The 112,677-nt window shown below is 65.1% G+C and carries 107 protein-coding genes, 3 tRNA genes and 1 riboswitch (2 of these 111 cut by a window edge); of the genes, 42 read left to right on the top strand and 68 right to left on the bottom strand.

The features are described 5' to 3' along the window. The 3 genes from BSY238_RS17320 to BSY238_RS17310 all read right to left on the bottom strand — a co-directional run. Positions 1-469, bottom strand: partial view of a hypothetical protein gene (locus BSY238_RS17320; protein ID WP_069040241.1) — the 5' portion only. The gene continues 122 nt to the left of window position 1, outside the view; only the first 469 of its 591 coding nucleotides appear in the window; it begins with the start codon at positions 467-469; the stop codon falls past the left edge of the window. 41 nt (positions 470-510) lie between these two features. After that, complete coding sequence (gene yaaA / locus BSY238_RS17315; RefSeq protein WP_069040240.1) at positions 511-1,284, bottom strand: peroxide stress protein YaaA; 774 nt, start codon at positions 1,282-1,284, stop codon at positions 511-513. Positions 1,285-1,590: 306 nt separating this feature from the next. Next, positions 1,591-1,869, bottom strand: coding sequence for an HU family DNA-binding protein (locus BSY238_RS17310; protein ID WP_069040239.1), 279 nt, complete (start codon positions 1,867-1,869; stop codon positions 1,591-1,593). A gap of 219 nt (positions 1,870-2,088) precedes the next feature. Here BSY238_RS17310 and BSY238_RS17305 point away from each other — a divergent pair, with 219 nt between their 5' ends. From BSY238_RS17305 to BSY238_RS17285, 5 genes are all read left to right on the top strand, one after another. Next, positions 2,089-2,697, top strand: coding sequence for a septation protein A (locus BSY238_RS17305; RefSeq protein ID WP_069040238.1), 609 nt, complete (start codon positions 2,089-2,091; stop codon positions 2,695-2,697). 75 nt (positions 2,698-2,772) lie between these two features. Then, a complete protein-coding gene (locus tag BSY238_RS17300) occupies positions 2,773-3,075 on the top strand; it encodes a YciI family protein (RefSeq protein WP_069040237.1) in 303 nt (100 codons plus the stop codon). A gap of 8 nt (positions 3,076-3,083) precedes the next feature. After that, a complete protein-coding gene (locus tag BSY238_RS17295) occupies positions 3,084-3,356 on the top strand; it encodes a BolA family protein (RefSeq protein WP_069040236.1) in 273 nt (90 codons plus the stop codon). Between the two features lie 52 nt (positions 3,357-3,408). Beyond that, positions 3,409-4,227, top strand: coding sequence for a peptidylprolyl isomerase (locus tag BSY238_RS17290; RefSeq protein WP_069040235.1), 819 nt, complete (start codon positions 3,409-3,411; stop codon positions 4,225-4,227). 91 nt (positions 4,228-4,318) lie between these two features. After that, positions 4,319-4,693 carry a hypothetical protein gene (locus tag BSY238_RS17285; RefSeq protein ID WP_069040234.1) on the top strand — a complete coding sequence of 125 codons (375 nt, stop codon included), beginning with the start codon at positions 4,319-4,321 and terminating at the stop codon, positions 4,691-4,693. Positions 4,694-4,741: 48 nt separating this feature from the next. On the opposite strand, the gene BSY238_RS17280 is transcribed toward BSY238_RS17285, so the two are convergent. Continuing rightward, positions 4,742-5,311 (bottom strand): flavodoxin family protein, encoded by a 570-nt coding sequence (locus BSY238_RS17280; RefSeq protein ID WP_069040783.1) that lies wholly within the window; start codon positions 5,309-5,311, stop codon positions 4,742-4,744. Between the two features lie 14 nt (positions 5,312-5,325). Next, entirely contained in the window at positions 5,326-6,039 is a 714-nt protein-coding gene (locus BSY238_RS17275) for a pirin family protein (protein WP_069040233.1), read from the bottom strand. A gap of 157 nt (positions 6,040-6,196) precedes the next feature. Between BSY238_RS17275 and BSY238_RS17270 the strand changes: the two genes are divergently transcribed. The 4 genes from BSY238_RS17270 to BSY238_RS17255 all read left to right on the top strand — a co-directional run bounded on the left by BSY238_RS17270 (position 6,197) and on the right by BSY238_RS17255 (position 10,756). Continuing rightward, positions 6,197-7,141: a LysR family transcriptional regulator gene (locus BSY238_RS17270; protein WP_069040232.1), complete on the top strand. Its 945-nt coding sequence runs from the start codon at positions 6,197-6,199 to the stop codon at positions 7,139-7,141. After that, positions 7,138-8,103, top strand: a complete 966-nt coding sequence (locus BSY238_RS17265) for a CobW family GTP-binding protein (RefSeq protein ID WP_069040231.1) — start codon at positions 7,138-7,140, stop codon at positions 8,101-8,103. Before BSY238_RS17270 ends, BSY238_RS17265 begins: the two co-directional genes overlap by 4 nt. Positions 8,104-8,172: 69 nt before the next feature. Then, positions 8,173-9,759, top strand: coding sequence for a protein adenylyltransferase SelO (locus tag BSY238_RS17260; RefSeq protein ID WP_069040230.1), 1,587 nt, complete (start codon positions 8,173-8,175; stop codon positions 9,757-9,759). Positions 9,760-9,775: 16 nt separating this feature from the next. Beyond that, complete coding sequence (locus BSY238_RS17255; protein ID WP_069040229.1) at positions 9,776-10,756, top strand: succinylglutamate desuccinylase/aspartoacylase domain-containing protein; 981 nt, start codon at positions 9,776-9,778, stop codon at positions 10,754-10,756. A 1-nt stretch (position 10,757) separates the two neighbouring features. Here the strand turns inward: BSY238_RS17255 and BSY238_RS17250 are convergent, their stop codons facing one another. From BSY238_RS17250 to BSY238_RS17225, 6 genes are all read right to left on the bottom strand, one after another. After that, complete coding sequence (locus BSY238_RS17250) at positions 10,758-12,836, bottom strand: TonB-dependent receptor (RefSeq protein ID WP_083224090.1); 2,079 nt, start codon at positions 12,834-12,836, stop codon at positions 10,758-10,760. Positions 12,837-12,888: 52 nt separating this feature from the next. Beyond that, a complete protein-coding gene (locus tag BSY238_RS17245; RefSeq protein ID WP_069040227.1) occupies positions 12,889-13,689 on the bottom strand; it encodes a DUF4465 domain-containing protein in 801 nt (266 codons plus the stop codon). Between the two features lie 33 nt (positions 13,690-13,722). Beyond that, positions 13,723-14,520, bottom strand: a complete 798-nt coding sequence (locus BSY238_RS17240) for a PEP-CTERM sorting domain-containing protein (protein ID WP_069040782.1) — start codon at positions 14,518-14,520, stop codon at positions 13,723-13,725. Positions 14,521-14,661: 141 nt separating this feature from the next. Beyond that, a riboswitch (cobalamin riboswitch) is annotated at positions 14,662-14,879 on the bottom strand. A 95-nt stretch (positions 14,880-14,974) separates the two neighbouring features. Next, entirely contained in the window at positions 14,975-17,779 is a 2,805-nt protein-coding gene (fdhF, locus tag BSY238_RS17235) for a formate dehydrogenase subunit alpha (protein WP_069040226.1), read from the bottom strand. 16 nt (positions 17,780-17,795) lie between these two features. Continuing rightward, positions 17,796-19,484 carry an NADH-ubiquinone oxidoreductase-F iron-sulfur binding region domain-containing protein gene (locus BSY238_RS17230; protein WP_069040225.1) on the bottom strand — a complete coding sequence of 563 codons (1,689 nt, stop codon included), beginning with the start codon at positions 19,482-19,484 and terminating at the stop codon, positions 17,796-17,798. A gap of 75 nt (positions 19,485-19,559) precedes the next feature. Next, the gene (locus BSY238_RS17225) at positions 19,560-20,465 is read right to left on the bottom strand and encodes an MBL fold metallo-hydrolase (RefSeq protein ID WP_069040781.1); all 906 of its coding nucleotides are present in this window, start codon (positions 20,463-20,465) and stop codon (positions 19,560-19,562) included. 159 nt (positions 20,466-20,624) lie between these two features. Here BSY238_RS17225 and BSY238_RS17220 point away from each other — a divergent pair, with 159 nt between their 5' ends. Further along, on the top strand, positions 20,625-20,978 hold the full coding sequence (locus BSY238_RS17220; protein WP_069040224.1) for a hypothetical protein: 354 nt from the start codon (positions 20,625-20,627) through the stop codon (positions 20,976-20,978). Positions 20,979-21,028: 50 nt separating this feature from the next. Here BSY238_RS17220 and BSY238_RS17215 read toward each other — a convergent pair whose 3' ends face one another. Next, complete coding sequence (locus BSY238_RS17215; protein WP_069040780.1) at positions 21,029-21,853, bottom strand: quinoprotein dehydrogenase-associated SoxYZ-like carrier; 825 nt, start codon at positions 21,851-21,853, stop codon at positions 21,029-21,031. Positions 21,854-21,920: 67 nt separating this feature from the next. Next, positions 21,921-22,814, bottom strand: a complete 894-nt coding sequence (locus tag BSY238_RS17210) for a quinoprotein relay system zinc metallohydrolase 2 (protein ID WP_150123968.1) — start codon at positions 22,812-22,814, stop codon at positions 21,921-21,923. Between the two features lie 177 nt (positions 22,815-22,991). On the opposite strand from BSY238_RS17210, the gene BSY238_RS17205 reads away from it, so the two are divergent. The 3 genes from BSY238_RS17205 to BSY238_RS17195 all read left to right on the top strand — a co-directional run bounded on the left by BSY238_RS17205 (position 22,992) and on the right by BSY238_RS17195 (position 28,819). Beyond that, positions 22,992-24,320: a TolC family protein gene (locus tag BSY238_RS17205; protein ID WP_223300196.1), complete on the top strand. Its 1,329-nt coding sequence runs from the start codon at positions 22,992-22,994 to the stop codon at positions 24,318-24,320. Continuing rightward, a complete protein-coding gene (locus BSY238_RS17200; RefSeq protein WP_069040221.1) occupies positions 24,317-25,363 on the top strand; it encodes a hypothetical protein in 1,047 nt (348 codons plus the stop codon). Before BSY238_RS17205 ends, BSY238_RS17200 begins: the two co-directional genes overlap by 4 nt. A gap of 309 nt (positions 25,364-25,672) precedes the next feature. After that, positions 25,673-28,819 (top strand): efflux RND transporter permease subunit, encoded by a 3,147-nt coding sequence (locus BSY238_RS17195; protein ID WP_069040220.1) that lies wholly within the window; start codon positions 25,673-25,675, stop codon positions 28,817-28,819. A 2-nt stretch (positions 28,820-28,821) separates the two neighbouring features. Here the strand turns inward: BSY238_RS17195 and BSY238_RS17190 are convergent, their stop codons facing one another. From BSY238_RS17190 to BSY238_RS17180, 3 genes are all read right to left on the bottom strand, one after another. Continuing rightward, positions 28,822-29,469 (bottom strand): PEP-CTERM sorting domain-containing protein, encoded by a 648-nt coding sequence (locus tag BSY238_RS17190; protein ID WP_223300195.1) that lies wholly within the window; start codon positions 29,467-29,469, stop codon positions 28,822-28,824. A 111-nt stretch (positions 29,470-29,580) separates the two neighbouring features. Further along, on the bottom strand, positions 29,581-29,793 hold the full coding sequence (locus BSY238_RS17185) for an RNA-binding S4 domain-containing protein (RefSeq protein ID WP_069040218.1): 213 nt from the start codon (positions 29,791-29,793) through the stop codon (positions 29,581-29,583). Between the two features lie 9 nt (positions 29,794-29,802). Continuing rightward, on the bottom strand, positions 29,803-30,960 hold the full coding sequence (locus BSY238_RS17180; protein WP_069040217.1) for a methionine aminotransferase: 1,158 nt from the start codon (positions 30,958-30,960) through the stop codon (positions 29,803-29,805). Between the two features lie 62 nt (positions 30,961-31,022). Here BSY238_RS17180 and mtnA point away from each other — a divergent pair, with 62 nt between their 5' ends. The 4 genes from mtnA to BSY238_RS17160 all read left to right on the top strand — a co-directional run bounded on the left by mtnA (position 31,023) and on the right by BSY238_RS17160 (position 36,240). Beyond that, positions 31,023-32,090, top strand: a complete 1,068-nt coding sequence (mtnA, locus tag BSY238_RS17175; protein WP_069040216.1) for an S-methyl-5-thioribose-1-phosphate isomerase — start codon at positions 31,023-31,025, stop codon at positions 32,088-32,090. Between the two features lie 156 nt (positions 32,091-32,246). After that, on the top strand, positions 32,247-32,876 hold the full coding sequence (locus tag BSY238_RS17170) for a class II aldolase/adducin family protein (RefSeq protein WP_083224089.1): 630 nt from the start codon (positions 32,247-32,249) through the stop codon (positions 32,874-32,876). Positions 32,877-32,991: 115 nt separating this feature from the next. Then, the gene (locus BSY238_RS17165) at positions 32,992-35,607 is read left to right on the top strand and encodes a response regulator (protein ID WP_069040215.1); all 2,616 of its coding nucleotides are present in this window, start codon (positions 32,992-32,994) and stop codon (positions 35,605-35,607) included. Between the two features lie 48 nt (positions 35,608-35,655). Continuing rightward, positions 35,656-36,240 carry a rhodanese-like domain-containing protein gene (locus BSY238_RS17160; protein WP_069040214.1) on the top strand — a complete coding sequence of 195 codons (585 nt, stop codon included), beginning with the start codon at positions 35,656-35,658 and terminating at the stop codon, positions 36,238-36,240. On the opposite strand, the gene BSY238_RS17155 is transcribed toward BSY238_RS17160, so the two are convergent. Both BSY238_RS17155 and BSY238_RS17150 read right to left on the bottom strand, forming a co-directional pair. Continuing rightward, positions 36,241-36,765 carry a cytochrome b gene (locus BSY238_RS17155; RefSeq protein WP_069040213.1) on the bottom strand — a complete coding sequence of 175 codons (525 nt, stop codon included), beginning with the start codon at positions 36,763-36,765 and terminating at the stop codon, positions 36,241-36,243. It lies immediately after the preceding gene. A 162-nt stretch (positions 36,766-36,927) separates the two neighbouring features. Then, positions 36,928-38,805, bottom strand: a complete 1,878-nt coding sequence (locus tag BSY238_RS17150) for a potassium transporter Kup (RefSeq protein WP_069040778.1) — start codon at positions 38,803-38,805, stop codon at positions 36,928-36,930. Between the two features lie 140 nt (positions 38,806-38,945). On the opposite strand from BSY238_RS17150, the gene BSY238_RS17145 reads away from it, so the two are divergent. The 7 genes from BSY238_RS17145 to BSY238_RS17115 all read left to right on the top strand — a co-directional run bounded on the left by BSY238_RS17145 (position 38,946) and on the right by BSY238_RS17115 (position 47,537). Beyond that, complete coding sequence (locus BSY238_RS17145; protein ID WP_069040212.1) at positions 38,946-39,299, top strand: nucleotide pyrophosphohydrolase; 354 nt, start codon at positions 38,946-38,948, stop codon at positions 39,297-39,299. A gap of 106 nt (positions 39,300-39,405) precedes the next feature. Continuing rightward, complete coding sequence (mfd, locus tag BSY238_RS17140; RefSeq protein ID WP_069040777.1) at positions 39,406-42,855, top strand: transcription-repair coupling factor; 3,450 nt, start codon at positions 39,406-39,408, stop codon at positions 42,853-42,855. A 40-nt stretch (positions 42,856-42,895) separates the two neighbouring features. Next, positions 42,896-43,858 carry a ketopantoate reductase family protein gene (locus BSY238_RS17135; protein ID WP_069040211.1) on the top strand — a complete coding sequence of 321 codons (963 nt, stop codon included), beginning with the start codon at positions 42,896-42,898 and terminating at the stop codon, positions 43,856-43,858. 40 nt (positions 43,859-43,898) lie between these two features. After that, on the top strand, positions 43,899-44,837 hold the full coding sequence (locus BSY238_RS17130) for a diacylglycerol/lipid kinase family protein (protein WP_069040210.1): 939 nt from the start codon (positions 43,899-43,901) through the stop codon (positions 44,835-44,837). Next, complete coding sequence (locus tag BSY238_RS17125) at positions 44,834-45,643, top strand: metallophosphoesterase family protein (protein ID WP_069040209.1); 810 nt, start codon at positions 44,834-44,836, stop codon at positions 45,641-45,643. The genes BSY238_RS17130 and BSY238_RS17125 overlap by 4 nt, the downstream gene beginning before the upstream one ends. Positions 45,644-45,650: 7 nt before the next feature. After that, the gene (locus BSY238_RS17120) at positions 45,651-46,469 is read left to right on the top strand and encodes a phosphatase PAP2 family protein (RefSeq protein ID WP_069040208.1); all 819 of its coding nucleotides are present in this window, start codon (positions 45,651-45,653) and stop codon (positions 46,467-46,469) included. A gap of 30 nt (positions 46,470-46,499) precedes the next feature. Then, complete coding sequence (locus tag BSY238_RS17115) at positions 46,500-47,537, top strand: ADP-ribosylglycohydrolase family protein (protein WP_069040207.1); 1,038 nt, start codon at positions 46,500-46,502, stop codon at positions 47,535-47,537. Positions 47,538-47,841: 304 nt separating this feature from the next. Here BSY238_RS17115 and BSY238_RS17110 read toward each other — a convergent pair whose 3' ends face one another. From BSY238_RS17110 to BSY238_RS17060, 11 genes are all read right to left on the bottom strand, one after another. Continuing rightward, complete coding sequence (locus BSY238_RS17110; RefSeq protein WP_069040206.1) at positions 47,842-48,156, bottom strand: gamma-butyrobetaine hydroxylase-like domain-containing protein; 315 nt, start codon at positions 48,154-48,156, stop codon at positions 47,842-47,844. Then, entirely contained in the window at positions 48,153-49,022 is an 870-nt protein-coding gene (locus BSY238_RS17105) for an ABC transporter ATP-binding protein (protein ID WP_069040205.1), read from the bottom strand. The genes BSY238_RS17110 and BSY238_RS17105 overlap by 4 nt, the downstream gene beginning before the upstream one ends. After that, positions 49,019-49,984: an ABC transporter permease gene (locus BSY238_RS17100; protein WP_083224088.1), complete on the bottom strand. Its 966-nt coding sequence runs from the start codon at positions 49,982-49,984 to the stop codon at positions 49,019-49,021. The genes BSY238_RS17105 and BSY238_RS17100 overlap by 4 nt, the downstream gene beginning before the upstream one ends. Before the next feature lie 3 nt (positions 49,985-49,987). After that, a complete protein-coding gene (locus BSY238_RS17095; RefSeq protein WP_069040204.1) occupies positions 49,988-51,433 on the bottom strand; it encodes an ABC transporter substrate-binding protein in 1,446 nt (481 codons plus the stop codon). A gap of 100 nt (positions 51,434-51,533) precedes the next feature. Continuing rightward, positions 51,534-51,869 carry a ferredoxin FdxA gene (gene fdxA / locus BSY238_RS17090; protein ID WP_069040203.1) on the bottom strand — a complete coding sequence of 112 codons (336 nt, stop codon included), beginning with the start codon at positions 51,867-51,869 and terminating at the stop codon, positions 51,534-51,536. Positions 51,870-51,879: 10 nt separating this feature from the next. Beyond that, positions 51,880-52,827 carry a HEAT repeat domain-containing protein gene (locus BSY238_RS17085; RefSeq protein ID WP_069040202.1) on the bottom strand — a complete coding sequence of 316 codons (948 nt, stop codon included), beginning with the start codon at positions 52,825-52,827 and terminating at the stop codon, positions 51,880-51,882. Positions 52,828-52,838: 11 nt separating this feature from the next. After that, positions 52,839-53,072, bottom strand: coding sequence for a 4Fe-4S dicluster domain-containing protein (locus BSY238_RS17080; protein WP_069040201.1), 234 nt, complete (start codon positions 53,070-53,072; stop codon positions 52,839-52,841). A 38-nt stretch (positions 53,073-53,110) separates the two neighbouring features. Then, entirely contained in the window at positions 53,111-54,841 is a 1,731-nt protein-coding gene (locus BSY238_RS17075; protein ID WP_069040200.1) for a fumarate reductase/succinate dehydrogenase flavoprotein subunit, read from the bottom strand. Positions 54,842-54,926: 85 nt separating this feature from the next. Continuing rightward, positions 54,927-55,706 (bottom strand): GntR family transcriptional regulator, encoded by a 780-nt coding sequence (locus tag BSY238_RS17070; protein WP_083224087.1) that lies wholly within the window; start codon positions 55,704-55,706, stop codon positions 54,927-54,929. A 91-nt stretch (positions 55,707-55,797) separates the two neighbouring features. Further along, positions 55,798-56,664: a sulfite exporter TauE/SafE family protein gene (locus BSY238_RS17065; protein WP_069040199.1), complete on the bottom strand. Its 867-nt coding sequence runs from the start codon at positions 56,662-56,664 to the stop codon at positions 55,798-55,800. Between the two features lie 228 nt (positions 56,665-56,892). Continuing rightward, entirely contained in the window at positions 56,893-57,903 is a 1,011-nt protein-coding gene (locus BSY238_RS17060) for a YeiH family protein (RefSeq protein WP_069040775.1), read from the bottom strand. Between the two features lie 99 nt (positions 57,904-58,002). Here BSY238_RS17060 and BSY238_RS17055 point away from each other — a divergent pair, with 99 nt between their 5' ends. Further along, positions 58,003-58,899 carry a LysR family transcriptional regulator gene (locus BSY238_RS17055; protein ID WP_069040198.1) on the top strand — a complete coding sequence of 299 codons (897 nt, stop codon included), beginning with the start codon at positions 58,003-58,005 and terminating at the stop codon, positions 58,897-58,899. A 239-nt stretch (positions 58,900-59,138) separates the two neighbouring features. Here BSY238_RS17055 and purL read toward each other — a convergent pair whose 3' ends face one another. Beyond that, a complete protein-coding gene (gene purL / locus BSY238_RS17050) occupies positions 59,139-63,137 on the bottom strand; it encodes a phosphoribosylformylglycinamidine synthase (RefSeq protein ID WP_069040197.1) in 3,999 nt (1,332 codons plus the stop codon). A gap of 567 nt (positions 63,138-63,704) precedes the next feature. Here purL and BSY238_RS17040 point away from each other — a divergent pair. From BSY238_RS17040 to BSY238_RS17030, 3 genes are read left to right on the top strand one after another with little or no spacing between them, the layout of a single operon-like run. Beyond that, positions 63,705-64,586, top strand: coding sequence for a tetratricopeptide repeat protein (locus BSY238_RS17040; protein WP_069040774.1), 882 nt, complete (start codon positions 63,705-63,707; stop codon positions 64,584-64,586). Then, positions 64,586-65,110 (top strand): DNA-deoxyinosine glycosylase, encoded by a 525-nt coding sequence (locus tag BSY238_RS17035; RefSeq protein ID WP_069040195.1) that lies wholly within the window; start codon positions 64,586-64,588, stop codon positions 65,108-65,110. The genes BSY238_RS17040 and BSY238_RS17035 overlap by 1 nt, the downstream gene beginning before the upstream one ends. Before the next feature lie 30 nt (positions 65,111-65,140). After that, the gene (locus BSY238_RS17030) at positions 65,141-66,223 is read left to right on the top strand and encodes a calcium/sodium antiporter (RefSeq protein ID WP_069040194.1); all 1,083 of its coding nucleotides are present in this window, start codon (positions 65,141-65,143) and stop codon (positions 66,221-66,223) included. Between the two features lie 64 nt (positions 66,224-66,287). Here BSY238_RS17030 and BSY238_RS17025 read toward each other — a convergent pair. From BSY238_RS17025 to rpoE, 20 genes are all read right to left on the bottom strand, one after another. Further along, positions 66,288-66,363 (bottom strand) — tRNA-Gly (locus BSY238_RS17025). A 38-nt stretch (positions 66,364-66,401) separates the two neighbouring features. Beyond that, positions 66,402-66,475 (bottom strand) — tRNA-Cys (locus BSY238_RS17020). A 67-nt stretch (positions 66,476-66,542) separates the two neighbouring features. After that, a tRNA-Gly gene (locus BSY238_RS17015) sits at positions 66,543-66,618 on the bottom strand. 70 nt (positions 66,619-66,688) lie between these two features. After that, positions 66,689-67,261 (bottom strand): CDP-diacylglycerol--glycerol-3-phosphate 3-phosphatidyltransferase, encoded by a 573-nt coding sequence (gene pgsA / locus BSY238_RS17010; protein ID WP_069040193.1) that lies wholly within the window; start codon positions 67,259-67,261, stop codon positions 66,689-66,691. A gap of 4 nt (positions 67,262-67,265) precedes the next feature. After that, entirely contained in the window at positions 67,266-69,047 is a 1,782-nt protein-coding gene (uvrC, locus tag BSY238_RS17005; RefSeq protein ID WP_069040192.1) for an excinuclease ABC subunit UvrC, read from the bottom strand. A gap of 33 nt (positions 69,048-69,080) precedes the next feature. Then, positions 69,081-70,115, bottom strand: coding sequence for a beta-N-acetylhexosaminidase (gene nagZ, locus BSY238_RS17000; RefSeq protein ID WP_223300194.1), 1,035 nt, complete (start codon positions 70,113-70,115; stop codon positions 69,081-69,083). Beyond that, positions 70,112-70,501: a holo-ACP synthase gene (gene acpS / locus BSY238_RS16995; RefSeq protein ID WP_069040190.1), complete on the bottom strand. Its 390-nt coding sequence runs from the start codon at positions 70,499-70,501 to the stop codon at positions 70,112-70,114. The genes nagZ and acpS overlap by 4 nt, the downstream gene beginning before the upstream one ends. Next, positions 70,498-71,253, bottom strand: coding sequence for a pyridoxine 5'-phosphate synthase (locus tag BSY238_RS16990; RefSeq protein WP_069040189.1), 756 nt, complete (start codon positions 71,251-71,253; stop codon positions 70,498-70,500). Before BSY238_RS16990 ends, acpS begins: the two co-directional genes overlap by 4 nt. A 3-nt stretch (positions 71,254-71,256) precedes the next feature. Then, entirely contained in the window at positions 71,257-71,991 is a 735-nt protein-coding gene (recO, locus tag BSY238_RS16985) for a DNA repair protein RecO (protein ID WP_069040188.1), read from the bottom strand. Positions 71,992-72,049: 58 nt separating this feature from the next. Then, positions 72,050-73,012: a GTPase Era gene (gene era, locus BSY238_RS16980; protein WP_223300193.1), complete on the bottom strand. Its 963-nt coding sequence runs from the start codon at positions 73,010-73,012 to the stop codon at positions 72,050-72,052. Beyond that, the gene (gene rnc, locus BSY238_RS16975; RefSeq protein WP_069040187.1) at positions 73,009-73,686 is read right to left on the bottom strand and encodes a ribonuclease III; all 678 of its coding nucleotides are present in this window, start codon (positions 73,684-73,686) and stop codon (positions 73,009-73,011) included. Before rnc ends, era begins: the two co-directional genes overlap by 4 nt. Before the next feature lie 4 nt (positions 73,687-73,690). Beyond that, positions 73,691-74,056: a DUF4845 domain-containing protein gene (locus tag BSY238_RS16970; protein ID WP_069040186.1), complete on the bottom strand. Its 366-nt coding sequence runs from the start codon at positions 74,054-74,056 to the stop codon at positions 73,691-73,693. Between the two features lie 26 nt (positions 74,057-74,082). Continuing rightward, entirely contained in the window at positions 74,083-74,895 is an 813-nt protein-coding gene (gene lepB / locus BSY238_RS16965; protein ID WP_069040185.1) for a signal peptidase I, read from the bottom strand. Positions 74,896-74,913: 18 nt separating this feature from the next. After that, positions 74,914-76,707, bottom strand: coding sequence for a translation elongation factor 4 (gene lepA / locus BSY238_RS16960; protein WP_069040184.1), 1,794 nt, complete (start codon positions 76,705-76,707; stop codon positions 74,914-74,916). A 73-nt stretch (positions 76,708-76,780) separates the two neighbouring features. Continuing rightward, complete coding sequence (locus BSY238_RS16955) at positions 76,781-77,044, bottom strand: glutaredoxin family protein (protein WP_069040183.1); 264 nt, start codon at positions 77,042-77,044, stop codon at positions 76,781-76,783. Next, positions 77,041-78,492, bottom strand: a complete 1,452-nt coding sequence (locus BSY238_RS16950) for a DegQ family serine endoprotease (RefSeq protein WP_069040182.1) — start codon at positions 78,490-78,492, stop codon at positions 77,041-77,043. Before BSY238_RS16950 ends, BSY238_RS16955 begins: the two co-directional genes overlap by 4 nt. After that, a complete protein-coding gene (locus tag BSY238_RS16945) occupies positions 78,489-78,917 on the bottom strand; it encodes a SoxR reducing system RseC family protein (protein WP_069040181.1) in 429 nt (142 codons plus the stop codon). The genes BSY238_RS16950 and BSY238_RS16945 overlap by 4 nt, the downstream gene beginning before the upstream one ends. Beyond that, positions 78,917-79,768: a MucB/RseB C-terminal domain-containing protein gene (locus tag BSY238_RS16940; RefSeq protein ID WP_236952603.1), complete on the bottom strand. Its 852-nt coding sequence runs from the start codon at positions 79,766-79,768 to the stop codon at positions 78,917-78,919. Before BSY238_RS16940 ends, BSY238_RS16945 begins: the two co-directional genes overlap by 1 nt. Before the next feature lie 113 nt (positions 79,769-79,881). Further along, positions 79,882-80,406: a sigma-E factor negative regulatory protein gene (locus BSY238_RS16935; protein ID WP_069040179.1), complete on the bottom strand. Its 525-nt coding sequence runs from the start codon at positions 80,404-80,406 to the stop codon at positions 79,882-79,884. A 5-nt stretch (positions 80,407-80,411) separates the two neighbouring features. Next, complete coding sequence (gene rpoE, locus BSY238_RS16930; protein WP_069040772.1) at positions 80,412-81,011, bottom strand: RNA polymerase sigma factor RpoE; 600 nt, start codon at positions 81,009-81,011, stop codon at positions 80,412-80,414. A gap of 252 nt (positions 81,012-81,263) precedes the next feature. Here rpoE and nadB point away from each other — a divergent pair, with 252 nt between their 5' ends. Then, positions 81,264-82,880 (top strand): L-aspartate oxidase, encoded by a 1,617-nt coding sequence (gene nadB / locus BSY238_RS16925; RefSeq protein WP_069040771.1) that lies wholly within the window; start codon positions 81,264-81,266, stop codon positions 82,878-82,880. Here the strand turns inward: nadB and BSY238_RS19075 are convergent. The 9 genes from BSY238_RS19075 to BSY238_RS16885 all read right to left on the bottom strand — a co-directional run bounded on the left by BSY238_RS19075 (position 82,780) and on the right by BSY238_RS16885 (position 89,381). Next, positions 82,780-83,319, bottom strand: coding sequence for a protein YgfX (locus BSY238_RS19075; protein ID WP_442922955.1), 540 nt, complete (start codon positions 83,317-83,319; stop codon positions 82,780-82,782). The two genes, nadB and BSY238_RS19075, sit on opposite strands and share 101 nt — an antisense overlap. Continuing rightward, positions 83,267-84,505, bottom strand: coding sequence for a beta-ketoacyl-ACP synthase II (gene fabF, locus BSY238_RS16920; RefSeq protein ID WP_069040178.1), 1,239 nt, complete (start codon positions 84,503-84,505; stop codon positions 83,267-83,269). The genes BSY238_RS19075 and fabF overlap by 53 nt, the downstream gene beginning before the upstream one ends. 23 nt (positions 84,506-84,528) lie before the next feature. Next, positions 84,529-84,774 carry an acyl carrier protein gene (gene acpP / locus BSY238_RS16915; RefSeq protein ID WP_069040177.1) on the bottom strand — a complete coding sequence of 82 codons (246 nt, stop codon included), beginning with the start codon at positions 84,772-84,774 and terminating at the stop codon, positions 84,529-84,531. Positions 84,775-84,906: 132 nt separating this feature from the next. Then, a complete protein-coding gene (fabG, locus tag BSY238_RS16910) occupies positions 84,907-85,653 on the bottom strand; it encodes a 3-oxoacyl-ACP reductase FabG (RefSeq protein WP_069040176.1) in 747 nt (248 codons plus the stop codon). Next, positions 85,653-86,591, bottom strand: coding sequence for an ACP S-malonyltransferase (gene fabD, locus BSY238_RS16905; RefSeq protein ID WP_069040770.1), 939 nt, complete (start codon positions 86,589-86,591; stop codon positions 85,653-85,655). The genes fabG and fabD overlap by 1 nt, the downstream gene beginning before the upstream one ends. 13 nt (positions 86,592-86,604) lie before the next feature. After that, complete coding sequence (locus BSY238_RS16900; protein WP_069040175.1) at positions 86,605-87,567, bottom strand: beta-ketoacyl-ACP synthase III; 963 nt, start codon at positions 87,565-87,567, stop codon at positions 86,605-86,607. After that, positions 87,564-88,577, bottom strand: coding sequence for a phosphate acyltransferase PlsX (gene plsX, locus BSY238_RS16895; RefSeq protein WP_069040174.1), 1,014 nt, complete (start codon positions 88,575-88,577; stop codon positions 87,564-87,566). Before plsX ends, BSY238_RS16900 begins: the two co-directional genes overlap by 4 nt. Before the next feature lie 76 nt (positions 88,578-88,653). After that, positions 88,654-88,833 carry a 50S ribosomal protein L32 gene (gene rpmF / locus BSY238_RS16890; protein WP_019917801.1) on the bottom strand — a complete coding sequence of 60 codons (180 nt, stop codon included), beginning with the start codon at positions 88,831-88,833 and terminating at the stop codon, positions 88,654-88,656. Positions 88,834-88,994: 161 nt separating this feature from the next. Continuing rightward, positions 88,995-89,381, bottom strand: coding sequence for a YceD family protein (locus BSY238_RS16885; RefSeq protein WP_223300192.1), 387 nt, complete (start codon positions 89,379-89,381; stop codon positions 88,995-88,997). Between the two features lie 309 nt (positions 89,382-89,690). Here BSY238_RS16885 and BSY238_RS16880 point away from each other — a divergent pair, with 309 nt between their 5' ends. Together BSY238_RS16880 and BSY238_RS16875 are read left to right on the top strand one after the other, a co-directional pair. Next, positions 89,691-90,281 carry a Maf family protein gene (locus BSY238_RS16880; RefSeq protein WP_069040172.1) on the top strand — a complete coding sequence of 197 codons (591 nt, stop codon included), beginning with the start codon at positions 89,691-89,693 and terminating at the stop codon, positions 90,279-90,281. Next, entirely contained in the window at positions 90,278-91,006 is a 729-nt protein-coding gene (locus BSY238_RS16875) for an SAM-dependent methyltransferase (RefSeq protein ID WP_069040171.1), read from the top strand. Before BSY238_RS16880 ends, BSY238_RS16875 begins: the two co-directional genes overlap by 4 nt. A gap of 29 nt (positions 91,007-91,035) precedes the next feature. Here the strand turns inward: BSY238_RS16875 and BSY238_RS16870 are convergent, their stop codons facing one another. The 4 genes from BSY238_RS16870 to BSY238_RS16860 are packed head-to-tail and all read right to left on the bottom strand — an operon-like array spanning position 91,036 to position 94,012. After that, positions 91,036-92,001, bottom strand: coding sequence for a S49 family peptidase (locus BSY238_RS16870; protein WP_069040170.1), 966 nt, complete (start codon positions 91,999-92,001; stop codon positions 91,036-91,038). Between the two features lie 22 nt (positions 92,002-92,023). Beyond that, positions 92,024-92,362, bottom strand: coding sequence for a Rieske (2Fe-2S) protein (locus BSY238_RS18205; RefSeq protein WP_083224084.1), 339 nt, complete (start codon positions 92,360-92,362; stop codon positions 92,024-92,026). After that, positions 92,350-93,006, bottom strand: coding sequence for an HAD family hydrolase (locus tag BSY238_RS16865; protein ID WP_069040169.1), 657 nt, complete (start codon positions 93,004-93,006; stop codon positions 92,350-92,352). The genes BSY238_RS18205 and BSY238_RS16865 overlap by 13 nt, the downstream gene beginning before the upstream one ends. Positions 93,007-93,013: 7 nt before the next feature. Further along, entirely contained in the window at positions 93,014-94,012 is a 999-nt protein-coding gene (locus BSY238_RS16860; protein ID WP_069040168.1) for an RluA family pseudouridine synthase, read from the bottom strand. A gap of 378 nt (positions 94,013-94,390) precedes the next feature. Here BSY238_RS16860 and BSY238_RS16855 point away from each other — a divergent pair, with 378 nt between their 5' ends. Both BSY238_RS16855 and BSY238_RS16850 read left to right on the top strand, forming a co-directional pair. Then, positions 94,391-97,312, top strand: a complete 2,922-nt coding sequence (locus BSY238_RS16855; protein WP_069040167.1) for an Rne/Rng family ribonuclease — start codon at positions 94,391-94,393, stop codon at positions 97,310-97,312. Positions 97,313-97,468: 156 nt separating this feature from the next. Next, positions 97,469-97,984: an SRPBCC family protein gene (locus BSY238_RS16850; protein WP_069040166.1), complete on the top strand. Its 516-nt coding sequence runs from the start codon at positions 97,469-97,471 to the stop codon at positions 97,982-97,984. Positions 97,985-98,028: 44 nt separating this feature from the next. On the opposite strand, the gene BSY238_RS16845 is transcribed toward BSY238_RS16850, so the two are convergent. Together BSY238_RS16845 and ttcA are read right to left on the bottom strand one after the other, a co-directional pair. Continuing rightward, positions 98,029-98,550, bottom strand: a complete 522-nt coding sequence (locus BSY238_RS16845) for a low molecular weight protein-tyrosine-phosphatase (protein WP_223300191.1) — start codon at positions 98,548-98,550, stop codon at positions 98,029-98,031. Further along, positions 98,543-99,493, bottom strand: a complete 951-nt coding sequence (gene ttcA, locus BSY238_RS16840) for a tRNA 2-thiocytidine(32) synthetase TtcA (protein WP_069040768.1) — start codon at positions 99,491-99,493, stop codon at positions 98,543-98,545. Before ttcA ends, BSY238_RS16845 begins: the two co-directional genes overlap by 8 nt. Positions 99,494-99,668: 175 nt before the next feature. On the opposite strand from ttcA, the gene BSY238_RS16835 reads away from it, so the two are divergent. The 6 genes from BSY238_RS16835 to BSY238_RS16810 all read left to right on the top strand — a co-directional run bounded on the left by BSY238_RS16835 (position 99,669) and on the right by BSY238_RS16810 (position 105,101). Beyond that, the gene (locus BSY238_RS16835) at positions 99,669-100,601 is read left to right on the top strand and encodes an exopolyphosphatase (RefSeq protein ID WP_069040165.1); all 933 of its coding nucleotides are present in this window, start codon (positions 99,669-99,671) and stop codon (positions 100,599-100,601) included. A 128-nt stretch (positions 100,602-100,729) separates the two neighbouring features. Then, the gene (locus BSY238_RS16830) at positions 100,730-101,176 is read left to right on the top strand and encodes a DUF4864 domain-containing protein (protein ID WP_190295036.1); all 447 of its coding nucleotides are present in this window, start codon (positions 100,730-100,732) and stop codon (positions 101,174-101,176) included. A gap of 128 nt (positions 101,177-101,304) precedes the next feature. Beyond that, positions 101,305-101,961 (top strand): hypothetical protein, encoded by a 657-nt coding sequence (locus tag BSY238_RS16825; protein ID WP_150123966.1) that lies wholly within the window; start codon positions 101,305-101,307, stop codon positions 101,959-101,961. 1 nt (position 101,962) lies between these two features. Further along, the gene (locus tag BSY238_RS16820; RefSeq protein WP_223300190.1) at positions 101,963-103,132 is read left to right on the top strand and encodes a M48 family metallopeptidase; all 1,170 of its coding nucleotides are present in this window, start codon (positions 101,963-101,965) and stop codon (positions 103,130-103,132) included. Then, entirely contained in the window at positions 103,129-103,707 is a 579-nt protein-coding gene (locus BSY238_RS16815) for a hypothetical protein (RefSeq protein ID WP_069040164.1), read from the top strand. The genes BSY238_RS16820 and BSY238_RS16815 overlap by 4 nt, the downstream gene beginning before the upstream one ends. Positions 103,708-103,793: 86 nt before the next feature. Next, a complete protein-coding gene (locus tag BSY238_RS16810; RefSeq protein ID WP_069040163.1) occupies positions 103,794-105,101 on the top strand; it encodes a diguanylate cyclase domain-containing protein in 1,308 nt (435 codons plus the stop codon). 15 nt (positions 105,102-105,116) lie between these two features. Here the strand turns inward: BSY238_RS16810 and BSY238_RS16805 are convergent, their stop codons facing one another. From BSY238_RS16805 to BSY238_RS16795, 3 genes are all read right to left on the bottom strand, one after another. Beyond that, a complete protein-coding gene (locus BSY238_RS16805; RefSeq protein ID WP_083224081.1) occupies positions 105,117-106,028 on the bottom strand; it encodes a sensor domain-containing diguanylate cyclase in 912 nt (303 codons plus the stop codon). Beyond that, entirely contained in the window at positions 106,025-106,855 is an 831-nt protein-coding gene (locus tag BSY238_RS16800) for an EAL domain-containing protein (protein WP_069040161.1), read from the bottom strand. The genes BSY238_RS16805 and BSY238_RS16800 overlap by 4 nt, the downstream gene beginning before the upstream one ends. 93 nt (positions 106,856-106,948) lie before the next feature. Continuing rightward, the gene (locus BSY238_RS16795; protein ID WP_069040160.1) at positions 106,949-107,953 is read right to left on the bottom strand and encodes a LysR family transcriptional regulator; all 1,005 of its coding nucleotides are present in this window, start codon (positions 107,951-107,953) and stop codon (positions 106,949-106,951) included. A gap of 155 nt (positions 107,954-108,108) precedes the next feature. On the opposite strand from BSY238_RS16795, the gene BSY238_RS16790 reads away from it, so the two are divergent. The 3 genes in view from BSY238_RS16790 to BSY238_RS16780 are tightly spaced (at most 8 nt apart) and all read left to right on the top strand, a layout consistent with a single transcriptional unit that may run on beyond the window. Further along, the gene (locus BSY238_RS16790; RefSeq protein ID WP_083224080.1) at positions 108,109-108,969 is read left to right on the top strand and encodes an alpha/beta hydrolase; all 861 of its coding nucleotides are present in this window, start codon (positions 108,109-108,111) and stop codon (positions 108,967-108,969) included. Between the two features lie 8 nt (positions 108,970-108,977). After that, positions 108,978-110,192: an efflux RND transporter periplasmic adaptor subunit gene (locus tag BSY238_RS16785; protein WP_069040159.1), complete on the top strand. Its 1,215-nt coding sequence runs from the start codon at positions 108,978-108,980 to the stop codon at positions 110,190-110,192. Positions 110,193-110,196: 4 nt separating this feature from the next. After that, positions 110,197-112,677, top strand: the 5' portion of a protein-coding gene (locus BSY238_RS16780; protein ID WP_069040158.1) for an efflux RND transporter permease subunit. The gene runs 711 nt beyond the window's last position; 2,481 of the gene's 3,192 nt are visible here — the first part of the coding sequence; it begins with the start codon at positions 110,197-110,199; its stop codon lies beyond the right edge, outside the window.

The raw sequence follows: 112,677 nt of genomic DNA, 5'->3' as shown, positions 1-112,677 counted from the left end.
TGATCGCGGCACGCTCGCCGCCCTGGAACTGGCCGGCAACCGGGTACAGACGCTCGATCATGTCGATGCCTTCGGACCACTTGTTCTGCGCAGCGCAGGCGATCGACAGTTCGGCGAGGCGACGGGCCAGCGGCAGATCCGGGGCGCTGCCGGCGCGCTTTTCCTCGATGGTCAGCGATTCGCGCAACAGCTCCTCCGCACCTTCCCAGTTGCCGAGCATGCGCTTCAGTTGTGCATAGTTGTACAGGCGCTGCGACTTTGCATCCGGGGTGATCGCGTTTACATCCGGATGCATCAGCGCCTTGTAACAGAGCTCATCGGCCAGACCGATGTTGTTGTCGGCCCACGCAGCCCGGCATTCGCGGAAAAAACGGTCGGACTGGTTGTCCTGTGCGGCCGAACCGGCGCTCGCGCCGAGCAGGCAGAACGTCGCGGCAAGTGCCGTCAGCAGATGTTGTTGGCGGGTCATGATCAGATCTCCTCGTGATGGGTGCTGCGTCTTTTCTGGCCTCAGGCGAGGCGTCTTCTGAATATCCACTGCGTGTCCGACGACGCGCTGCCGTCGAAGGCGTAGCCGTCAACGGCAAAGTCCTTCAGGGCATCGACGTCCTCGATGCGATGGTCGGCTGCGTAGCGCGCCATCAGGCCGCGCGCGCGCTTGGCGAAAAAGCTGATCACCTTGTAGGTTTCACCCTTCCAGTCCTGGAACACCGGCTGGATCACTTCCGCCTTCAGCGTCTTGCGCCTGACGGCCTTGAAGTATTCGTCGCTGGCGAGGTTGACCAGCACCGGCCGCGAATCGTTCTCCAGCAGGGCGTTCAGCGCCTGCGCGGGCAGATCGCCCCAGAACGCGTACAGATCCCTGCCCGACGGATTGACCAGCCGGGTACTCATTTCCAGCCGGTAGGGCAGCATCAGGTCGAGCGGTCGCAGCACCCCGTAAAGCCCGGACAGGATGCGCACATGCTGCTGCAGCCAGTCGAGTCCGGCACGGTCGAGCGAACGGGCGTCGAGTCCGTCGTACACGTCGCCGTTGAACGCCAGCGCGGCCGGACGACCGCGCGGAGCGTCGTAGTCAGGCGTCCAGTCAGCGTAGCGTGCGGCGTTCAGCGCAGCCAGCGGATCGGAAATGCTCATCAGCGATGCGATGGCGGCCGGACTTTTGAGCTTCAGGATATCCACCAGCATGGCCGAGCGATCCAGAAAATCGGGCCGCGTCGCGCTGGCAGCGGGCAAGGGTGATTCGTAGTCGAGCGACTTGGCGGGAGACAGGACAATGATCATGGAAGTGACGCGAACAGGATTGACCCCCGATGGTAGCGTGCGCCATCGAACCCGTGCGCTGCTTGCCGGTCGCAGACCTGGACAAGGCGAATGGAGAAGCATGTTCAGCGAGTGTCGCCGGACTGCGGAGCGCACGCAGCAGCCCGTCTGCGGCGAGCCGCCCCACGTGCGGCGCCCAATGAAAACGGAGGTGCCGCAGTGCGGACACCTCCGTTGTTCCGGCCGGGCAAGCATGCACTTCCTGGGTCATGCCGGACAGTTCATCCGGGGCTGCGGATTCGCCGCGGCCCCGGGAAAGGAAACCGGTTACTTCTTGTTGATCGACTTCTTCAGCGCAGCGCCCGCGGTGAATTTCGCAGTCTTGGCAGCAGGAATCTTGATCGTGGCGCCGGTGCGCGGATTGCGGCCGGTACGGGCAGCACGCTTGCCGGTGGCAAAGGTACCGAAGCCGACCAGGGTCACTTTTCCACCCTTCTTCAGTTCGGTCGTGACAGATTCGAGAAAACCGTCGAGCAGACGACCTGCTGCGGCTTTGGAAACGTCAGCTTTCTTGGCGAGTGCTTCGATCAGTTCTGCTTTGTTCATCTAAGTCTCCTTCTTCGTTATGCGCAAATGCGCGCGGGAAAACCTGCAGGGATGATAGTGAGGCGCAGCGCGCTCCACAAGCGGCTTTGCAGACTTTCTTCATGAATTTGCGCGCCCTGTAGCCACTTTTTCTCCGCCAAGCCAGTTCCATGCCCGATTTGGCATCTACATGCCGATCCGGTTGGACACCCAGGTGCCCGAGGGGCATAATTCGCGACCATGAAATTTCTGTTCGATCTGCTGCCGGTCCTGCTGTTCTTTGCAGCCTACAAATTCGCCAACGCGTCGCCCGAGGCGTCCCATTCGCTGGTCACCCAGGCCCTGGGCGACGGCATCGCCGTCACCCAGGGCCCGATACTGATCGCCACCGCCGTCGCGATCATCGCGACGATAGGGCAGGTCCTGTGGCTGATGGCACGCGGGCGCAAGGTGGAAATCATGCTGTGGGTCAGCCTGGGCATCATCGTCGTGTTCGGCGGCGCGACGCTGCTGTTCCACGACGCGACCTTCATCAAATGGAAACCGACCGTGTTGTACTGGTTGTTCGCAGGCACGCTGGCCGGTGCCGCGCTGTTCCTGAAACGCAACCTGATCCGCAGCCTGATGCAGGCCCAGATCGAACTGCCCGAAGCCGTGTGGACGCGGCTCAATCTGTCATGGATCGGCTTCTTCGCGGCCATGGGCGTGCTGAATCTTTACGTTGCCTTCAGTTTCAGCGAGGAAACCTGGGTGGATTTCAAGCTTTACGGTGGCATGGGTCTCATGTTCCTGTTCGTGCTTGCGCAGGGGGCGATGCTGTCGCGTCACGTTGACGAGAAGAACTCCTGATCCGGCAGACTCGACGTGTCTGATCCAGCCCCGCCTTATCCTGTCCGCAACATTGCCGAGATCACAGAGGTGACGATGTTTTATGTTCTGATGGGTGAAGACGCGCCGGGCAGCCTGCCGAAGCGGCTCGCTGCGCGGCCTGATCACCTGCATCGCCTGCAGTTGCTGCAGGACGAAGGACGCCTGCTGCTGGCCGGTCCGATGCCGGCGATCGACGCGGTCGACCCGGGCGAAGCCGGTTTCAGCGGCAGCCTGATTGTCGCCGAGTTCGATTCGCTCGACGATGCGCGCGAATGGGCCGACGAAGACCCCTACACGGTTCAGGGCGTGTTCGAGCGCATCACGATCAAGCCCTTCCGCAAGGTATTTCCGCCGTGACTCAAGCCATGACAGTCGAATCCGCCATTCGCGAGCGGCTCGCAGCACTTGAACCGGCGGCGCTCGAACTGGTCGACGAATCACATCTGCACGCCGGACACGCCGGTGCGCGATCCGGCGGACGGCACTACCGGCTGTCCATCGAATCCGCCCGCTTCACGGGGCGACGGCTGATGGAACGCCACCGCCTCATCTACGCTGCACTGGGCGACCTGATGCAGCACGACATCCACGCCCTGTCGATCACGGCGCGCGCCCCCGGCGACGCGGACCCGGTTTGATCGACGACCTGTCCAACAGCAGTACCAGGCATTTACCCAGAAAGGTAACCCGATGAAACACACGTTCTCGATTCTGTCCCTCGCCGTCATGACTGCCTTCGCCGCACCGGCGATGGCGCAGCAGAAGGCGAAGGAAAAGCCGGCTGCCGCTTCGGCCGAGGGCGTGCTCGCCACGGTCAATGGCAAGACCATCCCGCAGGGCCGCGCCGACATCATGGTGCGCAATCAGATCGCCCAGGGACAGCAGGACGGCGAGCAGCTGCGCAACGCCGTGCGCGAAGAGCTGATCCGCCGCGAAGTGCTGACGCAGGCCGCGGCGACCAAGGGGCTGGACAAGAACGCCGCCCTGATGCATCAGGCGGATCTGGCCCGCCAGGCCGTGTTGATCCAGGCTTACCTGCAGGAGTACGTGCGCGCCAATCCGGTCAGCGAAGCGACCGTCAAGGCCGAGTACGACAAGGTGAAGGCCGGTCTGGGCGACAAGGAATACAAGGCGCGCCACATCCTGGTGAAGACCGAGGACAAGGCGAAGGAAATCATCGGCAAGCTGCAGGTCGGCGAAAAGTTCGAAGATCTGGCCAAGGACTCGGAAGATCCGGGCTCCAAGGACCGCGGTGGAGACCTCGGCTGGAGCGCGCCGGCCCAATACGTGAAGCCGTTCTCCGATGCGCTGGTCAAGCTCGAGAAGGGCAAGTTCACACCGCAGCCGATCCGCACCGACTTCGGCTACCACGTGATCAAGCTGGAAGACGTGCGCGACCTGAAGGTGCCGCCGTTCGAAGAAGCCAAGGCGCAGATCGCCCAGCGCCTCGAACAGCAGACCATCGCAGCGCACGTTAACGAACTTCGCCAGAAGGCTTCGGTCAAATAAGTCCTGCGTCCGGTTCCGGGTGCGCTTACCTCAACCTGCGTGTCATCGAGCCGTTAAAGCGGACGGATGAGATGAAGAAGGAGGACGCGAAATGTCTCGCGATGCACCCGAATCCGGCGTCGAGCCGGGTGAGTTGCTGAACGCGCCTGCCGAGCCGTTCTGGCGCGTCTGGTGGCGGTTCGTCTGGCCCTTCCTGTACTTCCGTGACTGCACGCGTGGCAGCTGGCTGGAGCGCGTGCAGAGCTACCGCCACAACCGGTCGATGCGCCGCTACCTGCCGGGCTTCATCCTGAAGTGGCTGGTGTTCACGGCGTTCTTCTTCACCTTCGGGCACTTCTTCGACGATGCAGCCGGTCTGGTCATCCCGGCTGCCTGCTGCTTCGTCACCGGTACGTGGACCGGTGTCGTGTCCATCGTGCTGTTCATCGCCTGGGGCTGGCTGGAACGTTTTCCGGAACTGTACTGAGCGAAACGACGGGTGGTGGGTGACACCCGCCACCCTCTGCCCCGCTCCTCAGCGGGCAGCCAGCCGCGCCGCCTGCTCCGCCACCCGCTGGCCGAACAGCCGTGCAGTCTGCAGATCCCCTTCGAGCATTTCCTCTACCGACGCATCGGACGGCGTAGACGCCATCGCGCCGGCGAAGGACGCCACGTAATTGATGTCGTTGCGCGTGGCCGCCTTGCTGTTGCTCGGCATCAGGCCGGTGCCGACCCACAGCATGCTGTGCTGCATCGCCAGCGTCACCAGGTAATGCAGTGTCGAATGCTTGTCGCCATTCATCGAGGCGGAATTGGTGAAGCCGGCTGCCAGCTTGTCCTTCCACTTCTGACCGAACCAGGGCTTGGAACTCGCGTCGGCGAATTTCTTGAACTGCCAGGATACGGTGCCCATGTAAGTCGGGCTGCCGAACACGATGGCATCGGCGGAGGCCAGCTTGTCCCAGGCTGCGTCCGGCACATTGCCTTGCGCATCGACTTCGATAGCATGCACCTCGGCGGCCTGTGCGGCACCGTCGGCGACGGCCTGGGCCATGCGGCGGGTGTGGCCATAGCCACTGTGGTAAACGATCGCTACCTGTGTCATGTCGGACTCCTTCATCAAGATGCGGGGTTGCCAAGGTCGAACAGCAGCGCATGTGCGCCCTGCCCGTGTTCGAAAATCACGTCCTTTTCGTCGTCCAGTTTCACGGCGTCGCCGCCCAGCAGCCGCTGCCCGTTGACGGTCAGCGCGCCATCCACCAGATGCACATAGGCCTTGCGGCCATGGTCAAGCGGGTAGCTGACCGGCGCGTCACCGGCGTCGAGCCGGATGGCGAGCAGCGCCACATCGCAATGGATGCCCAGTGCGCCATCGCGTGCCGGCGGATGGACCAGCGTCTGCAACCGCCCGCGTTGGGCCGCCGCCGGAAAGTGGGCCTGCGCGTAACCTGGCGCGATGCCGCGCGCTTCCGGCAGCAGCCATATCTGCAGCATGCGCACGGTATCGTCGCGACCGTGGTTCCATTCGCTGTGCAGCACGCCGTGGCCGGCGCTCATGCGCTGCACGTCGCCCGCGCGGAGGACGCCGGCATGCCCCATCGAGTCGCGGTGAGTCAGTTCGCCGGCCAGCACGACGGTGACGATTTCCATGTCGCGATGCGGGTGGGTGCCGAAGCCGCCGCCAGGCGCGATCGTGTCTTCCATCAGCGCGCGCAGCACGCCGAAACCCATGTGCTCCGGGTCGTGGTAATCGGCGAACGAAAAGCTGAAATACGAGTGCCCCCAGCCGTGGTCGTCGCAGCCGCGTTCTGAAGATTTGCGCAGACTGATCATGGCTCATCTCCTTGATTCATATGTCGATGACTGAATTCTGCTGACCCTTGACCCTGGCGTGTCCGCATTGCGCTGATATCATCGTTCAAATAATTTGACCTAAAGACAGGCGCGATCGCACAGCCTGCCACCTGCCCACTTCACACCTGGACACCCGATGAGCGACCACGACCACCCGCTGACACCGGAAGCGATCCGCCTGATCGCCACCATCGATGAAGCCGGCAGCTTTGCCGCCGCCGCACGCGTGCTCGGCAAGGTGCCGTCGGCGCTCAGCTACAGCGTGCGCCAGCTGGAAGACGCGCTCGACGTGCTGCTGTTCGACCGCGCCAGCCGCAGCGCGGTCCTGACGCCGGCCGGTCGCGAACTGCTGTCGGAGGGGCGTCGCCTGCTGATCGAGATGGATGCGGTCGCCAGCCGGGTGAAGCGGGTCGCCAGTGGCTGGGAAGGTCAGCTCGCGATCGCTGCCAACGCACTGCTGTGTCCGCACACGCTGCTCGATCTGGTCGACGCCTTCTACAGCCAGCGCGACACCGCCCGCCTGCCGCCACCCACGCGCATCCGGCTGCGCCAGGAAGTGCTGTCCGGCACCTGGGAGGCCCTGCTGACCGGCGCGGCCGATCTGGCGATCGGCGTCGATGCCGACGACAGCCGGGTCAGTGGCGTGCAGATCGAGCCGCTGGGCGATATCCGGTTCGTGTTCGCAGTGGCACCGCAGCATCCGCTTGCACGCATCGAGTCGGTGCTGACACCTGCGTTGATTCGCGCCCATCGTGCCGTTGCAGTGGCCGACAGCGCGCTGAAGCTGTCGCCGGTATCGCGCAACCTGCAACCCGGCCAGGATGTACTCACCGTGCCGACGCTCGACATGAAGATCGACGCGCAGCTGCGCGGCCTGGGCTGCGGCTTTCTGCCGGAAAGCCGCGTACGCGGGCACATCGCAGCCGGACGTCTGCTGGCGAAGGACACCGGTGACGCGAAGGTCTGCGGTTTTTCGATCGCCTGGCGCAGCGGCCCGCGCGGTCGCGCGCTCGACTGGTGGCTGCAGCAGCTGGCGAGTCCGCGTACCCGCACCGCACTGCTCGAAGGTGTGCCTGCATGAACGACAGCCCGCTTCCGATCATCCTGCTGACCGGATTTCTGGGCAGCGGAAAGACCACGCTGCTGAACCGCCTGCTCGCCTCACCCGGCATGTCCGATACGCTGGTCGTCATCAACGAGTATGGCGATGCCTCGCTCGACCATCTGCTGGTGACCCACTCGGCGGAGCAACCCGTGGTCGAATTGCCCGGCGGATGCGTCTGCTGCAGCCTGCGCGGCGATCTGGCGCAGACGCTGCGCGACGCGCACTGGCGCTTCGCGCGCGCAGGTCGCCGGCAGTTCGAACGCATCGTCATCGAAACGACCGGTCTCGCCGACCCGGCGCCCATCCTGCGCACCCTGACGCAGGACAACCGCATTGCCGCGCGCTACCGCCTGCGCTGCACGCTGACGGTGGTGGACGCGCTGCATGCTGCCGGCACGCTGGCGACACAGGATGAAGCCGTACGCCAGATCGCCGCCGCCGACCGCCTGCTGATCAGCAAGTCCGATCTGGCCGATGCCGACGCGCTCGGTGCGCTGTGTGCACAGCTCGAGCGCATCAATCCCTTTGCGCCGCAGATCGATCTTCAACGCGTGTCCGACAGCGCCGAACTGATGGCGCTGCTCGACGTCCCACCGGCCCGGCCGTTACGCTTTCGACCCGTGACAACGGACGCACCGCACGCCATTCGCGCAGACAGCTTTGCCATCGATCAGCCGATCCGCACGTCCCGGCTCGACGCCTGGCTCGCCGGCTGGCCGGACATCGCCGGTCCGGGCCTGCTGCGCATGAAGGCGCTGCTCGACGTCGAGGGGCGCACCGGGCCGCTGGCGTTGCACGGCGTGCAGCACACGCTGCATCCGCCCACGCCGCTGGCCGACTGGCCGGATGCGGACCGCGGTTCGACCATCGTGTTCATCACACGCGGCATCTCTGCCTGCGCGCTGCGCGAATATGTGGCGTTGCTCGGGCACGATTGAACCTGCAGCCACTTACATCGCTCACAATGAGGTCTTGCGTCCGCCCTGCCTCGCCCGAGTCCATCAACCATGTCCATTGCCGCCCGACGGCTCGATGAAATCGAGTTCGACAATCTGTTCGTGCGCAGCCTGCCCGCTGATCCTTCCGCCGACATGCGCTCGCGCCCGGTCATCGATGCGTCCTACACGCTGACCTCGCCGACGCCGGTCGCCGCGCCCGAACTGCTGGCCTGGTCGGACGTGCTGGGCGACCAGCTCGGACTGCGCCGCCCGGGGCGCGTCGACGCGGCGGTCGAGGCGCTGGCCGGCAATCGCATCCTGCCCGGCATGCAGCCCTACGCGGCGCGTTACGGCGGACACCAGTTCGGCAACTGGGCTGGCCAGCTCGGCGACGGCCGCGCCATCACGCTGGGCGAAATGATCGATACGGCAGGGCAACGCCAGGAACTGCAGCTCAAGGGCGCCGGCCCGACACCCTACTCGCGGCGTGCCGATGGCCGCGCCGTGCTGCGTTCGTCGGTGCGCGAATTCCTGTGCAGCGAAGCCATGTTCCACCTCGACATTCCGACCACGCGCGCGCTCAGCCTGGTCGCGACCGGCGACCGGGTGGTGCGCGACATGTTCTACGACGGACACCCCGAATACGAACCTGGCGCCATCGTGTGCCGCGTCGCCCCAAGCTTCGTGCGCTTCGGCCACTTCGAAATCCTCGCGTCGCACGAGGAGCTCGACCTGCAGCGCAAGCTCGCAGACTGGGTGATGACACACCACTTCCCGGGCATCGCGTCGCCGGCGGAGTGGTTCGCGGAAATCTGCCGCCGTACCGCGGTGCTGATGGTCGAGTGGATGCGCGTCGGCTTCGTGCATGGCGTCATGAACACCGACAACATGTCCATCCTCGGCCTGACGATCGACTACGGCCCCTACGGCTGGCTCGAAGGCGTCGACATGATGTGGACGCCGAATACCACCGACGCCCAGGGCCGGCGCTACTGCTACGGCCGCCAGCCGCAGATCGGCTACTGGAACCTGTCACGGCTCGCGGCTGCGCTGTCGCCGCTGATCGACGATCAGGCCGCGGTCGATGCCGCACTTGAGGGCTACGAACAGACCTTTTCCGAACGCTGGACGCAGATGCTGGCCGACAAGCTCGGCCTTCCCGCATCGGCCGACGAGGCGGAACAGGCCATGCGCAGCGAACTGTTCCAGCTGCTGCAGGCGGAAGAATGCGACTTCACGATCTTTTTCCGCGCACTGGCCGAGGTGCCGGTGGCCAAAGCCCTCGCGGGCGATGCGGCGGCACTGGCGCCGTTGAACGCAGCCTTCTACAGCGGTGACGGCCCGTCCGCCGACCATGGCCGCGCCGTGCTCGGATGGCTGCAGGGCTGGGCGCAGCGCATCACGGCCGGCGGCGAGGCCGATGCGGCGCGCATCGCGCGCATGAATGCGACCAACCCGAAATACATCGTGCGCAACTGGCTGGCGCAGCGCGCCATCGACGATGCCACTGCCGGCGACACCACGATGATCGAGCGGCTGCTGAAGATGATGCAGCGGCCGTACGACGAACAACCCGAATTCGATGATCTGGCCGGCCGCCGCCCCGAATGGGCGCGCAACAAGCCCGGCTGTTCCGCCCTGTCCTGCAGTTCATGAACCGCATTCCGCATCGATGAATCCTTCCACGCACAGTCTCGCCTCACACACCTTCCATGGCCTCGAAGCCGGGCCGCGCTTGATCGTGCTCGGCGCGGTCCATGGCAACGAAATCGGCGGCACGCGCGGCATCGAGCGCGTGCTCGACGAGCTGGCGCGGGGCGACCTCGTCATCGTGCGCGGCACCGTCACCTTCGTGCCGATCACCAATCCGCTCGCCTGGACGCTGAAGCGGCGCGCCGGCGACCGCAATCTGAACCGCAACCTGCGTCCGGTTGCCGAGCCGCAGGACTACGAAGACCGCATCGCCAACGTGCTGTGTCCGCTGCTCGCCGCGCATGACGTGCTGCTCGACCTGCATTCCTTCCACACCGGCGGCGAACCGTTCGCGATGCTGGGGCCGCAGGACAACGACGGCACGCTAGAGGCCTTTTCGCACGCGGCCGCCGAAGAGGCGCTGGCGCTGCGCCTCGGTGCGCGACGTCTGGTCGAGGGCTGGCTCGACACCTACGCGACCGGCGTGCGCAAGCGACTCGCCCGCACCGCGCCGACCGAGCGTGCCCACCTGTTGTCGACCGATCCGGACTACGGCATCGGCACCACCGAATACATGCGCCGCATGGGCGGCTATGCAGTGACGCTGGAATGCGGCCAGCACGACGATCCGGCTGCGCCCGAATTCGCCTGGCGCGCCATCCGCAACACGCTGGCCCACCTGAGGCTGGTCGAAGCACCCGCGCCTGCGGCGCGCGACAGCTTCGAACTGCTGCGTCTGACCGAGGTGGTGGACCGCTTGCATCCGGACGATGAATTTGCGCGCGCCTGGTGCAGCTTCGACCCGGTCAGCGCCGGCGACGCGATCGGCACCCGCCATGATGGCACGCCGGTCATTGCGCCGCAGGACGGCTACATCGTGTTTCCGAACCCGACCTCGACACCGGGCAACGAGTGGTTCTATTTCGCGCAGCGCAGCACGCGGGCGCTGCACCGGAACTGAGCTAAAAGCGCCAGCGCAGGCTGGCGTAGCCATTGCGCTCGGGCATCGGGTAATAGGTTTCCGAAAAGGCGATGGTCGAATACACCTTGTCGAACACATTGTTGATGCCGGCCGCCAGTTGCGCACCGCCGCCCAGATCGAGGCGCAGCGCAAGATCGAACACCGTGTAGGACGGCAGTTCGGCGAAGCTGCGATTGTCGAGGTCATTGCCGTCGAAGCGTCGCCCGGCATGGCGCGCCGCAGCGATCCAGCGCAGCGAAGGCGTCTGCAGCCACTCCGCACGCGCATTCGCGGTCCAGCGCGGCACCAGCGGAATGTCGGCATCGCTGCCCTTGAAACGCGGCTGCACGTAGCCGGCATTGGCAGCGAACAGCCAGGCGGCGGACGGCTGCCAGCGCGTTTCCAGCTCGACGCCGGTGCGCTGGGTCGGCAGGTCGTAGTTGCGGTTCACGCTCGGCACGCCGGTGCTGTCGAAGTAGATTTCATCCTGATTGCGCAGGCGGAACAGCGTAAGCCCGAGCGAAAGACGGTCGTCAGGCTGCAGACGCACACCGGCTTCTATCGTGCGACCGCGCTGCGCGCGCAGATCGGACGACGCCAGCGCCAGTTCGTCGATGTTCGGGGTGCGGAAGTTGCGCGACACGCTGGCAAAGGCGACCAGCGCCTTCACCGGCTGCCAGCTCACCCCCAGCTCCGCAGCATGGCTTTTCGTGCTCGACGCGTAGCGGCTGTCAGATTCGAAGCCGGTGACGCAACTGCCCGGAATTTCCACCGGAATGAAGCCCAGTCCCGGAATGAACACGTTCTGGAACTGGCAGGTGCGCCGGTAGGTGGCTGCTTCGGTGCGGCTTTTCGTGTCGTCGCTGCGCCAGCCGGCGTTCAAGCGCAGCGCATCGGTCGCGCGGAACACCGTCTCCGCATACCAGGCCTGACCATTGAGGTCGCCGGTACGCAGCCTTGACTGGTCGATCACGGTGCGGCCGACGTCGCGCCGCAGATAGTCGGACGATTGCGTGACAAAGCCGGCACCGAAGGAATGGATGCGGCCGAATGCGCTGTAGTCGAGGTCGTAGCGCAACTGCACGTCGCGCCGCGTCGATTCGATCGTGTATTGCTGATCGCTCAGCGGCTGTGCCGGATTGACGCCGATCAGATACGGATTGTCGCGCGTACGGTGGTCGGTCTGGAATTCGACCAGACCGAAATCGCCCAGATCGAAGCGCCACAGCGTGCCGAACTTGCGGTCGTCCGTACTGCCGCCGTCAAGCGGTGACGCCGTGCTCGAACGACGCAGCGCAGCACTGCCGGACAGGAAGCGTTCGCGCGACACCGGACCCGGCAGCTTGTATTCGTCGGTGTGACGCGACACGCGCAGCAGCACGTCCATGAAGGACAACGCGCCGTCAGGCGTGATGCGCAGTTCGGCCGCGGTATCGCGTCGGCGCTGTTCGTCGTTGTCCCGGTAGCCGTTGCCGTCGAGCCGCCCGACATCGATGCGGCCGGACAGGGGCCCCGCGCCGCCGGACGCGCTGAAGCGCAGTTCCTGCGTGTCGTATGAAGCGGTGCGCGCCTCGAATTCGCCTTTCAGCGGCCCGCTCCGCGGACGCCTTGTCAGCACATGGATGATGCCGCCGACCGCGCCGTCACCGTAGCGCACGGCGCCGCCGCCACGCAGCACTTCGATGCGTTCGACCTGGGAAAGCGCAACCGACGACAGGTCTGCGCCGGACAGATCCGACGCGTTCAGCCTGACGCCATCGACCAGCACCAGCACATTGCTGACTGCCGTGGCCCCGAAGCCGCGCATGTCGACGGTGGCGCCCTTGTCGCGGCCGAAATAGCTCTGGATGTTGAGGTTCGCTTCGCGACCCAGCACTTCGGCCACGCTGCGCGACGGCGAACGCTCGATGTCTTCGGTCGTGATGACCGACACACTGTGCGGCACCACACGCAGCGTGTCGGCTGCCGACGGCGCGCTGATCACGACTTCATCGAGCTCGTGCACGCGCGACGCCGAAGCCTGTGCGAGGGCCAGGCCGGGCGACACGGTAAGCAACAGCAAAAGGCGGAAGCGATGCATCAATGCGCATCACCCGCACACCGCAGAGGGCGTGCGGGTGACTCCGGGTCGATCAGCCGCGACGGCGACGCGCGATCGCGCCGACCAACGCCAGACCGGCCAGCAGCAGCGCCGCCTGTTCCGGTTCCGGTACTGCGGTGACGGTCAGATTGTCGAGCGCGAAATAGGCCGGCGTGTTGATGCCGAATTCACCGCTGTCGCTCGACGCCAGCGCGAACTGCAGACTGCTGACCGTGCCGAGCGCCGCGAGATCGACCCAGCGCCAGTCGGTCACCACGTAGTCCTGCGTGTTATCGGCGAACCGGTAGTCGGCCAGCATGAAGTCGACGCTGCCGGTCGTCGTACCGCCACTGTCCCTGCCGATGATGGTCAGCTTCAGGTAGTCGGGGTCATCGCCGCTGGCGCCGCCGAACTTCTTCGAAAAGCCGAACAGGGTGTCGCCGTCGAGCATGGTGCGACCGGTGAACGTGGTGTTGGTGAAGTAAGCACCCTGCACGCTGACGGCCGACGCAAAGCTGATCGTCGGCGCACCGAAATTGGCGATCGCGTAATGGGCCGATCCGTCGACGCCGCCGCCGGTGATCGCGCTGTGCTGATTGGTGAAGTTGCCGGTCGTCGTGTCGGTGCGGTTCGAATACACCCAGTCGACATGGCAGCAGCCGCCACCGAAGTCCGAGTAGGTGTGGTTGAAGGTGGCGGCTCCGCTGGTGAAGGTGGTCGTGACTTGCGGGAAGAAGTGGCTTTCGGATGCCAGCGGCGCGTCTTCGAACGTGGCAACCGAAGGGGTCGCTGCGTGCGCGGCATGGCTGGCTGCCAGTGCAGCCAGGGCAAGGGTGATGAGTGTCTTGTTCATGTCATTGATCTTTCGTGGTGAGCGGGGGCGGCCTCAGCCGCGACGGCGGGCGACCAGACCGAGCAGGCCCAGTGCGGCGCAGTACATCGCCCATTGCGACGGCTCGGGCACGGCGGGCAGTGCCGCGTAGTGGATGACGCCGACCGCGTCGAGGTCGAAGCCGCTGCTGCCGGTGGTCGGGTACGGGTCGTAGATGGGGTGCGGGCCGCCGAATTCGGCCGGGAAGCTGTCGAAGGTCGAGCCATTGCCGACGACGTCGATCAGGCGCACGTACTGCACCTTGTTAACATCCAGCCCGGCGACGCCGCTCAGCACCTCGAGATCAAAGGGGGTGCCGAAGCCGGCGCGGTACTTGCCAGCCAGACCGTCGATATTGGTCGGATCGATCAGGCCGAAGCCACCGACCGGGCTGGCGGTGAAGGAGAAGTTCGGGAAGCGGAAGAAATCGGTCCCGTTGGACGACACTTCGACGAAGGCCAGTTCCAGGAAGGTGTCCATGAAGCCGTTTTCGAACACCGCGAAATCGGCGCCGGCACCGTTCGTGATGTAGCCGTCAAAGGTGAGCGTGATGCGTCCGCCGTCGCCGAGAACGACGATGTCGGTCGCGCCGCCCTGGGCCACGCCCAGACCCTTTTCCGGCGTCTGCCATGTGGCGTCGACATTGGGACCCGGCAGGTAGTCGAGATGGCCGGTCGCCCACTGGACGAAAGCAGGACTGTCCTTGCTGATGGCCGTCGAGCCGGGCTGACCGGCGGCCGGCGCGAACGGGCCGGCGTGGGCGGAACCGGCAAACGCCAGTCCGATGAGGGATGTTAGAAGAATGGTACGCATGCAGACCTCCTTGCAGCGCCGGCAGCACCCGCCGGCGAATTGCGGAAATCCGATGATCTGAAGCAAACGGGAAGCGACGCACGACCTGCGCGGAAAAGCGACCGGCAAAGGAAATACGCACCTCCGCCGCCCACCGCAGCCATCGGTCAAATGCGTCAGGCCGGTCTCCGGGCTCGCGAGGGAAATGTGCGATTCGCCTTCCCATGCGTGGCGCACAGTGGCTGATTGAATCGCTACGACTCGCTTACCGTTGCGGGGGCAGCGCCGGGATCGCGACCTGGTTGCAGGCACTCACCGGACTTCCCGTTTCACCCCTCGCAGCGAACGCTGGTCAGGGCACCTGAAGCACGCGCAGGGTAGCCGTCCGCCTCACCTGCCGTCAATGACAATACCCGGTGCAGGGGCAAAAAAAACCGGGGCACTCGGCCCCGGTTTTTCATGAATGCGCAACGGATCAGGCAGTTACCATCTTCGCCTGACCGCCGCCGTAGGTCGTCAGTTGGGTCGGTGTCCCGCCCTTCTTCAGGCGCACCGCACAGTACTTGAACTCCGGAATCTTGCCGAACGGGTCCAGCGCCGGATTGGTCAACATGTTGGCGGCGGCTTCGTAATACGCGAACGGGATGAACACGGCACCGACCGGCACATTGCCATCGACGCGCGCGTACAGCGCGATCTTGCCGCGGCGCGATTCGACCGTCACCACCTCGCCCGGCCGCAGTTTCAGCTTCGCCATGTCGGCCGGGTTGATCGTGACGGTCGCGATCGGCTCGATGTTGTCGAGTACCGAAGCCCGGCGTGTCATCGAACCCGTGTGCCAGTGCTCGAGCTGACGGCCGGTGATCAGCACCATCGGATAGTCGGCGTCCGGCTTCTCGTTGGCCGAAATCAGCTTGGCCGGCACCAGCTTGGCGCGGCCCGACTGGGTCGGGAAGCTTTCGATGAACACCACCTCGTCGCCCGGATCGCCCTCGTTCTCGCACGGGTAGGTGACAGAGTGCTCGGCTTCCAGCCGTTCCCATGTGATGCCGGCGATCGAGTGCATCGCCTTGCGCATTTCGTTGAACACGTCCTTCGCGCCATCGTAGCGCCAGTCCAGCCCCATGCCATTGGCCATCTGCTGGATGATCCACAGGTCCTGCCGCGCGTCACCCGGCGGATTGATCGCCTGACGACCCAGTTGCACCTGGCGGTCGGTATTGGTGAAGGTGCCGGTCTTCTCAGGGAAGGCCGACGCCGGCAGTACGACGTCGGCGAAGTAGGCCGTTTCGGTCAGGAAGATGTCCTGCACCACCAGGCAGTCGAGCTTCGCCAGCGCATCGCGCGCGTGCTCGACGTCCGGGTCGGACATGGCCGGATTTTCACCCATGATGTAGCAGCCATTGAGCTTGCCGGCATGGATGGCATCCATGATTTCAACCACGGTCAGACCCGGGTTGGCGTCGAGACGGCTGCCCCACAGTTCTTCGAACTTGTCGCGGATGGTCTTGTTGCCGACCGCCTGGTAGTCCGGGAACACCATCGGGATGAGGCCGGCGTCGGACGCACCCTGCACGTTGTTCTGGCCGCGCAGCGGATGCAGGCCGGTGCCGCGGCGACCGATCTGGCCGGTCATCATGACCAGCGAAATCAGGCAGCGCGCATTGTCGGTGCCATGCACGTGCTGTGACACGCCCATGCCCCAGAGGATCATCGACGCCTTTGAGGTCGCGAACATGCGCGCCACCTCGCGCAGCGTTTCGGCCGGAATGCCGCAGATCTTGGCCATGCGTTCCGGACTGAAATCGGCCACGTTCTTCTTCAGCGCATCGAAACCCGAGGTGCGGTCGCGCACGAAGGCCTCGTCGACCAGACCTTCTTCGATGATGACGTGCATCATCGCGTTGAGCATGGCCACGTCGGTGTCCGGCTTGAACTGCAGGAAATGCGTGGCGTAGCGCTGCAGGTCGTTGCGGCGCGGATCGCACACGATGAGGCGCGCGCCCTGCTTGACCGCGTTCTTGATCCAGGTCGCGCCGACCGGGTGATTGACCAGCGGATTGGCGCCGATCAGGAAGATCACGTCGGAGTGCAGCACATCGCGCACCGGATTCGACACCGCGCCCGAGCCAACCGCTTCGAGCAGCGCAGCGACCGACGAGGCATGGCACAGGCGCGTGCAGTGATCGACGTTGTTGGTGCCGAAGCCGGTGCGGATCAGCTTCTGGAACAGATAGGCCTCTTCGTTCGAGCCCTTGGCCGAACCGAAACCGGCCAGCGCATTCGGTCCCTTGGTGTCGCGGATGCTGCGCAGCCGGCTCGTTGCGTACTCGATCGCCTCTTCCCAGCTCGCTTCGCGGAACGCCGACAGCGGATTGCCCGGATCGACGACGAAATTCTTGTGCTTCGGTGCATCGGCACGACGGATCAGTGGCTTCGTGAGGCGTTGCGGATGACGCGCGTAGTCGAAGCCGAAGCGGCCCTTCACGCACAGGCGCTCTTCGTTGGCCGGACCGTCACGGCCGGTCACCATCAGTACGCGGTCGTCCTTGACGTGATACGTCAGCTGGCAACCCACACCGCAGTACGGGCAGACCGAGTCGACGGTCTTGTCCATCTTCACCATGCCGACACCGCCGGCCGGCATCAGCGCGCCGGTCGGGCAGGCCTGCACGCATTCGCCGCAGGCCACGCAGGTCGACGCACCCATCGGGTCGTCCTGGTCGAACACGATCTTCGACGCCGAACCGCGGAAGGCATAGCCGATCACGTCATTGCCCTGCTCTTCGCGACAGGCGCGCACGCAGCGGTTGCACTGGATGCAGGCGTCGAGGTTCACACTCATCGCCGGATGCGACTGGTCGCATGCCGGCTGCTCGCGGCCTTCGAAGCGCGACCCTGTCACGCCGAGCTTTTCCGCCCAATGGGCCAGTTCGGAATCGGGCTTGTAGGTCTGCTCCGGCATGTCCGACAGCAGCAGTTCGACCACCATCTTCTGCGCCTTCACGGCGCGCTCCGATTCGGCCTTGACGTTCATGCCGGGCGTCGGTGCGCGACAGCAGCTCGGCGCGAGTACGCGTTCGCCGTCGATCTCGACCACGCAGGCGCGGCAGTTCCCGTCCGGACGGTAGCCGTCCTTGTAGCAGAGGTGGGGGATGTCCACACCCTGGCGGGCCGCCGCCTGCAGGATGGTTTCGCCGACACGGGCCGTCATCGACTGGCCGTCCAGCGTGAATTCGATCGATTGCGCGATCACCGAAGCATCAATGGGTGCATTCATTTGGGTTGCCGTCCCTTCACTTGATTTCGTCAGGGAAATACTTGATGACGCAGCGCACCGGATTCGGTGCTGCCTGCCCGAGGCCGCAGATCGACGCGTCCACCATGGTCTGTGACAGTTCCTCGACCAGATCGGTGTCCCACACCGGGGCTTCCATCAGCGTGTTCATCTTGGCCGTGCCGACACGGCAGGGCGTGCACTGGCCGCACGACTCATGTTCGAAGAAATGCATCATGTTGCGCGCCGCATCGGTCGCGCGGTCCTGGTCGGACAGGATGATGACCGCCGCCGATCCGATGAAGCAGCCGTAGGGCTGCAGCGTGTCGAAATCGAGCGGAATGTCGCCGAGGCTGGCCGGCAGGATGCCGCCGGATGCGCCGCCCGGAAGATAGCCGTACAGGGTGTGACCCGGCAGCATGCCGCCGCAGTATTCATCGATCAGTTCGCGCACCGAAATGCCGGCCGGCGCCAGATGCACGCCCGGCTTCTTCACGCGGCCCGACACCGAGAACGAACGCAGTCCCTTGCGACCGTTGCGGCCGTGGCCGGCGAACCATTCCGCGCCCTTTTCCACGATGTCGCGGATCCAGAACACGGTTTCCATATTGTGTTCCAGCGTCGGATGACCGAACAGGCCGACCTGGGCGACATACGGCGGGCGCAGACGCGGCATGCCGCGCTTGCCTTCGATCGATTCGATCATCGCCGACTCTTCGCCGCAGATGTAGGCGCCCGCGCCGCGGCGCAGATGGATCGGCGGCAGCGCACAGGGCGGATCGGCCAGCAGCTTCTTCAGTTCCTTCTGCAGGATGTCGCGCACATGGGCGTATTCGTCGCGCAGATAGACGTACACCTCGCCGATGCCGACGCAGTACGCGGCGATCAGCATGCCTTCGAGGAAGCGATGCGGATCGCGTTCGAGGTACCAGCGGTCCTTGAAGGTGCCCGGTTCGCCCTCGTCGATATTGATTGCCATCAGCCGCGGCGCAGCCTCCGCACGCACGATGCGCCACTTGCGGCCGGCCGGGAATCCGGCCCCGCCCAGACCGCGCAGTCCGGAATGTTCCATGGCCTGAATGACCGATTCGACATCGCGACGGCCTTCCACCAGATCGCGGAACAGCTGGTAACCGCCCGCTTTGAGGTAAGCCTTGTAGCCGACGTAACGCGGCAGCGGATGGGTCGATTCATTCGCCTTCACGGCGGCCTTCACCGTTGCATCGGTGGCGCCGCCCAAGGCGTTCTGGCCGACCACGACGACCGGCGCCTGTTCGCAACGGCCGACACAGGGTGCCGGTATGACGCGCACTTTGGTGCCCAGGATGCCCGGCAGCTTTTTCAGCAGATCGTCCGCACCGGCCATCTTGCAGGACAGCGTGTCGCACACGCGTACGGTCAGTTCGGCCGGCGCGCCCTCGCCTTCACGCAGCACGTCGAAGTGGTGATAGAAGGTCGCGACCTCGTACACCTCGGCCTGCGCCATCTTCAGTTCGGCCGCCAGTGCGGCGAGATGGCGCGCATGCACTGCGCGGTAGGTGTCCTGCAGCAGGTGCAGACATTCGATCAGCAGATCCGGACGGCGCGGCATGCGACCGAGCAGTGCCTGCACCTCTTCGACGGCAACCGGGTCGAGCGCGCGCCCCTTGGGCGTGGGCTTGACCATGCGTCGCATCTGCTCAAGCGGTATGGAAAACGGTTCCGACATGTAGGCTCATCCTCATCGATCAATTCTGTTGTGTGGGGCGCGGCGCCGGGCCGTGTCCTGATCCACGCCTGGACTTCACTGCGGGCCGAAGGCGCGGGCTTCCCGGTGCAGATAGGCGAAATGCACGTTGCGGCGATGCCACCGGGCATAGCCGTGCCAGTCGCGGAATTCCGCAAGGTCTACCTGATCCAGCGCCTCTTCAAGCGTCGCGCCGCCGGCGTACAACGCATCCACGCGCTCGACCAGTTGCTGCAGATAACGGCGCGGCGCTTCGAGAACTTCACGTCCGCCCGGCACGCCATGCGCCGGCACCACCTGCCGCGCGTCCAGTGCGATCAGCGCATCGAGGGCGGCGACCCAGCCGATTTCGTTCGCGTTGTACAGATCGGGCAGGTAGTGCGTCGCCGCCAGTTCGCCCGCGAACAGCGTGCCGCTGGCCTCGTCCAGCAACGCGGTCGCGCCGGGCTGGAAGGTGTGCCCGTAGTGCAGCAATTTCAGCCGACGGGATACGCCGGTCAGCCGGCCTGAATGTTCGAAGGTCACGCTTGCGGGGGTGGGTTCGGTACCTGACATCATATTTTCGCCCAGTGCAGCCGTCAGGCGTTCGACACAGCTGTGGCAACTGGCCCGAATGAAGCGGTCTGTTTCAATATGCGCTGTAACCGGCACACCCCGTGACACAAACGCGCGATTGCCCAGCACATGGTCCCCGCCACCGTAAAGATTGACCGCCGCGATGACCGGTTTGCCCAGCTCGCGTGCGACGAAGGCGAGCAGATGCTGCGCGAAACGCTGGCTGGTGCCGGTTCCGACCAGGATGAGGCCGCGCGGGTCGACCAGCACCCCGATGTGCGTCACGAAACCGGCGTTGTCCGGACTGACTTCGGACGAGGTAGGACGCAGCACATAGACACCATCGGCCAACGGCGTCAGACGCAGTTCAGGCAGTCGCTGCGCGAGCGCGGGTGCTGCACTGGACATACATACCGCGAAAATCACGATGACGGCACACAGCCATCGGGAAAGAATCCTGTGCAACTCGGGCAGCAAAACGGCGGTCTGCGTCGATGTGCTAGCCTTTTTGTCGATGCCAGCCAGCGAGCCCCTGCGGTTCATCAAAAACAAATGAGGAGATCCGGTTTGAAATTTCATCGCTTCCACGTGACAGTCGCTGCGGTCGGCGCGCTGCTGATGGGTGGCCCGGCCGCGGCCGCCAATGACTACCCGACCAGTTCGCGGGTCGAATTTGCGCTCGAATGCCTGCAGGCTTACGGCAACAACCACGAGTACATCTACAAGTGTTCATGCCTGATCGACGAAATCGCGACCAAGCTGACGCACGACGAGTACGTCGAACTGTCGAGCTTCAGCCGCACCCAGTCGATGAGCGGCGAACGCGGTGGCGTATTCCGCGGCACCGACGAAACAAAAGGCGCAGTCAAGAAGTATCTGGACGTCGTTGCGGAATCGAAGAAGCGCTGCTTCATCAAGTAATCAAACGCGTGCAACGCAGCAGTGCGGCAGTGCGGCACGCGCCGCACTGTTCACGACCCGCGCAACCCCGGCTTGATCGCCACCGAACTTTCGAAACGCAGGTCCTTGGAATCGACGACCACCGCCTTGAGTTCGCCCGCCTTCGCCGGCAGCACGTAAAACCGGAAGTTCGGATTTTCGCTGATCGAGAAATCGACGTCTGCGGTCATGACCGGTTCGCCGCCGAAGGTGACCTCGACGCGGCGCACGAAATGCGGCGGTACGAACAGCCGGGTCATCTGATCCATGGCCAGCCCGGAGCTGTTCGGGTGGCTGATCATCAGCTGCGCAACACTGGGCTGGCCGACGGCGGACTCTTCCACCTTGAACTTCATCTTGCCCAGCCGTGCCAGCGCCTCTTCCATGTCCTTGCCTGCGGGGGCAGAACAGCCGCCCGAGGCCTTCACGAAACGACGCGCGGCATAGACCTTCCCGTCACTCGTTTCCGCAATGGCGCGAACCCAGCTGTAGGCTTCGATGCGCACCCGCGTTTCGATGTCGGCCCGCCCGGCCAGCGGTGTAAATGTGAACGTGCCACCGATCGGTGACGGGTTTTCGTCTATCACCAGATGCACCTTGCTGACGTAAACGCCACCCGGCAACTGCTTCGTGCGCACGGAGACCGGCACTACCGCCGCGTCTTCGGCACGCACCGGCGCATCGATCTCCAGTACGGCGCCAGTCGTGTCCTCGATCACCGGGCGGTCGCCGACCAGCAGCGTGCGCACCTTGCCCCAGATCGGCGTATCCGAACCGTCTTCGGCCGCCTGCGCAACCGGCGCAAGCAGAATCAGGCAAGCCGCCATTGCCGCTGTCCATTGATTGTTCAGTTTCATTGTCTTCTCCTCGTGGTCATTCTGCAGCAGACCGCCTGCTGACGGTATTGCTGACATGCGCCATCCATCATTCTTCCCACTCGAGTTCGGCAAACGCCGACGTCACGTTGCGCCGGTGGAACAGATCGACGAGAGCCCAGTCGGTCGCGTCCCCCGGTTCGACTTCGCCCACTGCCTGCGACAGCGTCTTTCCGGCTTTCAGCGCCCTGCGGGTTTGATCGACCAGCCCCTGCAGGTAGTTCCCCTGCTTCGCAAAAGCTTCGCGCCACGCGTTGCCGGCGTCGCCATGACCCGGCACAACGCGCTGCACGTCCATCGCCGACAGCGTCGCGCCGACCTTTATCCAGCCCAGAATCTTGCCATCCACCACCGGCAGATGGCCGACGAAAAGCAGATCGCCGGCAAACAGCGTGCCGGTTGCCTCGTCGAGCACGGTGAGATCGTTGTCGGTATGCGCCGTTGGCCAGGCACGCAGCTTCAGCGTCCGCCCGCCCAGATCGAGTTCGTCCTCGAGGGCTACGGTGCGTGAGGGCGGCACCAGTTGCAACCCCTTGCCGGCTTCTCCCATCTGGCGTTCGGCCGCCGCCAGATAGTGAGTGCTGCGCGCCGCCAGCGCAGCCGGCAGCCGGGCATGGCCGACGAACACCGGTTTGTCGTCGATGAAGGCCTGATTGCCCAGGATGTGGTCCGGATGCACGTGGGTGTTGATCACGTAACACACCGGCAGGTCGGTCTTGCTGCGGATGCTGGCGCGCAGGGCCGCACCGACCGCTGGCGAACCGCCGGTGTCGATGACCGCCACACAGCGGCTGCCGACAATGAAGCCGAGATTGGATATCGCACCCAGATTGCGTGCGTCCTGTTCGGCAATCTCGCCCTGGAACAGGAAAACACCGGGCGCCGCCTGCCGCACCGCAAGCGCCTCCAGCGCCTGTGCACCAATCGCTGTCGTCGTCAGCATCACGGCGATCAATCTGTGGATGCAGGGGGCCAGCCAGCCAAGGCTGTGTTTGCGCACAACAGCGTGCATCGTTAGCATTCGGTGTTGATCAGCTGCCCAGAATAACAAATCAGGATGCAGTGCCTCACCCCTCCGTTCTTCTTGCTGCTGCCCTGTATCGTCCTCAGCGCATGTGCGATGCAACAGGTGCCGCCCGCACCGCTGGATCCGCAGGCACACCAGACCGCCTTCCTTGGCCGCTCGCTGACCGACGACGCGACGCGCGAGTTTCTTGCGCAGCGCAGCATGAACGCGTCGACCTGGCCGCCCGAACGCTGGACGCCCGAACAACTTGTGCTGGCCGCGCTTCTGCAGCACCCGGCTGCTGCGCAGGCGCGCGCGCGCGCGGCGCTCGCACGCGCCCAACTGCAGACCGCCGGGCTCACGCCGCGCACCGTTCTGGCGCCGGAGATCGAACGCACCAACGAACGCGACGCCGGACAGTCGGCGTGGAGTGTCGGCCTTGCACTGGACCTTGCGCTGACCGGCGAATCGGTGCGTGAAGCCCGCATCGAGCGCGCCCGCCTGCTGGCCGACGCGGCGCTGCTCGACGAAGCCGATGCCGCGTGGGCCGTCCGCAGTGGCGCCCAGCGCGCGCTCATCGAGTTGTGGTCGGCCAATGCCGAGCTGGCGCTGCTCGACCGACTGGTCGTCACCACGCTGGAGGCCCAGGCGGTGATGCAGAAGCGCTATGACCTCGGTGCAGCCGATGCACTGGAACTGACACAGACCCGCACCGCCGCGGCACAGGCCGAGTCACGCTACGTGCTGGCCGAACAGCGGCAGATCCGCGCGCGCGGCGATCTGGCCCAGGCACTCGCCCTGCCGCTGTCGGCCCTGGACGCACTGCGCATCGATTTCACCGCCTTCGACGAGCCGGTTGCGGTGCCGGCGATGGAGGCGTTGCGAGCGAACGCCACGCTCGATCGCATCGACCTGCGCCGTGCGCTGGCGCAGCATGCCGCAGCCGAAGCGGCGCTGACGGTTGAACTGCGCGCGCAGTACCCGGAAATTCGCATCAAGCCCGGTCTGCTGTGGGACCAGGGCGCCACGGTATGGAGTCTGGGCGCTGCATTGCCGCTGTTCGCGGCGCAACGTCAGGCCGGACCGATCGCCGAAGCCGTCGCGCGGCGCGACATGGCGGCGCAGGATTTCCTGGCGCTGCAGTCGCAGGCGCTGGTCGCACTCGATCATGCGCGCACCCGTGTCAAGGCGGCCGAACTGGACATCGACGGCGCCGAAGCCGAGCACGACGAAGCCCGTCTGCAGATGACGCGCACCGAACAACGCTACGCACGCGGCGACGCTGACCGGTTGGATCGCCTGCTGGCCCGCGTGCGCGTGCTCGAAGCGGACATCCGCCTGCTGTACGCACGTCAGCGTACCCTCGTGTCGCGTCTGGCACTCGAAGACGCGGTGCAGCGCCCGCTGTCTGCACTGACCGGCCCCACGGAGACCGCACCATGAACCGCATCACTCCCCAGCAACTGCTGTTCGCGATGGGCCTGCTGCTGATAGCACTGGTCTGGGCTGTGGTCTATTACGCCCGCGACGAGTGGAAGCTGTACGGCGACCAGCCCGACGACGATATCGAGGTACCTTCACTGGTCGAGCGCAATACGGACGGCCTGACCAGCGTGCGCCTGACCGCCGCCGCGCAGACGGCCAGCGGCATCGAACTTGGGCAACCACTCGCCGTGCGGGCCGGTACCGAACACGAGGCGCAAGCCGCAGTGCTCGACCTGGAGCCGCTGTTCGCACTGCGTGGCCTTTTGCACGAAGCGCGCGCCGACATCGCGCGGCTGGCCGCCCAGCTTGCCCGCGCCGAGACCGAACGTGATCGCGTTCAGGCGCTGTTCAACGACGACAGAAATGTATCGGAGCGGACGCTGCAGTCGGCACGCAGCCAGGTCGAACAGGACCGCGCCGCGCTCGCCGCTGCGCGCGCCCGTGCCGACGGCGTGCATGCGCGGCTGGTTCAGGGCTGGGGCCCGCTGGCCGGATCGGCGTCGGGTGAAGCGCCGGATGAGCTGGAGCGGCTGGCCGACCGGCGCAATTCGCTGGTCGCCGTGGCGCTGCGCGGCTCCGGCGAAGCACCACCGCTCATGCTGCTGCGCCTGCCTGACGGCAACGATGCTATCGAGGCACGCCGCATCGGCCCTGCTCCGCGCAGCCTCGCCCAGGCGGCCGGCGAGACCTGGCTGTACAAGTCCGAGCGCGTATTGCCGACCGGCACCCGGCTGGCGGCGCGCGGCGTCACCGGCGAAACCATGCTGTCGCTGGTGCCCAACAGCGCCGTCGTCTGGTACGCCGGCCTGCCCTGGGTCTATGTGCGCGACGATGACGAACCGGAGGAATTCACCCGTCAGGCGCTGCCCGCCGAGTCTCAGCGGCCGGACGGCTGGCTCGCACCGAAGCTGGAAGATGATGCCCGCGTGGTGACGCGCGGCGCGCAGCTGCTGCTGTCCGAAGAGCTCAAGCACACGCTGGCGGACGAAAACGATGACTGATTGCGCGCTTTCGCTGCGGGGCCGCGGCCGGATGTTGGGGTTCGCTGGCTCACCCCAACCTACGAAAGCAGCTCGACACTGCACGTCCGCAGCCCGTCTGCTTCACGCATCTTCGTGTCACCGCCTTCCCGTAGGTTGGGGTGAGCGCAGCGATGCCCAACACCACGCCGCAGGCCGGGGCGACCGCAGCCCGGCACCTTCGGGTGAGTGCCACCCCGTAGGTTGGGGTGAGCGCAGCGATGCCCAACATCGCCCCTCCGCCACCGCGCGCCACCCCACGCAGGCAGCCTGTCACATGGGCCGCACCCGATGATCGAAGCCATCGTCCGCTTTTCGGTGCGCCGGCCAGGCATCGTGCTGGCGCTGTCGCTGGTGCTCGTGCTGTACGCCGTCAGCCGCATGTTCGACGCCCGGCTCGACGTGTTTCCCGAATTCGCACCGGCGCAGGTGGTGATCCAGACCGAAGCCCCCGGCCTGCCGGCCGACCTGGTCGAAACACGGGTCACGACGCCGATCGAATCGGCCGTTTCAGGCACGCGCGGGATCAAGGAATTGCGCTCGCAGTCGATTCCCGGCCTGTCGGTGGTCACGGTCATCTTTGACGAAAAGTCCGATCTGTTCCGCAACCGGCAACTGGTGTCGGAGCGGCTCGGCACGCTGGGGTCGCTGCTGCCGGCTGGCGTCACACCCGTCATCACGCCGCTGACTTCATCGGCCAGCACCCTGCTTGGCATCGGCATCACGTCGGCAGAGCGCTCGCAGATGGACATGCGTTATCTGGTCGATTCGGTGGTGCGGCCGCACCTGCTTGCTGTGCCGGGTGTGGCGGACGTGAATGTGTTCGGCGGCGAAGTGAAGCAGTGGCAGATCCAGCTCGACCCGGCGCGGCTGCGCACGCTGGGTGTCACTTTTGCCGACGTCGAGCTGGCGGCGCGCGGCGCGGCTTCGGTCGCTGGTGCAGGTTTCATCGAGAACGACAATCAGCGCCTGCTGATTGCGATCGACGCCACGCCGTCGTCGCCACGCAGTCTGGAACAGCTGACCGTCACACTGCCCGACGGACGCTCGCTCGCGCTGGGCGACGTCGGCCGCGTGCGCGAAGCACCGGGCCCGGCGATCAATGCTGCGCAGATCAACGGCACACCCGGCGTATTCATGATGGTGCAGGGTCAGCTCGGCGCCGACACACTCGGCGTCACGCTGGAACTCGAGAAGTCGCTCATCGAGCTGGCGCCGCTGTTCGAACGCGAACAGGTCACGCTGCATCCGGCGCTGTTCCGGCCGGCCAACTTCATCCAGACGGCGCTCGGCAATGTGCGGGCCGACGTGATGATCGGCGCCACGCTGGTGGTGATCGTGCTGTTCGTGTTCCTGTACAACCTGCGCACAGCCTTCATTTCGGCCGTCGCCATTCCGCTGTCGCTGCTGGCGGCGGTACTGGTCATGCTGGAGGCGGGCGCCAGCCTGAACATCATGGTGCTGGGCGGGCTTGCAATCGCCCTCGGAGAAGTGGTGGACGACGCCATCATCGACTGCGAAAACATCTATCGCCGGCTGCGCGAAAACCGTCACCTCGGCTCGCCGGTGGCCGCGTGGAAGGTGGTGCTCGACGCATCGATGGAGGTACGCAGTTCTGTCGTGTACGCCACCTTCATCGTGGCGCTCGTGTTCGTGCCGCTGCTCACGCTGTCCGGCGTCGCCGGCAAGCTGTTCGCGCCGTTGGGCCTGGCCTACATCCTGGCCATCCTCGCGTCGCTGGTCGTGGCGCTGACGGTCACGCCGGCGATGAGCTTCCTGATGCTGGGCAATCGCGAACTGCCCGACGAAGACCCGCCGCTGGTGCGCTGGTTGCGACCGCGTTACGAGCGGACTCTGCGCGCCATCGAACGTCGGCCGCACGGGCTGATCGCCGGCGTCATGCTGGCTCTGGCCGGCGGGCTGGGCGTATTGCCGCTGTTCGGTGGCGAATTCATTCCGCCGCTGCGCGAAGGTCACTACATCGTTCATCTGTCGACCATTCCGGGCACCGCGCCGGGCGAGGTGCTGCGGGTCGGCCAGCGGGTGACCGAAAAGGTGCTGCAGATCGACGGCGTGAAGTCGGTGGCGCAGTGGGTCGGGCGGGCGCAGAACGGGTTCGACCCCTTCGGCCCGCATTACAGCGAGGTCGAGATCGAAATCGGTCCGCTCGACGGCGCGACCCAGGAACGCATCCTCGCCGACATCCGGCGCACGGTGACCGGCGACGACGGCGACGAAGATCGCTCGGACGAAGAAGCGGCGGAATCGGTCGGATTCCCCGGCCTTGCGTTCTCGGTCAACACCTTCCTGACCGAACGCATCGGCGAGACCGAATCGGGTTTTCCTGCGACCCTGGTGGTGCAGGTGTTCGGCACCAATCTCGACCGGCTGGACGCCGACGCCACCGCCGTTGCGCAGGCGCTGGCGAAGGTCAGGGGCGCAACCGACGTTCAGGTACTCGCGCCGCCCGGCACGCCGGAAATCATCGTGCGACCGCGCCTCGACAAGCTCGCGGTCTGGCGCCTGTCGCCGGAAGATGTGCTGTCGGCGACCAGCGCCGCCTTTGCCGGGCGCAAGGTGAGCGAGGTGTATCGCGGCACGCTGGCGACACCGCTGGTCGTGACGCTGGATCCGGACCACCGGCGCTCGCCGAACGAGATTGGCCGTCTGCCGCTGCGCACGCCGGATGGCCGGCTGGTCGAACTGCGCGACGTGGCCGACATCAGCGTCGAGAACGGTCGCTACAAGATCCTGCACTCGGGTGGCAAGCGGGTGCAGACCATCACCGCAAATCTGGCCAGCGGCCACGATCTGGGCGCGTTCAGCGAGGCCGTGCAACGCACTCTGCGCGAAGACGTGAAACTCAACGCCGGAAGTTACTACACGGTGACCGGTGCTGCCGAGGCGCAGGCACAGGCGCGACGCGAACTGGTGACGCATTCGGCGCTGGCCGCTGCAGCCATTGCCATCCTGCTGATGCTGGCGTTTTCGAGTTCGCGCAATCTGGTGATCACCTTCGTGAACCTGCCGTTCGCGCTGATCGGCGGCGTGCTGGCGGCACTGGCCGGCGGCGGCTGGCTGTCACTCGGATCGGTGGTCGGCTTCGTCACGCTGTTCGGCATCACGCTGCGCAACTCGATCATGCTGGTTTCGCACTTCCAGCACCTGGTGGAGCGGGAGGGGCACCCGTGGAACCTGGACACCGCCATCCTCGGCGCGTCCCAGCGTCTGCCGTCCATCCTGATGACCGCGCTGGTGACCGGTCTGGGCCTGATGCCGCTGGTACTGGGCTCGGGCGAACCCGGTCGGGAGATCGAAGGGCCGATGGCCGCCATCATCGTCGGCGGCCTGACGACCTCGACGATACTGAATCTGCTGGTCCTGCCGACGCTGTTGCTGCACTACGGCCGCTTCCTCAAAGCCCCGCCGGACAGCTGAATTCAGGCGCGCAGAGAACGTCGTGCTGCGGCAATCCCGATCAGGCCCAGGCCGGCGAGCATCAGCGAAAGGGCGTCCGGCTCGGGCACTCCTGTCACGAATGCCGCACTCAGAAAGGTGCCTTGACTGACCGGCTGATCGATCCAGGCGAACTCCGCGAAGGTAGGACCGACCGTCACCGTGACGTTGCTCAATGTCGTGGTGAGCACAACATCGGTCAGTACGACGGACGGACCGAAATCGAGACCGGACAGTTTAAGGGTCATCTGTTCCCGCACGGCGCCGCAACTGTGGATGCCACAGAAGTTGCCCGGCGAACTCAGCAAAAAACCTGCATCGGTATAGTCGAACGGCAACACGCCCCTGACCAGACTGCCTTCCACGCCAGCGCCGACGACGGCGGAAAACTGACCGTAATCAGCCGTTTCGGCGTGCAGCGCAGTGGTGACGATATCTCCGTTGAGGCCGGCATACGCAGGAAAGGACAGCGCGACGCCGAGCGACGTCAGGCCGAACAGGGTGGAAAGTTTCATCGAGTACCTCACATCGCGATCCGCAGTACAGCCGCGGCAATTCAGAAGGCAGGAAAATCTGTCTGAACGGATGCAAGCAGAGATCGAGCCAATAGCGGAAAAAAATAACAAAATCACGTCAAATCAGCGATTTCCCGGGCACTCCCTTTTCGCCTCCCGGGCCAACGTCCCCCGGTCTGGTGCGAATGTAAAAAGCGTCGACACAATCCAGGTGCAACCCGCCGCTCCTCAACGGACGGCAATGCACACACCGTCACACACGACCTTCTGGCCGCTGCGGATCTTGGCGGTCTTGCGGGTTTCGGTCTTCCCGTCGACCTGCACATCGCCCTGAGCCACCCGCACCTTCCCTTCGCCACCACTGCTGGCCAGGCCGGCAAGCTTGAGCAGGTCGCACAGTGCGACGTAGTCGCCGGTCAGCGTGAAATCAACGGTTTGCATGTAAATCCTTCAGTAGGCACGCAGACGTTCTATCGCCTGCGCAATGACGGCTTCAGTCTTGGCAAAGCAGAAGCGGATCAGCCGTGCGTCGTGGCCGTCGTGGTGGAAGGCCGACACCGGAATCGCTGCCACACCGGCCTCACGCATCAGGCGACGCACGAAGGATTGATCCGGTTCGTCGCTGATTGCACGATACGACGCCAGCTGGAAATAGGTGCCCGCACAGTCGGGAAGTTCGAAGCGCGAACCGGCCAGACCGGCTCGGAATGCATCGCGCTTGGCCTGGTAGAAACGGCCCAGTTCAAGGTAGCGCGATGGCTCGGTCAGGTAGTCTGCCAGCCCGAGCTGGCAAGGTGTATTCACCGCGAACACGTTGAACTGGTGCACACGGCGGAATTCGGCGCTCAGTGCAGCGGGCGCGCAGACGAAACCGACCTTCCAGCCGGTCACGTGAAAGGTCTTGCCGAAACTCGACACCAGCACGGTACGCGCCGCCAGTTCAGGCAGCCGCGCAGCACTGGCGTGCGCGCGGCCGTCGAACACGATGTGCTCATACACCTCGTCCGAAATGACCACGATGTCGCGGCCGTCGCACAGACGGGCAAGTGCGCGCTGATCGTCCATCGACCACGCTGCCCCGGTTGGATTGTGCGGCGTATTGGTGATGATGAGTCGCGTGCGCGGCGTGATGCAGCGCGCCACCACCTCCCAGTCGGGCAGGAAACGCGGCGCTTCGAGGCGCACGAACACCGGCGTGGCGCCGGCCAGCCGGATGCCCGGCAGGTAGCTGTCGAATGCCGGTTCGAACACGATGACTTCGTCGCCCGGCCCGGCGAAAGCGGTGATCGCGGTATAGACCGCCTGGGTTGCGCCGGCGGTGATCGTGATCTCTTCTTCGGCGTCGTAGTCAGCGCCGTACACTGCGCGCATCTTCTGCGCCACGGCCTCGCGCAACGCCGGCTGGCCGGTCATCGGGGAATACTGGTTGCGGCCGGCCCGCATGTGCGACGCCACGGCGTCGAACAGCGGCGTGTCGGCGCTGAAGTCGGGAAACCCCTGCGCGAGGTTGATCGCACCGCAGGCCTGCGCCTCGCGCGAAATGACGGTGAATATCGTCGTGCCGACGTCGGGCAGTTTCGACGTCAGATGGCCGGGGAAGTCCTGCATGGCGGATGTCTGTGTCGCGAATCCAAGGATTATGCTTGAAGCCTCGCCCATCCCGATCCGACATGAACGACACACCCAGCCCGTTGCGCCTCGACGGCGACCACCTCTACATCCTCGACCAGACCCTGCTGCCCTTTGCCGAACAGGAAGTGGCTCTTGAAACCGGCGCGCAGGCGGCGCGCGCCATCGCCACGATGCAGGTGCGCGGCGCGCCGCTGATCGGTGCCATCGGCGCCTTCGGTCTGGCTCTGGCGCTGCGCGACGCGGCCGACGATGCCGCGCTCGATGAGGCGGTGCGCGTACTCGGCGCAACCCGCCCGACGGCAGTCAATCTCGCGTGGGCGCTGCAGCGCGTCGCCACGCATGTGCGGCCGCTCCCGCAGGCCGCACGCGCCGTTGCGGCCTGGCGCGAGGCGCTGGCAATCTGCGACGAGGACCGCGCCGCCAACCGGCGGATCGGCGAACTGACGCTCGAACTGATGCAGGCCATCACGCCGCGGACCGGCCGGCTGAACCTGATGACCCACTGCAACGCCGGCTGGCTGGCCACGACAGGCTGGGGCACGGCGCTGGCCGGCATCTATCTCGCGCGCACCGCCGGCATCGACCTGCACGTCTGGGTCTCGGAAACCCGGCCGCGCAACCAGGGCCTGCTGACCGCATGGGAACTGGCCGGCGCCGGCGTACCGCATACCGTCATCGCCGACAACGCCGCCGGCCAGCTGATGCGCGACGGGCTTGTCGATGCGGTGATCATCGGCGCTGACCGCGTCGCCGCCAACGGCGACGTTGCCAACAAGGTCGGCAGCTATCTGAAGGCGCTGGCGGCACGCGACAACGGGCTGCCGTTCTGGGTCGCAGCGCCGTGGTCGACAGTCGATGCCGGATGTGTCGGCGGCGCATCGATACCGATAGAAGCACGCGACGGCGACGAACTGCGCATGATGCGCGGGGCAGCTGGCTGCGTCCGCCAGCTCGAGCCGGACAGTCGGGTCGCCAATCCGGCATTCGACATCACGCCGGCGCACCTCGTGACGGCACTCATCACCGAACGCGGCGTTGTCGATCGGGCTGCGGGAATGCATTCCGCAAGTTCCCTGCAGCGAAATGATCCACAGAACCTCAAGTGAATTCTAGGAGCGTGAAACCCATGACAACAAAGCGTCTCCGCGATGTTGCATCGCGAAACACCTGATGTATCGTCAATTTTTAATGTAAACCCGCTTGTAATCTGGGCTCCGGTCAGGATAATCCACTGTTAATCCACAATACAGGGGCACACCCTGATGAACGAGGTCAGCGGCAGCGATGTGCTTGAAGCAGCGCGCCGGTTGGAAGTTTGCGGACTTAACCGCGGTGCGGCTGGCAACGTCAGCGCGCGCCGCGGTCCCGCATTCCTGATCACCCCGAGCGGACTCGAACCGGCCGAATGCACCGCTGATGACATGGTGGAAGTATTCAGTGATGGCCGCAGCAGCGGCACCCGCAAGCCTTCTTCGGAATGGCGCATCCACCGGGACATCTACGCCGCCCGCACCGACGCAGACGCCATCGTGCATGCGCACTCGCCATTCGCCACGGCGCTGGCCTGCATCGGTGAATACATTCCGCCCTTTCACTACATGATCGCCCGCTTCGGTGGCAGCACCGTGCGCTGCGCCCGCTATGCGACCTTCGGCGAGCAGGCATTGTCCGACGCGGTGCTCGACGCCTTGCCGGGCCGCTGCGCCTGCCTGATGGCGAACCACGGCATGCTGGTTTTCGGACGCAGTGTGCATCACGCAGTCGCGCTCGCGCTGGAACTCGAAACGCTGTGCGAACAGTATTGGCGCGCGCTGCAGGTCGGCACGCCGAAGCTGCTTGACGACGACGAGATGGAGCGGGTGCTCGGCAAGTTCGCGGGTTACGGCCAATGAGCATGAAGCCCGAGCGGCGCGCACCGGTTCAAGAACGAAGCTTCGGAGCCGTGAACCCTGTCAGCCTCCGGCGTAGCAGTCCGGCGGCGATTCGCTCCTGATGCCGAGTCCGTAAATGCCCTCCAGCCTACTTTCACACGGCACCACGCCGCGCAGCGAGAACGCAGAACGCCAGGTCGAGGCGGAACTGGTCGCGCTCGCCTACAGGCTGACACCGTTCACGCTGGTGATGGCGATAGTGCTGGCCGGCCTGATCTGGGGTGTGCTGCACAAGGTTGTCGACATCAACGCACTGACCACCTGGCTGGTCGCCATGGTGCTGATCAATGTCGGTCGCTTCGGGCTGATCATGGCGTGGCGCCACGTCGCACCAGGGGTCAACGAAACGCTGATCTGGAAGTGGCTGTTCATGCTCGGCGTGTTCATCGCCGGCTGCGGCTGGGGGGCGCTCGGGGTCGCCCTGATGCCGCCGCCCGGACACCCCTACGAAATGGTGGTGCCGCTCTGTCTCGTGGCCGTGGCGGCCGTCGGACTGTTTTCGCTCACCGGCATGTGGAAGGCCTATGTGCTGATGGCACTGCCGACCTTGCTGCCGACCGCCTTCTTTTACCTGATGTCGCCCGAGCCGGAACGCGAAGTACTCGGCGGCTTCATCCTGCTGTTTCTGCTGATCGCTGTCGTCAACGCCAAGCGCTTCCAGAAGAACACCGCCGAATTCATCCGCCTGCGCCTGCATCACGCGCACGTGGCGAAGGAAAACGAAGAAGCCAAGGAGGCCGCCGAGCAGGCCAATCAGGCAAAGAGCCAGTTCCTGGCCAACATGAGTCACGAAATACGCACGCCGATGAACGGCGTGCTGGGCATGGCGCAGCTGCTGCTGCGCAGCGAACTGAATGGCGAACAGCGGCGCTATCTCGAAACGCTGTATCGCTCGGGCGAAAACCTGCTCGACCTGCTGAACGACATTCTCGATCTGTCGAAGATCGAAGCCGGTCGCTTCGATCTGGTGCGCAGCGAATTCGACCCGCGTCGCACGCTGCGCGAAGTGACCGAACTGCTCGGCGCGCAGGCACGCGAAAAGGGTCTGACGCTGGCGCTCGACGTCGATGACGCGGTGCCCGGCCGAGTCGAGGGCGATCCGGGACGGCTGCGCCAGATCGCGGTCAATCTGATCGGCAACGCCATCAAGTTCACCGATCACGGCGGCGTGTTCGTCACGCTGCGTGTCCACTCGATGGACGATGACCTGATGCTGCAGCATCGCCCGACCACGGGTGCGGTACGCATGGTGATGGCGGTGCGCGACACCGGCATCGGCATCACCGAACCCGACCAGGCGCGCATCTTCGACGCCTTCGCGCAGGCCGACAACACGGCATCGCGCCGCTTCGGCGGTACCGGGCTGGGTCTGGCCATCTCCCGGCAACTGGCCGAAATGCTCGGCGGCGCCGTGACCTTGCGCAGTGCTTCGGGCATCGGCTCGACTTTCACGCTGTCATTGCCGTGCAAGGTCGTGAGCACCGGCATGGAAGAAGCCCAGCACAGCCTGTCCCTGCCCAACCTGCCCCGCCTGTCCGGCACCGTGCTGCTGGTGGAAGACAGTACGGTCAATGCCGAAGTCGCTTCCAACATGCTCGAAGCCTTCGGCCTGCGCTGGACGCTGGCGCGCGACGGCCGGCAGGCGCTGCAGGAGCTCGAGCACGCCCGCTTCGACCTTGTGCTGATGGATTGCCAGATGCCGGGTATGGATGGCTTCGAAGCCTGCGAACGCATCCGCGACCGCGAACGACTGGTCGGCCTGCCCGCCACACCCCTTATCGCGCTGACCGCCGGTGCCAATGATGGCGATCGCGAAAACTGCATCGCCGCCGGCATGGACGACTATCTCGCCAAGCCTTTCCGCGAGGACGATCTGTACGCGATCGTGCGCAAGTGGCTGCCCGACAACGCAGTCTCCGGTACCGGCACGATCTCGGTCGACGCCATCAGCCAGCACGACCGTGCCCGCTTCGCCGCACTGTACGAAAAGGAATCGCAGCGCAATGTGGTGGCGATGCAGGAAGCCCTGCGCGGCCACGACGACCACACGCTGCGCCGTGCCGCGCACACGCTGAAATCACTCGCGGTACATGCTCAGGCCTTCGACCTGCACGACACGATGCGCAGGCTCGAAGCCGCGGCCGTCGAGAAGGACTGGGCGCTGGCGACCGCGCTGGTGCCGATCGCCAGCCGCATGCAGCTGGAATCCGTGCGCCGTGTTGCCGAATGCAGCGCCGATGGTGACTCGGGCGGTGGATCGCTGCCCGGTGCGGTGGACATCCTGGTTGTCGATGACGATGAAGCCGAGCGTTTCCTGATGCGCCGATCGCTGGAGAACGCCGGCTGCACCGACGTGCGCGAAGCGGAAAGCGGCGAGGAAGCGCTGCTGATGGTTGGCCAGCAGTGTCCGCACGTTGTGCTGCTCGACGGCCTGATGCAGGGCATGGATGGCATCGCGACGTGCCGGGCATTGCGCGAGCACTACGCCCCGGAGCGATTGATCATCGTCATGCTCTCCGGCATCGAAGATCCCAACTGGCAGCGTGCCGCGCTTGACGCCGGCGCCAGCTGCTTCGTCGCCAAGTCGGTGTCGCGCGACGCACTGATGGATGCACTCGCCGCCAAGCTGGCCGAACTCGACCGCCCGCTGCGCAGTCGTACGCGTGGCAGGCCTCGCCTCAGCGTCGCCTGACCGACGCGTCGCGTCGTACCCGCGACGCCGATCATCCGGGAGCGCGCGATGAACAAGTTACTGATGACCCTTCTGTTTTGCCTGTGCGGCAGCGCGTCGGCCATCGATGTATCCGAAGTTCCGGCTGACAAGCGCACGACACTCGATCGCTATCTGACGGCCGCGGAAGCGCACCGGATGGTCAGCGAACATGCGGCGAATGTCCTGTTTCTCGATGTGCGCACGCAGGCCGAGGTGAGCTACGTCGGCGCGCCGGCGGGCATGGATGCCAACATTCCCTTCATGCTGGTTGATTTCGACCACTTCGACAGCAAATCCCGCCGCTTCACGCTGCACAAGAATCCGGCTTTCGTCAGCGCCGTCGAGGAGCGCCTCAAGGCGAAGGGCCTCGACAAGACGGCCGATGTGGTGTTGATCTGCCGTTCCGGTGACCGCACGACGCGCGCCGTCAATGCACTGGCCGCCGCCGGCTTCACCCGTGTGTGGACGGTGGTTGACGGTTTTGAGGGCGATACCGCTTCAACGGGTGCCGATCGCGGCAAACGCACGGTGAATGGCTGGAAGAATGCGGGCCTGCCGTGGACCTATGCGCTGGACAGTTCGCAGATCTGGCTGCCCGCGGACGCGCGCTGATCAGCGACCGGGCAGCATGCGCGACAGCAGACCGTCGCGGTCGATGAAGTGGTGCTTGATCGCTGCCAGGATGTGCCCGATCACGACCGTCATGAAGAAGTAGTTCAGAAAGCGGTGCACGAGCAGCAGCGCATCACCCAGCGCCTCGTTCTTGTCCAGCAGGTCGGGCAGCGGCAGCACGCCGAACCACACCGTCTGGAATCCCTTGGCCGAACTCATCAGCCAGCCCGACAGCGGTGCGGCAATCATCAGGACATAGAGCAGATGATGTCCGGCCGCCGCCGCCCTGGCCTGCCAGGCCGGTGTGCTGAGCGGCAGCGCGGGCGGCACGTGCGTGATGCGCCAGCCAAGGCGCAGCAGCACGAGCAGAAACAGCGTGACGCCGGCCCACTTGTGATACGAGTACAGCTTGAGTTTGGTCGGTGACAGCGGCAGTTCGGTCATGTACAGGCCGAGCCCGAACATGCCGAACAGCATCAGGGCAATCAGCCAGTGCAGGGACATCGCGGTGCGGGTGTAGCGCATGGTTTTCCTTTTTTTGCGGGTGCCGGGTCAGGGACGACTGGCCCCGATTCATTGCGCGTCGGGCGTCGGGTCCGGACTGGCGAACCAGAGTCTGTCATTGTCGCAGCCCGGCAGTTCCCCGCACGACACAGGCACTGCGAACGACCTGGCGCCAGGCACGCGTCAGAGGCTGATCTGCGTACCCAGCTCGACCACCCGGTTCGGCGGCAGATGGAAGTAATTGGCCGGCCCCTCCGACTGCCTGAGCATCCAGCCGAACAACGCGCGACGCCATGCCGACAGGTCGCCCACGCCTTCGACCACGGTCGAGCGCGCGACGAAATAGGTCGTATCCATCGCTTCGAGCTCCAGCACTTCCGGCGGCAGCGCCTGCAGCGCTTCGGGAATGTCGGGCTCCTCGCGGAAGCCGTAGCGCACTTCTATCGCCCAGGTGCTGTCGGCCAGCCGTTGCACGGTCATCCGCTGTTCCGCCGCCACCCGGGGCACTTCTTCGATCCGCACGTGAAGAAACAGCACTGACTCGTGCAGCACCTTGAAGTGCTTGAGATTGTGGAACAGCGCACTGGGAACGGTTTCCGGATCCGAAGTCAGGTAGATCGCGGTACCCGGCACGCGCGGCACCTCGGGAATCGGGCTGGACAGGAAATCCTCCATCGGGATGTTGATGCGCCGGCGCTCGCGCGCCAGCAGTTCGCTGCCCCGCTTCCAGGTGGTCAGCATGGTGAACAGCGCCGCGCCCAGCAGCATCGGCAGCCAGCCGCCATCGAGGAATTTGGTCAGGTTGGACGCGAAGAACAGCAGCTCGATGACGAAGAACACCCCCAGCACGGCAAGCAATGCGATCTTCAGGCGCCGCTGCGACATGCTGGTAATGAAGATCATCAGCAGCGTCGTGATGATCATGTCGCCCGATACGGCGATGCCGTAGGCCGCCGCCAGATCGCCGGAGGTGTCGAATTCGAGCACCAGCACGACCACGCCGATCAGCATCAGCCAGTTCACGGCCGGAATGTAGATCTGCCCGCGCTCGGTATCCGACGTGTGGAGCTGGCGAAGCCGCGGCAGATAGCCCAGTCGCGACGCCTGCGCAGTGATCGAGAAGGCGCCGGAAATGACCGCCTGCGATGCGATCACGGTCGCCATCGTGGCGAGCAGCACGAGCGGCAGGCGCAGCGCCTCGGGTGCCAGATTGAAGAAGGGATTGCTGACCGTTTCGGACGCCCGCAACACCAGTGCGCCCTGACCGAAATAATTGATCAGCAGCGCCGGCGACACGATGAAATACCAGGCCAGCCGCACCGGTCGCTTGCCGAAATGCCCCATGTCGGCATACAGCGCCTCGCCGCCGGTCAGCGCGAGAAACACGGCACCGAGCAGCAGGAAAGCCTGCGCAGGATTGTCGATCGCGAACACGATCGCGTACGTCGGATCGAGCGCGCGCAGCACGTCGGGTGTCTGCACGATGCTGTTGATGCCGAGCAGGGCCAGCACCGCAAACCACACGATGGTGATCGGGCCGAAGAAGCGGCCGACCAGCGCCGTGCCCTTACGCTGCACCGAAAACAGCACGATGATGATCAGAATGGTGATCGGTTCGATCCAGTGCTCGAGCGTCGGCGCCACGACCGACAGGCCCTCGACCGCAGCCAGTACGGAAATGGCCGGTGTGATCACTGCATCGCCGTAGAACATCGCCGCCGCGAACACACCGGCAGCGGTGACCGCTGCCACGCGCCGTCGCACCCCTGCACGGGCTGCCCGCTGCGCCAGCGAAGCCAGCGCGAGCGCACCGCCTTCGCCGTCGTTGTCGAAGCGAAGCACGATGAACACGTACTTGAAGGAAATGATCAGCGTGACCGACCAGAACAGCGCCGACAGCGCCGCCAGAACGTTCGCTTCCGACAACGGAAGGCCGTGATTGCCGGTAAAGGCTTCCTTGAAGGCATACAGCGGACTGGTGCCGATGTCGCCGAACACCACGCCCAGCGCCGCCAGCATCAGCGGTCCGAGCGCCTTCGCATCGGCTTTTTGTCGAGTCATTTCAGCATTGGTGAATGACAGGTCGCCGATATTGCGCCGCAACATTTGCAAGATCAAGCGATCGTGCGCCTGTCCTGCGGCACATTTGCAACAATCAGCGCATCTTTTCCCATGTCGAACTCACCATCGCCCCGCACACCATGGACGACACCGCCGACCTGCTGTCACTGCGCAACCTGATCCGCCAGTTCGTCGATGAACGCGACTGGGCGCAATTCCACACCCCGAAGAATCTCGCCATGGCCATGAGCATCGAAGCCGCCGAGGTGATGGAGCACTTTCAGTGGCTGGCCACCGGCCACGAACTGCCTGACGCCAAAAGGCGGGCGGTCGGCCATGAACTGGCCGATACGCTGGTGTATCTGGTGCGGCTGGCGGATACGCTGGACATCGACCTGCCCGCCGCCATCGCCGAAAAGATGCAGATCAACCGCGACAAGTACCCCGCCGAACGGGTACGTGGCGACGCGCGCAAATACGACGAGTACGAGTGAGACGTCCGGCAACCGTTTCCGCGATAATCACGCCCTTCGCCGCCCGGTGTCTTTCCGCTCTTTCGCGGTGCGCGAACCTTGGCGTACCGCGGCGCTCTACCCGCCCATGACTTCATCGCCCTCCCTGCTGAACTCACTTCTGCGCCCGCTGCCGCGCCCGCGCCCGGCCAGCCGCATCGACTGGCCGCCGCTACCCGGCGGCGCCCAGGCGCTGGCGCTGGCCGGCCTTGCGAAAGACACCGGCGCACCGCTGGTCGTCGTCGCGGCACGGCCGATGGACGCGCAGCGCCTGCTCGACGAACTGCGCTGGTTCGCGCCGTCCTTGCGCAGCTTCCAGCTGCCGGACTGGGAAACCCTGCCCTACGACCAGTTCTCGCCGCACAACGACCTGGTGTCGGAACGGCTGGAGACGCTGTATGCGCTGATGCGCGGCGAACTGGACGTGCTGGTCGTGCCGGCCTCGACCGCGCTGTACCGGCTGGCGCCGCGCGAATATCTCGCCGCGCACACCTTTTTCGTCAAGCAGGGCGAAAAGCTCGACGTCGAGCGCCTGCGCCTGCAGCTCACCGTGGCCGGCTACGGTCCGGTCACCCAGGTGGTGGCCCCGGGCGAGTACAGCGTGCGCGGCGGGCTGGTCGACCTGTATCCGATGGGCGCCGCCCTGCCCTACCGCATCGACCTGTTCGACGACGAAGTGGAAAGCATCCGCACCTTCGACGTGGACACGCAGCGCACCGTGTTCCCGACCAAGGAAATCCGCCTGCTGCCGGCACGCGAATTCCCGATGGATGACAAGGCGCGCACGGCCTTCCGCTCGCGCTTTCGCGAAGCTTTCGAGGGCGATCCGTCGAAGTCGGTCATCTACAAGGACGTGTCGAACGGCGTGCCCACTGCCGGCATCGAGTACTACATCCCGCTGTTCTTCGAACACACCGACACGCTGTTCGACTACCTGCCGGCCAACGCGCTGGTGGCGCTCGACGCCGAGGTGAATGACGCGATCGCCGACTTCTGGCGCGACACGAAAAGCCGCTTCGACCTGATGAAGGGTGAGCGGGCGCGGCCCATCCTGCCGCCGAGCGAACTGTTCCTGTCGGAAGAGCAGTTCCACGTGTCGCTCGCCAATCGCGCCATCGTGCGCCTCGGACGCGGCGCGCCGGACGTGTCGGCGGGTGCGGCGGCCTTGCCGGAACTGGGCATCGAGCGCAAGGCGGCCGACCCGCTGCATCGCCTTCGCGCCGCGGTCGCGGCGCAGCGCGTCGTGGTCATCGCCGAATCGGCCGGGCGGCGCGAAACGCTGATCGACTACTTCGCCGAATACGGGCTGGCCAGCGCGCCGGTCGATGGCTTCGACGCCGCCATCGCCGCAGACACCGCGCTGACCGTCGCCATCGGTCCACTGATCGAAGGCTTCGCGCTGTCATCGCCCGCGATTGCGCTGGTGACCGAAAGCGAGCTGTATCCGACGCAGGCACGTTCGCGCGGCAAGCGCGACGGCCGCAAGGTCACCGCCGAAAACTTCCTGCGCGACCTGACCGAGCTGAAGATCGGCGATCCGGTGGTGCATCTGCAGCACGGCATCGGGCGCTACATAGGCCTGACCCACATGGATCTGGGCGAAGGCGAAACCGAATTCCTGCATCTGGAATACGCCGATGGCGACAAGCTGTACGTGCCGGTGTCGCAGCTGCACCAGATCAGCCGCTACAGCGGTGCGCCGGGCGACCAGGTGCACCTGCACAAGCTCGGCTCCGGTCAGTGGGACAAGGCGAAGAAGCGCGCCGCCGCGCAGGTGCGCGACACCGCGGCCGAACTGCTGGCGCTGTACGCGCAGCGCTCGGCGCGCAAGGGCCACACCTTCGGCTTCAAGCAGCACGACATGGACGCCTTCGCCGAAGGTTTCGGCTTCGAGGAAACGCCGGACCAGATGGGTGCCATCACCGCGGTGATCGGCGACATGACGTCCGGCCGGCCGATGGACCGCCTGGTGTGCGGCGACGTCGGTTTCGGCAAGACCGAAGTCGCGCTGCGCGCCGCCTTCGTCGCGGTGGCCGACGGCAAGCAGGTCGCCATCCTCGCGCCGACCACGCTGCTGGCCGAGCAGCACTACCAGACCTTCAGCGACCGCTTCGCCCAGGTGGCGCACGAATGGCCGGCGCGCATCGCCGAAATCTCGCGCTTCAAGAGCGCGAAGGAACAGACGCAGGCGTTGAAGGAAGCGGCCGAAGGCAAGATCGACGTACTGATCGGCACCCACCGCCTGCTTCAGAAGGACGTGAAGTTCGCGCGCCTGGGCCTGGTCATCATCGACGAGGAACACCGCTTCGGCGTGCGTCAGAAGGAAGCGCTGAAGTCACTGCGCGCCGAGGTCGACGTGCTGACGCTGACGGCGACGCCTATCCCGCGCACATTGGCCATGTCGCTCGAAGGCATCCGCGACTTCTCCGTCATCGCCACCGCGCCGCAGAAGCGCCTCGCCATCAAGACCTTCGTCAGTCCGTGGTCGCGCGGGCTGATCCGCGAAGCGGTGCTGCGCGAATTCAAGCGCGGCGGACAGGTGTATTTCCTGCACAACGAGGTCGACACCATCGAAGAGATGGGCACCCGTCTTGCCGACCTGCTGCCCGAGGCGCGCATCGTCATCGGCCACGGTCAGCTGCCCGAGCGCGAGCTGGAACGCGTGATGCGCGAATTCACGCAGCGGAAGCACAACCTGCTGCTGTGCACGACCATCATCGAAACCGGCATCGACAACCCGAACGCCAACACCATCATCATCAACCGCGCCGACCGCTTCGGTCTGGCCCAGCTGCACCAGTTGCGCGGCCGGGTCGGGCGCAGCCATCACCAGGCCTACGCCTACCTGCTGACCGACGCGCACGCCAAACCGACCGAACAGGGCCGCCGCCGGCTGGAAGCCATCACGATGATGGAAGAGCTGGGTTCCGGCTTCTATCTCGCGATGCACGATCTGGAAATTCGCGGTGCGGGCGAGGTGCTGGGCGAATCGCAATCCGGTGAAATGCAGGAAATCGGCTTCAACCTGTACACCGACATGCTCAAGAGCGCGGTCAAATCGCTGCAGAAGGGCGAAGACGCCGACCTCACGCAACCGCTGGACATCGTGTCGGAAATCAATCTGCACACGCCGGCGCTGCTGCCGACCGCCTACTGCCCGGACGTGCACGAGCGCCTGACGCTGTACAAGCGCCTCGCCAATTGCGACACGACCGACGAAGTGTCGGCGCTGCGCGAAGAACTGGTCGACCGCTTCGGACAGATGCCGGACCAGACGCGCGCCCTGCTCGAAACCCACCGCCTGCGCATCGCCGCGAAGCCGCTCGGCATCACCAAGATCGACGCGCACGACACGCAGATCCTGGTCACCTTCGTGCCCAACCCGCCGATCGAACCGATCCGCATCATCCAGCTCGTGCAGAAGGACCGCAACTTCAAGCTGGCCGGCCAGGACCGGCTGTCGTGGAAGCGCTCGAGCGTCGACCTGGATGCCCGCGTGGCGGGCGTGCGCGAGCTGATGAAGAAACTGACCGGCTGAGCGCGTACATTCGGGCAGAGGGATCGACTGGAGCACACTCATGCGCATACTGATACTCGGTGCCGGCGGCATCGGCGGATATTTCGGCGCGCGGCTGCAGCAGGCCGGTGCAGACGTCAGCTTTCTGGTGCGCGAGGCCCGCGCGCAGCGACTGCGCGACACGCGATTGCGCGTCTGGAGTCCGCTCGGCGACGTCCAGGTAACGCCCGAACTGCTGACAGCGGTGGCCGAAGGCAATCATTTCGATCTGGTGCTGCTGTCGTGCAAGGCCTACGACCTCGCATCGGCGACCGATGCCATCGCACCCGCGGTCGGACCGCACAGCGTCGTCGTGCCGCTGCTCAACGGCATCGCACACCTGGACGAACTCGATGCGCGCTTCGGTCGCGCACGCGTGGCCGGCGGCGTTGCGCATCTGGCGCTGACGGTGGACGAGACCGGTGCCATCCGCCACCTGAACGCGACACAGCGCCTCATCATCGGCGCGCGCACGAATCCGGCCCCGCCTGCACTCGACTGGCTGGGTGCGCTGGTCACGCGCATGTCGCCCGACTACACCGTATCGGCCGGCATCGAACAGGACATGTGGGACAAGCTGGTCTTCATCAGCGTGCTGGCCGGCGCCACCTGCCTGATGCGTGCATCGATCGGCGACATTCTCGATACGCGCGCCGGTCGCAGCCTCATCGAAGGCATGCTGGATGAAAGCGCAGCGATCGCGACAGCCGGCGGTCACGCACCGTCGGTCGATCGTCTCGCCGGCTATCGCACCCAGCTGACCGAAGCCGGCTCGACCCTGACGGCATCGATGCTGCGCGACGTGCTGCGCGGCGCACCGACCGAAGCGGATCACGTGCTCGGCGATCTGGTCCGGCGTGCCGGACAGTGGGCCGTGCCGACACCCCGGCTCGACCTGGCGCTGTCCGCGCTGCAGGCATACGAGGCCGCACGCCGGCGCCTGTCGGAATCGTCCGGCTTAACTACTGCGCGCGCTTGCCTATGATGGGACGCTTCCGGGTTCCGGCCCGCTCCGCGTGCACCTGATGCCTTCCTCCCTCGCGTCGCAGAAAGCGCCGCTGTTCATCGTGCTCAATGCCGCCTCGGGCATCAGCGACAGCGCACAGACGCGCCAGACCATCGCCTCGGTGCTGAACCGGGCCGGGCGCGCACACCATGTTTTCGAGGCTGGCGCCGGACAGAATCTGGCTGCAGTAGCGCAGCGGGCGGTCGCGCAGGCGCGTGCCGCAGGCGGCATCGTCGTTGCGGCCGGCGGCGATGGCACGATCAACACGGTCGCCCAGGCGCTGCTGGGCAGCGGACTGACCTTCGGCGTGCTGCCGCAGGGCACGTTCAACTACTTCAGCCGCGAACACGGCATTCCGGCCGACACCGAAGCCGCATTGCAACTGCTGCTCGACGGTGAGGTGCGGCCGGTGCAGGTGGGTCGCGTGAATGACCGGGTGTTCCTGGTGAATGCCAGTCTGGGCCTGTATCCGGCGCTGCTGGAAAACCGCGAGGAATGGAAACGACAGCTCGGCCGCAGCCGCCTCGTCGCCTTCTGGGCCGGTCTGCTGACGCTGCTGCGCGAGCATCGCCGACTGACGCTGGACATCGAGCACGGTGGCGCGCGACGCACCGTCCGCACGGTGACCCTGTTCGTCGGCAACAACCGCCTGCAACTGGAGCAGCTTGGCGTGCCCGAGGCGTCGGACCTCGCACGCGGCAGGCTGGCCGGCATCACCCTGCGCCCGACCGGCAAGCTGGCGATGCTGTGGCTGCTGGTGCGCGGCGCGCTGGGTAGGCTGGGTGACGCAGACCGCGTGGTCAATTTCAGTTTCCGCACCTTGAACCTGACTTCACGGCGACGCAGGCACATCAAGGTTGCGACCGACGGCGAAGTGGCGTGGATGAATACCCCGCTGCATTTCGAAGCGCTGCCGAACGCGCTGAATCTGATCGTGCCGCGCGGCCCGACGGCATGAGCACACTGCTGATGCAGATTTCCGACACCCATTTCGGTGTCGAACGCCCGCCGGTGTGTGACGCCCTGCGCCGGCTGGCGCAGGCGCAAAAGCCTGCTGTGCTGCTGCTGTCGGGCGACATCACGCAGCGTGCGCGCGCCCGCCAGTTCGCCGCAGCACGCAGCTTCGTCGACAGTCTGGGCATTGCAGGGCGGGTCACTTTGCCTGGCAATCACGACATTTCGCTGTTCAATCTTTTCGAACGTCTGCTGACGCCCTACCGCAGCTATCGACGCGTCTTCGGCGCCGCGCACGATGCAGTTTTCGATGCCGAAGGCGTGCGCATCGTCAGCGTCGATTCGACGCGCGCCTACCGCCATGTCGACGGCGAACTGTCGACCGACCAGATCGAAGCCGCCGCGCACGCGCTCGATGGCGCACCGGCCGGTGCGCTGCGCATCGTCATGCTGCATCACCCGGTGGCTGTCAGCCGACCGGACGAAAAGCACAACCGCGTGCATGGTCATCGCGAGGCGGTCATCCGCTGGCGGGCCGCCGGCGCCGATCTCGTTCTGGGCGGGCACATTCATCTGCCTTTCGTGCGCCGGCTGGACGGCGACGGCCTGCGCACCGCGTGGGCCGTGCAGGCCGGCACCGCCGTGTCGGAGCGCACGCGACCGGAAGCCGGAAACTCGGTCAATCTGATCCGCGCCATCACGCTGCATGGCGCGCGCGCTGCGATCGTCGAGCGCTGGGACTACTGCCCGGCAAGCGATCGCTTCGAGCCGGGTGCGCTGAGCGCGCTGCCGCTGGATGCGCATCACTGAGCCATCGATGAACGCCCTTCTTGCCGATCCGCAGCAGATGGCCGTCTTCATCGCCCAGCAGGCGGTGCCGCTCTGTCTGGGCGCGCTCGGTGTCGCCTTCGCGCTGGCCATCGCAGGCCACACCAGCGCCCGCCGACTGTGGCCTGCCCGCGCCCGCACGGCCTGGCAGATCGCGACGGCCGGCATCGTCTGCCTGCTGTGCGCGTTGCTGCTGTTCGCCGCCATCGCGTCCGCGGTGTCCGGCGACGGCCGACTGGTGCGCTTCGACCATGCGCTGGCCGACGCCATGGCAGCGCATCAGTCCGCCGGCACGCTGCGGGTATTCGCCCGCGTCACGCACTTTGGCGACACCGTCGTGCTGACTGCGCTGTGCATCGTGGGTGCGGCAGCGCTGCTGGCGGGTAGAGAGCGCCTGCTCGCCGCTGCCCTGGTGGCTGCCATCGGCGGCAATTCGCTGCTCAATCGATCGCTGAAAGCGGTGTTCGAACGCGTACGCCCCCTGCACGAACACGGCCAGACCTGGGAAACCAGCTGGAGTTTTCCGAGCGGACACAGTTCGGGCACGCTGGTGGCCTATGGCATGGCCGCCTGGATATTGATGCAGCTGCTGCCGGCGCGCTGGCATCTGCCGCTGCTGCTGACCGCCGTCGCGATTGCGCTCGCGACCGCGCTGAGCCGCATCGTGCTGCACGTGCATTACGCGAGCGATGTGATGGCCGGCTTTGCATCCGGCTCCGCGTGGCTGACCCTGTGCATCACCGTCGCCGCGCTGCTTCGTCGACGCTCGGTCAGCATCATGCAACCATCCGGCCGGCGAAATGCCTGAACGCACAACGGTCCACAAGGAGCAGCAACCATGATCGATCACTCGCGCCTCGAAGCGGCCTGGTGGGCCAGCTTCATCGGTGACGCACTGGCCATGCCGGTGCATTGGTACTACACGCGCAGCCGCATCGCCGTCGACTATGGCGAGATCGACCACTACATGGCGCCGCACAATCCGCACCCGGACAGCATCCTGTGGCGCAGCAAGTACCAGCACACCGACGCGACCGACGACATCCTGCATGACCAGGCGCGCTTCTGGGGTGGGCCGCGCGGCATCCATTACCACCAGTTCCTGCACGCCGGCGAGAACACGCTGAACATCCGGCTCGCCGCACTGCTGGCCGAGTCGCTGGTCGAGTGCGGCCAGTACGACCGCGATGATTTTGCGCGCCGCTATCTCGACTTCATGCTGACGCCCGGTACGCATGGTGATACCTACGTCGAGGAGTACCACCGCGCCTTCTTCAGGCACTACGCCGAAGGCCGCGAACTGGGCGACTGCGGCATCGAGGACATCCACATCGGCGGCCTGGCGACGCTGACGCCGCTCATCCTGTTCCATGCGGCCAACCGCCACGCGATGCACGAAGCCGTGGCGTCGCACATCGAGCTGACGCACAAGGGGCCGGTTGCAGCCGAGGCAGCGAAGGTGTTTGCCGACCTGATGTATTTCCTGCTGCAGGGCGTGCCGGTCGACGATGCCATCGAGCGCGCGGGCGGCGCTGCACACACCGCGCTGACCTGGCCCTACCGTTCCTGGGTCCGCACGCGGCCGGACGACGAAGTCGTCGGCGCCCAGTTCAGCCCGGCCTGCTATCTGGAAGATTCACTGCCGGCGACGCTCTTCCTCGCCGTGAAATACGGGTCCGACCTGCGCGCCGGACTGATGTCCAACGCACGACTGGGCGGCGACAACTGCCACCGCGGCGTCGTGCTCGGCGCGCTGCTCGGCGCGCAGGGCGGCATGCATGCCGTTCCGCAGGCGTGGATCAACGGGCTGCATGAGCATGACCGCTTGAAGGGCCTGCTGGAAAAGCTGTCGGCGCTGGCGCTGAAGGGCGGCTGACGCCAGACCAGGTCGCGTCGCACGCGCGATGCCTGGCATGCCGGCCTTGTGGGAGCGGCGGCCTCGCCGCGATCGTGCAGCGATGGCCATCGTGCAGAGTGCCTATCGCGGCGAGGGCGGAGCGGGGGTTTCGGCGAGCATTGCTCGCCGCTCGCAGAGCCGGCCGGCCATGCAGGGCCGGCAGTGGATCGCCGCTCCCACAGGTACTGCGCCCACGGGCGGTGCGCGACGGGTCAGTTGATGTCGGCATCCCGTTGGATGGTGACGCTGTGATCAGTCGCCCGCTTCGCCGCGACCCGCACTTTCACGATACGACCTCCCCGGCTTCGCGCGGCGCTCCCAGTTCTCGCAGATAGGCCCACGGATAGATGCCGCGCCGGTGCCCGTCGGAGAAAACCAGATTCAGGCCGGTGCCAGCCATTACGTGCGCCTCGGTCAGCGCGACCTCGCTGCAATCCTGCGGCGGCGCACCGGCGCGCGCCGCCTTCGTGCAGAAGGCGCAGCGGCAGCGCGCGCGCAGCAGTGCATGGGGCAGTGAGCTTTCAGTATCGTCGTCCCACTCGATACGCAACAGGCGCGACGCACCATGTACCGTGACGGCGCGTGGCAGCGCACTCACAGCATCGCTCCGACACCTTCGGTGCCGACATGCCAGTCGTGCCCGGCCAGCCCGCCCTCCTTCAGTTCGCCGCCCATGGCCGCGAGACTTTCTTCGCGTATCAGGGCCTTGAGCTGTCGATGCAGCGACAGGAATGTCGGCGACGAGGTCATTTCGGGTGTGCGCGGACGCGGCAGCAACACCGGAATCTCCGACTTAACGCGTCCGGGCCGGGCCGTCATCACATACACCTTGTCCGACAGGAAGATGGCCTCTTCGATGTCGTGGGTGATGAACAGCACCGACAACTGGAGCTGCTGCCACATATTGGTCAGGATTTCCTGCATCACCACGCGCGTCTGCGAATCGAGCGCGCCGAAAGGCTCGTCCATCAGCATGACCTGCGGGCTGGTGGCCAGCGCGCGCACGATGCCGACGCGCTGCTTCATGCCGCCGGACAACTGCTCCGGAAAGTGGTTTTCGAAGGACAGCAGACCGGCCAGACCGAGCAAGGTGCGCGCCTTCGTCTCGCGGGCGCTACGGCTGACGCCTTTCATCTTCAGACCGAATTCGACGTTCTGCCGCACGCTGAGCCACGGAAACAGCGAATACTGCTGAAACACGACGCCCCGGTCCGCCCCTGGTCCGCCGACCGGCGAGCCATCGACCGAAACGATGCCTTGATCCGGCTTCAGGAAACCGGCAACGATGTTGAGCAAGGTCGACTTGCCGCATCCGGACGGTCCGACGATGGATACGAATTCCCCCGGCTTGACGTCGAGCGACACGTCGCTGACCGCATCGAGCGGCACGCCGTTCTGCGTGAAGCGCACGCAGACATCGCGGATTTCGATATGCCCCTTGCCGGGGACGGAAGCGGCGTTCATCGCGTGTTCTCCTTTCCGACGGATACCTGCCAGGGCATGGCGAGCCGGGCCAGCAGGCGGATGGCACCGCTGCACAGCAGACCCAGTACACCGATGACCAGCATGCCGATCACGATGTGCGAATACTCGATCAGCGAATACGCTTCCCAGGTGAAGTAGCCGACGCCGTACTGCCCCGAAATCATTTCCGCGGCGATCAGCGATACCCACGCCACACCCATGCCCACCGACAGTCCGGTGAAGATGTGAGGCATCGCGCCGCGCAGCACCACCTGGGTCATGAGCGCGAACTCGTTGGCCCCCAGACAGCGCGCCGCGCGCACCAGCACGCTGTCCATCGTCGCCACACCGTGCATGGTGTTGAGCAGGATGGGAAAGAAGGCACCGAGGAAGGTGATGAACACGATGCTGGTTTCGGTGGTCGGCCACAGCATGATGGACATCGGCACCCAGGCGATGGCCGGGATCGGTCGCAGGATTTCCATGGCGGGAAACAGCAGCCCGCGCACCGCGCGGTAGCGGCCGATGAGCAGCCCGAAGGCCACGCCCAGCAGCGTGGCGACAACGAAGCCGATCATGATGCGTCGCAGGCTGATCATGATGTTGGTCATGAACTTCGGATCGCCGAACAGGGCCAGCGCATCCTGGTACACCTCGACCGGCCCCGGGATGTGCGTGAAGCGGATGTAGAAATCCCAGCGATAGGCGGTTGCCAGGTACCAGAAGCCGATCAGCAGGCCGATCGAAACGAGGGCCAGCAGCATCGCCGGCCCTTCGCTGCGCATCAGGCGCCAGAGTGCCGATGACCTGAGCTTGCCCACGGGAGCCGCTGCTTCGGACCGTTCCGCGCGCCTGACGGCGGGCACGACCGGCACCTCACGCTGCGCTGTCGCACCTTCGTCCTGCTCCGATGCGAACGACCGCACGTCATCCGCGGGCTGAATCCTGATAGCGGTTCCCATGACTCACTTCCTTACCGTTGCGACGGCCAGTGCGTCGGCATAGAGCCCCGCCTTGCCACCATTGGCCGCGGCGTGCGCTTCGGCATCCTTCTTCAGCAGGAAGGGCACGATCTGCGTCACACCATCCTTGCTGACCAGCGAGTAGTAAGCCTTGTCGGCGAACAGCTTGATCTTGAAGGTCTGATCGAACACGAAGGCCACACCGACCTTCTTACCGGCCTCGGTCGCCTTGCGGACTGCCGCCAGCGTGCAGTTGGCCGATCTGTAGGCGGTCAGCGCCCCGCCCTCGATCCACACCTCGCCCGCTTCGCGCGGTGCGGTGATGCTGCCGCCGCACAAGGGGTCGGTGCCCGAAATCTCGTAGCTCGAATAGCCGGCCTTCTGCGCCGCGTAGTCCAGCCCGAGTTCCTTGTAAGCCTGCATCACGTAGCTTTCGTCGACCCACGCGTCAGCGTCGAACTCCTTCACGCGGCCCATGCGGCTCAGCACGCCGTGGTCGTATTTCACCGTTTCGACCCACTTCGGCTTGATGGTGGGATCCAGCGTATGAACACCGCTCGGGCCGAGGAACATGTAGGCGACCTCCTTCTCGACGCGTGTCCATTGCTCGATCTTCGTGGCCGCCTCGACCGGGTTCTTGCGCACCCAGTCGTTGGCTTCGATCATCGCCTTGATGTAGGCGACGACGAATTCCGGATACTTTTTCGCGAAGTCCTCGCGCACCACCACGCCGTGGAAGGTCGGCACCTTGGTCTCGACGCCATCGAATATCTTTCGCGCAAAGCCCCGGTACGGCAGCAGTTCGGCAAACGGCACGAAATCGGCGTGGCCGTCGATGCGCTTTTCCTGCAGGTTCGACGTGCCGACCTCGGGGCTCTGGCTGGCCAGTTCCCAGTAGTCGGACGTCCACCCGCGGTCTTCCATCGCCTTGAGCAGCATGCCGTGCGCAGCAGACCCGAACGGCACGGACACTTTCTTGCCCTTGAGGTCGGACAGCTGGAAATAGGGTGAATCCTTGTGCACCACCATGCCGTTTCCGGCACCGTCTATGTTGTAGGCGATCAGGGCGATCAGCCTGCTCTTAGTCTCCGGCCCTGCCTGGAAGGTGGCGCCGTTCACCAGCAGCGGATAGTCGCCCATCATGCCGATCTGCAGGGTGTTGGCCACCATGCCGTTGGTCACCGGCGGACCCGAGGTGAAGTTCTGCCATTCGATCTTGAACTGAATGTCCTTGTACTTGCCGGTCTTCGGCAGGTGCTTCTCCATCAGGCCCAGTTCCTTGATGACGATGCCGCCGGTCACGGTATTGGTCGTCGTGTTCTGCGTACCGATTCCCACCGTGATCACCTCGGCCAGTGCAGCCGGCGCACAGACCGCGATGGACATGCCCAGCGCGAACATGCGCGATGCGGCGGCCAATCGGTCAAGACCTGCATTCAGTGCATTCATGGCGTTCACCTCTCCCTGTCAGTTCAATGAAAAACGACGAAATGCTGTTGCGGTTGTTGTTTCGGAAGCCTGTCTCCTGCCCAGCCCATCCACCGCTTCTTCATGCGCCCTGAAGGGCGTCGAGGTACTGCCTTTTCTCGCTCACTTCCGCCCAGGCCTGGGCATCGGCAAGCGGTTCGTGCGCCTCGGCAATCACCGGCCACTGCGCGGCGAGCCGCGCATTGAGTTCGATGAACACCTCCTGGCCCGGTGGCAGTTCGTCCTGCGCATAGATCGCGCTGACCGGGCATTCGCTGACGCACACGCCGCAATCGATGCAGATGTCCGGGTTGATGACCAGAAACTCGGGGCCCTCGTGAAAGCACTCGACCGGGCAGATATCCACGCAGTCCGTGTACTTGCAGCGCACGCATGCTTCGGTCACGACATAGGTCATGGCTGTTTCCTCACTTCTGAGCCAGGGTGATGGCGGTGAGCGCAAGGCGCGACAACTTGCGCACATCCGGGTCGGCATCACCCAGCGCGGCCTCGAGCGCGGGAATGGCACGCGGGTCGGCGATTTCGCCCAGCGCGATGGCAGCTTCCTTGCGCACGTTTCCTATCGTGTGCGTCAGGCTGTCGATCAATGCGGGCAGCGCCGCGACCGCCTTGAGCAGGCCGAGTGCGCGTGCAGCCTTCACGCGTACCTGCCAGTAGTCGTCCTGCATGGCGCGGATCAGATCCGGAATCGCCAGACCGAGTCGCAGCTTGCCCAGGGTCTGTGCCGCCTCGTCGCGCACCATCCACGAGGTGTCGGCCAGACCGCGGGTCAGGGCCGGCAGCACGCTCACCTCGCTGGAATAGCCGATGGCGCCGATGGCGATGCGCCGGACATCGGCGTCCGCGTCGCGCGCCGCCACCTCGGCCAGCGCACCGATGGCCTCCGGCATGCGCAGGTAGCCAAGCACGCCGACTGCCTCGCGCCTGACGCCGGCGTCGCCATCCTTCAAGGCTTCCATCGCCGGTGCGAAGGCTTCAGGCACGCGCAGTGCCCGGATCGCACGAAGGGCCAGCATGCGTACCTCGCTCGAGTGGCCCTGCAGAAACGGCAGCAGTGGCGCGGCCGATGCGCTCTCCTTCAGTTCGGACAGCACGGCGCCCGCCGCTGCCCGGACATCCGCATCGGCATCGAGCAGCATCGGTGCCAGCGCCGACACCACTTCGGGTTCTTCGTAGCCTTCGAGTGCGCGCACCGCTTCGGTCCGCACCGACGCATCCGGGTCCGCCAGGCGCGGCAGCAGCAGCGGCACGATGTCGTCCTCATCGCCGTAAGGCAAGTCGATCACGGCAAGGCGCCTGACTTCCGCGTCCGCGCTGCCGAGACGCTCGGCGACTGAACAATTCTGGATATCCATCGTCCGGCTCCTCAGCGCAGCAGGTAGGGAATCGACACGCTGACTGCGCCGGTAGGGCAATCGGTCTCGCACGGCAGGCAGTACCAGCATTCGTCGAACTTCATGAAAGCCTTCTTCGTCAGCATGTCGATGGCGAGCACGTCGAGCGGACAGACATCGACGCAGACGGTGCAGCCCTTTTCGGCGATGCATTTGTCGTTATCGACATTCACGGGTACCTGGGTCTGCGTTGTGGCAATGGTCATGGCGTAATTCCTCGGGATTCGGGCGAAGTGATCGGGGGTCAGGCGGCTTCGGCGCTGTGCGCGACGCGCAGACGCTGGTAGGCGCTGCGCTCTTCCTCGTCGATCGGCACGATGTAGGGTTCGATGGCCTTCTTGCGCATCTGCATGCGGCCGTCCGCGCTCTTGCTCAGCAGCGAATGGCAGAACCAGTTCTCGTCGTCGCGCTCCGGGTGATCGAGGAAATAGTGGTAGAGGCCCCAGCGGCTCTCGGTGCGGAACATCGAGGCCCGCGCCGCCATTTCCGCGCAGTCGAGAATGGAATGCGCTTCCATCGCGCGCATCAGCTCGTGCGGGTTGGCCGCGAACATCGAATCGGCGTCCTCGCGGATTTCGTCGAAACGACGCAGTGCGATCTCGTACTTGCGCGTGATCTTCGGCGGCTGCAGGTAGTCATTCACCAGGCGGCGCGTCTTGTACTCGATCTGATAAGGCGTCAGCCCGTCGGTGCGGCCCAGTGGCGCGAGAATGCGGCGCTCTTCGGCGGCAACATCACCGGTGTCGATCACACCGTGTCCATGGCCGGCGCAGTAGGCGGCGGCGTTCTCGCCGCACAGCCGGCCGTACACGAAGGCGCCCAGCATGTAGTTGTGCGGCACGCTGGCGCAGTCGCCGGCGGCGTACAGACCCGGCACGGACGTCTCGCCCATCGCGTTGGTGTGGATGCCGGAAGCGCTGTGACCGCTGCAGAAGCCGATCTCGGAAATGTGCATCTCCACCATCTGCTTGCGGTAATCGTTGCCGCGCTTCTCGTGGAAGCGGCCGCGGCTGGGTCGCTCGTTGGTATGCAGGATGGTTTCGATCTCCTGGATGGTTTCTTCGGCCAGGTGGTCGAGCTTGAGGAAGACCGGACCGTTGCCGCCTTCGAGTTCGTTGTAGAACTCCATCATCATCTGGCCGCTCCAGTAGTCGCACTCGATGAAGCGCTCGCCCTTGGAGTTGGCGGTGAAGCCGCCGAAGGGGCCGGTCACGTACGCACAGGCCGGTCCGTTGTAGTCCTTGATCAGCGGATTGATCTGGAAGCACTCGAGATTGGCCAGGTCCGCCCCGGCGTGGTAGGCCATCGCATGGCCATCGCCGCAGTTGGTCGGGTTTTCGTAGGTGCCCATCAGATAGCCCGATGCCGGCAGACCAATGCGCCCGGCAGCACCGGTGCACAACACCGCAGCCTTGGTCCGTATGACATAGGTGTCGGCGGTGCGGCAGTCGAAGCCCATGACGCCGACCACCTCGCCGTCGGCGCCGGTCAGCACGCGCGTCACGACAACCCGGTTGGTCACTTCGACGCGCGCCTTCTTGAGCTGGCGGTATAGGATCTTCTTCATGTGATGCCCTTCGGGCATCGGCAGCACGTAGCTGCCCAGGTGATGCACCTTGCGCACCGCGTAGTCGCCGGTCTCGTCCTTCTCGAACTTGACGCCCCACTGGTCGAGCTGGTTGATCATGTCGAAGCTGTTGGCCGCATAGGCCATCACCGCTTCCTGATCGACGATGCCATCGTTGGCGATGGTGATTTCCTTGACGTACTGCTCGGGCGTCGCATGACCGGGAATGACCGCGTTGTTCAGCCCGTCCATGCCCATCGAGATCGCACCGCTGCGCTTCACGTTGGCCTTGTCGATCAGCAGCACGCGCAGCTTCGGGTTCTTCTCCTTCGCCTTCACTGCGGCCATCGGGCCGCCGGTCCCGCCGCCGATGACGACGAGATCGAATTCCAGGTCAATGCGTTTCATGTTCTCTCCTTGATGTGGGCTGCACTGTCGCGCTTCGGCGCGCAGCTGCGAACGAAGACTTCCTGCTTTGCTTTCCAGCGCTGGATCAACTTCGATCGATGCGCAGGCGGTACTGGAAGGCATCGCCGCGGTAGTAGAGAAACTCGAAATCGATGGGCCGGTCGTCGGCCCAGGTCAGTCGCTCTATGCGCAGCAGCGGCGAGGCCTCGGCGATGTCGAGATGGCGGGCAAGCGACTCGTCGGACGAAATCGCCTCGATCTGCACGTCGGCGTGCGTGAGGTTGCGTCCGAGGTCGTTTTCGAGAATGACGAAGATGTCGCGCGTGGCCAGATCTTCCTGGGCGAGCCGCTCGCCGATGTCCGGCGGGAAGTAGCTCACGTCGACCGAAATCGGCTCGCGATTCAGGTAGCGCAGGCGCTGGATTTCGAACACCGGCGCCTCCGGCTTGAGCTGCAGCCGCTGTGCCACGAGCGCACTCGCTGCGACCGGTCGGGCACTGAGCAGCAGCGAATAGGTTTCGTAGCCGGAGGTCGACATGGCCTCGCCGAACCCCTGCAGCCGCGACAGACTCTGGAAGGCCTTCGGCTTGGCGACGAAGCTGCCCTTGCCCATCACCTTGAAGATGAGCCCTTCCTTCTGCAGGTCGCCCAATGCCTGCCGTATCGTGATGCGGCTGACAGCGAAAGCCGAAATCATCTGGCTTTCCGATGGCATCTGCGAATGCGGCGGATAGCTGCCGTCGAGAATGCGCCGGCGCAGGATTTCGCGGATCTGCGTGTACAGCGGCATCTGCGATACCTGCGACAGCGCATCCTCGACCTTCGCTGCGCCCGGGGGCGCGATCTGCTTGCGGTGCGGTGCCATGTTCGAGCTCCTGTTCGAGAACCTGTTATGACGGGTTATGTTATGCAAGGTCAGTGCCAATTCTTCCGCCTCGCACAACACAGGGACAAACCTATGTTTTTAAACTATTTTTATGTCTTGACAGTACATCCTCCGCAGCGATGCCTGCACCGGTTTGCTGCACCGCGCCAGGCGCTTGCACCAAAGCGGTCGCGTGCTTCGGCCAGGCCGCGAACGCACCGGTGGCCATCAGCAGGCACAGCACGACCCGCCGGAAATGTCGCGGATCCAGACCGCGATACAGGCGTTCGCCCAACAGGCCGCCGCCATGAAAAAGGGGCGCCAGCAGCAGCCCCTGCAGCAGCAGCGACAGGCCGAACAAGCCGGACAGCACGATGGCAATCAGCGCCAGCGGGTAAAGGCATCCGAAGTAGACGAGGAAGCTGGCACGCGCGCGATGACTGTCGGTTTCCACGCCCAGCAGGTAGAGGATGGCCGGCGGACCGCCGACACCACCGAAACCGGTGAGCACCCCGCTGAACAGCCCCGCACCGATGGAAGCGGCATGGCTGCGACCGCGCACCAGGCGTACGCCGGTCAGCAAGACCGCTGCGCTGGCAATCACCGCAAGGCCGATCACCTGCCCGAACAATCGCGCCGGCAGCACGCTCACCAGCCACAGACCGAGCGGAATGCCGAAACACGCAGCGCCGAGCATCGGCAGCAGAACGCGGTGATCGACCAGCCGGCGCACCGACGGCGCCAGTGCATGGGTCAGTGGCAGCGCGTTGAGCAGCGTCACGATGCAGATCGTGTCGCGCGCCGACGCCACCGTGGACAACAGGGGTGCCATCAGCAGCGCCGCGCCGAAACCGGTCATGCCGCGCAGCACGCCCCCTGCGATCACCGCGCCGGCGATCACCGCCCAACTCGCGATGCCGCGGTCCGGCCACAGCGTGTTCAGCAGCGAAGCATCCAATCGGTTCTCCCGGACGGGACAAGCGGCGCGCTTCCCGGAAAGGTACGCCGCCAAACCTGTCATAACAGGTAATGTCAAGCAAAAGCCGGACCTGCGAGCCGACGTGCCGCCGATCCATCGCAATGCCTTGCCGGACGTGCCTTCGCGTCATCTGCCCGGAGCGCCACTGCGACACCGGGTCATACCGCTGCGGTGCGCCCGCACGATCGACGCTCCGCTTTCGTGCATTCATGACGGCGCTCCGAGGCTGACCAGGCCGAAGCCGGCAAGCAAAAGCCATATCCAGAGCAGCGCGGCGAGCGCCCACACGCGCCACCCGGCCTGTCCAATGTCGGCCAGCCGGGTGTTGGCACCGAGCGCCCCCAGACCGACTGCCAGCAGCGCTTGCGCCGCTTCGGCACCGAGGGCGTGCAGCCACACCGGCAGCAGACCGGACGCATTGAGCGCAATCGTTGCGATGAAGCCGTAGAGGAAAAGCGGAACACCCCGGCTGCGCGAACCCGTCGTGCCGCCAGCGCGCCATCGGGCTGCGATCAGCATCACGACCGGCGCCAGCAGCATCACGCGCATCATTTTCTCGACCAGCGCACTGGAAGCCGCCGCCGGCCCGGCCGCAGCAGCAGCGGCCACGACATGGCCGAGTTCGTGCACCGTAAGCCCCACCCACAGACCGAATGACAGATCGCTCAAGCCCGTCAGCGGCTGCAGAAGCGGCAGCAGATACATACCCAGCGTGCCGAAAACGACGACTGCCAGCACCGCGGCTGACACGTGGCGCGCGCGCGCACCGATCACGCTATCGGCCGCCGCCACCGCCGCGGCGCCGCAGATCGCGCTACCGCAGCCGATAAGTATCGCCGCCTGGGGATCGAGGCCGAGACGACGCCCCAGCAAGAGCGCCAGTCCGAACGTACTGAGCACGACGACCATCGCCATCAGCAGGCCGCTCCAGCCCACCCGGCCCAGTTCGTCGATTCCGATGCGCAGTCCGTACAAGGCGATGCCGGCGCGCATCAACGGACCGCGCGCCAGGCGGAATCCCTCGACGCCACGCGCTGGCAGAGACGGCCACAGATTGCCGACCACGATGCCCAGCGCCACCGCCAGCGGCAGCCAGCCGAAGCCGTGTGCCGATACACCGGGCAGGGCGGAAAGCGAAGCCGATGCACCGGCAACCGCTACCGACGCGGCAAGTCCGGTCGGCAGGCCGGGTGGTGTGATGGCAGTCGTCGAATTCATGGACGGGTCGCGGGCTGCAGAAAGTGAATGCAGCGTACGCGGCGAGCCATTCATTCTTCTATATCATGCAAATCACTGATTGATAACCTCAGGTGATACTTGAACCTGCATCTGCTTCGCATCTACGTGAAGGTGGTCGAAGTTCAGAGCTTCTCGCGCGCGGCCGAAGCGTTGGACATCACGCAGCCCGCTGTATCGAAGGCGGTGCGTGAGCTCGAATCGCAGCTTGAAACCGTGCTGCTCGACCGCCGTGGCAAAACCTTCAAGCCAAGCGAGTCGGGTCGTGCGCTGTACGAATACGGCCGCAGCATCCTGGCCCTCGAACGGGAAGCGACCGAAACGATCCGCGCCTTCAGCTCGCTCGAACGCGGGCGGCTGAGCATCGGGGCCAGCACCACCATCGCGACGTATTGGCTGCCGCCTTTCCTGGTCGATTTTCATGCCCGCCATCCACAGGTCGAACTGCAGGTGATCAGCGGCAACACGCGCCAGATCGCCGATCTGTTGCTGGAGTGCCGGGTCGACGTGGCGCTGGTCGAAGGCGATGTGGACGATGCGCGGTTGAACCGCCGCATCTGGCGCCGCGACGAAATGGTCATCATCGCACCACGCGATGCAGCGTTGCCGACCGGCGGCGCCCTGCGGCCGGCCGATCTGGCCGACCATACGTGGATCGTGCGCGAGCGCGGTTCCGGCAGTCGCGCCGCCACCGATCGTGTGCTTGATGAAATGGGGCTGACGCCAGTACGCGCAATCGAGGTGGGCAGCAACGAGGCCATCGTTCAGACCGTCGCCGCAGGTCGCGGACTGGGCATGGTGCCGCGCATCTGTGCGCGCGACCAACTGGCCCTGGGGCGCATACGCCGACTGCACCCGGGCGGTGCCGCCATACAGCGCACGCTCTACCGCATTCGTCTGCCCGAGCGCCCGATCAGCCCGGCCGCCCTCGCCTTCGAAGCCTTGATCGCAAGCGCGCAACCCTTGCTCGACGAGTAGTCGACGGAGCAGCCCATGTTGGACCGGCGCCCTTGTGGGAGCGGCGGCCGCGCCGCGATAGGCACTCTGCACAACGATGGTCGCGGCACTGATCGCGGCGAGGCCGCCGCTCCCACAGGGCCGCTCCCACAGGGCCGCTCCCACAGGACCGCTCCTACAGGGCCGCTCCTACAGAGGGAATGCCTTCAGCGGATTGAAGTCAATCGCGCAGGCGCGCGCCGAAACACGCCGACGCCAGATCACTCGACCCAGGCCCGCGCATTCCTGAACATGCGCATCCATGGGCTGTCCTCGCCCCAGTGTTCCGGGTGCCAGCTCATCTGAACGGTGCGGAATACGCGCTCGGGGTGCGGCATCAGGATGGTGACGCGGCCGTCATCGGTGGTGACCGACGTGATGCCGTCGGGCGAGCCGTTCGGGTTGCGCGGGTAGCGCGTCGCGACCTTGCCGTCGTGGTCGATGTAGCGCATCGCGACGCGCGCCAGGGACTGCGCCTGCGGGTCATCGAACACCGCGCGGCCTTCACCGTGCGACACCACGATGGGCAGTTTCGAGCCGGCCATGCCGCGGAAGAGGATGGACGGCGACTCGACCAGTTCGACCATCGTGAAACGCGCCTCGAACTGCTCCGAGCGGTTGCGCTCGAAATGCGGCCAGTGCGCCGCACCCGGAATGATGTCGCGCAGCTGACTCATCATCTGGCAGCCGTTGCACACGCCCAGCGCGAACGTGTCTTCGCGGTTGAAATACTCCGCAAAGGCGTCGCGCAGCTGCGCGTTGAACAGGATGGACTTGGCCCAGCCGGCACCCGCGCCCAGCACGTCGCCGTACGAAAAACCGCCGCAGGCGGCCAGGCCCTTGAAATCGGACAGTTTCACGCGCCCGGCCATCAGGTCGGACATATGCACGTCGTGTGCCTCGAAGCCGGCGCGGTCGAAGGCGGCTGCCATCTCGACCTGGCCGTTGACGCCCTGCTCGCGCAGGATGGCAATCTTCGGCCGCTTGCCGCTGCTCACGAAGGACGCTGCAATATCTTCCTGCGGCTCGAAGGTCAGTGCTGCGAACAGGCCGGTGTCATTCTTGTCGTCGAGTAACGCGAATTCCTCTTCCGCGCAACCCGCGTCATCGCGCAGCGACGCGATGCGATGACTGACTTCGCTCCAGGCCTTCAGCAGATCGCTGCGCGCTTCGCTGAAAATGACCTTGGCGTTATGCCAAAGACGGATTTCGTCGCGATCGTTCGGGCTGCCGATGCCGTGCGTCACGCCGGACATTCCGGCTTCGCGCAGCACGTCCATCACCTTCGAACGCTCGGCGACGCGGATCTGGATCACGGCGCCCAGTTCCTCCGCGAACAGCGCCGAGAAGGTACGGTCATTGAAGCGGCCACGCACCGCGTCGGGCTTCTTGGCCAGCGAATCGACGTCGACCAGCAACGGGTCGTAAGCCAGCGTATCGAGGTTGATCGACAGACCGACCCTCGATGCGAAGGCCATTTCGCACAGCGTGGCGAACAGGCCGCCGTCCGAGCGGTCGTGATACGCCAGCAGATAGCCTTCGTCGCGCAGGCGGTTGATCGCCGGCAGAAAGCGGCCCAGCAGCACCGCGTCGGCGTCGGGTGCATGTTCGCCCACCACGCCATAGGCCTGTGCAAACGCCGAGCCGCCGAGGCGGTTCTTCATCTGGCCCAGGTCGAGCAGCAGCAGTTCGGTGTCGACTTCAGGGTCTATCAGCAACTGCGGCGTCAGCGTCTTGCGCACGTCGCCGACCGGCGCGAACGCCGTGATGACGAGCGACAGCGGTGAAATGACTTCCTTCTGCCGCGCGTTCTGACCTTCGCCCTCGGTCCAGCGCGTCTTCATCGACAGGCTGTCCTTGCCGACCGGGATCGACAGGCCGAGCCCGGGGCAAAAGTCGATCGCCACGGCCTTCACCGTATCGAACAGTGCCGCGTCTTCACCCTTGTGACCGGCCGCGGCCATCCAGTTGGCCGACAGCTTGATGCGGTCGAAGCTGCGCACGTCGGCTGCGACCAGATTGGTGATCGCCTCGCCGATCGCCATGCGGCCGGATGCCGGGCCGCTGAGCAGCGCCACCGGCGTGCGTTCGCCCATCGCGAACGCTTCGCCCTGATGGCCGCTGAACCCTGCGCTGGTCACGGCCACATCGGCCACCGGCATCTGCCAGGGGCCGACGAACTGATCGCGCGCAGTCAGGCCGCCGACCGAACGGTCGCCGATGGTGATCAGGAAGGACTTGCTGGCGACCGATGGCATGCTCAGCACGCGGTAGGCCGTGTCCTTCAGGTCATAGCCGCCGACGTCCATCGGCGGTGCAAAGGCCGGGCGGCGCTGCACGGTACGGTGCATCTTCGGCGGCTTGCCGAGCAGCACGTCCATCGACATGTCGACCGGCTTCGTTCCGAAGTGCGGGTCTTCGACCGTGAGCTGGCCGTCCGGCGTCGCCTGGCCGAGCACCGCATACGGGCAGCGCTCGCGATCGCACAACGCGCGGAAGTCATCGACCCGTTCGGGCGCGATGGCCAGCACGTAGCGCTCCTGCGATTCGTTGCACCACAGTTCGGCCGGACTCATGCCCGACTCTTCGCTCAGGATGGCGCGCAGATCGAACCACGCACCATGGCCGGCGCCGTGGGCGAGTTCAGGCAGCGCATTCGACAGACCGCCGGCGCCGACGTCGTGCACCGCAAGAATGGGGTTGTCGTCCTGCATCTGCCAGCAGCGGTCGATCACTTCCTGCGCGCGCCGCTCGATTTCCGGATTGCCGCGCTGCACCGACGCGAAGTCGAGATCGGCGGTGTTTGTGCCGGTGGTCATGCTCGACGCCGCGCCGCCACCCAGACCGATCAGCATGGCCGGGCCGCCCAGCACGATCAGTTTCGTGCCGGCCGGAAACACGATCTTCAGCGCGTCGCGCGCACTGATGTTGCCGATGCCGCCGGCGATCATGATGGGCTTGTGATAGCCGCGCATTTCGCCCATGAAGGGCAGTTCGAAGGTACGGAAATAGCCGGCCAGATTGGGCCGACCGAATTCATTGTTGAAAGCGGCAGCACCCAGCGGGCCATCGATCATGATCTGCAGCGCCGAGGCGATGCGCTCCGGCTTGCCGTAAAGTTCGCCGTCGATCCGCTCCCATGGCTGTTCGAAGCCCGGAATGTTCAGGTTGGACACCGAAAATCCGGCCAGACCCGCCTTGGGCTTCGCACCGCGGCCGGTCGCGCCCTCGTCGCGGATTTCACCGCCGGCGCCCGTCGCGGCCCCGGCGAACGGCGAAATCGCGGTCGGATGATTGTGCGTCTCGACCTTGGCCAGGAAGTGCATCGGCTCGGCATGCCAGCCCCAGCGGCCGTTGCGGTCCGGGTAGAAACGGTCGACCGGCGCCGTCGTTGCGCCTTCGATCACCGCCGCATTGTCCGAATACGCCACCACGGTGTGCTGCGGCGTCGCGCGGTGCGTTTCGCGGATCATGCCGAACAGGCTCAGGTCCTGCGTCGCGTAGTCGATGTTCCAGCTCGCATTGAATATCTTGTGCCGGCAGTGCTCCGAATTGGCTTGCGCGAACATCATCAGTTCGACGTCGGTGGGGTCGCGGCCGAGCTTCGTGTAGGCGTCGAGCAGGTAATCGATTTCGTCGTCGGACAGCGCCAGACCGAGCGCGCTGTTGGCCTGCACCAGCGCGGCGCGGCCCTGATCCTTGCCACCCTGTCCGAGCGATACGCTGACCAGCGGACGCGGCGGCACATGGCTGAACAGTGCATCGGCTTCGTCAAGGCTGGCCAGCACCGATTCCGTCATGCGGTCGTGCAGCTTCGCCGACAGCGCCATGCGCTCGGTCGCGTCAAGCGACCCGGCGCCCAGCAGGCCGCGCGACAGCTCGATCTCGTACAGCACGCCGCGCTCGATGCGCGCGACGCTGGTCAGACCGCAATTGCGCGCAATGTCAGTCGCCTTCGACGACCAGGGCGAAATCGTCCCCAGCCGTGGCGTCACCAGCAGCGCACCCGCCGCTAGCGCGACCGCAGGTTCGGCTGCCAGCAGCGCGTGCAGCCGGGCCAGTTCGTCGGCGCCAGGTACCGCACTGCATTCGACGAAGAAGTGCTGCGTTGCGCGCACTTCGCGCACCTTGCCGACCGTCGCACGACAGTCGTCGGCCAGACGCGCCATACGCGCCTCGGAAAATGCAGGGGTACCGCGGAGCTTCAGAATGAGGGTCATGAGGGGAAACTGGAGGAAAGGACGCCGGACACCGCCACGCGGATCCGAATTCGCAATTATATATAGGGGGCACCGATCACCGCAGTCGGATCGTCGCGCCGGCATTTTGTTCGCAATTCGCGCGCGGCGCAGTCAGCGTGCCCTGGCGGACGGCCCGTGGGCCGTCCGCCAGGGCGCAGGGTTGCCGCGGAACCTGTAGGAGCTGTTCCTGTAGGAGCTGTTCCTGTAGGAGCTGTTCCTGTAGGAGCTGTTCCTGTGGGAGCTGTTCCTGTGGGAGCTGTTCCTGTGGGAGCGGCGGCCTCGCCGCGATACGCACTCTGTACAACGATGGTCGCGGCACGATCGCGGCGAGGCCGCCGCTCCCACAAGCCACAGCTCCCACAAGCCGCCGCCCCTACAAACTGCCGCTTTCACGGGGGCGGAGCCGATCGCTGGGGGCTCCGTTCTCATAGGTCCCCGGCGCAACATCGGCCCCCCGCCCGGGCTTGTTGTTTGTATGCTCCATCGCATCTGAAGGTGCGGGCTGCAGACTGCAGTCCGGATCGACGATTTTCACGAGGAATGAACATGCATCCCGACGCCCCCGACGCGGCAGGTGGCGACGTCATCGAAGTCACCCTGACCAATTTTCAGCGCGATGTGATCGACATGTCACAGCGCATGCCGGTGCTGGTCGATTTCTGGGCGCCCTGGTGTCAGCCCTGTCAGGCGCTGACGCCGCGACTCGAAGCGCTGACCATCAGCTACGCCGGTCGGGTGCGGCTGGCCAAGATCAACTCGGACGACAACCCGGAACTGGCGCGTCGCTTCGGCGTGCGCGGCATTCCGAACGTGAAGGCCTTCGTCGGCGGCGTGATGGTCGACGAATTCACCGGCGTGCTGCCGGATCGCGAACTGCGCGAATTCATCGACGCCCTGCTGCCATCGCCGGCCGAGCCCACCTGCGACGAAGCGCGCGCCGCGCTGCTGCGCGGTGATGCTGACACGGCGCTGGCGCTGAACGAGGCCGCGCTCGACCTCGATCCGCTGTTCGAACCGGCCATGCTGGGCCGGGTAGAGGCGCTGATTGCACAGGCGAAGCTGGACGAAGCTCAGGCCGCACTCGATGCGCTGCCGGGCGACATGAACGACCGCGCGCGCGTCGGCACGCTGTATGCGCGCATCGCCGTCGCACGGCGCCAGCCAGGCGACGCCGACCACGACTACGCGGCGCGCATTGCACGCAATCCTGATGACCTTGCGGCACGCCTCGAATGGTCGGCGCTGCACGCGGCGGAAGAAGACTGGGAGGGCGCGATGAAGCAGGCGCTCGAAGTGGTCAGACGCGACCGCGATTTCGGCGACGATGCCGGCCGGCGCACGCTGATCGATCTGTTCGACCTGCTCGGCAGCGACCACCCGCTGGTGCGCCACTACCGCCGCGAACTGGCGGCCGTGCTGAACAAGTGATGGCGGAGGGCTCGCGCATCCGCTGCTTCCCGCCGGTGGCCGATCCGGCCACCGCGCGCGTCCTCATCCTGGGCTCGATGCCCGGCAAGGCATCGCTTGACGCCAATCAGTACTACGCCCATCCGCGCAACCAGTTCTGGTCCATCATGGGAACCCTGTTTGGCGCCCACCCCGCGCTGCCCTACGCCGAACGGCTGGCGATGCTGACCGGCGCCGGCCTCGCGCTGTGGGACGTGCTTTCGAGCTGCGAGCGACGCGGCAGCCTGGATTCGGCGATCGATCTTCGCTCCGCCCAGGCCAACGATTTCGCCGCGTTTCTTGGGCGCCACACCGGCATCCGGCGCGTGCTGTTCAATGGCGCGCTGGCCGAAACCTGCTTCCGGCGAGACGTGATGCCGCACGTCCGCGCGCTCGACATGCTTAGACTTCCGTCGACCAGCCCGGCCCACGCCGGCCTGTCGGCAACCGACAAGCTGCACGCCTGGCGGGCCGCCCTGCAACCCTCTTTGGTCGTCGCGGTCTGAAACCCTTCTTAAAATTATGGATTCGATTTCATGACTTTTCTGCTGTTCGGCCTCGGCCTTGTCGCACTGATCGCGGGGGCCGAGCTGCTGGTGCGCGGCGCCTCGAAACTGGCGTTGTCGTTCGGCATTTCGCCGCTGGTGGTCGGGCTCACCATCGTTGCCTTCGGCACCAGTTCGCCCGAACTGGCGGTATCGGTGCAGTCGGCCTGGAACGGCAAGACGGACATGGCGGTTGCCAACGTGGTCGGCAGCAATATCTTCAACGTGCTGTTCATCCTCGGCCTGTCGGCGATGATCACGCCGCTGCTGGTCGACAAGCAGCTCATCCGTCAGGAAGTGCCCATCATGGTCGGCATATCGCTGCTGTTCGTCGCGCTGACGCTGGATGGCAGCGTGTCCTTCGGTGACGGCGCGCTGTTCGTCGGCCTGATGATCGCCTACACGACCTTCCTGATCGTCCAGAGCCGCCGCCAGACGAAGGCACTGAACGACGAGTACGCCGAAAGCGTGGTCGGCCCAGGCGCGGGCTGGGACTCGACGCTGCCGGTGCAGATTGCACTGATCGTCGTCGGTCTCGGGCTGCTGGTGCTCGGCTCGAACCTGCTGGTCGAAGCGGCCATCGTGTTCGCGCGCTACCTGGGCCTGAGCGAAGCGGTGATCGGCCTGACCATCGTCGCTGCCGGTACCTCACTGCCTGAGGTGGCTGCATCGGTCACCGCGGCACTGCGCGGCCAGCGCGACATCGCGGTCGGCAATGTGGTCGGCAGCAATACATTCAACATCCTGGGCGCGCTCGGCGTGTCGTCAATGGTCGCACCGACCGCGTTGACCCTGCCGCCGTCCATGCTGGCCTTCGACATACCTGTGATGGCCGCTGTCGCCATCGCCTGCCTGCCCATCTTCATGACCGGCAACCTGATCGCTCGCTGGGAAGGCGCACTGTTCTTCGCCTATTACATCGCGTACGCGCTCTACCTCATCATGGCCGCCAAGGACCACGACGCACTCGGCGACTACGCCTTCGTGATGCAGACCATCGCGCTGCCGCTGACCGCGATCACGCTGGTCACCATCGTGGTTCGACATTTTCGGGGGCACCGCGCCGCAGGATAGCGTCGGCATCAAGCCGGTACTGACGAAAAAATGGGAAGCGAAGCTTCCCATTTTTGTTTCATTCTGGAGCGGGAAACGAGACTCGAACTCGCGACCTCAACCTTGGCAAGGTTGCGCTCTACCAACTGAGCTATTCCCGCGGTGCGGATGACCCGGACGGGTCATCCGACAGGTGTGCTGGAGGCGAGGGTCGGAATCGAACCGGCGTCCACGGCTTTGCAGGCCGCTGCATGACCACTCTGCCACCTCGCCGGTGGTGCCGCCATCTGACTGGCTGCAAACAAAAAGGGGAAGTGGAACTTCCCCCATTTGGATATCTTGGAGCGGGAAACGAGACTCGAACTCGCGACCTCAACCTTGGCAAGGTTGCGCTCTACCAACTGAGCTATTCCCGCAAGACAGGCGCGCATTATAGGTCCGGCACGAAACCTGTCAATACTCCGGGCGCAGAATTTTGCCGTGCACTCAGATCGCCTTGCGCGCGCGCAGTTCAGGCCAGGCGCGGCGCATGTAATACACCATCGAATACACCGTGAGCACCGCAGCGATCCAGATCAGCCAGCGACCGATGGAGGCAATGTCTACGCCGAGCAACGGTTCATAGTAGAGCAGCATCGGGATGGCCGTCATCTGCGCGCTCGTCTTGATCTTGCCTATCATCGACACGGCGACACTGCGTGATGCGCCGACCTTGGCCATCCATTCGCGCAGCGCCGAGATGGTGATTTCGCGACCGATGATCACGAACGCAACGATCGTGTCGACACGCTGCAACTGCACCAGCATGATCAATGCCGCGGCCACCATGAGCTTGTCGGCCACCGGATCGAGGAAGGCACCGAAGGCGGTGGTCTGGTTCAGCGTGCGCGCAAGGTAGCCGTCGAGCCAGTCGGTCACCGCTGCGATGATGAACACCAGCGTTGCGGTGAGGTTCTTGTCGGCCATCACCAGCGTGCGCTCGGGCAGGAAGAACACACCGACGAACAGGGGAATCAGCAGGATGCGCGCCCAGGTGAGCGCGGTCGGTACGGTGAACATGGAGTCAGTTTAACTGCCGCTGTATCTGTTCGGCCAGTTTGCGACTGATGCCTTCGACGCGGCACAGGTCTTCGACCGTGGCATTGCGCACGCCGCTCAGTCCGCCGAAGGTTGTCAGCAGACGTTTTCGGCGCGCCGGACCGATGCCGGGAATGTCTTCCAGCGTCGAGGTGAGCCGCTTCTTTTCACGCCTCGCGCGGTGGCCGGCGATGGCAAATCGGTGTGCTTCGTCGCGAATTTCGGCAATCAGGTGCAGCGCCGGATGTTCCGGCCCGAGCACCAGCCCCGCCTCGACGCCCGGTCGGATGAGCTCTTCCGCCCCCATCTTGCGCTCCACGCCCTTGGCCACGCCGACCAGCGGAAGATCGAGCCCCAGTTCGGCCATCACGTCGACCGCGATGCCCAGTTGTCCCTTGCCGCCGTCGATCAGCACCAGATCGGGCCGCACACCTTCGCCGGTGACCACCTTCTCGTAGCGGCGCGTCAGCACCTGTCGCATCGCGGCGTAGTCATCGCCGGGGGTCACGCCTTCGATGTTGTAGCGGCGATATTCGCTGTTGCGCATCGCGCCGTTTGCCCACACGACGCAGGACGCCACCGTGGCTTCGCCCATCGTGTGGCTGATGTCGAAGCATTCGATGCGCTCGGGGGCCACATCGAGCTCCAGCGCCTCGACCAGCGCACGCACGCGGTGCGTGGCGCGCGCACCGGCGTCGAGCTTCACGCGCAGCGCGATCTCGGCGTTCTTCAGCGCCATGTCGGCCCAGGCGCGCTCGCGCTCATTGCGCGCCAGCGCGAGCGCCGTGCCGGGGATGGGCGCTTCGGCATCGTCTTCCGGCAGCACATTCACGATGACGCGGCCCGGCGGCGGCTGGGTGGCGAAGTGCTGGGCGAGGAAGGCACACAGCATGTCGGCTTCGCTGCCCTGCCCGGCGGCCGGGAAATGCGCGTGGTCGCCCAGGTGGCGACCGCCGCGCACCATGGCGTGATTGACGCAGGCGGTGCCGTCGCGCTCGACCGCGACGACGATGTCGATGTCCTCGTCGCGCGCGCTGTCGGCGTACTGCTTGTGCAGCACACGGCTCAGCGCCTTGATCTGGTCGCGCACCTGTGCAGCCTTCTCGAACGCAAGCGACTCGGCAGCAGCGTTCATCTGGTCGGACAGCCGGTCGATCACTTCGCTGTGCCGCCCGCTCAGGAACAGGCTGGTCAGGCGCACATCCTCGTCATAGTCGTCTTTCGACACCTTGCCGACACAGGGCGCTGAACAGCGGTGGATCTGGTGCAGCAGGCAGGGCCGCGACCGGTTGGCGAACACGCTGTTCTCGCAGGTGCGCAGCAGGAATGCGCGCTGCACCAGCTGTATCGTTTCGCGCACCGCCCACACGCTGGGCAGCGGTCCGAAATAGCGTGCATCGCGCCCCACCGTGCCGCGGAAGAAGGCGATGCGCGGGAAGGCGTCCTGGGTGAGCTTGATGTAGGGGTAGGACTTGTCGTCCCGGAACAGGATGTTGTACTTCGGCCGCAGGCTCTTGATGAGGTTGTTTTCGAGGATGAGCGCTTCGGCCTCGGAGCGCACGACCGTGGTGTCGACCCGCAACACCTGCGACACCATCATGCCGATGCGCGGGCTGGACGCCGTGCGCTGGAAGTACGACGACACCCGCCGCTTCAGGTTTTTCGCCTTGCCGACATAGAGCACCTCTTCGTCGGCGCCGATCATGCGATAGACGCCGGGCGCCTCGCTCAGCGTCTGCAGATAGGTCTTGGCGTCAAATGTGCTCATCGGGCAGGATTGGGGGACTTCACGACCTGCCGGTCAGGCGGTGAGCCGCTGCACCTGATCGAGCGCGTCGCGGTAGCGCATGTCCTGCGCAAGCTGCGCGCGGTCACCGAACGGCTGCGACGGCAGCAGCGACGCCACGCGCGCACTGCGCACCGCGTCGGGCGCCGGATGCCAGCCATCGATCAGCCGGATCGCCTGATCACGCGCATTGCACACCAGCACCATGTCGCAGCCGGCGTCCCATGCGGCTTCGGCCCGCGCGACGACGTCTCCGACGACCGATGCACCTTCCATCGACAGATCATCGCTGAACACCACGCCGTCGAATTCGAGCCGGCCGCGCAGGATGTCCTGCACCCACTTGCGCGAAAAACCCGCCGGCAGCGCATCGACTGCCGGGTAGATGACGTGCGCCGGCATCACGGCATCGATCTGCCGGCCCAGCTGCAGATAGGGCTGGATGTCGGTACGCCAGATCGTGTCGAAATCGCGTTCGTCGACCGGGATGGCGACATGCGAATCGGCGGCCACGAAGCCGTGCCCCGGAAAGTGCTTGCCGACCGACTTCATGCCGGCTGCGCGCAGTCCCTCGGCGAGTGCGCCTGCCAGCGCAGCGACGATGGCTGGATCGCCGTGGAAGGCGCGGTCGCCGATGACGCTGCTGGCGCCGAAGTCGAGATCGAGCACCGGCGTGAACGACAGATCGACGCCGAGCGCGCGCAGTTCGGCGGCGAGTACGTAGCCAGCGGCACGTGCATCGGCCAGCGCAGCAGAGGCGTCGGCTTCGTAGCGCTGGCCGAGGGTGCGCATCGCCGGCAGATGGGTGAAGCCGTCGCTGCGAAAGCGCTGCACGCGACCGCCTTCATGGTCGACCGCGATCAGCAGCGGCGGCCGGCGCACCGCGTGAATGGCTTCGGTCAGCGCCGCAAGCTGGCGCGCATCGGCGAAGTTGCGGGCAAACAGGATGAGGCCGCCGACCGACGGATGGGCGAGCAGTTCGCGGTCTTCGGCGTCAAGCTCGAAGCCGGCCACGTCGAGCATGACCGGTCCGGGAGGGGTGTGTCTCATGCCGCGGTCTCCGTGCGCTCGACCACGACGAAAGCCAGTGCGTACGCGACCTCATCCGAAAGCGACAGGTGCGGATGCAGGCCGCGCTGGTCCAGCCACTGCGTCAGCAGCTCGTCGAACAGGAACACCGGCTTGCCGAGGTCGTCATGCGTCACGGCGATGGAGCGCAGCAGCACCGGCGCGCGCACCCCGGTCCCGAGCGCCTTGCCGAGCGCTTCCTTGGCCGCGAAGCGCTTGGCGAGAAAGCGTGCCGGTTCGCGTGCGCGCTCGAACTCGACCATTTCGGACACGGCCAGGATGCGCCGTGCCAGCGCCTCGCCATTGCGCGTGACCAGCCGTTCCAGCCGCGCAATGCTGCACAGATCAGTGCCGACACCGAAAATCATGCCGCCCTCCCCGCCGCCTCGCGCATCAGCTGCTTCATTTCGCGCACCGCCTCGCGCAGGCCGACGAACACCGAACGACTGACGATGGCGTGGCCGATATGCAGTTCGCGCACGCCGGGCAGCTCGGCCACCGGCTGCACATTGGCGTAGTTCAGCGCGTGGCCGGCATTGAAGCGCATGCCCAGATCGCGGATCGCCTTGCCGGCGGCGCGTACCTTGTCCAGCTCGACCGCCACCGGCTGCGATTCGCGATCGCGGCCGAAACCGTGGAAGGCATGTGCGTACGGGCCGGTATGCACCTCGCACACCTGGGCACCGATGCGCGCCGCCGCCTCGATCTGCGGCAGTTCGGCGTCGATGAACACGCTGGTGACGATGCCGGCGTCGCGCAGGCGGCTGACCACACCGTGCAGACGCTCTTCCTGCGACACGATGTCCAGCCCGCCCTCGGTGGTCACCTCGTGTCGCCCTTCCGGCACCAGCATGGCCATTTCCGGTTTCAGGCTGCAGGCGATGCCGACCATTTCGACGGTGGCTGCCATTTCGAGATTGAGCTTGATGTGCACCAGATCGCGCAGCCGGCGCACGTCGTCGTCCTGGATGTGGCGACGGTCTTCACGCAAATGCACGGTAATGCCGTCGGCACCGCCCAGATGGGCCTCCACGGCGGCCCACACCGGATCCGGCTCATAGGTGCGGCGCGCCTGGCGCAATGTGGCAACGTGGTCGATATTGACGCCGAGTTCGATCATGAGTCAGAGATCCTGTAGTTCGATGAATACACGCCGGGTACGCAACTCCTGCCCCTGCAGATAGTGGGCGATCAGCGTGCGCATCAGTGTTCTGGCCAGACGCGCGACCTGCGGATCGCCGTAATCGTCACCGCTGATCGCCAGCGCCTGCGCACCAGTGAGGCTGACAACGTCCGGCGCGCCCGCAGCGCCCGCCAGCAGACCCTGATCAGGCACGTAACGATAGGCGGCGTCGACATCCAGCGCAGCGCCGTGTGCATCGCAGTCCAGCGTCAGCCCGTACCCCAGTTCCTGCAGCAATGATTTCTCGAAGCCGCGCAGCAGCACCTGCTGACCGGCCGTGTCGCCCGGCGCCAGTGCCAGCTTCTGCAAAGTGTCGGCATAGCGGTCGAACAGCGCCGGGTGCGCATCCTCTCGTGCCAGCAGTCGCTGCAGCAATTCGTTCAGATAGTAGCCCAGCAGCAGCCGTGGGCCGGACAGCATCGGCCATGCGCGCTGCCATTCGGCGCGCGCCAGCGTACGCAACTCGCCCTGGCCGAACCAGCCCAGTTCGAGCGGCTGGAATTCCACCAGCACCCCGCGCAGCGCGGCGCGCGGGCGCTTGGCGCCGCGTGCCACCAGACCGATGCGGCCGAAATCGCGGCTGAACACGTCGACCACCAGGCTGGTTTCGCGGTAGGGATGGGCCTGCAGCAGGAAGGCGGGCTGACCGTCCACCCGCTGCTTGCCCGTGTTCACCTGCCCGCCTTCCGGCGCTGATGCGTGCGCCCCCTCGCGGCAGACGGCACCATTGCGCTCACGGCTCGAAGCCCAGGCTCTTCAGTGCGCGTTCGTCGTCGGCCCAGCCGCTGCGTACCTTCACGTGCAGCTCAAGGAACACCTTCGAATCGAACACCTTTTCCATGTCATGCCGCGCCGCGCTGCCGACGGTTTTCAGCACCTCGCCATTGCGGCCGATCACGATGCCCTTGTGCGCCTCGCGGCCGACGATGACGGCCGCGGCGATGCGGCGCAGATTGCCTTCAGCCTCGAAGCGCTCGATCTCGACCGCCAGACCGTACGGCAGCTCGTCGCCCAGTTGCCGGAACAGCTTCTCGCGGATGTACTCGGCAGCGAGAAAGCGTTCGCTGCGGTCGGTGAAGTCGTCGGCGTCGAACATTGCCTGGCCTTCGGGCAGCAGTTCGCCGGCCACCTTCATCAGCGCATCGAGCCCGTCGCCGCGCTGGGCGCTGACCGGCAGGATGGCGTGAAAGTCGTGCAGCTTCGCAATGCGTTCGACGAAAGGCAGTAGCTTCGCGCGATCGCCCGCCTTGTCGGTCTTGTTCAGCAGCAGCAGCACCGGCCGGTCCTTCGGCAGCAGCGCGATCACTTCCTGATCGGCGTCGGTCAGCTTGCCGGCTTCGATGACGAACACGATCACGTCGACGTCGGCCAGCGCCTGCGTCACCGAGCGGTTCATCACGCGGTTCAGCGCGTTTCGATGCTTGGTCTGGAAGCCGGGCGTGTCGACGAACACGAACTGACGGGCCTCGCGTGTCAGCACTCCGTGTATGCGGTGCCGCGTGGTCTGCGCCTTGGCCGAGGTGATGCTCACCTTCTGGCCGATCAGCCGGTTCATCAGCGTCGATTTGCCGACATTGGGTCGTCCGACAATGGCGATGAAGCCACAGTGGGTGATCGGCGGAGTGGCCGGAAGCGCGGTCGGTAGTGCATCGGGCGGCGGGTCCGGCAATTCGCTGTCCGCAACGGTGTCGTTCATGTCTGTCCCTGCAGTTGTTCGAGCGCGCGCGATGCGGCGGCCTGTTCGGCGGTGCGCCGGTTGCTGCCTTCGCCTTCGGTCGCGAGGCCCAGCGCCTCGACGCGGCAGCGCGCGCGAAAGGCCTGGGCATGTGCCGCACCCGTCACGGCGCTGATTTCGTAGACCGGGAGCGGCTTGTGTCGTGCCTGCAGCCATTCCTGCAACGCGGTTTTCGGGTCGCGTGAATCGAGGTCGGGGTTCAGACCGGTCAGACGCGCGCCGAACAGCCGCGCGACCGTCTGCCGCGCCGCGCCATACCCGGCTTCGATGAACACGGCGCCTATCAGCGCTTCAAGTGCGTCAGCGAGGATGGATGGCCGGGAACGGCCACCGGTCTTCACCTCGCCCTCTCCCAGCCTCAGCGCGCTGCCCAGATCGAGTTCGCACGCCATGTCGGCCAGCGTGTCCTGCTTGACCAGATTGGCGCGCAGGCGCGACAGCACACCTTCCGGAAGCTCCGGGAAGCGCTCGCACAGCAGGTCTGAGGCGATGCAGTCGAGCACCGCGTCGCCGAGGAATTCGAAGCGCTCGTTGTGCGTGGCGGAAAAACTGCGATGAGTCAGCGCCTGGGTCAGCAGGTGCTTCGATGCGAAGACGTGGCCGAGCCCCTGCTCGATCTGCCCGGCGGAGGTCACGACGTCAGTTCGGCCCGGTGGCCGACCCTTCGAATTCGAACAGGATGCTTACCGGCCCGAACATATGCACCTTGCGGTCATAGGAAAAGGAAACCTCGATGCCATTCGAGTCCTTGATGATGTCGAGATCGGCCGGCGTGACGCTGGACATTTCATCCATGATGGATCGCTTGGCGAAGGCGTTGCGGTAATCAGCCACCGTGCCGCCCTTGATCTCGCCGTTCTTCACGATGGCATTCACGTTCTTCAGGATGGTGTAGTACTCGATGACCGCCGGAATCGTCTTCATGCCGAGCACCAGAACGATGCCGACGACGGCGGCTACGAACAGGAATCCCACCAGACTCAGACCGGATTGCTTGCGCAGCATCTGTTGCTCCTCATGATGCGATCAAACTACCTGAAGCTGCCGATACGGCCGAAGTCGATGCCTTTCGGCGGCAGGATGGTGTCCGCGTGGAACCAGATGAAAAAAGCCTTGCCCACGATGTTCTTGTCCGGCACGAAACCCCAGATGCGGCTGTCGGCACTCTGGTCACGATTGTCACCCAGCACAAGATAGTGGCCGGCCGGCACTTCGCAGCGCACCCCTTCGCGATTGTAGACGCAGTTTTCGCGCCCCGGAAAATCGAGTGCGGTCGGGATGTCGGCCCGCGCATCGCGGTCGTTCAGGATGTGGTGCTGCACGTCACCCAGCGTTTCGCTGAAGCGATTGGAGTAGTAGGCGCGCTCGCTGTGGAAATAGTCTTCCGCCGGTTGCAGCGGAACGTCGACACCGTTGATGGTCAGCCGCTTGTTCTGATAGGCCACCGTATCGCCGGGCAGGCCGACCACGCGCTTGATGTAATCGACCGACGGATCGGCCGGGTAGCGGAACACCATGACATCCCCGCGCTGCGGGTCATTCATCGGAATGATCTTGTCGTGCAGCACCGGCAGACGCACGCCGTAGGTGAACTTGTTCACCAGGATGAAATCGCCGATCAGCAGCGTCGGGATCATCGATCCGGACGGGATGCGGAACGGCTCGACGACAAAACTGCGCAGCCCGAACACGACGATGATGACGGGGAAGAAGCTTGCGCCGTATTCAACCCACCAGGGGTCCGGCGCACCGGCCGGCCGCTTGCGCGCGAACACCATGCGGTCAAGGCCCCACAGGATGCCGGTCACCACGCAAAGCACGAAAAGGATGAGTGCAAAATTCAAGATTCGGATCCAGTCTTTTTATTTGTCGTCGACACGCAGTACGGCAAGGAATGCCTCCTGCGGTATTTCGACGTTGCCTACCTGCTTCATGCGTTTCTTGCCGGCCTTCTGCTTTTCGAGCAGCTTCTTCTTGCGTGAAATGTCGCCGCCGTAGCATTTGGCAAGCACGTTCTTGCGCAGCGCCTTGATGGTTTCGCGCGCAATGATATGCACCCCGATCGCTGCCTGCACCGGCACATCGAACATCTGGCGCGGAATCAGCTCGCGCATCTTGGCCGCCACTTCGCGGCCGCGATACTGCGCGTTGGCCCGGTGCACGATGACTGACAGGGCATCGACCTTTTCGCCGGCCACCATGATGTCGAGCTTCACCACGTCGGCTGCGCGGTACTCCTTGAATTCGTAGTCGAGCGAAGCGTAGCCGCGCGACACCGACTTGAGCTTGTCGAAGAAATCGAACACCACCTCGGCCATCGGCAGGTCATACGTCAGCTGAACCTGACGCCCGTGATACAGCATGTTCACCTGCTGCCCGCGCTTCTGCTCGCACAGCGTGATCACCGCGCCCAGATATTCCTGCGGCAGGAAGATGACCGCCTTGATGATGGGCTCGCGGATCTCCGACATCTTCGATACCTCGGGCAGCTTGGCCGGGTTCTCGACCATGACGATGCTGCCGTCGTTCATCAGCACTTCGTACACCACGGTCGGCGCCGTGGTGATGAGGTCCATGTCGAATTCGCGTTCCAGCCGCTCCTGCACGATTTCCATGTGCAGCATGCCGAGGAATCCGCAGCGGAAACCGAAACCCAGCGCCTGCGACACTTCCGGCTCGTACTGGAGCGAGGCGTCGTTCAGCTTGAGTTTTTCCAGCGACTCGCGCAGCTGGTCGTACTCGCTGGCTTCCACCGGATACAGCCCGGCGAACACCTGCGGCTTGATTTCCTTGAAGCCGGGCAACGGTTCGGGCGCGCGGTGATCCGCCAGCGTGATGGTGTCGCCGACCTTGGCGGCCTTCAGTTCCTTCAGGCCGCAGATGACGAAACCGACCTCTCCCGCCGACAGGCTTTCGCGCGGCAGGGACTTGGGCGTGAACACGCCGACCTGATCGACCTGGTACTGCGCGCCGGTCGACATGAACAGCATCCGGTCCTTGGGCTTCAATGCGCCATCGACCACGCGCACCAGCATGACGACGCCGACGTAGTTATCGAACCAGGAATCGATGATCAGTGCCTTCAGCGGCCCTGACGGATCGCCCTTGGGCGGCGGGATGCGCACGACGATCATTTCGAGAATGTCGTCGATGCCCAGCCCGGTCTTGGCGGAACACTGGATCGCATCCGTCGCGTCGATGCCGATGACGTCCTCGATCTCCTGGCGAGCATTCTCGGGGTCAGCCTGCGGCAGATCGATCTTGTTGAGCACCGGCACCACTTCCACGCCCAGGTCGAGTGCGGTGTAGCAGTTGGCCACCGTCTGAGCCTCTACGCCCTGGGATGCATCGACCACCAGCAGCGCGCCTTCGCAGGCGGACAGCGAACGACTCACTTCGTACGAAAAATCGACGTGACCCGGGGTGTCTATCAGGTTGAACTGATAGATCTGACCGTCGTTGGCCTTGTAACGCAGGGCCGCGGTCTGCGCCTTGATCGTGATGCCGCGCTCGCGCTCCAGATCCATCGAATCAAGGACCTGCGCCTCCATTTCGCGATCGGACAGACCGCCGCAACGCTGGATCAGACGGTCGGCCAGCGTGGACTTGCCGTGGTCGATGTGGGCAATGATGGAAAAGTTTCGGATGTGCTGCATCGTCAGAGTGGAAACAGGAATGAAAAAGGGTGCCCTTGGCGGCACCCTTGTCTGGTCAGCCGGACCGACGAGATCAAGCGCGAGATTCTAGCAGATAGGCCTGCACCGCCCGCGGATCAAGGCGGTGACGGCACAGTTCGCGCTCGCCGACACACAGCACCGGGATGTGTTCGCCGTAGGAGGCTTCAAATTCCGGATGCTCGTCGATGTCGATTTCACGCACTTCGACGCCAAGCGGCGCGATCATCGGCCTCAACTGCTCGAGCAGATCGTCGCACAGGTGGCACCAGCGACGCAGATAGAGCGTCAATTCGGGCGCATCCGTCGAAAAACTCACTTTTCCGCGTCCTGACCGTTCGGCACACGCAATGTCAGGAAGGTCTGGTTGGTGCCCCGTCGCACCAGAACGGTCAGGCCGATCTTCGGTTCCATGCTCGACAGGATGCCGTTGAACTGTTCAAGCGTGGACACCGGCGTCTGCTTGCCACGCGCGATGACGGCCAGTATGACATCGCCGATGCGCAGGTCTGACCGGACGCCGCCGGTGATGTTTTCCACCCGCAGGCCACCCTCGATCTGCATGCCGCGACGCTGCTGCGGCGTCACTTCCGACAACACCAGCCCGAGGCGATTGGACTGCGGCGCCGCTTCCGGCGCACCGCCTCCACGACGACTGCGTCGCGGATCGGCCAGATCGTCGTTCAATTCGGCTACGGTGACTGCGATGTCGCGCGTGCCACCATTGCGCCACACCTGCGCGATCGACGATGCGCCCGGCCTGGTACCGCCGACCAGTCGCGGCAGATCGCCCGAACCTTCCACCAGCTTGCCGTCGAAACGCAGGATGACATCTCCGGGCGCGATGCCGGCGACCTCGGCCGGACCGCGAGGCTCGACCGAACTGACCAGCGCGCCTTCCGGGCGCTTCATGCCGAACGAATCGGCCAGTTCCTTCGTCACCTCCTGGATCACGACGCCGATGCGCCCGCGCTGCACCCGCCCGTTGGCGCGCAACTGCGACTGGATGTCCATCGCGACATCGATCGGAATCGCGAACGAAAGCCCCATGAAGCCACCATTGCGGCTGTAGATCTGGGAATTGATGCCCACCACTTCGCCACGCAGGTTGAACAGCGGCCCACCGGAATTACCCGGATTGATGGCCACATCGGTCTGGATGAAGGGCACGAAATTTTCCTGTGGCAGCGAACGTCCCTTGGCCGACACGATGCCGGCCGTGACCGAGCTTTCGAATCCGAAAGGCGAACCGATGGCCACCACCCACTCGCCGACGCGCAGCCTGGTTGCGTCACCGAATTTCACCATCGGCAAACCGCTGGCGTCGATCTTCAACACGGCAATGTCGGTGCGTTTGTCGGCACCGATCACGCGTGCCTTGAATTCACGCTTGTCGCTGAGCTTGACGGTGATTTCCTCCGCCTCGTCAACGACATGCGCGTTGGTCAGCAGGTAGCCATCGGCCGACACGATGAAGCCGGAACCCAGCGAACGCGCATCCGGCGACCCCGGGCCGCCGGGTTGCTGCGGCACGAAGCGGCGGAAGAAGTCGTACATCGGATCGTTTTCGTCCATGCCGGGCGGCATCTGCGGCATGGCTCGAGTACTGACCTTCTGCGTCGTGCTGATGTTCACCACCGCCTGACCCTGCTGCTCGACCAGTTCGGAAAAGTCCGGCAACTGACGTGGCGCAGGCGCCTGTGCGGGCGCCGCTATGGCAAGGTTCGAGACGATGCTCAGGAACAGCGCGGCGATGAATGCTTTCATGATTCCGGAAGGGTTCGGGTTTGCGAAACAGCATGGATCACCGGCAGCAGTTCGGCGCGCGGCTGCACGCGGCGCAGCCAAAGCACGGATGCTGCAAGGCCCGTGACGGCCCCTGCCGCCACCGCCAGATCGGATTCACCGAGCACGAATCGGGCGAGCAAGGCACCGGCAAACATCGCAGCCAGTCCGACGCCGTAGGTCATCAGCGCAGCCACTAGAGGCGCGCGATGCGGAACCGACACCTCGACCCTGTCACCTTCGGCGACCGCGAGGGAAATCGGAATCACATAGGTGGTAGGACGCGCCGAACATGCCTGCCCGCAGCCACCGACGTCGGCACAGCGACCGCAGCCGCTGCTGCGCACGACGTCCACCCAGGCAAGGCGACCGGCTACACGTCGCACCTGTCCTTGCCGGATGTCCATCAGCGCTTCTGCTCCACGCCCTCGACCATGCGCAGCAGGCTGTGCGGTGGCACCTCGCCGAGCGCGGTGACAATGAAATTACCCACGCGGCGCTTGAATACGTTGACTGCGCCGTGCTTCATCGGCCCGATGAAATTGCCGTCTTCCTTGCGGAAAGGCTCGATGAATACCGATATCGCAGCGAGGCCATCCGAAAACACCATGTGAACCATGTCCGGACGGTCCGGACCGAGCGAGCGGCGCATGCCGGCAATCTGCCGGAAGCCCGGTACCGGTGCGTTGGCGACCCAGCCGACATCCACGTTCTGCCCCGTGGTCGTGCTGGCGGAATGCACCGCCCAGCCCTCCGACATCGCAGCCATGCGGGAACGGACGTCCTCGCGGCTGAGCGGAAGCCCTATTTCAAGTTGTGCAAACGCAAACTGCTCGATCGCCTCACCGCGTTCATTGACCATGCGCGCCTTGAGCAGCAGGCCGGTCTGCGCCTCTATCCAGAACACGTAGCCGAATCGGAAACCATCCTTCGGTTCGAGCAACACCGAGTGCGTCGCGAAACCGGCAACCCGGCCGGATGCTCCGCGCTTGATCGCGTAGAACTCACTGAGCGAATTGATCGATTCCGGAAGCAGGGACGGGAAGGTCTTGCGCGAACCCCGCCGATCCTCGATGACGATTTTCTCTTTCGGCAGGTAGCAGCGCACCTCGTCGTTGATGCGCACAACCTCCCGTGGGCTGCCGTCGAGCACCTCGAGACGCTCGATGGAACTGCCGTCCGCGTCGACGTAGTGCGCGATGCGGGACGTTTCGACGTTGGCACCGCTTTGATAGACGAAGGTGCCTGCGTAAGACATGTTTTGCGAGGCAGTGACTGCCCGGCTCAACATGGAAAGCGCTTCAGCCTGGCTCTGCGCCCAAGCGACCGGCCCGCCGATCAGGGCAGCCAGCAAGCAGACTGCGCGGAAGATCATCGACGGTCGTCGGCCGAAACATCCGAAACACCGCGTGCGTAGAGCGCAACGCCCTGCATGCTCCCCGTGGGCGAGTAGCCGTGGTGTGCAACAAGATAGGCACGCAACGGTGCGTCATTGTTGGCGACGGAAGCGCGCACCTGCGGCGCATAACCCGCAGCCGACGTAGTGGCCGCCATCTGCACCGGCGCGCCGGCCGGCATCAGGTCAAGCCCGAGCCAGGACACGAGAGCTACGCCGGAGACGGCAGCGGCTGCCGACATCCACATGCGCCTGGGGCCGGCCGCCGCCGATCGATGCGTGACTGGCGCAAGAACCGTCGGCTCGTCGTCAAGTCGGCTCATGACCGAAGCCGTGAAGGCGGCACCCAGACCGATATCGCCACGCAAGGCGTCCCCGACTGCAACCTGCAGTGCAAACTCGTCGCGCAGGTCACCGTCTGCGTGCAGGCGATCGAGTACCTGCTGGGCCTGGCGGTCTTCGAGTTCGTTGTCGATCAACGCGCTCAGATTTTCTTTCATGAGTCTTACCACCTCTTGTCAGGTGCCGTGTCGAGCAACGGCCGCAGTTTTTCCGATATCGCCTCGCGAGCGCGGAAAATACGCGAACGCACGGTCCCGATAGGGCAGTCCATCACGGTCGCAATTTCTTCGTATGCCATGCCTTCGAGTTCGCGCAGCATGATCGCGGTACGCAATTCTTCCGGCAAGGCATCCATCGCAGCATTCACTGTTTCGCCGATCTGCTTGGTCAGCAACAGGCGTTCCGGTGTGTTGATGTCGCGCAGATTGTCGCTGTCGTCAAAGTTTTCAGCTTCTTCCGAATCGAATTCGGTGCTTGTCGGCGCGCGTCGCCCCTGCGAAACGAGATAGTTCTTCGCAGTATTCACGCCGATCCGGTACAGCCAGGTGTAGAACGCGCTTTCACCGCGAAAGGACGGCAGTGCGCGGTAAGCCTTGATGAAGGCTTCCTGTGCGACGTCTTCCACCTCGGCCGGGTCACGTATGAGTCTGGAAAGCAGTCGGCCGAGCTTCCGCTGGTACTTGGTGACAAGAAGCCCGAAGGCCTGCTTGTCGCCGCGCTGCGCCCGCTCGACCAGCAACTGGTCAACTTCTCGCTCGCTCATCTGTGCGGTTGCTTTGCCCGGATCTTTCACCGGTACGGCATTTGAACTGGCGCGCAGTATATCCGAGCGCTCAGGCCTGAGTACTGCTTGAAGGGGAGTAAGGGTCGCGTCCATGCTGCAACAGACCGGGGCATCCCCACAAAGTTCATCCGGTCAATGAGCGGCGGTGCAAAAGTTTACGGTCTAGCGCAGAAAAGCTTGCCGGGCGGCGCGCTGCGATATAGTGCGCGCTTTACCGAATGGCTCTTTCCCGTGTTGAATTTCGACGCGCTGGTACTTGGAAGCGGACTTGCCGGGCAGGCGCTGGCGCTCCGCCTTGCCGAGGCAGGACAGCGCGTTGCGCTGATCACGAAGAAGCAGGTTGAGGATTCGGCCTCGAGCTGGGCCCAGGGCGGCATCGCGGCCGTGCTCGACAGCGCCGATTCGGTCGATCACCACCTGCGCGATACGCTGGTCGCCGGCGCAGGCCTGTGTGACGAGGACGCTTCCCGTTTCGTCGTCGAGCACGGCCGTGAAGCGATCGAATGGCTGATCGCGCGCGGCGTGCCATTCACGCGTGATGCGCAGGGCGAACTGGGTTATCACCTCACGCGCGAGGGCGGCCACAGTCACCGCCGCATCGTGCATGTCGATGATGCAACGGGTTCGGCGATCCAGACCACGCTGACCGGCCAGGTGCGCAGTCACCCGAACATCCACATCTTCGAGCGCCATCTTGCAGTCGATCTGATCGTCGGATGGAAGATCGGTCGCCCCGAGATCGGCTGCGCCGGCGCCTATATCCTCGATATCGAAACCGGCGACGTCATTACCTTCGCGGCGCCCGTCGTCGTACTCGCCACGGGCGGCGCGGGCAAGGTCTATCTCTACACGACCAATCCGGACACCGCGACCGGCGACGGCATTGCGATGGCGTGGCGCGCGGGTTGCCGCGTCGGCAACATGGAATTCATCCAGTTCCACCCGACCTGCCTCTACCACCCGCACGCCAAATCCTTCCTGATCACCGAAGCGATGCGTGGCGAGGGTGGCCTGCTGCGCCTGCCGGATGGCGAGCGCTTCATGCCGGCGCACGACGAGCGCGCCGAACTGGCGCCACGCGACGTCGTGGCAAGGGCCATAGACTACGAAATGAAGAAGCGCGGCCTGGACTGCGTGTATCTCGACGTGTCGCACAAGCCAGCCGATTTCCTGGTCAGTCACTTTCCGAACATTCATGCCCGCTGTCTCGAACTGGGCATCGACATCACGCGGCAGCCGATTCCGGTCGTGCCGGCAGCGCACTACACCTGCGGCGGAGTGAAGGTCGACCAGCGCGCACGTACCGACGTCGATGGCCTGTACGCGATCGGTGAAACCACATACACCGGACTGCACGGCGCCAACCGGCTGGCCAGCAATTCACTGCTCGAATGTCTTGTGTACGCCACCGCCGCGACGCGGGACATCCTTGCGCGCAAGCCGGTCGCGCCGACGATACTGCCGCCATGGGATGAAAGCCGGGTGACTGACGCCGACGAGCAGGTGGTGATCGCTCACAACTGGGACGAACTGCGTCGCTTCATGTGGGACTACGTGGGCATCGTGCGCACCAACAAGCGGCTCGAACGCGCGTTGCACCGGATCCGCCTGCTTGAGCGTGAAATCGACGAGTACTACGCCCATTTCCGGATCAGCAACGATCTGATCGAACTGCGCAACCTCGTGCTCACCGCGCACCTGATCGTGCGCAGCGCCATCCAGCGGCACGAGAGCCGCGGACTGCATTTCAGTCTCGATTACCCGGAAACCAGCGCGATCGCCAGCCCGACCATCCTGCGTCCGCGTCGTGTGCGTCATCAGGAAGTGCTGCACGCAGCCAGCGCCTGAGGCGCCGGAAGTCGTCGGCAGCGGCGAACTGGTCTCCAAACAGCATCAGCGTGCGGCCGGTGCCCTGATCGGGGCGCAGGCTCAGCGATACCCACCAGCGACCGACGCGACCTGTCACGGGGCGACCTGTTGCGATCAATCCGTCGGCCCGGCAGAGCGATATCTGTCCCGCTTCGCTCAACTGAATGACTTTCCAGGCAGCGCGCCGGCGCGCGAGCAGGGCCAGCGCGAGTGCGGCTGCAGCGACCGGCGCAACCGCTGGCCGAAGCAAAACCGACACGATCAGCGAGGCGGCGCAAACGAAAAGGGCCGCGTTGCAGCAACGCGACCCCTGAAGTTCGATACGGGCAAAAGCGGCTGGACCGTCATTGCCCACAACGACGGCCCTACAGCTGGCTGAACACCAGCGTAGCGTTGGTCCCGCCGAAGCCGAACGCATTCGACATCGCAGCGCGGATGCGCAAGTCGCGCGGCACCAGCGGCACATAATCGAGATCGCACTGCGGATCCTGATCGCGCAGGTTTGCGGTGGGCGGCGCAACCTGGTGATGCAGGGCCAGCACCGTCACCACCGCCTCGATTCCGGCTGCAGCGCCGAGCGCATGACCGGTCATCGACTTGGTCGAACTGACGCACAGCTTCTTCGCGTGCTCGCCGAAGCAGCGTTTCACGGCTACCGTCTCGGCAATATCGCCAAGCGGCGTCGAGGTGCCGTGAGCGTTGATGTAGTCGATGCCGTCGACTGCGATGCCGGCATTGCGCAGCGAATTGTTCATGCTGCGCGCTGCACCTTCACCATCCTCGCGCGGTGCGGTGATGTGGTGGGCGTCCGCGCTCATGCCGTAACCGGCCAGTTCGCAATAGATGCGCGCACCACGCGCCTTCGCGTGCTCGTACTCCTCGAGCACGAGCACGCCTGCACCTTCGCCAAGCACAAAACCGTCACGTCCGGTGTCCCACGGCCGGCTGGCGGCTTCGGGATCGTCGTTGCGACCCGACAAGGCCTTTGCCGCTGCGAAACCTGCGACGCCGAGCGGGCAGATGGTCGATTCCGCGCCACCGGCAATCATTACGTCCGCATCGCCGTACTCGATGATGCGCATCGCTTCACCGATGGAATGGTTGGCGGTTGCGCAGGCGCTGACGGTTGCAAAGTTCGGGCCCTTGAAACCGTAGTTGATCGAGATGATGCCGGAGATCATGTTGATGATCGAACCCGGCACGAAAAACGGTGACACCTTGCGCGCCCCGCCTGCCAGCATGACGTTGTGCGTTTCCTCGATCATCGGCAGACCGCCGATGCCCGAACCCACGCAGACGCCGATACGTTCGGCGTTGTCAGGTGATGCGGTCAGCCCGGCGTCGCGGATCGCATCCATCGAGGCAGCGATGCCGTAATGGATGAAGGTATCGAAGCGACGGGCCTCCTTCGGGGACAGATAGTTGGCGACGTCAAAATCGCGAACTTCACCTGCGATCTGTACCGGCAGTTCGGACGGATCGAAGCGCGTGATGCGCCTGATACCGGACTTTGCTGCCAGGATGTTCTCCCAGGCTTGCCCTACGGTGTTGCCGACCGGGGAAATGATTCCCAAGCCGGTCACGACAATTCTTTTACGTGCCAAAACGTGCTCCGTCCGATGAACGATCAGGCCTTGCCGGCGAGATGGCCATTCACGTAGTCGATGGCCTGCTGCACCGAAGTGATCTTTTCCGCTTCTTCGTCCGGGATTTCGCACTCGAATTCTTCTTCGAGGGCCATCACCAGTTCGACGGTATCGAGCGAATCGGCGCCCAGATCATCGACGAACGACGATTCGTTCTTGATTTCGGCCTCGTTCACGCCCAGTTGCTCTGCGACGATCTTCTTGACGCGTTGTTCGATGTTTTCCATTGCGAAACTCCTTCCCTGTGTAAGCCCTGACGAGTCCGTCAGGGCACTAAAAAAAGTGGCGCGAGTGTAACAGAAAGCCTGCCCCGCTTCGCCGCCAACGACCGGCCGGCAACACCGCCGACCGCGTTGGCGTCAATGCATGAACATGCCGCCGTTGACGTGCAGTGTGCTGCCGGTCACGTAAGCGGCCTGCGGTGAAGCGAGAAACACCACTGCGCCCGCAACTTCATCCGTCGTGCCGAGGCGGCCGAGCGGTATCTGGCCCAGCAGGGCCTCGCGTGCCGTGTCCGCCAGCGCATCGGTCATGTCGGTCGCGATGAAACCCGGCGCCACGCAATTGACGGTGATGTTGCGCGAACCCAGTTCGCGCGCCAGCGCCATGCTCATGCCGGCCACGCCGGCCTTGGCGGCGGCGTAGTTGGCCTGACCGGGGTTTCCGGTTTCGCCCACCACCGACGTGATGTTGATGATGCGGCCGTTGCGCGCCTTCATCATGCCGCGCATCACGGCGCGCGACATCGTGAAGACCGCCTTCAGATTGGTGTCGATGACGGCCTGCCATTCGTCGTCCTTCATCCGCATGGCGAGGTTGTCGCGCGTGATGCCGGCGTTGTTGACGAGCACCGTGACGGCACCGAACGCCTGTTCGATGCCGGACATCGCAGTAGCGATGTCCTCGCTGCGGGTGACATCGAGCACGATGCCGCGCCCCGTGATGCCGGCACCATCAAGCGCCTGCTGGATGCCCGCCGCACCGGCCTCGGTCGTCGCAGTACCCACCACTGTCGCGCCTGCCGCGCCCAGGGCCAGCGCGATCGCACGACCGATGCCGCGGCTGGCACCGGTGACCAGCGCTATCTGTCCGTCAAGTACGCCCATCACTGTGCTCCGATCTGTTGTGCCAGCTGGTCCAGCGCCGCCGCGTCAGCCAGCGCCACGCCGGTCAGGTCGCGGTTGATGCGCTTGGTCAGTCCGGCGAGTACCTTGCCCGGCCCGCATTCCGCCACGGTGACCGCGCCGAGCTCAGCCATGCGCTGGATGACCTCGACCCAGCGCACCGGCGCTGCGGCCTGACGCACCAGTGCGTCGCGGATGGCATCGGGGTCATCGGGCGAGGCAACGTCGACATTGTTGATCAGGGTGATCGCCGGGCGGGCAAACGCCACCTTCGGCAGCGCTTCGGCCAGGCGTGCTGCGGCCGGCTGCATCAGGGCGCAATGAAATGGCGCGCTGACGGGAAGCGCCACCGTACGCTTGGCTCCACGTTCCGACAGCAGCGCCATGGCGCGCGTCACTGCCTCGGCATGGCCCGCAATCACCGTCTGTTCAGGCGAATTGAAATTGACCGCACTGACGATCTGCCCCTGCGCGGCATCGTCGCAGCAGGCCTGTACCGCGGCCGCATCCAGTCCGAGTACAGCAGCCATGGCGCCGGTTCCCGCCGGCACTGCGTCCTGCATCGCCTGGGCGCGCAGACGGACCAGCGGCACCGCGTCAGCCAGCTCAAGCACCCCGGCCGCCACCAGCGCGGCATATTCGCCCAGGCTGTGGCCAGCGACCATGTCGGGACGACGACCGGTACGTGCCATCCAGCTGCGATACACGGCGACGCCGGCGGTCAGCATCAGGGGCTGGGTGTTGGTGGTGAGGGCAAGGCGTTCGGCCGGACCGTCGCACACCATCGCCCACAGGTCTTCGCCCAGCGCTGCGGACGCTTCGTCGAATGTGCTGCGCAGCACAGGGTCGTCGCCATAGGCGGCCATCATGCCGACCGACTGCGACCCCTGCCCGGGAAATACGAATGCGAGTTTCTGCATGTTCGAAAGACCTTCAGAAGCGAAGCAGCGCACCGCCCCAGGTGAAACCACCGCCGACGCCTTCCAGCATGACGAGCTGACCACGCCGGATGCGACCGTCGCGCACCGCCAGGTCGAGCGCAAGCGGAACCGAGGCGGCCGACGTGTTTCCATGGTCGGCAACGGTGACCACCACCTTGTCCATCGGCAGATCGAGCCGGCGAGCGGTGGATTGAAGAATTCGCACGTTCGCCTGATGCGGCACCAGCCAGTCAAGAGAGGACATCGGCAGCTTCGCTGCGTCCATCAGCTCGATTGCCGTGTCGCCCAGGACGCGTACAGCAAACTTGAACACGGCCTGTCCATCCATCTGCAGCAGAGGCGTACCGGACACCTTGCCGCCGCACACCGTACCGGGTACCGACAGGATGTCGTGGTAATGGCCATCGGCATGCAGCACCGACGACAGGATGCCCGGCTCGTCCGATGCTTCGAGCACCACCGCTCCGGCACCATCGCCGAACAGCACACAGGTACCGCGGTCGTCCCAGTTAAGGATGCGCGAAAAGACCTCCGCACCCACCACCAGGGCGCACTTGTGCGAGCCGGAGCGGATGAATTTTTCGGCAATGGTCAGCGCGTAGACGAATCCTGCGCAGACGGCCTGGACGTCGAATGCGACTGCGGTACGGTTCTCGAGTCGGTTCTGCAGCAGGCAGGCGGTACTCGGGAAGACCTGGTCCGGCGTCGAGGTGGCGACGATGATCAAGTCGATATCCTGCGCCGGGCGCCCCGCTGCCTCGAGCGCCCTGCGACAGGCTTGCAGCGCCAGATCGCTGGATTTTTCGTCGTCAGCAGCGAAGTGACGACGCCGGATGCCGGTGCGTTCGGCAATCCATTCGTCCGACGTCTCGATACCACGCGCAACGAGATCGTCGTTGGACACCGGCGATCCCGGCAGGTACGAGCCGGTGCCGGTGATACGGCAGAAGGTCATGCAGCCACCTCGGTACGTGTCATGCAAAGGGTAATGCGGGCGATCAGGTCGTTGCGCACGGCATCCGCCGCACGCGCCACCGCCTCTTCGAATCCGTAAGCATCGCTCGAGCCGTGGCTCTTGACGACGACGCCGCGCAGCCCGAGCAGCGTGGCGCCATTGTAGCGACGATGATCAACCCGGTTGCGGAACGCCTGGATCACCGGCCGGGCAGCCAGATACATGAGCTTGCGCAACGGCCCCCGGCTGAATTCCTCGCGCAGGAAGGTGGCAATCATCTGTGCCAGACCTTCCGACGTCTTCAGCGCCACGTTGCCGACAAAGCCATCGCACACGACGACATCGGTCGTGCCCTTGTAGATGTCGTTGCCTTCCACATTGCCGTAGAAGTTCAGATCGCTGGCACGCAGCAGTTCGGCTGCGCCCTTGACCGCATCGTTGCCCTTGATCGCCTCTTCGCCGATATTGAGCAGGCCGACGCTGGGACGCTCGCGTGATTCGAGCGCCGATACCAGCATGGCGCCCATCAGTCCGAACTGGAAAAGATGCTCGGATGTGCAATCGACATTGGCACCGAGATCAAGGACATAGGTATGTCCCTTCATCGTCGGCAGTATGGATGCGATGGCCGGACGGTCGATGCCGGGCAGCGTTTTCAGCACGAATTTCGCGATCGCCATCAGTGCGCCGGTGTTGCCAGCCGAGACGGCCGCCTGCACGCGCCCTGACTTGACCAGATCGATGGCGACCCGCATAGACGAATCCTTCTTGCCGCGCATGGCCTGCGCCGGCGGCTCGTCCATGCCGATCACTTCGGTGGCGTGCACGACCGAAAGCCTGGGCTCATTTTCGGCACCCAGGCGCTTCAACTCGGCGTTCAGAACGTCCTGCAACCCGACCAGCAGCACGCTGCATGCAGGGTCGCGACGGATATAGGAAACGGCCGCCGGTACAGTGACCGACGGGCCGTGGTCCCCGCCCATGCAATCAATGGCGAGGGTGTAGCTCATGCGATGCGTCCAGTCCAGTCACGATGGCCGAAGCTTGCCGACATCGGGCTGTGTGCCGGAAAGTCGAAACAGGGGATCACTCGCCCTTGGTCTTGAGCACCTTCTTGCCGCGATAGAAACCGCTCGGGGAAATGTGGTGGCGCAGATGCACCTCACCTGTCGTCGACTCGACTGCCGTCGCCGGTGCCGTCAGGAAATCGTGCGCGCGATGCATGCCGCGCTTCGACGGGGACTTCTTGTTTTGCTGGACTGCCATGGAACCACTCCTACCGGAAAACCGGATCAATAAAACGTGATGGATCGCCGCTGCTTTCCCGACCGCTCGGCGACTGCCGAACCTTCGGGGTGCGCATTACACGCCGACCCTGCTTGTTGCACACCACCGGCGCCCTCAGCCGCCAGCCCCTACGACTATTGCTACTGTCCCTGCTTCAACCTGCCCAATTCGGCAAATGGCGACGGCCTGGCCGTATCGACATCGACATCGATGCCGGGCGGGCTGCACTGATCGTGCAGTGCGATGGCGGGCAGCGACAGCAGAACTTCGTCCTCGATCAGCGTTCGCACATCCAGCGGCCCTTCCAGCTCAAGCGCCTCATAACTGTCGTCATCGAGGTCCTGGTCACCCCAGTCTTCACCGGCCGGAACCAGACGGAAGCGCGAACGGCTGCGCACACCGACCGCCACGTCGTCCAGGCAGCGCTGACACTGCAGCATCAATGATCCCGCGAGCGCCAGCTCAAGCCAGCATGCACCTTCGTCATCAACCTGCCCGACGATCGACCAGTCTATCCGTGCAGGCACTGCAGAGCACTCCTGCGCAACACGATCAAGCAACGCAACATCCGTACAGCCGTCAAGGACACCGGACGTTCGTGCAAACTGTATTGCGTCAAGCTGCCGCGGCATGCCGTCACCTTTCCCGGGCGCCTGCTGCCGGTCGCTTTCATCCATGCCTGTCACGGGTACCTCTACCGCACCCTGCTTGTAATCAGCCCACCTGTCGGCGGGCTCGCGGGGCGCATCCGGGCGAAGAATCAAACCCAAAATGATACTATCCGGCACGTAATACTGTCAAAGCGTTCCGCAACAACGCGCCGCCCCGTCCCGCCCATGTCCGACACCCCGCCTCCGCTCGTTCTTGGCTCATCTTCGCGCTATCGCCGCGAATTGCTGGCGCGCCTGCGCCTGCCTTTCACGACTGCCTCGCCGGACATCGACGAATCGTGCGTCGGTGACGAATCGCCGCGTACGCAGGCCACGCGGCTTGCCCGGAACAAGGCACAGGCGATCGCCCTGCGGTATCCGGACAGCTGCATCATCGGCTCTGACCAGGTCGCCTGGTGCGGCACCCGCCGCTACGGCAAGCCCGGCACGCGTGATGCTGCGATCGCCCAGTTGCTCGAACTGAGCGGCTCTAAAGTGACCTTCGACACCGCGCTCTGTGTCATCGATGCGCGAAGCGGCGCGCTGCATGAAGCAGTCGTTCCGACCGAAGTCGTATTCCGGACGCTGTCGAAAACGGAAATCGAACGCTATGTCGAGCTTGACGATCCGGTCGATTGTGCCGGCGCCGCGAAATCCGAGTCCCTCGGCATCGCGCTGCTTGAAAGGCTCAGCGGAGACGATCCGACTGCACTGGTCGGCCTGCCTCTGATCGAGCTGAGCCGGATGCTGCGCCGCATCGGTTATCAGCTGCCATGAGCGCACCGCCGCAGGGCGTGCTCTACATGTTGCCGAGTGCACTCGACAGCCGCGCCTTGTGGCACGCCGACACCCCTACAACGGTGCGCGAGTGCGCGCACCGGCTCGACTACTTTCTGGTCGAAAGCGCCAAATCCGCGCGGGCGACATTGAAGCGACTGGAACATCCGACGCCGCTGCGCGAACTGGACATCGTCGAACTGCCCCCCGAGCGCGGCGGCTCTCCGCTGCGTGCGCTGCTTGAACCGGTACGCGCAGGACGCAGCGCTGGCGTCATCTCGGATGCCGGCTGTCCGGGCGTGGCCGACCCCGGCGCATTGGTGGTACGCGCTGCACACGCCATGGGTATCGAAGTGGTACCGCTGGTCGGTCCGTCATCCATCCTTCTCGGCCTGATGGCCTCCGGGTTGAACGGCCAGTCGTTTGCGTTTCACGGCTATCTGCCGGTGGATGACGCGGAGCGCGCGCGCGCACTGGCCGCCCTCGAAAAGACGTCGGCTCAGTTGCGCCAGACGCAGCTGTTCATTGAAACGCCCTACCGCAATCTGAAAATGTTCGAGACCCTCCGCGCGCACTGCCGCGGCGACACGCTGCTGTGCATCGCCAGCGCGCTGACGGCGCCCGATCAATACGTGCGCACGCTGACGGTGGCGCAGTGGAAGGCGGCAGACGTGGCACGCATCGACCGGCGCCCCACCCTCTTTCTGCTGCTGGCCGGCACCTGACCCGCGGCTGACCCGGGTCGCAGAGAACTTCAGCGCAGACCGATGCGCGAAAAGGCGCCCGCGACACTTTCTCCGACATCGGCGCCGAACTGCTTGGCGAAACGTTCCGCCAGATTCTGCCGCTGGGTGAAATCGACGATGTCTGCCGCCTTGACGACCTCGCGCGCAACGAATTCCACGCTGCCCAGATCGTCGGCCAGCCCGAGTTCTATGCTGCGGGTGCCGCTCCACATCAGACCTGAGAACATGTCGGGCGATTCCTTCAGCCGCTCGCCGCGCCCCTTGCGCACGACATCGATGAACTGCTGATGCACGTCACCGAGCAGTTCCCGGGCGTGCACGCGATGCCCTTCGTCCTGCGGCGAAAACGGATCGAGAAAACCCTTGTTTTCACCTGCGGTCAGCAGCCGGCGCTCCACGCCGAGCTTGTCCATCAGACCGGTGAAACCGAAACCTTCCATCAGCACGCCGATCGAGCCGACGATGCTCGCCTTGTCTACATAGATGCGGTCCGCAGCGACGGCAACGTAGTAACCGCCCGAGGCGCAGATGTCCTCGACCACCGCATAGAGCGGCACATTCGGGTACATGGCGCGCAGGCGATTCATTTCGTCATTGATGATGCCGCTCTGCACCGGGCTGCCGCCCGGACTGTTGATGCGCAGGATGACGCCCTGGGTGTTCTTGTCCTCGAATGCCGACTGCAGCGATGCCATCACGCTCTCGGCGCTGGCCTCGGCGCCGGGGGCGATGACCCCGCTCAGTTCGACCAGCGCGGTGTGCTTGCGGTGTTCCGCCTGGCTGAACAACGCACTCCAGTCGACCAGGGCGAAAAGCAGTACCCCCAGGTAGGCGAAGCCGACCAGCTTGAAGAATATCCCCCAGCGGCGCTTGCGCCGCTGCTCGACCACCGATTCAAGCGCCAGGCGCTCGATCAGTTTTCGTTCCCAGACGGGCTCTGCACTGGGGTCGCGCTGCTTTTCCGGTTCGGACATTTTTAGCCAATAAAACAATTATTTACGCGGATCGCCATACCGTTCCGCCGGATTCTTCAAGCGCAACCGGTTCGAGACGGCTGCCGCGGCAGGGTCCGCCGACGCAGTGACCGGTTTCAGGAACATAGATTGCGCCATGGGTGGAACACATCAAGTATAACTTTGCGTCGTCGAAGAACTCGCCGTGATTCCAGTCAAGCTCTATCGGCACATGGGCGCAGCGATTGATGTAGCCGTGCACCTGCCCGCGAAATCTGACCGCGAATGCCGCTACGGCCTTACCTCGCTGCTCGACCTCGAACCGTACGCCGGGTCCGCCATCGACCAGTTCAGCCGACTCGCACACCGCTACGCGTGACATGCCAGCCACGCCGTCAGTTCATCCACGCTTGCACAGTGCGCCTTCGGACGGGCCGCCAGCAGTTCATGCAGCGGATGTGCGCCATAGGTCACCGCGACCGACTCGCAGCCGGCGTGCCGCGCCATCAGCAGGTCGTGCGTCGTGTCGCCGATGACCAGCGTGCGCGCCGGATCGAAGGACAGTTCGTCCATCAGTTCGAGCACCATGTCCGGTGCCGGCTTCGATACCGACTCGTCGGCGCAGCGCGTCGCGGCAAACCGGCTGCCCAGTCCGGTGTGGCCGAGCGCACGGTCCAGCCCCGCCCGGCTCTTGCCGGTGGCGACCGCCAAGGTGTGTCCGCGCGCGCTCAGACCGTCCAGCAGTGCGGGCACGCCATCGAACAACGTCAATTCGTGGTCACGCGAAAGGTAGTGATAGCGGTAGCGCCCCGCCAGTTCCTGATGGCGTGATGACGGCAATTCGGGCACCACGCGTGCAAGTGCGTCGACCAGGCCGAGCCCGATTACAGAGCGGGCAGTGCGGTCGTCCGGCGTATCCAGCCCGAGATCTTCGCAGGCACGCTGTATGGCGTGGACGATGGCGGCGGCGGAATCGAGCAGCGTACCGTCCCAGTCGAAAACGATGAGGTCAAACTGTGCAGGCATGAGGATGTCAGTCGGGGTTTTCGGTCTGTAGAGGCAGATCGGCGTCTTTTCGTTCGAATTCGCGCATCTGCTGCTGATCGATGCGGCGAACGAAGCCAGCCAGATCGGCCGGCAGTGGCGCCGCCAGTTCCACCGGTTCGCCAGTCAGCGGATGTCTGAGCGCCAGACTGTGGGCATGCAGGAACATGCGCGGGAGGCCTTCCTTGCGCAAGGCCTTGTTGAGCGCGAAATCGCCGTATTTTTCGTCGCCGACAATGGGAAAACCGCTGGCCGACAGATGTACGCGTATCTGGTGCGTCCGGCCGGTCTTGATCCGGACGTCGAGCAGGCTGTAGCCGGGCCAGCGTACTTCGAGCCGGACGATGGAGTGCGCCGCCTTGCCTTCGCTGTCCACCGACACCCGACGCTCGCCGGATTCGGTCAGATATTTGGTCAGGGCCAGCTTGATGTGCTGCTGTGGATTCAACCAGCGCCCGCTGACCAGGGCGAAGTAATGCTTTTCCATACCGCCGTCGCGGAAGGCATCGTGCAGCGCCGTGAGCGCCGAACGCTTCTTGGCGATCAGCAGAATGCCCGAGGTTTCGCGATCCAGCCGGTGCGCCAATTCGAGCAGCCGTGCGTCCGGACGGGCGCGGCGCAGGCTTTCGATGACACCGAAACTGACGCCGCTGCCGCCATGCACCGCCATGCCGGCCGGCTTGTTCAGCGCGAGGAAGGCGTCGTCTTCGTACAGGATGTCGAAATCGCGCGACGGCACCGGCGCGGGCGCACCCGGCTCGGCCAGCCGCATCGGCGGAATGCGCACCTCGTCACTCTCCGCCAGGCGGTAGGTCTGGTCGACCCGCTTGCTGTTGACCCGCACTTCACCCGAACGCAGCACGCGATAGACGTGACTTTTCGGCACGCCCTTGCAGATACGGATCAGGAAATTGTCGATGCGCTGTCCGGCTTCCTCGATGTCCACGACATGCCGCACTACTTTCGGAGCTTTACCCAACTCCTTCATTTCAAATATACTGCATTGCGTTTTCGGTCTGTTTGCAAGTCAGGCGCAGTCCGGAGCACATCCAGCCCGAAGTGGTGGACGCCGGTATAAAAGTGTTCGGTGCAGTGCTTCATGCGGTCTTTCTTGGACAGACGAAAACCGGATCACGGGTTAATCCCGCTCACCCCAAGTAGCGAGTGTACTGAGTAGCGCGAGTACCGTACAGGCAGAATCCCCCAGGCAGTTGCGAGACCGCGGCTGCATTGAGAGTTGGCAAACCCCTCCACGTCCCCGTCCCGTCCTCATCGAGATAGAACCCGATTGCCGCCGAAACGATAGACGTTATTCATTTGACGAGCGGTTTGTCCTGCCCGTGTGCGGTGCGCGCGGGAGAAGTTGATGAAACGAATGCTCTTCAACGCGACGCAGGCAGAAGAACTGCGCGTTGCGATTGTTGATGGACAGAAACTTGTAGACCTCGACATCGAGTCATCCAGCAAGGAACAGCGAAAAAGCAATATATACAAGGCGGTCATCACCCGGATCGAACCCAGTCTCGAAGCCTGCTTCGTCGACTACGGCGCCGATCGTCACGGCTTCCTGCCGTTCAAGGAAGTTTCGAAGGTCTATTTCAAGGCTGATCTGGAGCCGGGCCGTGCCCGCATCCAGGACGCGCTGCACGTCGGCCAGGAACTGATCGTCCAGATCGACAAGGACGAGCGCGGCAGCAAGGGCGCCGCGCTCACCACCTTCATTTCGCTGGCTGGCCGCTACCTGGTTCTGATGCCGAACAATCCGCGCGGTGGCGGTGTGTCGCGCCGGGTCGAGGGTGATGATCGCGCCGAGCTTCGCGAAACGATGGATCAGCTCGAAGTGCCCGCCGGCATGAGCCTGATCGCCCGCACCGCCGGCATCGGCCGCAACGCCGAAGAGCTGCAGTGGGACCTGAATTACCTGCTGCAGTTGTGGACCGCTATCGAAGGAGCGGCGCAATCGCAGACCGGCGCCTTCCTGATCTATCAGGAAGGCAGTCTGGTGATCCGCGCGATCCGCGACTACTTCCAGCCCGACATCGGCGAAATCCTGATCGACACCGACGAGGTGTACGACCAGGCCTACACCTTCATGGAACACGTGATGCCCGGCAACGTGGCGCGCGTGAAGCGCTACCGCGACGACGTACCGCTGTTCTCGCGCTTCCAGATCGAGCACCAGATCGAATCCGCCTACTCGCGCCAGGTCATCCTGCCGTCGGGCGGTGCCATCGTGATCGACCACACCGAAGCGCTGGTGGCGGTGGACGTGAACTCCGGCCGTTCGACCAAGGGCAGCGACATCGAAGAAACCGCGCTGCGCACCAACTGCGAGGCGGCTGACGAAATCGCCCGCCAGCTGCGTCTGCGTGACCTCGGCGGCCTGATCGTCATCGACTTCATCGACATGGAAAACCCGCGCGCCCAGCGCGAGGTGGAAACCCGTCTGCGCGACGCGCTGCATCACGACCGCGCTCGCGTGCAGATGGGCAAGATCAGCCGCTTCGGCCTGCTCGAACTGTCGCGTCAACGGCTGCGTCCGGCGCTGGCCGAAACCAGCTACATCCCGTGCCCGCGCTGCAGCGGCACCGGCCACATCCGGTCGACCGAATCGGCCGCGCTGCACATCCTGCGCATCCTCGAAGAAGAGGCGATGAAGGAAAACACGGGCGCCGTGCATACCCAGGTCCCGGTCGATGTCGCCACCTTCCTGCTGAACGAGAAGCGCGCCGACATCAACGCCATCGAGCTGCGGCACAAGGTCAACATCGTGTTGATCCCGAACAAGCACCTCGAAACACCGGCGCACGAAATCATCCGCCTGCGCCACGACCAGCTGAATCTCGAAGGCATCGTTGCGCCGTCCTACCAGATGGCCGTGAATCCGCTGGCCGAAAGCTATCAGCCGCCGTCGACCATTCCGGCCGATGAACGTCCGAAGCGCATGGAAGCGGCGATCAAGCACCTCACGCCGGACCAGCCGGCGCCGATGGTGGCTGATCCGGTGCCGACCACGCCGGTCGCTGTCGCTCCCGTTGTTGCACCGGCTCCGGCACCACGTGGTCTGTTCGGCCTGATCGCATCGTGGTTCCGCGGTTCCGATCCGGCGCCTGCGCCCGTCGCAGCGCCGGTAGCCGAGCCGAAACCGGCCGGCAATCGCGAGCGCGGTCCGCGCTCCGGTGATTCGGGCGGCCGCAGCCGCGGTCGACGGGAAGGTCGCGAGGGCCGTGAAGGTCGTGAGGGTCGCGAACCGCGCGAAGGCCGCGAGCCGTCGAATCGCGCAGAGGGCCGCAGCGAAGGTCGTGGTGAAGCACGTCCGGAAGGCAATCGCGGTGAGGGGCAGCGCAAGCCGCGTGAGCCACGCACGCAGGACCAGGACAGCAACGTCGCCCAGGCCGAACGCGCCCCGCGCGAGCCGAAGCCGCCGCGTGAGCCGCGCGCGCCGCGTGAACGGGCCGCCAACGATGCGCGCGAACAGCAGCAGGTCGATCTGCCGCTGGGTGCCGATTCGACGCAGCCGGAAAATGGCGTTCCCACCGAGGGCGCGGACGGTGCAGCACCGCGCAGCCGCCGCCGCCGCGGTGGTCGCCGCGAACGTGGCGAACGTCGCCCCGAAGGCGCCGAAGCCGGTGCCATCGGTGATGTCGCCGCTGTCGAGGGAGATATCGAGGGGGTGACGGCTGCCGCCAACGAAGCGCCGGTCGATCTGACGGAGGCGCAGGCGCCGCTGGCGCTGGCGGCCACCGAGCCGGTCGTTGAAGCACCCGTGTCTGTGCCGGCTGCCGTACAGGATGCACCGGTCGACATCGTAGCCAGTGCGGAACCGGTGGTTGCGGTGATCGAGGAAGCGCCCGTGCCGGTCGAAGCACCGGTGCAGGCCGAAGTCCCGGCCCCGGCCGTGATGACGGTTGCCGAAGCCGATGCGGTGGAGCAGGTCAGCCCCGAACCCGTTCAGACTGCACCGGTCATCGACACGCCGGTCGTGGCTGATGTGCCGGTTGTGCGTGCTGCACCGCCGGTGTCCGACAGCGCCGAATCAACGCTGGTGCGTGCCATGGAAAGCATGGGTTCGTCACCGATCCTCGTTGCGCCGGCACCTGTGGCCGCGCCGGTTGACCTGCAGAGTTCGCTTGATGCGAGCGGCCTCGTCATGGTCGAAACACAACCTGGCAGCGGTGCAGGTCAGGCGCCGATCGAGCCCGAGCCGGTCCTGCTGGGACGTCGCCGTCGTCAGCCTCCGGTGATCGCCAGCGAGCCGATGCAGCAGGTGGAAACGCGCGGCGAGTAAGCTCGCGGCGCGTCAGCTGCAGTGAATGGGGCCCGGTGCAAACCGGGCCCTTTTCATGCCACCGGCGCAGCGCTATCGGGGTGTTTTTCCCGGGTCGGACAAACCGTTATCACCGACACTCGTCGCCTTTACAACTTTGACAGAGGAGAGATTCACATGCGTTTCCATGCTGCACTGATAGCCCTGCTTGCCAGCACGCTGGCGTTCGCCCATGGCCCGTCGCGGCTCAAGGCCAACGAAACCGTCACGCTGAAGGCCAGCCCGGACGTGGTGTGGGCCAAGGTGAAGGATTTCACCCAATTGCAGGCCTGGCATCCGGCCATCGAAAGCAGTACCGCCACCGCCGGCAGCGAAGTCGGTTCGGTGCGCACGCTGAAGGTTAAGGGTGGCGGTGAAGTGGTCGAAAAGCTGGAAAAGATATCCGATGAAGAGCGCAGCCTGATCTATACCGCACAGGACGGCGGCGCGCTGCCGGTCACCAAGTACAAAGCCTGGCTGACAGTGAAGCCGGCGGCCGATGGCGGCAGCGAAGTGGAATGGCGTTCGGTGTTTTTCCGCGTCGACCAGGGCGACTATCCGGCGGCCGGCAAGGACGATGACACGGCAACCAGCACGATCAGGAAGGTCTATACCGACGGTCTGACGAACCTGAAGGCGCTGCTGGACAAGTAACACCTGTCAAGCACGGCGATGCGGGCGGCTTCGGCCGCCCGTTTTCATTTCAGTTGCTGAACCAGATCACGGAGCAAGCCGTCGGCGGCGTCCTCGATCAGGTCGAGCACGCGTTCGAAGCCGGCCGGCCCGCCGTAGTAGGGGTCAGGCACTTCGTCCTCGTCGAAGGATTCTGCGTGCTGCAGGAACAGTGCGAGCTTGTGCTGCACGCCCTCGGGGCAGTTGCGCTGCAGATTGCGCAGATTGTCGCGGTCCATCGCGTAGATGCGGTCGTAGCGGAGGAAATCCTCCTCGGTGACACGCCGGGCGCGGATGCGCGACAGGTCGACACCGCGCGCTGCAGCCGCCGCCTGGGCGCGCGGGTCGGTGCGACTGCCGACATGACCCGCATGGGTCCCGGCCGAAGCCAGTTCGACACGATCCGCGAGCCCCGCGCTCTCAAGCCGCGCCCGCACGACGCCCTCGGCCGTCGGCGAGCGACAGATGTTGCCCATGCAGCAGAACAGGATGCGCACTTCGGCGTTGTCCGGGCCCTGCGGGCTGCGCCGCAACCAGCGCTCAAGCACAGCCGCCGCTCGCCGCGATATCCAGCCGGACCGGAATGCCGCCGACCGCTTCATCGTCCACCCAACTGCGCGCCGGCAGTTCGACCGGGTCGAAGGCCGTGTCGCCCTCGCCCACGTCGGTGCCCGGCTGCAGGCCGGCAAAATCGAACAGCTTCGAATCAGCCAGGTGGGAGGGCACCACATTGCGCATCGCGGTCGCCATCGATTCGATGCGTCCGGGATAGAGGCGCGCCCATTCCTGCAGCATGGCCTTCACCTGCCTGCGCTGCGCGTTCTCCTGCGAGCCGCAGAGGTTGCACGGAATGATCGGATAGGCCATGACGCGTGCAAAGCGCTCGATGTCGCGCTCGGTGCAATAGGCCAGCGGCCGGATGACGATGTGGCGACCGTCGTCGCTGACCAGCTTGGGTGGCATGGACTTGATCTTGCCGCCGAAGAACATGTTCAGGAACAGCGTCTCCAGCAGGTCATCGCGGTGATGTCCAAGCGCGATCTTGGTCGCGCCCATCTCGCCCGCCACGCGGTAGATGATGCCCCGGCGCAGTCGCGAGCACAGGCCGCAGGTGGTCTTGCCCTCGGGAATCTTGTCCTTGACGATGCTGTAGGTGTCTTCGGTTTCGATCCGGTATTCGACGCCGATCGATTCGAAATAGGCCGGCAGGATGTGATCGGGAAAGCCCGGCTGCTTCTGGTCGAGGTTGAACGCGATCAGGCGGAAGCGCACCGGCGCCCGCTGCTGCAGGCCGCGCAGCAGTTCCAGCATCGTGTACGAATCCTTGCCGCCGGACATGCACACCATGATCACGTCACCGTCCTCGATCATCGAATAATCGGCGATCGCCTGCCCTGTCGCGCGTTCGAGCCGCTTGCGGAACTTGAGGAAGGTATTGGACGGATGCGCCGCGTCGGACGACACCGGCACAGTGGAAAGGACTTGCGACATGGACACCCCGACAGCCGGTCTGGCACGCCGCAGCGCGCCGTCCGGCAACCCGATGTCGCCGGCACTGCCGCCGATTATATCGCGTGGGCCTGGCTGGCCGCGTTCAAGACCGGACGCCGGGCGCCGTAGAAAGCACGGTATCGCAAACTCATCCTGCCGAACCGGAGACCTCCACATGAGCACTCAGAAATTCCGCCTGGTCACCCGCAGCGATTTTGACGGACTGGTCTGCGCCGTGCTGCTGAACGAACTGGACCTGATCGACGAAATCAAGTTCGTGCACCCGAAGGACATGCAGGACGGCAAGATCGACATCACCGATCGCGACATCACGACCAACCTGCCCTATGTCGCCGGCGCCCACCTCGCCTTCGACCATCACCTGTCGGAGACGCTGCGCAACACCGGCGAACGACCCAATCACATCATTCACGCCGATGCGCCGTCCGCTGCGCGCGTTGTGTATGACTACTACGGCGGCCCGGCAGCCTTCCCGACCATCGCGATGGACATGATGGATGCCGTCGACAAGGCCGATTCGGCGCAGTTTTCGCGTAGCGAGATACTCGACCCGAAGGACTGGGTGCTGCTGAACTACCTGATGGACGCCCGCACCGGACTGGGCCGCTTCCGCGATTTCCGCATCAGCAACTACGCGCTGATGATGGATCTGATCCAGTACTGCCGCAATCACACGATCACCGACATCCTGCAACTGCCCGACGTGCAGGAGCGCGTCGAGCTCTACTTCGAACAGGCGGAAAAGGCGAAGGCGCAGATCCTGCGCTGCACGCGCCAGCACGGCAATCTTGCCGTGCTCGACCTGCGCAACGAGGAAACGATCTGGGCCACCAACCGCTTCATGATCTATGCGCTGTTCCCGGACACCAACATATCGATCCACATCATGTGGGGCGTGCAGAAGCAGAACACGGTGTTCGCCACCGGCAAGTCCATCCTCGACCGATCCAGCCGCACCAATGTCGGCGAACTGATGCTGGCCTACGGCGGCGGCGGCCACCAGGCTGCCGGCACCTGTCAGGTGGACAATGCCCAGGCTGACAACACGCTGCGCGCACTGATCGCGCGCATCAACGCCGACGGCTGACAGCGGGGCGTGGCTGGGCTAGGCTGAAGCTCGGGCGCAACTGGCCCCGGCGGATGCATCCGCCGGGGCCAGTTGCGCGTAGTAGCTGGACCATCCACCCCATCGCGCTGCCCGCCCGGGAGTCGACCATGAACCGCCTGAGCAAACGTCTGACACATGTCCTGTTCTTTGTGCTGCTGATGCTTTCACTGCCTGCGCAGGCGGGTGGCGCGGGCAAGTTCGATGCGGTCGAGGCGAAGGCGGTGCGTGCCGTCATCGAGGCCCAGCTCGCCGCCTTCGCGGCCGACGACGGTCCGCGCGCCCTGTCCTACGCCTTCCCGGATATCCGCAAGCGCTTCCCGGCGCCGGAAGGTTTCCTTGAAATGGTGCGCAAGAGCTACCCGGTCGTGTACCGGCCGCGTTCGGTCGGCTTTCTCGAGCCCGAACTTGAGGACGACGAAGTCTTCCAGGCGGTAGAAATGTCCGATGCCGACGGCGTGCTATGGATCGCGATCTACCGCATGGGACGTATCGAGGATGGCAGCTGGCGCATCATGGGCTGTCGCGTCGTACCGGGAGGCGGCAGCGCGATCTGAGCGCACCGGAACGGCGCTCACGCATTTTTTTCGCATAGAATCCGCGTCCCGGTCTTCGCCGTCGGCATGCTGTGATGTCGCGTTTTTCACTTCGCTCCGCTCTGCACCCTGTACTTTCGATTGCCGTCATGTTCCTGCTGTGCCTGGGCACCCGGCCAGCATGGTCGCAGGCCGCAATGGCGCCTGAATTCGGCCGGCTGCCGGACAGTGCGCGCATCGTGCTGATGCCACTCGATGTCGAGCTGTTTTCGGTCGGCGCCGGTGGCGTTGCCGAGCCACAGGCGCAATGGACCGATCAGGCCACGAGGCACCTGCGCGATTCGGTCCGGCGGCGAGAAGCGTCACTGGGCGTCACCTTGCTCGAAACCGACCTGAAGGACGCCGATGTGGTCGCGCTTAATCACCTGCACGGCACGGTCGCCACGGCTATTGCGCTGCACCACTACGTCGTCCCCTACGCGCTGCCGACCAAGGAAAAGCGCCTTGAGTGGCACATCGGCGCCGACACCACGCGACTGCGCGACGCCAGCGGTGCCGACTACGCCCTCTTCCTGTACATCCGCGACAGTTACGCCACCGCCGAGCGCAAAGTGGCCATCGTGCTGGCCGCCATGCTGAACGTGGCCATGCCGGGCGGCATCCAGACCGGCTACGCCTCGCTGGTCGATCTGCGAAGCGGTGACATCGTGTGGTTCAACCGCCTGCTGCGTGGTACCGGCGACCTGCGCGAAGCCGAACCGGCGGAAGAGTCGATCAGCGCCCTGCTCGACAGGTTTCCGCGCTGACATGCACCGTCGTGATCTGCTCTGCGGCTGTTGTGGCGGCGGACTTCTGACGCTCTGGCCCGGCCGCATCGCGGCGGGCATCGCCGACACACCACGCTTTGCGCGGCCGGATCTGGCGAGCGACGAAGGCGGCCTGTGGGCGTTGATGGACCGCGAGGAGGAACGGTTGCGCCGTTCGCGCTTCCTGCTCGGCGACGAAGCGCTGCAGCGCTATGTGTCCGACATCGCGTGCCGGCTGGCCGGCGATCACTGCCCCGACATGCGGGTCTATCTGGTGCGCACGCCCTACTTCAACGCCAGCATGGCCCCCAACGGCATGATGCAGGTATGGAGCGGCCTGCTGCTGCGCGCCGCCAATGAAGCGCAGCTCGCGGCCGTGCTGGCGCACGAGGTCGGTCACTATCTGAAACGGCACAGCCTGGAGCGCCTGCGCGACGCTCGCGCGAAGGCCGGTTTTGCGCAGTTCCTCGGCCTTGCGCTTGGCGCGGCCGGTGCCGGCAGCATCGGTCAGGTGGCGCAGCTGGGCGTGCTGGCCAGCGTCTATTCCTTTTCGCGCGACCACGAGCGCGAAGCCGACGCGATCGGGCTGGAACTGATGCATCGAGCCGGTTACGACGCCGGCGAAGCCGCAAAAGTATGGGCGCAGTTGATCGAGGAGAACGCGCGCGAGGACGGCGGCGGCACGCTGCTGTTCGCCACCCACCCGTCCGCTGACGAGCGTCGCGACACGCTGAGGGCCGCTGCCACGACACTGGCCGGAGACCGAGCTCCCGGCGAGACGCACGCAGAACGTTACCGTGCGCACATCGCGCCGCTGCGCCTGCAGATGCTGCAGGACGAACTGAGACGGCGCGTGCCGGACAGTTCGCTGCGCCTGTTCGACCGCCTGATGACCCACCACGGACGCGACGGACAGCTGCTGTATGCGCGGGCCGAAGCGCTGCGCTCGCGCGCCCGCGACGACGATCTCGATCAGGCGCTCGCCGCGCTCGACGAGGCCGACGGTCTTCCTGACCGGCCGGCCGAAGCGTTGCGGCTGCGCGGCCAGATCCTGCGCAGCCGCAACGACGCCGATGGCGCGCGCAACGCCTTCCGCAATTATCTTGAACTTCGGCCCGATGCACCTGATGCGCCGATGATCCGCAGCTATATCGAGACCCCCGCACCATGAAACTGTTCTGCCTGCTTTGCCTCACCCTTCTGCTGACCGGTTGCGGCGGCCAGTTCAAGCGGGTCGAATCGGCACCGGTACTGGTGCGCGGCAGCATGGAAGTGCAGGCCGGCGGTGACTGGAACCACTACACACCGTACGGATCCAGGCATCGCGAAATGTGGACCCAGCACGGTGTACCGATCGATCTGCTGGTGTTCTTCAGCGGGGTGGCCGATGGCGTGGCGCTGGACGACCTCGCGCCGCGCAACGCCAAACCACCGCTGTTTCGCAGCAGCATGTCGCCGGAAGACATGGTCGGTCTCGTGGAAACCATGCTGGCCGGCAATGGTGGCCAGTTCCAGTTGCAATCGCTGGCGCCCGACACGGTGTCGGGCAGTCCCGGTTTCCGCTTCGAGTATCTCTACACGGCGCGCAGTGAAGAGGTGGAGCGTGCCGGTTTCGGCCGTGGCGCCGTCGTCGGTGACCGGCTCTACCTGATGCTGTTCCACGCGCCGCGCGGTCGCTATTTCGATCGCGGCCGCCCGGGTGCAGAGCGCCTGATGGACAGCTTGCGCATCGTGCCGCAACGATGATCGCCCGTTGATGGTCATACGGGGTACCCACCGCGCGCAATCAAAGTTCACCCGCCAGATCGCGCGCGCGTAGTATTTTTCAAGCCATGCCTTTACCGCCGATACTTGCCAGACGCGCCTTCCTTGACCTGCTGCCCGACGCCATCTGCGTGGTCGACGAACACGGCCGTTTCGTTTTCGTCAGCGCGGCCTGCGAACGCATCTTCGGCTACACGCAGGAAGAGATGATCGGTCGCGCGATGATCGATCTGGTAGCGCCTGAAGATCGCGCGCGCACGCTGCAGGCGGCCGCCGACATCATGGCGGGCGAGCACAAGCTGAATTTCGAGAACAGCTATGTGCGCAAGGACGGCCGGCGCGTGCATATCCTGTGGTCGGCCCGCTGGTGGGAATCCGACCGGCTGCGCATTGCGGTTGCGCGCGACATCACGGAACGCAAACGCACGGACGCCACTCAGGCCGCGCTGTATGCGCTGTCCGAAGCCGCGCATGCAGCCAGCGACCTGCCGGCGCTGTGCGCCCACATCCGGCTGATCATCGACAGTCTGGTGCCGGCCAACAACTTCTTCGTCGCCACCGTTGACGGCGACGGCGTGCTCAGTTTTCCCTACAGTATCGACGAACATCGCGCGGCTCCGCCGCATGCGCTGTGCAGCGAAGTGGTGCGTACCGGGCAGCCGCAACTGCACACCGCCGCCACACCCGACGCCTGCAGCTGGCTGGCCGTGCCGCTGAAGGCCGAGGACCGCACGACCGGCGCACTGGTGCTCAAGAGCATGCCGGGCGAGGCTGGCTACACCGATCGCGACATGACACTGCTGCATTTTGTGTCCACCCAGGTCGCCACCGCGATAGAACGCATGCAGCTGCTGGCGCAGCTCAAGCGCATGGCCCAGTTCGATGAACTGACCGGCCTGCCCAACCGCGCGCTGCTGCGCGACCGCCTCGACACGGCGCTGTCGGCCGCGCGCCGGGAGCATGCTCACGTCGGTCTGCTTTATCTTGATCTCGACCGGTTCAAGGAAGTGAACGACACGCTGGGACATGCGACCGGTGATCGGCTGCTGCAGGAAACTGCGCAGCGGCTCAAGCGCTGTGTGCGCGATGCCGACACGGTGGCGCGCGTTGGCGGCGACGAATTCGTCGTGCTGCTCCCCGGCATTCTCCAGCCGGAAGACGCCCTGGTGGTCGCGCGCAAGATTCGCAGCACGCTCGGCCAGCCCGTCGCGCTGGGGGGGCGCCACCTCACGGTGTTGCCCAGCATCGGCATCGCGGTCTATCCGGATCACGGTGAAGACGCTCCAGCGCTGCTGGAAGCCGCCGATCAGGCAATGTATCGTGCCAAGCACAGCGGTGATGACTGTCGCTGGGCCGACACAGCAGACGAGCGTTAGCGCGTTTTCTTTCCGTCAGACGATGACGTAGCGGTTGCGACCGTGATTCTTCGCGGCGTAGAGGGCCCGATCGGTGCGCCGGAACAAGGTCTCAGGGGAGTCGTCAGGCCGGGCTGCAGTCACACCGGCGGAAAACGTGTACGCAGGCAAGTTCGATGTTGCAGATTCAGGCGCCTGCAGCCGGTTCAACAGCATGGCGACGCCCGAAACAGGCAGGTCGGGCATGATCAGCAGGAATTCCTCACCGCCGATGCGCGCCGCCACGTCGCTGGCGCGGATGCCGCTGCGCAGGCGCTCGGCGAAGTCACGCAGCACCTGGTCACCGACGTCGTGGCCATGCAGGTCGTTGCAGGCCTTGAATTGATCGATGTCGATCATGACCAGAATCAGTGTCGTGTTCCCGGTGACCGATGCCGCCACCGCTGCCTGCAGGTGCTCGAACGCGTAGCGCCGGTTGTACAGGCCGGTCAGCGCGTCGCGATGCGACACATGCAGCACATGGTCGTAGTTTTTCTGCAACACGACCTCGCGCTGCTTCAGGTCGGAAATGTCACTGGCCAGCGTCAGCACACCGCCGCCCGCGGCTATGGTTTCGACCACCCACACCCAGCGCCCGTCGGTCAGGTCGGATTCGAAACTGCGCGTCGGCCGGCTGCGTCGGCGCAGCTGCACGGCGGATATCCAGCCGTCGATGTCGTCCGTGTCGATCAGCACGCCCTGCCGCGTGGCGTGACAGTTGCGCATCATGTCTTCCCAGCTCGGATTGTCCGCCGCACGGACGTTGTAGCTCGACTCGAACCAGCGGTTGGCATAGCGCAGTACGTCGTCTGCATCAAACCACGCGATGCCGGCCGCTGCATGGTCGAACATGCCGCCCGGCTCGAGCGCAGCCGGTACGCCAGCCCGTCTTGCGGCAGCCCGGCTCATGAGGGCGTGAGGCGATCAGACGCGCGCCTGCGCGGCGGCAGCACGCGTGACGGATCAGGCCAGGCGAGCGGGTCTACCGTGGCAATCGAATTGAAAGCCGCTTTCGCGAACAGCCAGCCCTGCATCAGCCGCACACCGGAGTCGATCAGCACGTCGCGCTCGGCCACGGTTTCAACGCCTTCGGCGATGACGGTGATGCCCAGCTCCTCGCAGGTGCGCAACACGCCGCGCACGATGGCGCGGCTCGCGCGACGCTGGTCGATATTGCGGATCAGTTCCATGTCGATCTTGATGTAATCCGGCTGGAACAGCGCAAGCAGGTTCAGGCCGGAATAGCCGGCCCCGAAATCATCGATCGCGGTCTTGAATCCGAGGCGCTGATATTCAGTGAAGATTTCACTCAGCCAGCGCGCATCCCCCACCCGCTCGCCTTCGGTTGCTTCGAACAGGATCTGCTCGACCGGAAAGTTGAAGTCGCGCGCCGCGTCGAGCGTCGCCCGGATACACACCTCGGGCCGATAGATCGCATTGGGCAGAAAATTGATCGACAGCAATTCGGACATGCCGAGGCGTGCCGCGCCCTCGATGGCCGTGCGACGGCAGATCTGGTCGAACCAGTAGCGGTTCTTGTCATCCACCTTGTCGAGCACCGACGCGGCACCTTCGCCGGCCGGTCCGCGCACCAACGCCTCGTGGGCAAAAATCGTTCGAGCAAGGACGTCGACGATGGGCTGGTAGGCGAAGGCGATATTGAAGGAATGTTCGGCGGGAGTGCGGCAGCCCTCACAGCCGGCCCCTTCTTGCCGGACAGGAAGCGGACTTTTCATGGTCGGTCGATGGTTGCGGATTCAGACCTGTTCTAACGGCCCTGCCCTCTCGAACTTGATCGGTTGCACCGCGCGCGGCAACCGGTCAGGCACTCAGGGCTGGACCGCCATTTCCGGCTGGTCCATCAAGGCCTGCAGCGTGTGCCCGTCCTGCGTGCCGACAAAGCTGCATTCGGTGCTGTGGCCATCACACCGCCCCAGGATGGGACAGCGGCTGAACAGTTCGGCCGCCCAGTCCACAAACGCCCGCACCTTGGGCGACAGATGCCGGTTCTGCAGATAGACGACCGAAATCGGCATCGGTGACGGCTGCCACTGCGGCAGCACCTCGCGCAGCGCACCCGACTGAAGGTGCGCATGAACCATGAAGCGCGGTGGCTGGATCACGCCGAAGCCCTGCAGGCCGCAGGCCACGTAAGCGTCGGCATCGTTCACCGACACCTTGCCCGGCACCTTCACCTCGACCACCTTGTCGTCGACGACGAAATCGAGATCGATGACACGGCCGGTGCGGCTCGAAAAGTAATGCACCGCGCGGTGGTCCTGCAGGTCGTCGAGCGTGCCCGGTGCGCCATGGCGCTCCAGATAATCGGGCGCGGCGCAGGTGACTGTTTCCATCGTGCCGATGCGTCGCGCAACCAGCGTCGAATCCTGCAGTTCGCCGACCCGGATGACGCAATCGACACTTTCGCGCACCAGGTCGACCGGGCGGTCGCCCATGCCGATCACCAGTTCGATGTCCGGATAGCGGGTGTGGAACTCGCACAGGCGCGGGATCAGGAACAGCCGTCCGACCGGCGCCGGCACGTCGATGCGCAGGCGCCCCTTCGGACCGCGCGACACCTCGCGGAACGACGCTTCGGTCTCTTCGATGTCGGCCAGGATGCGCGCGCAGCGCTCGTAGTAGGCCGCACCGTCCGGCGTCAGGCTGATCCGGCGCGTGGTGCGGTTGAGCAGGCGCACGTGCAGCAGGTTTTCCAGGCTCTGCACCGCCGTCGTTACGGTGGCGCGCGGCAGGCCGAGACTGTCGGCCGCCCGCGTGAAGCTGTTGGAATCCACAACGCGGGTAAAGACCTGCATGGCCTGCAAACGATCCATGGCGCAACTCCATCGCAAGGGAAGGTCGGCCGCAGCCGATAGATTGTTCGGCGTGGGCAAACAGTGTTACTGGATTATCGCTATTTATCCGTATCAGGCCAACACCGACAATCCGGTCACGCCTCGCTTCCGGCCCCGCCGACAGGACTGACCGCATGAACCCGCAGCAACCCGACATTCTTCCGGACGCTTCAGTCAGAGCGGACTGGCGCGCTTTCGACACCGCCGGCCCTAATGGCCGCATTCCGCTGCGCCTGTACCGGCCCGCCTCCGACGGGCGGCTGCCGCTGGTGATCTATCTGCACGGCGGCGGCTTCGTCAGCGGTTCGCTCGACGACGCCGATGCCGCAGCGCACTTCATCGCCGCCGAACTGCCCGCTGTGGTGCTGTCGGTCGGTTATGCGCTGGCGCCGGCGCATCCCTTTCCGGCCGCGCCGGAAGACGCTTACGCCGCAACCCTGTGGGCAGTCGACAACGCGGCCAGCCTCGGTGCCGACCCGGAGCGCCTCGTTGTCGCCGGTGATGACGCCGGCGGCAATCTGGCCGCCAGCCTCGCCTTGATGGCGCGCGACCGGCAGGACTTCCGCATCGCGGTGCAGGTGCTGATCGGACCGATGCTCGACCCGAGCATGACGCGCACCGGCGATGCGCGGCGGCTGCAGTCCGACCTCAGCGTCGCCGAATGCACCGACTGCTACCGCCAGTACCTGCCACGCCTGTCGCAGCGTCTGCATCCGTATGCCGCGCCGCTTGAATCCTGCCGCCAGGCGGGTCTGCCGGCGGCCTATATCGCCACAGCGGAACACGACCTGCTGCACTGCGAAGCCGAAAAATACGGGGCGGCGCTGATTGCCGCCGGCGTGCACACCCAGGTCGAGCGCTTTGCCGGCGTCACCCACGCCGGTCTGCTGGCCCATGCGCCGGTGCTCGCCGGCGCGGTTCAGTTCATGCGGTGCCGACTCGGCCGTTGCGCGTCCGCCTCACCCGCCCTGAATTCCCCTTCAACCCTTGCATGAGGTCAGCCATGTCCATCCTGAACCGCCGTCATACGCTCACCTTTCTCGCGGCCACGCTGATCCTGATCGGCGGCGGTGCCGCCGTGTGGCACGCCCAGGCCAGCCCGCAGGAATCCCCGGCGACTGCGCCACCACCGGCCACTCTGGTCGAGGTGGCCGAAGTGTCCAGCCAGACCATCATCGACTGGCAGGACTATTCCGGCCGCCTCGAAGCGGTCGATCGGGTCGACATACGGCCGCTGGTGTCGGGCACGCTGACCGGGGTGCATTTCCGCGACGGCGCGCGGGTGAACAAGGGTGACCTGCTGTTCACCATCGACCCGCGCCCCTATGCTGCCGAGGTCGAGCGCGCGCAGGCCCAGCTTGCCGCCGCCGAAACGCGCGCTGCCTACACGGCCACCGACATGGCGCGCGGCCAGCGTCTGGCCGCCGACAACGCGATCGCGCAACGAGATCTCGACGAGAAACAGAACGCCGCACGCGAAGCGGCCGCCGAGGTTCAGGCGGCGCAGGCCGCGCTGACCTCGGCCCGACTGAATCTCGAATACACGCAGATCAAGGCGCCGGTGTCAGGCCGCATTTCGCGCGCCGAAGTGACGGTCGGCAACATTGTCGCCGCGGGCGCCGGCACCGTGCCGCTGACCACGCTGGTGTCGATGGACACCGTGTATGCCGCCTTCGATGTCGATGAAAAGAGCTTCCTGAAGTACGTCAATCCGGCGCGTGCCGCCGGCGGCGAGCCGGTCGCAGTGTTTCTCGGTCTGGCCGACGAAGACGGCCATTCGCGTCGCGGGCGCGTGTCGTCGGTGGATAACCGGCTCGACACCTCGTCCGGCACGATCCGCGTGCGCGCCGTGTTCGACAACGCCGACGGCCTGCTGCTGCCGGGGCTGTACGCGCGCATCCGGCTCGGTGGCGGCGCGCCGCGCGAAGCGCTGCTGATCGACGAGCGCGCCATCGGCACCGACCAGGACAAGCGCTTCGTGCTGGTGCTCGACCAGACCGACCGCACCGCCTACCGCGAAGTGCGGCTGGGCGCGCGCCAGAGCGGCCTGCGCATCGTCGAGAGCGGCCTGAGTGCCGGCGAACGCATCGTCGTCAATGGCCTGCAGCGCACCCGGCCGGGCGACACGGTGAGCCCGAAGACCGTGCCGATGAACCGCGAAGTGCTGGTCGACGCGCCCGCGCAGCCGGCCCGGCGCAGCCCGAACGTGAAGGTTTGAAACCATGAACATTTCCAGATTCTTCATCGACCGCCCGATCTTCGCCGGCGTGCTGTCGATGCTCATCCTGCTGGCTGGCGCGCTGTCGCTGTTCCAGCTGCCGATTTCCGAATACCCGGAAGTGGTGCCGCCGTCAGTCGTGGTGCGCGCGCAGTTCCCGGGCGCCAATCCCAAGGTGATCGCCGAAACCGTCGCCTCGCCGCTGGAAGAGTCGATCAACGGCGCTGAACAGATGCTGTACATGCAGTCGCAGGCCAACAGCGACGGCAACCTCACGCTGACCGTGTACTTCCGCCTCGGAATGGATCCGGACAAGGCGCAGCAACTCGTGCAGAACCGCGTTTCACAGGCGCTGCCGCGGCTGCCGGAAGACGTGCAGCGACTCGGCGTGACGACGATCAAGAGCTCGCCGACCATGACCATGGTGGTGCACCTGACGTCGCCGGACGACCGCTATGACATGACCTATCTGCGCAATTACGCCGTCATCAACGTGAAGGACCGGCTGGCGCGGCTGGAAGGCGTCGGCGAGGTCGGCCTGTTCGGCTCCGGCAACTATGCGATGCGCGTGTGGCTCGATCCGCAGAAGGTGGCCCAGCGCGGCCTGACCGCCAGCGACGCGGTGCGTGCGATCCGCGAACAGAACGTGCAGGTCGCCGCCGGCGTCATCGGCGGTTCGCCGAACGCGCGCGACGTGCCGCTGCAGCTGTCGATCAACGCCCAGGGTCGGCTGAAGACCGAAGCCGAATTCGCCGACATCATCCTGAAGTCGTCGCCGGACGGCGGCATCACGCGTCTGGGCGACGTGGCGCGCATCGAACTGGCGGCGTCCGAATACGGGCTGCGCTCGCTGCTCGACAACAAGCCGGCCGTCGCCATCCCGATCTTCCAGTCGCCCGGCGCCAACGCGCTGGCTGTGTCCGACCGCGTGCGCGCAACCATGGAAGAACTGGCGGCCGACTTCCCGGCGTCGGTCGAATACCGAATCGTGTATGACCCGACGCAGTTCGTGCGCGCCTCGATCAAGGCGGTCATCGTCACGCTGCTCGAAGCGGTGGCGCTGGTCGTGCTGGTGGTCATCCTGTTCCTGCAGACCTGGCGTGCGTCCATCATTCCGCTGCTGGCGGTGCCGGTGTCCATCGTCGGCACCTTCGCGCTGATGCTCGGCTTCGGCTACTCGATCAACGCGCTGTCGCTGTTCGGCATGGTGCTGGCCATCGGCATCGTGGTCGATGACGCCATCGTCGTGGTCGAGAACGTCGAGCGCAACATCAGCGAAGGTCTGAGCCCGCGCGATGCGACCTACCGCGCGATGCAGGAAGTCAGCGGGCCCATCATCGCCATCGCGCTGACGCTGGTCGCGGTATTCGTGCCACTGGCCTTCATGACCGGCCTGACCGGCCAGTTCTACAAGCAGTTCGCGATGACCATCGCGATCTCGACGGTGATTTCCGCCTTCAACTCGCTGACCCTGTCGCCGGCGCTGGCCGCGCTGCTGCTCAAGGGCCACGACGCGAAACCGGACGCGCTCACGCGCCTCATGAACCGCCTGTTCGGTCGCTTCTTCGCTGCCTTCAACCGCGTGTTCAGCCGCGCGTCGGACCGCTATTCGCGCGGCGTGTCGGGCGTGATTTCGCGCAAGGCCTCGGCCATGGGCGTCTATGGTGCGCTGCTCGCGGCCACCGTCGGCCTGTCGTATCTGGTGCCCGGCGGTTTCGTGCCGGCGCAGGACAAGCAGTACCTGATCAGTTTCGCGCAACTGCCGTCAGGCGCCTCGCTCGACCGCACTGAAGACGTGATCCGTCGCATGGGCGACATCGCGCTGGCCCAGCCGGGCGTGGAAAATGCGGTCGCCTTCCCCGGCCTGTCGATCAACGGCTTCACCAACAGTTCGAGCGCCGGCATCGTGTTCGCCACGCTGAAGCCCTTCGACGAGCGGAAAAGCGCGGACTTGTCGGCCGGCGCCATCGCCGCCTCGCTGAACCAGAAGTTCGCCGCGATCCAGGACGCCTACATCGCGGTGTTCCCGCCGCCGCCGGTCATGGGCCTGGGTACGCTGGGCGGTTTCAAGCTGCAGCTGCAGGACCGCGGATCGCTCGGCTACGCGGAACTGGATGCCGCCGCGCAGGCTTTCGTCGCCGCGGCCGCGAAGGCACCCGAACTGGGCCCGACCTTCTCCAGCTACCAGATCAACGTGCCGCAGCTCGACGTCGACCTGGACCGGGCGCGCGCCAAGCAGCTCGGCGTGCCGATCACCGACGTGTTCGACACCATGCAGATCTATCTCGGCTCGCTCTACGTGAACGACTTCAACCGCTTCGGCCGCGTCTATCAGGTGCGGGCCCAGGCCGACGCGCCGTTCCGCGCCCAGGCCGAGGACATCCTGCAGCTTAAGACGCGCAACACCAACGGCGACATGGTGCCGCTGTCTTCGCTGGTCACGGTCAGGCCATCGTTCGGACCGGAAATGGTGGTGCGCTACAAC

It is taken from the genome of Methyloversatilis sp. RAC08, from assembly GCF_001713355.1.
In the GTDB taxonomy this organism is placed as follows: Bacteria; Pseudomonadota; Gammaproteobacteria; order Burkholderiales; family Rhodocyclaceae; genus Methyloversatilis.
Note: the sequence above shows the minus strand (reverse complement) of the source record. Positions and strands in the feature narration are given on the sequence as shown.

What these genes read in the sequence shown, in the direction of transcription:
- yaaA (WP_069040240.1), bottom strand. Translation starts at nt 1,284, where the DNA reads ATGATCATTGTCCTGTCTCCCGCCAAGTCGCTCGACTACGAATCACCC.
- BSY238_RS17215 (WP_069040780.1), bottom strand. Translation starts at nt 21,853, where the DNA reads ATGAAACTGAACAATCAATGGACAGCGGCAATGGCGGCTTGCCTGATT.
- BSY238_RS17265 (WP_069040231.1), top strand. Translation starts at nt 7,138, where the DNA reads ATGAACGACAGCCCGCTTCCGATCATCCTGCTGACCGGATTTCTGGGC.
- lepA (WP_069040184.1), bottom strand. Translation starts at nt 76,707, where the DNA reads ATGCAGCACATCCGAAACTTTTCCATCATTGCCCACATCGACCACGGC.
- BSY238_RS17240 (WP_069040782.1), bottom strand. Translation starts at nt 14,520, where the DNA reads ATGCGTACCATTCTTCTAACATCCCTCATCGGACTGGCGTTTGCCGGT.
- plsX (WP_069040174.1), bottom strand. Translation starts at nt 88,577, where the DNA reads ATGAGCTACACCCTCGCCATTGATTGCATGGGCGGGGACCACGGCCCG.
- BSY238_RS17260 (WP_069040230.1), top strand. Translation starts at nt 8,173, where the DNA reads ATGTCCATTGCCGCCCGACGGCTCGATGAAATCGAGTTCGACAATCTG.
- BSY238_RS17225 (WP_069040781.1), bottom strand. Translation starts at nt 20,465, where the DNA reads ATGTCCAGTGCAGCACCCGCGCTCGCGCAGCGACTGCCTGAACTGCGT.
- BSY238_RS19075 (WP_442922955.1), bottom strand. Translation starts at nt 83,319, where the DNA reads ATGCGTTCGGCTTCGGCGGGACCAACGCTACGCTGGTGTTCAGCCAGC.
- BSY238_RS17105 (WP_069040205.1), bottom strand. Translation starts at nt 49,022, where the DNA reads ATGAACGCCGCTTCCGTCCCCGGCAAGGGGCATATCGAAATCCGCGAT.
- BSY238_RS17305 (WP_069040238.1), top strand. Translation starts at nt 2,089, where the DNA reads ATGAAATTTCTGTTCGATCTGCTGCCGGTCCTGCTGTTCTTTGCAGCC.
- BSY238_RS17170 (WP_083224089.1), top strand. Translation starts at nt 32,247, where the DNA reads ATGAACGAGGTCAGCGGCAGCGATGTGCTTGAAGCAGCGCGCCGGTTG.
- BSY238_RS17285 (WP_069040234.1), top strand. Translation starts at nt 4,319, where the DNA reads ATGTCTCGCGATGCACCCGAATCCGGCGTCGAGCCGGGTGAGTTGCTG.
- BSY238_RS17035 (WP_069040195.1), top strand. Translation starts at nt 64,586, where the DNA reads ATGGCGGAGGGCTCGCGCATCCGCTGCTTCCCGCCGGTGGCCGATCCG.
- BSY238_RS17040 (WP_069040774.1), top strand. Translation starts at nt 63,705, where the DNA reads ATGCATCCCGACGCCCCCGACGCGGCAGGTGGCGACGTCATCGAAGTC.
- pgsA (WP_069040193.1), bottom strand. Translation starts at nt 67,261, where the DNA reads ATGTTCACCGTACCGACCGCGCTCACCTGGGCGCGCATCCTGCTGATT.
- BSY238_RS17125 (WP_069040209.1), top strand. Translation starts at nt 44,834, where the DNA reads ATGAGCACACTGCTGATGCAGATTTCCGACACCCATTTCGGTGTCGAA.
- BSY238_RS16820 (WP_223300190.1), top strand. Translation starts at nt 101,963, where the DNA reads ATGCACCGTCGTGATCTGCTCTGCGGCTGTTGTGGCGGCGGACTTCTG.
- BSY238_RS17275 (WP_069040233.1), bottom strand. Translation starts at nt 6,039, where the DNA reads ATGATCAGTCTGCGCAAATCTTCAGAACGCGGCTGCGACGACCACGGC.
- ttcA (WP_069040768.1), bottom strand. Translation starts at nt 99,493, where the DNA reads ATGTCGCAAGTCCTTTCCACTGTGCCGGTGTCGTCCGACGCGGCGCAT.
- mfd (WP_069040777.1), top strand. Translation starts at nt 39,406, where the DNA reads ATGACTTCATCGCCCTCCCTGCTGAACTCACTTCTGCGCCCGCTGCCG.
- BSY238_RS16860 (WP_069040168.1), bottom strand. Translation starts at nt 94,012, where the DNA reads ATGAAGGAGTTGGGTAAAGCTCCGAAAGTAGTGCGGCATGTCGTGGAC.
- fabG (WP_069040176.1), bottom strand. Translation starts at nt 85,653, where the DNA reads ATGGGCGTACTTGACGGACAGATAGCGCTGGTCACCGGTGCCAGCCGC.
- BSY238_RS17200 (WP_069040221.1), top strand. Translation starts at nt 24,317, where the DNA reads ATGAACCGCATCACTCCCCAGCAACTGCTGTTCGCGATGGGCCTGCTG.
- rpmF (WP_019917801.1), bottom strand. Translation starts at nt 88,833, where the DNA reads ATGGCAGTCCAGCAAAACAAGAAGTCCCCGTCGAAGCGCGGCATGCAT.
- BSY238_RS17120 (WP_069040208.1), top strand. Translation starts at nt 45,651, where the DNA reads ATGAACGCCCTTCTTGCCGATCCGCAGCAGATGGCCGTCTTCATCGCC.
- BSY238_RS17205 (WP_223300196.1), top strand. Translation starts at nt 22,992, where the DNA reads ATGCAACAGGTGCCGCCCGCACCGCTGGATCCGCAGGCACACCAGACC.
- BSY238_RS17135 (WP_069040211.1), top strand. Translation starts at nt 42,896, where the DNA reads ATGCGCATACTGATACTCGGTGCCGGCGGCATCGGCGGATATTTCGGC.
- BSY238_RS17160 (WP_069040214.1), top strand. Translation starts at nt 35,656, where the DNA reads ATGAACAAGTTACTGATGACCCTTCTGTTTTGCCTGTGCGGCAGCGCG.
- era (WP_223300193.1), bottom strand. Translation starts at nt 73,012, where the DNA reads ATGAACGACACCGTTGCGGACAGCGAATTGCCGGACCCGCCGCCCGAT.
- BSY238_RS17245 (WP_069040227.1), bottom strand. Translation starts at nt 13,689, where the DNA reads ATGAACAAGACACTCATCACCCTTGCCCTGGCTGCACTGGCAGCCAGC.
- BSY238_RS16850 (WP_069040166.1), top strand. Translation starts at nt 97,469, where the DNA reads ATGCGTTTCCATGCTGCACTGATAGCCCTGCTTGCCAGCACGCTGGCG.
- BSY238_RS17100 (WP_083224088.1), bottom strand. Translation starts at nt 49,984, where the DNA reads ATGGGAACCGCTATCAGGATTCAGCCCGCGGATGACGTGCGGTCGTTC.
- uvrC (WP_069040192.1), bottom strand. Translation starts at nt 69,047, where the DNA reads ATGAGCACATTTGACGCCAAGACCTATCTGCAGACGCTGAGCGAGGCG.
- BSY238_RS16870 (WP_069040170.1), bottom strand. Translation starts at nt 92,001, where the DNA reads ATGTCCGAACCGGAAAAGCAGCGCGACCCCAGTGCAGAGCCCGTCTGG.
- BSY238_RS16950 (WP_069040182.1), bottom strand. Translation starts at nt 78,492, where the DNA reads ATGAAAGCATTCATCGCCGCGCTGTTCCTGAGCATCGTCTCGAACCTT.
- BSY238_RS17060 (WP_069040775.1), bottom strand. Translation starts at nt 57,903, where the DNA reads ATGAATTCGACGACTGCCATCACACCACCCGGCCTGCCGACCGGACTT.
- BSY238_RS17255 (WP_069040229.1), top strand. Translation starts at nt 9,776, where the DNA reads ATGAATCCTTCCACGCACAGTCTCGCCTCACACACCTTCCATGGCCTC.
- BSY238_RS17295 (WP_069040236.1), top strand. Translation starts at nt 3,084, where the DNA reads ATGACAGTCGAATCCGCCATTCGCGAGCGGCTCGCAGCACTTGAACCG.
- BSY238_RS16900 (WP_069040175.1), bottom strand. Translation starts at nt 87,567, where the DNA reads ATGACCTTCTGCCGTATCACCGGCACCGGCTCGTACCTGCCGGGATCG.
- BSY238_RS17270 (WP_069040232.1), top strand. Translation starts at nt 6,197, where the DNA reads ATGAGCGACCACGACCACCCGCTGACACCGGAAGCGATCCGCCTGATC.
- fdhF (WP_069040226.1), bottom strand. Translation starts at nt 17,779, where the DNA reads ATGAATGCACCCATTGATGCTTCGGTGATCGCGCAATCGATCGAATTC.
- acpP (WP_069040177.1), bottom strand. Translation starts at nt 84,774, where the DNA reads ATGGAAAACATCGAACAACGCGTCAAGAAGATCGTCGCAGAGCAACTG.
- BSY238_RS18205 (WP_083224084.1), bottom strand. Translation starts at nt 92,362, where the DNA reads ATGTCACGCGTAGCGGTGTGCGAGTCGGCTGAACTGGTCGATGGCGGA.
- BSY238_RS17085 (WP_069040202.1), bottom strand. Translation starts at nt 52,827, where the DNA reads ATGGATATCCAGAATTGTTCAGTCGCCGAGCGTCTCGGCAGCGCGGAC.
- rpoE (WP_069040772.1), bottom strand. Translation starts at nt 81,011, where the DNA reads ATGAGCGAGCGAGAAGTTGACCAGTTGCTGGTCGAGCGGGCGCAGCGC.
- BSY238_RS16795 (WP_069040160.1), bottom strand. Translation starts at nt 107,953, where the DNA reads ATGGATCGTTTGCAGGCCATGCAGGTCTTTACCCGCGTTGTGGATTCC.
- BSY238_RS16825 (WP_150123966.1), top strand. Translation starts at nt 101,305, where the DNA reads ATGTTCCTGCTGTGCCTGGGCACCCGGCCAGCATGGTCGCAGGCCGCA.
- BSY238_RS17290 (WP_069040235.1), top strand. Translation starts at nt 3,409, where the DNA reads ATGAAACACACGTTCTCGATTCTGTCCCTCGCCGTCATGACTGCCTTC.
- fabD (WP_069040770.1), bottom strand. Translation starts at nt 86,591, where the DNA reads ATGCAGAAACTCGCATTCGTATTTCCCGGGCAGGGGTCGCAGTCGGTC.
- BSY238_RS17075 (WP_069040200.1), bottom strand. Translation starts at nt 54,841, where the DNA reads ATGAAACGCATTGACCTGGAATTCGATCTCGTCGTCATCGGCGGCGGG.
- BSY238_RS16815 (WP_069040164.1), top strand. Translation starts at nt 103,129, where the DNA reads ATGAAACTGTTCTGCCTGCTTTGCCTCACCCTTCTGCTGACCGGTTGC.
- BSY238_RS17030 (WP_069040194.1), top strand. Translation starts at nt 65,141, where the DNA reads ATGACTTTTCTGCTGTTCGGCCTCGGCCTTGTCGCACTGATCGCGGGG.
- BSY238_RS16865 (WP_069040169.1), bottom strand. Translation starts at nt 93,006, where the DNA reads ATGCCTGCACAGTTTGACCTCATCGTTTTCGACTGGGACGGTACGCTG.
- BSY238_RS16945 (WP_069040181.1), bottom strand. Translation starts at nt 78,917, where the DNA reads ATGGACATCCGGCAAGGACAGGTGCGACGTGTAGCCGGTCGCCTTGCC.
- BSY238_RS16830 (WP_190295036.1), top strand. Translation starts at nt 100,730, where the DNA reads ATGAACCGCCTGAGCAAACGTCTGACACATGTCCTGTTCTTTGTGCTG.
- BSY238_RS17145 (WP_069040212.1), top strand. Translation starts at nt 38,946, where the DNA reads ATGGACGACACCGCCGACCTGCTGTCACTGCGCAACCTGATCCGCCAG.
- acpS (WP_069040190.1), bottom strand. Translation starts at nt 70,501, where the DNA reads ATGATTTTCGGTGTCGGCACTGATCTGTGCAGCATTGCGCGGCTGGAA.
- BSY238_RS16785 (WP_069040159.1), top strand. Translation starts at nt 108,978, where the DNA reads ATGTCCATCCTGAACCGCCGTCATACGCTCACCTTTCTCGCGGCCACG.
- purL (WP_069040197.1), bottom strand. Translation starts at nt 63,137, where the DNA reads ATGACCCTCATTCTGAAGCTCCGCGGTACCCCTGCATTTTCCGAGGCG.
- nagZ (WP_223300194.1), bottom strand. Translation starts at nt 70,115, where the DNA reads ATGAGACACACCCCTCCCGGACCGGTCATGCTCGACGTGGCCGGCTTC.
- BSY238_RS17185 (WP_069040218.1), bottom strand. Translation starts at nt 29,793, where the DNA reads ATGCAAACCGTTGATTTCACGCTGACCGGCGACTACGTCGCACTGTGC.
- BSY238_RS16940 (WP_236952603.1), bottom strand. Translation starts at nt 79,768, where the DNA reads ATGTCTTACGCAGGCACCTTCGTCTATCAAAGCGGTGCCAACGTCGAA.
- BSY238_RS17210 (WP_150123968.1), bottom strand. Translation starts at nt 22,814, where the DNA reads ATGCTGACGACGACAGCGATTGGTGCACAGGCGCTGGAGGCGCTTGCG.
- BSY238_RS16990 (WP_069040189.1), bottom strand. Translation starts at nt 71,253, where the DNA reads ATGATCGAACTCGGCGTCAATATCGACCACGTTGCCACATTGCGCCAG.
- BSY238_RS17180 (WP_069040217.1), bottom strand. Translation starts at nt 30,960, where the DNA reads ATGCAGGACTTCCCCGGCCATCTGACGTCGAAACTGCCCGACGTCGGC.
- BSY238_RS17070 (WP_083224087.1), bottom strand. Translation starts at nt 55,706, where the DNA reads ATGGCACCGCACCGCAAGCAGATCGCGCCCCCGGGCGCAGCGAAGGTC.
- mtnA (WP_069040216.1), top strand. Translation starts at nt 31,023, where the DNA reads ATGAACGACACACCCAGCCCGTTGCGCCTCGACGGCGACCACCTCTAC.
- fdxA (WP_069040203.1), bottom strand. Translation starts at nt 51,869, where the DNA reads ATGACCTATGTCGTGACCGAAGCATGCGTGCGCTGCAAGTACACGGAC.
- BSY238_RS17080 (WP_069040201.1), bottom strand. Translation starts at nt 53,072, where the DNA reads ATGACCATTGCCACAACGCAGACCCAGGTACCCGTGAATGTCGATAAC.
- BSY238_RS17250 (WP_083224090.1), bottom strand. Translation starts at nt 12,836, where the DNA reads ATGCATCGCTTCCGCCTTTTGCTGTTGCTTACCGTGTCGCCCGGCCTG.
- BSY238_RS16800 (WP_069040161.1), bottom strand. Translation starts at nt 106,855, where the DNA reads ATGAAAAGTCCGCTTCCTGTCCGGCAAGAAGGGGCCGGCTGTGAGGGC.
- BSY238_RS17300 (WP_069040237.1), top strand. Translation starts at nt 2,773, where the DNA reads ATGTTTTATGTTCTGATGGGTGAAGACGCGCCGGGCAGCCTGCCGAAG.
- BSY238_RS17195 (WP_069040220.1), top strand. Translation starts at nt 25,673, where the DNA reads ATGATCGAAGCCATCGTCCGCTTTTCGGTGCGCCGGCCAGGCATCGTG.
- BSY238_RS16805 (WP_083224081.1), bottom strand. Translation starts at nt 106,028, where the DNA reads ATGAGCCGGGCTGCCGCAAGACGGGCTGGCGTACCGGCTGCGCTCGAG.
- BSY238_RS16810 (WP_069040163.1), top strand. Translation starts at nt 103,794, where the DNA reads ATGCCTTTACCGCCGATACTTGCCAGACGCGCCTTCCTTGACCTGCTG.
- BSY238_RS17095 (WP_069040204.1), bottom strand. Translation starts at nt 51,433, where the DNA reads ATGAATGCACTGAATGCAGGTCTTGACCGATTGGCCGCCGCATCGCGC.
- BSY238_RS16855 (WP_069040167.1), top strand. Translation starts at nt 94,391, where the DNA reads ATGAAACGAATGCTCTTCAACGCGACGCAGGCAGAAGAACTGCGCGTT.
- BSY238_RS17230 (WP_069040225.1), bottom strand. Translation starts at nt 19,484, where the DNA reads ATGTCGGAACCGTTTTCCATACCGCTTGAGCAGATGCGACGCATGGTC.
- BSY238_RS16880 (WP_069040172.1), top strand. Translation starts at nt 89,691, where the DNA reads ATGTCCGACACCCCGCCTCCGCTCGTTCTTGGCTCATCTTCGCGCTAT.
- BSY238_RS16875 (WP_069040171.1), top strand. Translation starts at nt 90,278, where the DNA reads ATGAGCGCACCGCCGCAGGGCGTGCTCTACATGTTGCCGAGTGCACTC.
- BSY238_RS16935 (WP_069040179.1), bottom strand. Translation starts at nt 80,406, where the DNA reads ATGAAAGAAAATCTGAGCGCGTTGATCGACAACGAACTCGAAGACCGC.
- BSY238_RS17150 (WP_069040778.1), bottom strand. Translation starts at nt 38,805, where the DNA reads ATGACTCGACAAAAAGCCGATGCGAAGGCGCTCGGACCGCTGATGCTG.
- BSY238_RS16835 (WP_069040165.1), top strand. Translation starts at nt 99,669, where the DNA reads ATGAGCACTCAGAAATTCCGCCTGGTCACCCGCAGCGATTTTGACGGA.
- BSY238_RS17130 (WP_069040210.1), top strand. Translation starts at nt 43,899, where the DNA reads ATGCCTTCCTCCCTCGCGTCGCAGAAAGCGCCGCTGTTCATCGTGCTC.
- BSY238_RS17310 (WP_069040239.1), bottom strand. Translation starts at nt 1,869, where the DNA reads ATGAACAAAGCAGAACTGATCGAAGCACTCGCCAAGAAAGCTGACGTT.
- BSY238_RS17165 (WP_069040215.1), top strand. Translation starts at nt 32,992, where the DNA reads ATGCCCTCCAGCCTACTTTCACACGGCACCACGCCGCGCAGCGAGAAC.
- BSY238_RS16970 (WP_069040186.1), bottom strand. Translation starts at nt 74,056, where the DNA reads ATGCTGCGCAAGCAATCCGGTCTGAGTCTGGTGGGATTCCTGTTCGTA.
- BSY238_RS17280 (WP_069040783.1), bottom strand. Translation starts at nt 5,311, where the DNA reads ATGACACAGGTAGCGATCGTTTACCACAGTGGCTATGGCCACACCCGC.
- BSY238_RS17115 (WP_069040207.1), top strand. Translation starts at nt 46,500, where the DNA reads ATGATCGATCACTCGCGCCTCGAAGCGGCCTGGTGGGCCAGCTTCATC.
- BSY238_RS17155 (WP_069040213.1), bottom strand. Translation starts at nt 36,765, where the DNA reads ATGCGCTACACCCGCACCGCGATGTCCCTGCACTGGCTGATTGCCCTG.
- BSY238_RS16790 (WP_083224080.1), top strand. Translation starts at nt 108,109, where the DNA reads ATGAACCCGCAGCAACCCGACATTCTTCCGGACGCTTCAGTCAGAGCG.